Genomic DNA, 94,507 nt, shown 5'->3' with positions numbered 1-94,507 from the left:
ATCTCGTCGGTGCGGCCGGTGAAGTCCGCGATATCGCCGGGCAGCTGGTTGCGGCTCGGCAGCGTCTCGGGCCGCAGTTCGAGCACGGTGCCGATATCGCCCGGCCCGAGCGGACCTTCGCCGGGCGTGGCGGGGCCGGGCCGGGCGGCCTCCTGGTCGGGGTCGGTGGCCGTGGCGGGCGGTGGCTCGATCTCGTCGCGCAGGATGCGCCGATGCAGTTCGCGCAATTCCCGGCCCGGCTCGATGCCGATCTCGTCGGCCAGCCTGCGCTGCGCGTCCTGGAAGACCAGCAGCGCCTCCGCTTGGCGGCCGCAGTGGTAGAGGCCGAGCATGAGCAGTGTGCGGAAGCGCTCCTGCAGCGGGTGCGCGGTGACCAGCGGGGCGAGTTCGGAGACCGCCTCGGCGTGGTGGCCGAGGGCGATTTTGATACCGGCCCGGTGCTCCAGCGCGCTCAGATAGCGTTCCTGCAACCGCCGGCGTTCGCCCTCGATGATCGGCCCGGCCAAGCCGCTGAACGGTTCACCACGCCAGAGCGCGAGCGCGGCATCGGTGTGCGCGGCCGCGGCGGCCAGGTCGCTGTCGCGTCTACAGCGCTCGGCGGTCGCCAAGAGCCGGTCGAACGCGACGTGATCCGACAGCGTGGGGTCGCCGTGCAGGACATACCCCGTCTCGGACCACACCAGCGCGGGCTCGGCGACCTTGCGGCGCGGCGCCAGGGCGCGGCGCAGCCTGCTGACGTAGGTCTGGACACCGTTGCGCGCGTCACCGGGCGGGTGTTCACCCCACACCCCGTCGATGATCGCGTTCACCGTTACCGGCCGGTTCATCTCCAGCATCAGCGCCACGAGCACTGCCTGTTGTTTCGCTGGGCCCAACTCGATTTCACAGTCATCCCGCCACGCCGTGAACGAGCCGAGCACCCCATATCTGATCTGTGTTTGCGCCATGGACAAGCCCTCCTGAACCATGTGCTGCCAGCGCAGAGCATAGGCGGCGCGGGCCGCGCCGAGCGCGGGAACGCGGGGATAGTTACCACTTTGACCAGTCATTTACGCACTAGTACAGCGCCAGTTACGCAGGCCGGGACATTCTGATCGAGTGTGCTGCACCAGGATTCGGGGGCAACGACGTGCGAGGGGGCCGGTCGGCCGGCGACCTCGCAATCACGCATCCAGTTATGGTCGAGCGTCCACTAGGTGGATCGGCCAGGCAGTGCACCAGCTGAGCCGCCGTACCGGTGTGCCCCGACGGGCTCCGGACGAGGTTGCCGCCCATGGGGATTCGGGGTGGATGGCGCGCGCATGTGCTACGACGTGTCCCGGCTGTGTGATCGGACGTACCCGAAACGCTCACCATCGCAGACTTTCGGCCAGCAGACGATCAGTTCCGCCCGGCACAGGTGATGAGCGAGGGAGTTCGCTATGCAATCCGGTAACAAATCGCTGCTGCGCAGTTTGACTTCGATTCAGAAAGAACTGTGGATAGCGCACGAACTTTCCGATATTCCCAATAATTGCATCGTCTACATCGATATCCATACGGATCTGGAACTCGGCTATTTCGCCGACGCCCTACAACAGGTTTTCGCGGAGTCACCGGCGCTGACGGTCAACATCGTCCGTGGGCCGAACGGGCCGATGCAGGTGGAACGGGATATCCGGGATTGGCTGCCGACCTACGTCGACTTCACCGCGGAACCGGACCCGACCGCCGCGGCGCTGGACTACATGGCCCGCGAACGTGAGCTCGGTTTCGATCTGGAGCTGGACTCGCTGCTGCGGGTCGCGCTGCTCGAGATCGGCGCCGATCACTACCTGCTCTCGATGTGTTTCCACCACATCATCATGGACGGTGTCGGCGTGGCCACCTGGGCGCAGCGGGTGCTCGACGTGTACTGCGCCATGGTGGCCGGAACACCCATCGCACCAGCCGATTTCGTGCACATCGACGATCTCATCGAGCATGATCTAGCCTACCGCCGCCGCCAGCAGGCGATCGATCGCGCCTACTGGCGCAAGCAGATTCCCGCGGGGATCGAGCCGTTGCGACTGCCGGGCAACGCGGCGCCGGGCACGCCACCGGGCCGCATCGGCAGTACCCACAGCTTCTCCGGCGCGGAGCTGGGCGGGCTGCTGAGCGCCGCGCGTTCGGCCGGCGTGAAGCTGCCCTACCTGCTGCTGTCCGTCGCGGCCGCCGCGATCCAGCGTTACGCGTTGCGCGACGAATTCTGTTTGCAGATACCGGTGTCGAATCAGGTCGGGATCGCGCACAAGACACCGTGCCAGCTGTCGGACACGGTACCGCTGCTGGTCGATTCGAACCGCAATCTGTCGCTGGCGGAGCTGGCCCATCGGATCTACGCGACCATCGCCGGCGCCCGCGATCATCTGCGGTACGGACTCTCCGATATCCGCCGGGACCTGAGAATGCCGAAGACGAAAGGTAATCCGTTCGGCCCGGTCGTCAACGTGATGTCGTTCTTCGGGGCGCTGGAAATGACGGACGGCACCGCCGATCTCCAGCTCTATTCCGCCGGTAACAGCGGCGATCTGTCCATTGTCTTCTATTACGAGCGGCGTTCGGACCGGGGTGGATATCTGCGGATCGAAGGTGACGCGCAACGCTATACCGACGCCGACCTGCAGACCTACCTCGATTCCAGCGCGCGCTTCCTGCGCCAGGCGATCGCCGATCCGGGCGTATCCATCGGCGCGGTGGACATTCTCGGTCCTGATCGCCGCCTGGTGCTCGAGACGTGGAACGACACGGCGGTGCCGGTGGACCCGGACGCGACGTTGGTGGGACTGTTCGAAGAGCAGGTGCGCCGCGCGCCCGACGCGGTCGCGGTGGAGTCCGGCCCGGTGGAGTTGTCCTACCGGGACCTCGACCTGTGGTCGGATCGGGTTGCGCGCACGCTGATTTCCCGCGGGGTGCGCCCGGACGACGTGGTGGCGGTGGCGTTGCCGCGCTCGGTGGAGTTGATCGTCGCGATCCTGGCGGTGGTGAAGGCGGGCGGCGCCTATCTGCCCGTCGATCCGGGCTATCCGGCCGAACGTCTGGCCTTCGTTTTCGACGACGCCGCACCGGTGGCGGTGCTCACCGATGAGGCGACCGCGAACACGGTGCCGCGCACTGCGGTTCCGCGCATCCTGGTCGGCGAGGTGGCGGGAGAACGGTCGGGCGTGGTACGTCCGGTGCCGCTGCGACCAGGCAACCTGGCCTACCTGATCTACACATCCGGGTCCACGGGGCGGCCGAAGGGCGTCGGGGTCACCCACCGCAACGTGGCCTCGCTGTTCCTGAGCACCGCCGCGTGGTGCGAGTTCGGCCCGGAAGACGTGTGGGCGTGGTGTCATTCGCAGGCCTTCGATTTTTCGGTGTGGGAGATCTGGGGTGCGCTGCTGCACGGCGGCCGGGTCGTCGTGGTGCCGTGGGACGTGGTGCGCACCCCGGCCCAGCTGTGGGATCTGGTGGTGGACCGGGGCGTGACGGTGCTCAACCAGACCCCGTCCGCCTTCTACGCGCTGGCCGAAGCCCGCGCCGCGGGCGATCGTGCCGAATCGGCCTTGCGGATGGTGATTTTCGGCGGCGAAGCCCTGCAGCCCGGCTATCTGCGGCCGTGGTACTCGGCGGGCAACGGGACGGGTCCGGCCCTGGTGAACATGTACGGGATCACCGAAACCACCGTGCACGTCACGAGACTCGAACTGTCGGCGGCGCAGCGGGACGGCGGTGGCAGCCCGATCGGGTCGGCCCTCGGGAACATGCGTGTGTACGTGCTGGATTCGTGGTTGCTGCCGGTGCCCGTGGGCGTCGCCGGTGAATTGTACGTAGCGGGAGCGCAATTGGCGCGCGGCTACCAGGGGCGCGCCGGACTGACCGCCGCCCGGTTCGTGGCCGATCCGTTCGATCCGGCGGGCGGGCGGCTGTATCGCACCGGCGACGTGGTGCGCTGGACCGCGGGCGGGGTACTGGAGTACGTGGGCCGGGCCGACGAGCAGGTCAAGATCCGCGGCTTCCGGATCGAACCGGGCGAGGTGGAAGCCGTACTGGCACAGCATCCGTCGGTGACCCAGGCGGTGGTGGTGGCCGCTGACACCGAAGGCGGCAAGCAACTGATCGGGTATGTGGTGGCCGAGCGCAACGGTCGCCCGCACGGGCACGGGTTGGACGGGGCACAGGTACGCCGATTCGCCGCCGAGCGGTTGCCCGAGTTCCTGGTGCCCGCCGCGGTGCTGGTGCTCGACGCGGTGCCGTTGACGCCCAACGGGAAACTCGACCGTGCCGCGTTGCCCGCGCCCGAATGGGTGTCCGCGGCGGGGTATCGGGCACCGGGCAACGAGACCGAACGGATCCTGGCGGGCCTGTTCGCCGAGGTGCTCGGTGTGGACCGGGTCGGCGTGGACGACAGCTTCTTCGACTTGGGCGGCCACTCGCTGTCCGCCACCCGCCTGATCAGCCGGATCCGCGCCACGCTCGGCGTCGAGGTGCCGATCCGGACGGTCTTCGACGCGGCGACCGTGGCGCAGTTGGTGACTCGGCTCGACGACAGCGCCCAGGTGCGTCCCACTCTGACGACTCGCCCACGGCCGGGCGTGCTTCCACTGTCGTACGCGCAGCGGCGGCTGTGGTTCATCCAGCGGCTGGAAGGCCCCTCGGCCACCTACAACGTGCCGCTGGCGGCGCGGGTGCGGGGCGCGTTCGATCCGGCGGCGTTCACCGCGGCCCTCGGCGACGTGGTGGCCAGGCACGAGAGCCTGCGCACGGTCTTCGCCGAGACCGACGGTGTGCCCGCGCAGCAGGTGCTCGACGCGGACGGTGTGCGGATACCCGTGCTCGTCACCGACGTGGACGCCGCCGACACAGCGGCGGCGGTGGCCGAGGCCGCGGGCTATCGCTTCGACCTGTCGACGGAGATCCCGCTGCGGGCCCACGTGTTCCGCTGCGGCACCGACGAGTGGGCGCTGCTCGTGCTGATCCATCACATCGTCGGCGACGGCTGGTCGGTGACGACCCTGCTGCGGGATGTGTCGCAGGCGTACTCGGCTCGGCGCGCGCAGCGGGAGCCGCTGTGGGCGCCGTTGCCGGTGCAGTATGCGGACTACACGCTGTGGCAGCGCGAGATGCTGGGCTCGGCGGCCGACCCGGGCAGCGTGCTCGCGCGGCAATTCGACTACTGGCGAACCGAACTCGACGAACTGCCCGAGCAGCTGCCGTTGCCACTGGATCGGCCGCGGCCGCGGGTGGCCGGCTATCGCGGCGACCGCGTCCTGTTCGAGATCGACGCCGAGACCCGGACCGCGGTGGAGCACCTGGCGGGCCGTGCGGGCGCGACGGTCTCGATGGTGTTGCAGGCCGCGCTGGCGGTGTTGCTGAACAAACTCGGTGCGGGCGAGGACATTCCGATCGGCGCGCCGATCGCGGGCCGGACCGACGAGGCGCTGGCCGAGCTGGTCGGCTGCTTCGTCAACACCTGGGTGCTGCGCGCGTCCGTCGCGCCCGCGGCGGCTTTCACCGAGATCCTGGCCGGTGTCCGGGCAAAGGCGCTGGCCGCCTACGAGAACCAGGACGCGCCGTTCGAGCTGCTGGTCGAGCTGCTCAATCCGGTGCGTTCGGCGGCCCGTCATCCGCTGTTCCAGGTGCTGCTGACGTTGCAGAACAACGCTTTTCCGGCCCTCGTCCTGCCGGGTGCCGACGTGACGCCTTTCCTGCCGCCCACCACGACGTCGCGCTTCGATCTGACCTTCGACCTCGCCGACGCCGCGGCGCCGGCACCGGACAGCGATGCCGCGCCTGATCCGGTCGGCTGGCAAGGCTATATCGAATACGCCACCGAGCTCTTCGATCGGACCACTGTCACGGCGATGGCCGCGCGCTGGGTGCGGATCCTGCGGCAGGTGGTGGCCGACCCGGACCGTCCGGTGGGGGCGATCGACGTCCTCGATGGCGAGGAACGGAATATGCTGCTGCGGCAGTGGAATCGGCGCGCCGTGCCGTCGGTTCGGCACGGCACCACGCTCGAGCGGTTCGAGGCGCAGGCGGCCGCGACCCCGGCCGCGACCGCGGTGGTCGGCGCGGACGCCGAGATCTCGTACCGGGAACTCGACGAACGGGCGGAGCGACTCGCGCGCGTCCTGACCGCGCAGGGAGTGGCCCCGGAAACGATTGTGGCGGTGGCGTTGCCGCGCTCGCCGGAGCTGATCGTGGCGTTGCTCGCGGTGTGGAAGGCGGGCGGCGGGTACCTGCCGATCGATCCGGCGTATCCCTCGGACCGGCTGGCATTCATCCTCGCCGACGCCGCACCCGTGGTGCTCGTCACCGACCGGGCCACCGCGCCCACGCTCCCGGACACCGCGATTGCCCGGCTGTACCTCGACGGCCCCGAGCATCCTGACACGACCGGAGCGCCACGCGGCGGTGCCGCGCGCGCGGGCAATCTCGCGTATCTGATCTACACGTCCGGCTCGACCGGCGTGCCGAAAGGCGTTGCGGTCACGCATGACAACGTGCACAACCTCGCCGCCCAGGCCTGGGCGGCGGGGCCCGGCGAGCGCGTCCTGGTGCATTCCTCGACTGCGTTCGACGCCTCGACCTACGAGATCTGGCCCGCGCTGCTCGCCGGCGGCGCCGTGGTGCTCGCCGGTGCGCCGCGGTCGGACGCCGCCGAGATCGTCGGATTGGTCGCGTCGCGGGCGGTGACCAAGATGTTCTGCACCCCGGCGTTGCTGGCGGTGCTGCTCGAACACGCGGAAACGCTGCCGGGCCGGCCGTTGCGCGGCCTGAACCAGGTGATCGTCGGTGGCGCCGAACTCGACGCGGCACTGGTGCACCGGGTGCGGACCGCCAGTGCCGGCGCACAGGTGAGCAACGGCTATGGGCCGACCGAGACCACGGTGTTCGCCACGGTGTTCGGCGCCGACGGCGTGAGCGCGCACGCGGCGGCGGTGCCGATCGGTTCGCCGCTGGCCGATGTCCGCGCCTTCGTGCTGGATTCGTGGCTGCGGCCGGTGCCGATCGGCGTCGCGGGGGAGCTGTACGTGGCCGGGGCCCAGGTGGCTCGGGGATATCGCGGACGGCCGGGGTTCACCGCGACGCGGTTCGTGGCCGATCCGTTCGACGCGACCGGCGCACGGTTGTATCGCACCGGTGATGTGGTGCGCTGGAATCGGTCCGGGCAGCTGGAGTTCGTCGGGCGGGTCGACGATCAGGTGAAGATCCGCGGCTTCCGAGTCGAGCCGGGTGAAGTGGAAATCGTGCTGGCGCAGCATCCTTCGGTGTCCCGCGCCGTGGTCGTGGCCCGGACCACCGCAGCCGGGGAGCAGTTGGTCGGCTACGTCGTCGCCCAGCACACCGGCGGCGCGGACACGAACGGTCACACCGAGCTGACGGGCGCGGACGTGCGCGCGTTCGCCGCCGAGCGGCTGCCCGAATTCATGGTGCCCGCAGCGGTGCTCGTCCTCGACACGGTGCCGCTGACGCCGAACGGCAAACTGGACCGGGGCGCGCTGCCCGCGCCCGAATTGCGTTCCGGCGCGCGGTATCGCGCGCCGAGCACCATCCAGGAACACATGCTGGTCGAGCTGTATCGCGAGATTCTCGGCCGCGACCGGGTCGGCGTGGACGACAGCTTCTTCGAGCTGGGCGGTCATTCGCTGCTGGCCACCCGGCTCGCCAGCCGGATCCGGGTGGTGCTCGGCGTCGAGGTGCCGATCCGGACGGTGTTCGACGCGCCGAGCGTGGCGCAACTGGTGACCAGGCTCGACGCCGACGCGCAGGTGCGTCCGGCATTGCTCAGTCGGGCTCGGCCCGAGGTGATTCCGCTGTCCTACGCACAGCAGCGGTTGTGGTTCATCCACCGCTTGGAAGGTCCCTCGGCCACCTACAACATGGTGCTGGCGGTCCGGCTGCACGGGCTGGATGTCGCGGCGTTCGGCGCCGCCGTGCGTGATGTGGTGGCCAGGCACGAGAGCTTGCGCACGATCTTCGTCGCCGCCGACGGCGTGCCCGCGCAGCGGGTGCTCGCGGCGGACGACCTCGAGGTACCGGTGGTGGTGACCGAGGTGGCCGCCGCTGACCTGGACGCGGCCGTCACGGCCGCCGCCCGGTACGGCTTCGACCTGTCCGCGGAGATCCCCCTGCGTACCAGCGTCTTCCGGTACGCCCCGGACGAGTGCGTCGCGGTGGTGCTGATCCATCACATCGCCGGGGACGGCTGGTCACTGACGCCGCTGCTGCGGGATCTGTCCGCCGCGTACGACTCCCGCCTGGCGGGCCGCGCCCCGCGCTGGACCGCGCTGCCGGTGCAGTACGTGGACTACACGCTGTGGCAGCGGGACCTCCTCGGTGCGCCGGATGATCCGGACAGCGTGCTCGCACGCCAATTCGAATACTGGCGAAACGAACTCGACGCGGTGCCCGAGCAACTGCGGCTGCCCACCGATCGACCGCGGCCGCGAGTGGCGAGCTACCGCGGCGACGTGGTCACCTTCGAGGTCGACGCGCCGTTGCGCGCGGCGGTGGAACAGTTCGCGACCGGCGAAGGCGCGACCGTATCGATGGTGTGGCAAGCAGCGCTGGTCGTGTTGCTGGCCGAACTCGGTGCGGGGGAGGATATTCCGATCGGCGCGCCGATCGCGGGCCGGACCGACGAGGCACTGGCGGATCTGGTCGGCTTCTTCGTGAACACCTGGGTGCTGCGCGCCACGGTCACGCCCGCGGCGTCGTTCGCCGAGGTGCTGGGGCAGGTCCGGGCGAAAGCGCTGGCCGCGTACGAGAATCAGGATATTCCGTTCGAACTGCTGGTGGAGTTGCTCAACCCGGTGCGCTCGGCGGCGCACCATCCGCTGTTCCAGGTGACGCTGGCGTTCCAGAACAACACGCTGCCCGCCTTGGAGCTGTCGGGGGTGCGGCTCGAACCGTACGACGCGTCCACCGCGACCGCGCGCTTCGACCTGTTCTTCAATGTCTCGGAGGCGCCGGCCGGTGCGCCGTGGCGCGGTTTCGTCGAATACGCGACGGAATTGTTCGACCGGTCCACGGTTGCGGCCATGGCGCAACGACTGGTGCGGGTGCTGCGGCAGGCGGTGTCGAGCCCGGCCGCGCCGGTGGGCGCGATCGATCTGCTCGACGCTGCGGAACGTGAACTGGTGCTGACCCGCTGGAACGACACCGCGTGCGCGCTGCCGGTAGCCACCGTGGCCGGGCTGTTCGAAACGCAGGCCGCCCGCACGCCCGACGCGGTGGCCGTCGTCGGCGGGGCGACCGAACTCACCTACCGCGATCTCGACGGTCAGGCCGATCGGCTCGCGCAGCATCTGCGTGCGCACGGCGTCGGGCCCGACCGCATCGTCGCGGTGGCCCTGCCCCGGTCGGCGGAGCTGGTCGTTGCGTTGCTGGCGGTGCTGAAGGCAGGCGGCGGATATCTGCCGATCGATCCGGTCTACGCGACGGATCGGCTGGCGTTCGTGCTGGACGACGCGGCGCCGGTGCTCGTGCTCACCGACGCCGCCACCGAGAACACGTTGCCGCACAACGTGATACCGCGCCTGCGAGTCGACACGGCGGAGCTGCCGGACCTCGGCGACCGCAGTGAGACGGCTCGGCCGCAGAACCTGGCGTATGTGATCTATACATCCGGTTCGACCGGTGTGCCCAAAGGCGTTGGCGTCACGCATCGCAACGTGATCAACCTGGTGACGCAGGCCTGGTCGGCAGGTTCCGGCGACCGGGTGCTGGTGCACTCCTCGGTGGCGTTCGACGCGTCCACCTACGAGATCTGGCCGGCGCTGTGCGGCGGGGCAACGCTGGTGATCGCCGCGGCGGAGCGTTCGGATCCGGGCGAGATCACCCGCCTGATCGCGAGCCGGGCGGTGACGAAGCTGTTCGCGACACCGCCGCTGCTCGCGGCACTCGTCGAGCACGCGGCGTCGGTGCCGGGCACCCCGTTGCGCAGTCTGACCCAGGTGAACACCGGAGCCGACACGTTGCCCAGCGGCTCGGTCGACGCGTTGCAAGCGGTATCCGGCGGCGACGTCCGGGTGGACAACCTCTACGGTCCGACCGAGGGGACGGTGAACGTCACCGCCTACCGCGTGCCCGCCGGTCTGCGGGACACGTTGGTGCCGATCGGGGCGCCGGTCGCGAACAGCCGTGTGTACGTGCTGGATTCGTGGCTCATGCCGGTCCCGGTGGGGGTAGCCGGTGAATTGTATGTGTCCGGTGCGCAATTGGCGCGCGGCTACCGCGGGCGGGCCGGGCTGACCGCGGCGCGGTTCGTGGCCGATCCGTTCGATCCGGCGGGCGGGCGGCTGTATCGGACCGGCGACGTGGTCCGCTGGACGGGTTCGGGCGTGCTGGAGTTCGTCGGCCGCGCGGACGATCAGGTCAAGATCCGGGGGTTCCGAGTGGAACCGGCCGAGGTGGAAACCGTGCTGGCGCAACACCCGTCGGTGGCGCAGGCGGTGGTGCTGGCCCGCGACACCGGCACCGAGGGCGGCAAGCAGCTGGTGGGTTACGTCGTCGCCGACCGTTCGGGGCCGATCGTGGGCGAGGACGAGTTGGTGGGGCAGTGGCGCCGGGTGTACGACGACCTGTACGCCGCGGCGAGTGAGAGCGGCACCCGATCCGACCCGCAGGCCGGGTTCGGCAACGACTTCGGTGGCTGGAACAGCAGCTATACCGGTGCGCGGATTCCGTTGGCGCAGATGCGGGAGTGGCGGGCGGCGACGGTGGATCGGATTCGGGAATTGGGTCCGCGTCGGGTGCTGGAGATCGGTGTGGGGTCGGGTCTGTTGATGTCGCAGTTGGCACCGGAGTGCGCCGAGTACCACGCGACGGACTTCTCCGCCGAGACCATCGCCTCGCTGCGCCATCAGCTCGCGGAGTTGCACGAGGACTGGGTCGAGCACGTCGAATTGAGCGTTCGGGCCGCCGACGACGGGTCCGGCTTGCCGGCGGGCCATTTCGATACGGTGATCGTGAACTCGGTGATCCAGTACTTCCCCGGGGAGCGGTACCTGCGGCGCGTGCTCGAGCACGCGCTGCGCGCGCTGGCGCCCGGCGGCGCGGTGTTCGTCGGTGACATCCGAAATCTGGCCCTGCTCACCGAGTTCACCACCGCGGCGCAGATCCGGCGCAACGGCGGTACGGATCCGGCGGCGGTCGAAGACCGCGTGCGCCGCGATATCGCCGCCGAACAGGAACTGCTGCTCGCACCCGAGTACTTCCCGGCGCTGCGCGAGGTGCTCGAGATCGGCGCGGTGGATATCGCGCTCAAGCGCGGATATTCGGTGAACGAGTTGACCCGGTACCGGTACGACGTGGTCCTGTACAAGGCGCCGGTGGCACCTGTCACTGTGGCCGAGCTGCCGAAAGCTGTCTTCCGCGACGGAGAATGGCTGCGGACGCTGCTGCGGGAGGGTTGTTCCGGCGTCCGGATCACCGGTATTCCGCACGCCGGGCTCGTCGGGGAGGTCGCAGCCGCGCATCGGATTCGCAACGGTGCGCCGGTCCACCCGGACCGCGAAACCGGCGCCCTCGCCGCGGGTTTCGAAGGCGTACTCGGTGATTACGCGGCGCGCTCGGAAACCGGATTGCTGCCCGAGGACCTGCACCGGTTCGGTGCGGAATTCGGCTACCGGACCGCGGTCACGTGGTCGGCGGAGCCGGGCCGGATGACAGCCGTGTTCGTCGACGCCGCGACGGCGCCGGACGGGCCGCTCGCCGACCTGTACACACCGACGGCACAGGGTGATCCGGCCCGATACGCGAACAGCCCGCACGCGGGCCTGCTGGCCGCCGAGGTACGCCGCTGGGCCACCGACCGCCTGCCCGAGTTCATGGTGCCCGCGACCGTGCTGGTGCTCGACTCGATGCCGTTGACCGCCACCGGCAAACTCGACCGGGCCGCCCTGCCCGACCCGGAGTTCGCCCCCGCGCGCGCCTACCGGGCACCGCGCGACGAGCGCGAGCGGGTGCTGGCCGAATTGTTCGCCGAGATCCTCGGCCTGGACCGCGTCGGCATCGATGACAGCTTCTTCGCCCTGGGCGGGCACTCGTTGCTCGCCACCCGGCTGGCCAGCCGCATCCGGGTGGTGCTCGGGGTGGAAGTGCCGATCCGGACGGTGTTCGACGCACCGACGGTGGCGCAGTTGGTGACTCGGCTCGACGCCGGGACGATACTGCGCCCGGCCTTGGTCGCGCGGCCGCGCCCGGAGGTGGTGCCGTTGTCGTTCGCACAGCGCCGGTTGTGGTTCATCCACCGCCTCGAAGGGCCCTCGGCCACCTACAACATGGCCTACGCGGTGCGGCTGCACGGGGCGGACGCCGCCGTGCTGACCACGGCCATCGGTGATGTGGTGCGCAGACACGAAAGCCTGCGCACCATCTTCGTCGACGCCGACGGCGTGCCGTCGCAACGGGTACTCGACGCGGACAGCCTCGAGATTCCGGTGCACCGCAGCACCGTCGACCCGGCCGAGGTCGACGCCGCGGTGACCGCAGCCGTGCGTTACGGCTTCGATCTGTCGACCGAGATCCCGTTGCGCGCCGACGTTTTCCAGTGTGGTGCGGACGAATACGTGGTGGTGCTGCTGATCCACCACATCGCCGGTGACGGCTGGTCGATGACGCCGCTGCTGCGGGACCTGTCGACGGCGTACACGGCGCGCATAAGCGGCCGGGCGCCGGATCAGCCGCCGCTGCCGGTGCAGTACGTGGACTACACGCTGTGGCAGCGCGAACTGCTGGGCGCCGCCACCGATCCGGGCAGTGTGCTCGCACGGCAATTCGAGTACTGGCGGCGTGAACTCGACGGCCTGCCCGACCAACTGCAACTGCCGGCCGACCGGCCGCGGCCGCGGGTGGCGAGCTACCGCGGCGATATGGTGTTCTTCGAGATCGATCCCGAAACACGCACGGCGGTCGAGCGTTTGGCGGCGACCGAGGGCGCGACGGTCTCGATGGTGCTGCAGGCGGCGCTGGCCGTGTTGCTGAGCAGACTCGGTGCGGGCGAGGATATTCCGATCGGGTCGCCGATCGCCGGGCGCACCGACGAGGCCCTGGCCGATTTGGTGGGCTTCTTCGTGAACTCCTGGGTGCTGCGCGCGAAGGTGCCGGCGGCCCTGTCGTTCCGGGAGATCCTGGCCCAGGTGCGGACGAAAGCACTGGCCGCCTACGAGAACCAGGACGTCCCGTTCGAACTGTTGGTCGAGCTGCTCAATCCGGCGCGCTCGGCGGCGCATCACCCGTTGTTCCAGGTGTCGCTGGCTTTCCAGAACAACACGCTGCTGTCCCTCGAGCTGCCCGGCGTGCGGTTCGAGCCGCACATCGCGACCACGGCCACCGCCCGGTTCGACCTGTTCTTCAACATCACCGACGCACCGGCCGGCCAGGCCTGGAGCGGGCTGGTCGAATACGCGACCGAACTGTTCGACGGGTCGACGGTCGAGACCATGGTGCGCCGGTTCGAGCAGGTGCTGCGCCGGATCGCGGTGGAGCCCGCCGCGCCCGTCGGTTCGATCGATGTACTGGGCGCGGACGAACGAGAGTCGGTGCTGCATCGGTGGAACGCGGCGACGGCGGCGGTGCCGGAGACGACCCTGACCGAAGTGTTCGAGGCACAGGCGGCGCGGACGCCGGAGGCGCTCGCGGTGGTGTGTGCGGACACCGAACTCACCTATCGCGAACTCGACCTGCGTGCGGGCCGGTTGGCGCGGATGCTGACGGCCTACGGGGTCGGCGCGGAGCGGCTGGCGGCGGTGGCGTTGCCGCGCTCGCCGGAGTTGCTGGTGGCGTTGCTCGCGGTGTTGAAGGCCGGTGGCGGATACTTGCCGATCGATCCGGCCTACCCGTCGGATCGCGTCGAATTCGTGCTCACCGACGCGGCTCCCGTTGTCGTGGTGACGGATTCGACGACCGCGAAGCTGCTGCCGTCGACCTCCGCACCCCGGCTGCATCTGGACGCGCCCGACGCGGTGGCGGCCATGGCCGGGCGTGGCGGGTCCGCCGAGGTTCCGAGCAGCGCCCCCGCGCCGCAGAACCTGGCCTACGTGATCTACACGTCCGGCTCGACCGGCAGGCCGAAAGGCGTTGCGATCACCCATCGCAACGTCGTCAACCTGGTTGCGCAGGCATGGTCGGTGTCGTCGGCGGACCGGGTGCTGGTGCACTCTTCGATCGCCTTCGACGCGACCACCTACGAGATCTGGCCTGCGCTGTGCGGCGGCGCGGCGGTCGTACTGACCTGCGAGCAGCGCGCGGATCTGGCGGAGATCACCCGGCTGGTGCAACGGCGGTCGGTGACCAAGATGTTCGCCACGCCACCGCTGCTCTCGGCGCTGTCCGACCATGTGGCGTCGCTGCCCGGCAGTCCGTTGCGAACGTTGCGCAGGGTGATCGCCGGCGGCGCGGAACTGACCGCCGATATCGTGCGCAAGCTGCCCGAACGCGGTGCTCGGGCGCAGGTCATGAACGGCTACGGGCCGACCGAGACCACGGCGTGCGTGACCACCTACGACGCCGGGACCGACCTCGACGGTCCGGTGCCGATCGGCGTCCCGGTGCCGAACACCCGGGTGTACGTGCTGGATTCGTGGCTGACGCCCGTGCCGGTGGGCGTGGCCGGTGAGTTGTACGTGGCGGGCGCCCAAGTGGGACGGGGTTATCGAGGCCGGGCCGGGCTGACCGCGGCCCGATTCGTGGCCGATCCGTTCGACGCCGCCGGGGGCCGGTTGTACCGCACCGGCGACGTGGTGCGCTGGAACCGTTCGGGGCAGCTGGAATTCGTGGGCCGGGTGGACGACCAGGTGAAGATCCGCGGCTTCCGGGTGGAGCCGGGCGAAGTGGAAACCGTGCTGGCCCAGCATCCTTCGGTGTCCAGCGCCGTCGTGGTCGCGCGTGCGACGGAGACGGGTGGCAAGCACCTGATCGGTTACGTGGTGCCCGATCGAACGGGCACCACGGGCGGCGAGGACGAATTGGTCGGCCAGTGGCGCCGCGTGTACGACGACCTGTACTCCGGGGCGAGCAAGGCCGACAGCCGCTCCCGCAACGGGGTAGGCGGTGCGGCCGTGCCGCCCGCGGCGACCGAGACGACGCCGTTCGGCGGCGACTTCGGTGGTTGGAACAGCAGTTACACCGGTGCGCCGATTCCGTTGGCGCAGATGCGGGAATGGCGGTCCGCCACCGTCGAGCGCATTCGCGGGTTGCGCCCGGGGCGCCTGCTCGAGATCGGCGTCGGGTCGGGTCTGCTGCTCTCGCAACTCGCCCCGGACTGCACCGAATACCGGGCGACGGATCTGTCGGCGGCCACCGTCGACACGCTACGACAGCAGCTCGCGCGACTCGACGCGGACTGGACGGATCGGGTCGTCCTGAGTGCCCAGGCCGCCGATGACGTGACGGGGTTGCCGCAGCACCACTTCGACACGGTGGTGCTGAACTCCGTCGTCCAATATTTCCCGAGCGAAGCGTATCTGCGCCGGGTGCTCGACCGTGTCCGCGGCCTGTTGGCCCCTGGTGGTGCCGTTTTCGTGGGCGACGTACGCAATCTCGCGCTGCTGCCCGAGTTCGCGACCGCCGTGCAGGTAACCCGCCACGGCGGCGAGGATCCGGCGACGGTCGCCGACCGTGTCCGGCGCGATATCGCGGGGGAACAGGAGCTGCTCCTGGCCCCGGAATACTTCCTCGCGGCCGGCTTCGACGCGGTCGACATCCAGCTCAAGCGCGGACGATCGGTCAACGAGCTGACCCGGTTCCGCTACGACGTGGTCCTGCACAAGAGTCCGGCCGCGCCGATCTCAATGCTCGACCTGCCGAAGGTCGAGTTCGACGACGGTGACCGGCTGCGCGAGCTGTTGCGGTCGCGGCACCCGGAAGGTCTTCGGGTCACCGGGATCCCGCACGCCGGACTGCTCGGTCAGATCGCCGCGTCCCGGCGTATCGCGGCGGGTCTCCCGGTGTCGAGCGGGGCGCAAAGCGACCCGCGCACAGCGGGTTTCGAAGGAATGCTCGACTCTTCGGACCCGGCGGAGGTCGGTTTGCTGCCCGAGGACCTGCATGTGCTGGCCGGACAGTTCGGTTACGCCGCGGCCGTCACCTGGTCGGCGCGAGCGGATCGGATGGACGCGGTGTTCGTCGATGCCGCAGGCGCGCAGGGACGTTCACTCGACGGCGTGTATCTGCCCACGGGCGCGCTCGCGGACCGGGGACACTACGCCAACAATCCGCAGGACAGCCTGCTGCCCGCCGGCGTACGGGCGTTCGCGGCCGAACGATTGCCGGATTTCATGGTCCCGACGGCGGTGCTGGTGCTGGACGCGGTGCCGCTTACCGCGAACGGCAAGCTCGATCGCGCCGCCCTGCCGGATCCGGAATTCCTGTCCGCCAAGGCTTATCGGGCGCCGCGCAACGACCTCGAGCAGACCCTGACGGGCCTGTTCAGCGAAATACTCGGGGTCGGACGGGTGGGCATCGACGACAGCTTCTTCGCGCTGGGCGGCCACTCGCTGCTGGCGACCCGGCTGGCGAGCCGGATCCGGGCGGTGCTCGGCGTCGAGGTGCCGATCCGGGTGATGTTCGAGGCCGCGACCGTCGCCGAACTCGCCGACCGATGGCCCCGGCTCGCGCCGTCGCGACGACCGGCGCTGCGCAGGATGAACCGAGAGGTGGGTCTGTGATGATTCCGTTGTCGTACGCGCAGCGGCGTTTGTGGTTCATCCATCGTCTGGAGGGCCCGTCCGCCACCTACAACATGCCGCTGACGGTCCGGTTGACCGGCCCGTTCGATGCGCGGGCCTTCGCGGCCGCGGTCGGTGACGTGGTCGGCAGGCACGAGAGCCTGCGCACGGTCTTCGTCGAGGCGGACGGCGTGCCCGGGCAGCGGGTGCTCGACGTGGACCGGGTGGCGGTGCCGGTGACGGTCACCGAGGTGGCCGCCGCCGAACTCGATGCCGCCGTGACGGCGGCGGTGCGGCACGAATTCGATCTGGCGTCGGAGATCCCGGTCCGCGCCGACGTGTTCCGCTATGCCGAGGACGCCTGCGTGGTGGTGTTGCTGATCCATCACATCGCCGGCGACGGCTGGTCGATGACACCGCTGCTGCGCGACCTGTCCGAGGCGTACGCGGCACGACGGCAGGGCACGGCGCCGGACTGGGAGCCGCTGCCGGTGCAATACGTGGATTACACGCTGTGGCAACAGGAATTGCTCGGCTCGGCGACCGACCCGGACAGCGTGCTGTCCCAGCAGTTCGCGTACTGGCGGCAGGAATTGGCCGGCGTGCCCGAACAATTGGCGCTGCCGACGGACCGGCCCCGGCCGCGGGTGGCGAGCCATCGCGGCGAGGTGCTGGTGTACGGGATCGACGCCGAATCGCGCGCCGAGGTGGAGCGTTTCGCCGCGACGGCGGGGGCCACGGTCTCGATGGTGTGGCAGTCGGCCCTGGCGGTGCTGCTGGCCAAACTCGGTGCGGGCGAGGATATTCCGATCGGCGCGCCGATCGCGGGCCGCACCGACGACGCGCTGACCGAGCTGGTCGGATTCTTCGTCAACACCTGGGTGCTGCGCGCTCAGGTGTCGCAGGCGAACACCTTCGCCGACCTCGTCGGTCAGGTGAAGGCGAAGGCGCTGGCCGCCTACGAGAATCAGGATCTGCCGTTCGAACTGCTGGTCGAGCTGCTCAATCCGGCACGTTCGGCCGCACACCATCCGCTGTTCCAGGTACTGCTGAGCGTCCAGAACAACACCGCCCCGACCTTTTCCCTGTCCGGGGTCGGCTTCGAGCCCTATGCGCTGGCGACCACGACGTCGCGTTTCGATCTCACGTTCACCATCGCCGACGCGGCCGGCGGCTGGGACATGCACGTCGAATACGCCACCGACCTGTTCGATCGAGCCACCATCGAAGCGCTGACGGCACGGTACGCCCGGCTCGTCCGGGCGGCTGTGTCCGCACCGGATCGTCAGGTCGGGTCGATCGACCTGCTCGACACCGGCGAACGCGCACTGGTGTTGCGCCGCTGGAACGACACCAGTCGCGAGCTGCCCGGCAGCACTGTCACCGAACTGTTCGACGCGCAGGTCTCGCGCACTCCGGATGCGATCGCAGTGATCTGCGGTACGCACCGGCTGTCCTATCGGGACCTCGGCGCGCGCGCGGATCGGCTGGCGCGCGTGCTGATCTCGCGGGGCGTGCGTCGGGACAGCGTCGTCGCGGTGGCCCTGCCGCGGTCGGTGGAACTGCTGGTCGCGCTGGTCGCGGTGTTGCGTGCCGGGGGCGGTTATCTGCCGATCGATCCCGGATATCCCTCGGAGCGGCTGACTTTCGTGCTCGCCGACGCCGCGCCGGTCGTCGTGGTGACCGATCCGAGCACGGCGGAAATGCTGCCGTCCACGGACATACCGCACTTGTCTGTCGACACCGAGAACACGGGCCGCACCGGTCCGGTCGGCGAGCCCTCGGCCGAAGACCTGGCGTATGTCATCTACACGTCCGGTTCGACCGGCGTGCCCAAAGGCGTGGGAATCACGCATCGCAACGTGGTGAACCTGGTAATCCAGGCGTGGTCGGCGGGGCCCGCGGATCGGGTGCTGGTGCATTCGTCGATCGCCTTCGACGCGTCCACCTACGAGATCTGGCCCGCCTTGTGCGGCGGAGCGACCCTGGTGGTCGCGACCGAGCAGCGGTCGGATCCGGCGGAGATCTCGCGCCTGGTCGCGCTGCACTCGGTGACGAAATTGTTCGCGACACCGGTCCTGCTCGCCGCGTTGGTCGAGTACGCCGAACCGCTGCCGGATCGGCCGCTGGCTGCCTTGGCACAGGTGAACACCGGTGCCGACACGGTATCTTCGGCGCTGGTCGAGGGGCTGCGGACGGTGTGCGACGGGGTCCGGGTGGACAATCTCTACGGCCCGACCGAGGCGACGGTGAACGTGACGTCTTATGCGGCACCGGATCTCGTAGCGGGCGCGACCGTGCCCATCGGCGGGCCGGTGGCCAATACCCGGGTGTACGTGCTGGATTCGCGGCTGTTGCCGGTGCCCGTGGGTGTGGACGGCGAATTGTATGCGGCCGGTGCCCAGTTGGCGCGCGGCTATCGCGGGCGGCCGGGGTTGACGGCGGCGCGGTTCGTGGCCGACCCGTTCGATCCGGCGGGTGGGCGGCTGTACCGCACCGGTGATGTGGTGCGGTGGACGGCGGCCGGGGTGCTGGAGTTCGTGGGCCGGGCCGACGATCAGGTGAAGATACGCGGGTTCCGGGTCGAACCCGCTGAGGTGGAAGCTGCTCTGACACAGCATCCTTCGGTCGCCCAGGCCGTGGTCGTCGCGGTGGACACCGAATCGCGGGGCAAGCAGCTGATCGGGTACGTGGTCGCCGAGCGTGCGGCCGCCGCGGAACTCGACGGCGCCGAGGTGCGCCGTTTCGCGGGTACCCGCCTGCCGGACTTCCTGGTGCCCGCGGCGGTGCTGGTGGTGGACTCGGTGCCGCGGACCGCGAACGGCAAGCTCGACCGGGCCGCGTTGCCGGTCCCGGAGCTGAGGTCCGCGGCCGAGTACCGTGCGCCCGGCACGGCGCAGGAACGACTGCTCGCCGAATTGTTCGCCGAGGTGCTCGGCGTCGAACGGGTCGGCGCGGATGACAGCTTCTTCGAACTGGGCGGGCACTCGCTGCTGGCCACGCGGCTGGCCAGCCGGATCCGCACGACGATGGGGGTCGAGGTCGCGATCCGCGCGATCTTCGAGGCGCCGACGGTGGCCCAGCTGGTGGCCCGGCTCGAAGCCGGTGCCAGGCCGCGGCCGGCTTTGGCACCGCGACCGCGCCCGGACGTGCTCCCGCTGTCGTACGCGCAGCGGCGGCTGTGGTTCGTGCACCGCTTGGAAGGACCGTCGGCCACCTTCAACATCCCGTTGGCGGTGCGGTTGCGCGGGGTGGACGTGGCGGCACTGGGCGGTGCGCTGCGCGATGTGGTGGCCCGGCACGAGAGCCTGCGCACGACGTTCACCGAGCGCGACGGCGTACCCGCGCAACAGATCGTGGCCGCGGAATCCGCCGACGTGCCCGTTGTCGTCACCGACACGGGCCCGGACGAGGTGGCGGCCGCGGTGCGGGCGGCGGTGCGCTACGGCTTCGACCTGTCCACGCAGATCCCGGTCCGCGCCGGCGTGTTCCGGTGTGCCGACGACGATTGCGTGGTCGTGCTGCTGCTGCATCACATCGCCGGGGACGGTTGGTCGATGACGCCGCTGCTGCGTGATCTGGCGTCGGCGTACGCCGCCCGCCTCGCCGGCCGAACGCCGGACTGGTCGCCGCTGCCGGTGCAGTACGCGGATTACACGCTGTGGCAACGCGAATTGCTCGGCGCGCAGACCGATCCGGAGAGCGTGCTGTCGCAGCAGTACGAGTACTGGCGGCATGAACTCGCCGGGCTGCCCGAACAGCTGCGGCTGCCGACGGACCGGCCCCGGCCGCGGGTCGCCGGATATCGCGGCGACGTGGTGGCGTTCGGCATCGACCCCGCGACGCGCGCCGCGGTGGAACGCGCGGCGGCACGTGCGGGCGCGACCGTTTCGATGGTGTTGCAGTCGGCCTTGGCGGTCTTGCTGTTCGAACTCGGTGCGGGCGAGGATATTCCGATCGGCTCGCCGATCGCCGGACGCACCGACGAGGCGCTGGCCGATCTGGTCGGCTTCTTCGTGAACACCTGGGTGCTGCGGACCGCCGTCACGCCCGCCGCGTCGTTCGCGGAGATCGTCGCCCAGGTTCGGGCGAAAGCCCTTGCCGCCTACGAGAATCAGGACATTCCGTTCGAATTGCTGGTGGAGCTGCTGAATCCGGTGCGCTCGGCCGCGCATCATCCGCTGTTCCAGGTGTCGCTGGCGTTCCAGAACAACACAGTGCCGACGTTCGAGCTGCACGGCACCGAGTTCGCGCCCTACGACGTGTCGCTGGGCGTCGCGCGCTTCGATCTGTTCTTCAACATCGCCGACGCACCCGCCGGTCAGCTGTGGAGCGGCCTGGTCGAATACGCGACCGAACTGTTCGACCGGGCCACCGTCGAGACGATGGTGGCCCGGCTGCTGCGTGTGCTGCGCCAGGTGACGGCCGACCCGGACCGGCCCGTCGGCCGTCTCGACGTGCTCGAACCCGGCGAACGGGAGGCGATGGTGCGCCGGTGGAACGGTGGCCACGCCGAGGTCCCGGAGACCACGGTGGCCGGACTGTTCGAGGCGCAAGTCGCCCGCACGCCCGACGAGATCGCGATCGTCTGCGCCGACGCCGAGCTGTCCTACCGCGAACTCGACGCGCGGGCCGACCGGCTCGCGCAGCTCCTGGTCGCGCAGGGCGTCGGGCCGGACGCCGTGGTCGCCGTGGCCCTGCCGAGGACGGCGGAGCTGATCGTGGCGCTGCTCGGCGTGCTGAAAGCGGGCGGCGGCTACTTGCCGATCGATCCGGCGTACCCCGCGGATCGGCTGCGGTTCGTGCTCGCCGACGCCGCACCCGTCGTCGTGCTGACCGATACCGCGACCGCGCGGCTGCTGCCCAATACTGCAACGCCACAACTCTGTCTGGACAGTGAGTGGACCCCGGGCACGGTCGTCGAGCGGTTGCCGGACCCGCAGAATCTGGCGTACGTGATCTACACCTCCGGTTCCACCGGCGTGCCGAAAGGCGTCGGCATCACGCACCGCAACGTAGTTCACCTAGTGGCCCAGGCGTGGTCGATCGAGCCCGGGGAGCGGGTGCTGGTGCACTCCTCGGTCGCGTTCGACGCCTCCACCTATGAGATCTGGCCCGCGCTGTGCGGCGGCGCGACCCTCGTGCTGGCCGGTGCCGAGCGCTCGGATCCGGCGGCGCTGAGCCGGCTCATCGCGACCGGCTCGGTGACGAAAATGTTCGCGACGCCGCCGCTGCTCGCCGCACTGCTGGAACACGTGGCGTCGTTGCCCGCCAACCCGTTGCGGTCGTTGCGCCGGATCATCGCCGGCGGCGCGGAGCTGACCGCGGGTGTGGTGCGCAAGGCGACTGCATACGCTGCCGGTTTGCAGATCGTGAACGGCTACGGACCCACCGAGACCACGGCGTGCGTGACCGACCACGACGCCGAACCGGACGCGATCGGCGCGGTCCCGATCGGGCGGCCGGTGCCCAATACCCGGGTGTACGTGCTCGATTCGTGGTTGAACCCGGTACCGCTGGGCGTGCCCGGTGAATTGTATGTGGCCGGTGCGCAATTGGCGCGCGGCTACCAGCGCCGAGCGGGGCTGACGGCGGGGAGGTTCGTCGCCGACCCGTTCGATCCCGCCGGTGGGCGCTTGTACCGCACCGGCGACGTCGTGCGCTGGACCGCCGCGGGCGTGCTGGAGTTCGTGGGCCGGGCCGACGATCAGGTGAAGATCCGCGGGTTCCGCGTCGAACCCGGTGAGGTGGAAGCCGTTCTGGCACAGCATCCGTCGGTGGTGCAGGCGGTGGTGCTCGCCCGCGCGACCGAGGCCGGAGGCAACCAGCTGGTGGGTTACGTGGTCGCTTCCGGTGCCGAACACGAACTCGACGGCGCGGAGGTGCGCGGCTTCGTCGCCGCGCGGCTGCCGGAGTTCATGGTGCCCGCGGTGGTGACGGTGCTCGACGCCCTGCCCCTGACCGCGAACGGCAAACTCGATCGCGCCGCGCTGCCGGATCCCGAGTTCGTCTCCTCGGCCCGCTATCAAGCGCCGCGGACCACCCAGGAGCAGGTGCTGGCGGCCGTGTTCGCGGAGGTGCTCGGGGTCGACAAGGTCGGGGTCGACGACAGCTTCTTCGAGTTGGGCGGCGACAGCATCCGGTCCATCCAGGTCGTCTCGCGGGCGCGGGAACGCGGGGTGCAGATCAGCCCGCGCGAGGTGTTCGAGTATCGGACGGCGGCGGGCCTGGCGGCGGTCGCGGCCGAGCGCGGCGTCGGCGGGACGATGCCTGCGGAGTTGCCCGGCGGCGGCGTGGGGTGGATGCCGTTGTTGCCGGTGGCGCGTTTCATCCGGGAACTGGGTTCGGGTTTCGACAGTTTCACGCAGTCGCTGATGCTCGAGCTGCCGCCGGGGATCGATCGGGCAGGTTTGCTGGCCACCTTGGGTGCGGTGCTGGATCGCCACGATGTATTGCGCGCGCGACTGGTGGACGACGAGCGCGGCGCGGGGCTCGAGGTGGCACCGGTCGGCGCGGTAGACGTGCGTAGTCTCCTGCATCGGGTGGACGTCACGGACCAGGACGCCGAGGAGTACGCGGCGGTGCTCGCCGCGCAGGTCGAAGCCGCGGTCGCGCGGCTGGCTCCGGCGGCCGGGGTACTGGTGCAGTTCGTCTGGTTCGACGCCGGGCCCGCGCGGCCGGGCCGGTTGTCGGTCGTCGCACATCATCTGGCGATCGACGGGGTGTCCTGGCGAATCTTGTTGCCGGACTTGGCTGCCGCCTGGGCGCAGGTGGCGACGGGTGCGGTGCCGGTGCTGCCGATGGCAGGCACATCGCTGCGCCGCTGGGCGCACGGACTGGCCGAAGCGGCGACCGGCTCCCGGTGGACCGGCCAGTTGCCGTGGTGGCGAGCGGTACTCGAACGCCCCGATCCGGTGCTGGGCGCGCGGCCGCTGGACCCGGCCGTCGACGTGATGGCGACCGTCGAGCAGGTGCGGGTCGAGCTGCCGGCGACGGTGACCGAGTCGCTGCTGACCGCGCTGCCCGCGGCGTTCCACGGCGGCACCGAGGACGGTCTGGTGGCGGCATTGACTGTGGCCGTGCACCATTGGCGGCACAGCCGCGGCCGGTGCGCGGAACACGCCGGGGACGTCTGCGACGATTCGGTGCTGCTGCGGCTGGAAGGTCATGGCCGCGAGGAAGACACCGTGCCGGGCGCCGAACTCTCCAGCACCGTCGGCTGGTTCACGAGCGTGTTCCCGGTTCGATTGCGCGCCGGGGTGACCGAGTGGGATCAGCTCTGCGCGGGCGGTCCGGCCGCGGGTGCGGTGGTGAAAGCGGTGAAGGAGCAGCTGCGCGCGGTTCCGGACAAGGGCATCGGGTTCGGACTGCTGCGCTACCTCGATCCGGCGAGCGCCGAAGTGCTGCGGCAGTATTCGACCGGGCAGATCGGGTTCAACTATCTGGGCCGGTTGGCCTCCGGTGATCTGCTGCCGGACCGTCGGCCAGGTGCGGGTTGGACGCCGTCGCAGGAGAGCGCCGCAGCCACGGCCGCGCCACATCCGGCGATGCCCGCGCTCGCGGCGCTCGACGTCACCGTCATGGTCGTAGACGCCCCCGAAGGCCCTGTCCTGCAAGCGGTGTTCGCGGCTCCCACCGGGGTGCTGCGGCGGCAGGAGACCGCGGAGCTGGCCGAGCTGTGGCGGCGTGCGGCCGTCGGTGTGGCGCGGTGTGCCACCGGACCGGACGCGGGCGGGCTGACGCCGTCCGATCTGCCGCTGGTGGCGCTGGACCAAACCGAGATCGAAGTCCTGGAGGCGCAGTACCCGCACCTGGTGGATGTGTGGCCGACGACGTCGATGCAGTCGGGGCTGCTGTTCCATCGGGCATTCGCCGATTCGGGGTTCGACGCCTATCACATGCAGGTGGTGTTCGAACTGGCCGGACAGGTGGATCCGGCCAGGATGCGGGCGGCCGGTCAGGCGCTGCTGGATCGTCATCCGAACCTGCGGGCGGGATACGTCGAAGGCGTGCGCCGCGAGCCGGTGCAGGTCGTCGTCGATGCGGTCGAATTGCCCTGGCGCGCCGTCGATCTGCGGGAGCTCGACGAAAGTGCGCGCGCTGCCACCTTGCAGCGGCTGCTGATCGCGGACCGGAACACACATTTCGACATGGCGCGGCCACCACTGCTGCGATGGACGCTCGTGCAGTTGACCGACGAGCGCGCCGAGCTGTTGTTCAGCACCCACCACGTGCTGCTGGACGGCTGGTCGCTGCCGCTGCTGATCCGGGAACTGTTGCACCTCTATGCGAGCGACGGTGCAGCCGATGCCTTGCCGCAGGCACCGGACTACCGGCACTTTCTGACCTGGCTGGCGCAGCGCGACATGCCTGCGGGCGTACAGGTCTGGGCCGACGAGCTGGATGGGCTCGCGGAACCGACCCTGCTCGCCGGGCCGGGCGGTGACGTCGGTGCGGCCGAGGTCGAGCAGGTCGCGGTGCCGCTGGACGCGGCGACGGCGGCCGCACTGCCGCGGCGCGCGAAGGAACTGGCCGTCACCGTGAACACCGTCGTGCAGACCGCGTGGGGCGTCCTGCTCGCCAAGACCACCGGTCGCAACGATGTGGTCGCGGGGGCCACGGTGTCGGGTCGCCCGCCGGAGATCCCGGACGTGGATTCGATGGTCGGCCTGTTCATCAACACCGTTCCGGTGCGGGTGCGGTTCGGCCCGCAGGACAGTCTCGCGGATCTGCTGGCCGACGTGCAGGCGCGCCAGGTCGCCCTGCTGGACCAGCAGCACGTCGGTTTGGCCGAGATCCACCGCGCCGTGGGTCTGAATGTCTTGTTCGACAGCCTGATCGGGTTCGAGTCCTATCCGGTCGACTACACCGGAATCGGCGCGGCGGCCGACAGCAGCGGCCTCGCCATCACCGGGCTGCGCGCCGACGCGCCGACCCACTATCCGCTGACCCTCGTCGCGGGCGCGGCCCCCGCGCTGCAACTGCGCCTCGAATACCGCACGGACCTGTTCCGCCGGCCTGCCGTCGAGGCGATGGCCCGACAGCTGACACGCATAGTGCAGCAGGTGATGTCGGATGCGAGTGTCCCGGTGGGCTCGATCGATCTGCTCGGTGCCGACGAACGCGAGCTGGTGCTGCGCCGCTGGAACGACACCGCGCTCGAGGTGTCCGGCAGCACCCTGCCGGAGCTGTTCGAGGCGCAGGTCGCGCGCACACCGGACGCGGTCGCGGTGAGCTGCGGCGCGGTGGAGGTGTCCTACCGGGAGCTGGCCGCGCGGGCCGATCGCCTGGCCGCACTGCTGATCGCCTATGGTGTCGGACCCGATGATGTCGTCGCGGTGGCGCTCCCGCGCTCCGTGGACCTGATCGTCACGCTACTGGGCGTCTTGCGGGCCGGCGGCGGCTACCTGCCCATCGATCCCGCGTATCCTTCGGAGCGTTCCGCGTTCGTCCTCGCCGATGCGGATCCGGTTGTCCTGGTGACGGATTCGGTGACCGCAGCAGAACTGCCCGAGACCTCGACGCCACGGCTGCAACTCGACGCACCCGCGGCGACCGCGCGCGCGACCGGACGAACCGGGTCGGCTCGAGCGGTGACGCCGCAGCATCTCGCGTACGTGATCTATACGTCGGGGTCGACCGGTGTGCCGAAAGGCGTTGCCATCACCCATGGCAACGTGGCACACCTGGTCGCCCAGGCGTGGTTCGCGGGACCGGGAGAGCGGGTGCTGGTGCACTCGTCGATCGCGTTCGACGCGTCCACCTACGAGATCTGGCCCGCGCTGTGCGGGGGAGCGACATTGGTGCTCGCCACCGGGGAGCGGTCGGACCCGGCGGAGATCACGCAGGTGGTGCAGCACCGGTCGGTGACCAAGATGTTCGCCACGCCGCCCCTGCTGTCCGCCTTGGCCGACTACGCGAAGTCGTTGCCCGGCACGCCGTTGCGCAGCCTGATCCAGGTGAACACCGGTGCCGACACGGTGAGTTCGGGGCTGGTGCACAACCTGCGTGCCGGTTGCGCGGGCCTGCGCGTCGACAATCTCTACGGCCCGACCGAGGCGACCGTGGATGTGACCTCGTTCGTCGTACCCGCCCGGATCGACGGTGCGGCCGTGCCGATCGGCGCGCCGGTCGCGAATTCCCGGGTATACGTGCTCGATCCGTGGTTGACGCCGGTTCCGATCGGTACGGCAGGTGAGTTGTATGTGTCCGGTGCGCAACTGGCCCGCGGCTATCGCGGCCGGGCGGGGTTGACCGCGCAACGGTTCGTGGCGGATCCGTTCGGCCCGGCGGGCGGACGGTTGTATCGCACCGGTGATCTGGTGCGCTGGAACGAGGCCGGGCAGCTGGAGTTCGCGGGCCGGATCGACGATCAGGTCAAGATCCGGGGTTTCCGCGTCGAGCCGGGTGAGGTGGAAACCGTCCTCGCGCAACATCCGTCCGTCGCCCAAGCGGTCGTACAGGCCCGGGCCGGCGATCGAGGCGGGAAGCAGCTGATCGGATACGTGGTCGCGGACCGAACCGCTACGAACGCAGGCGAACTCGACGGAGGTGAGGTCCGTCGCTTCGCCGCTGAGCGGCTGCCGGATTACATGGTGCCGACGGCGGTGCTGGTGCTCGAGTCGATGCCGCTGACCGCGAGCGCAAAGGTGGATCGCCGGGCGCTGCCGGAGCCGGAACTGAGTTCCTCGGCGGCGTACCGGGCGCCGCGTACCAGCCAGGAACAGCTGCTGGCCGAGGTGTTCGCCGAGGTGCTCGGACTCGACCGGGTCGGAGTCGACGACAGCTTCTTCGAGCTGGGCGGCGACAGTATCCGGTCGATTCAAGTCGTCTCGCGGGCAAGGGAATTGGGCGTCGAGATCAGCCCGCGCGAGGTGTTCGAGCATCGGACGGCCGCGGCGCTGGCCACGGTGGCGCTCACCCGCGACGTGGCCGCCCCCGTGCTGGCGGAGTTGCCCGGTGGCGGTGTCGGGTGGATGCCGCTGCTCCCCGTGGCGCGCTTCGTCCGCGAATTGGGCGCCGGGTTCGACAGTTTCACGCAGTCGCTGTTGCTCGAGCTGCCGGTGGGGATCGATCGGGCGGGCTTGGTCGCGACCTTGACCGCGGTGCTGGATCGCCACGATGTGTTGCGGGCGCGGCTGGTGGACGACGAGCGCGGTGCGGGACTCGAGGTCGCGCCGCCGGGCGCGGTCGACGTGGACGGCGTGCTGCACCGCGTCGAAACCGCGGCCTTCGCGGCGCATCCGGCGGACCGGGCCGAAGTGATCGTCGCGCAGGTGGCGGCGGCGGTGGGCCGGATGCTGCCCGCGGCGGGCGTGATGGTGCAGTTCGTCTGGTTCGACCACGGTCCGCACCGTCCCGGTCTGCTCTCCTTCGTCGCGCATCACCTGGTGGTCGACGGGGTGTCGTGGCGAATCCTGCTGCCCGACTTGGCCTCCGCGTGGCAGGAGGTGGCCGCCGGCGTCGCGCCGGTACTGCCCGGCGTCGGGACCTCGATGCGGCGGTGGGCGCACGGTCTCGCCGCGGCGGCGACCCGTCCGGAGCGCGTGGCGGAACTGTCCTGGTGGCGTTCGGTACTCGACGGCCCCGACCCGGCACTGGGCAGCCGAGCACTGGACCCGCTGGTCGATGTGATGTCCACCGTCGAGCACGTCGAGGTGCGAATGCCGGTGCAGGTGACCGAGACCCTGTTGACCGCGTTGCCCGCGGTGTTCCACGGTAGCGTGGAGGACGGACTGCTCGCGGCCTTGGCCGCGGCGGTGACTCGCTGGCGAGGCGGCCGGGGCGCCGAGGCGGACTCGGTGCTGATCCGGTTGGAAGGGCATGGACGCCAAGAAGACACCGTCGCGGGTGCCGATCTGTCGCGTACCGTCGGCTGGTTCACGAGCATGTTCCCGGTGCGGTTGCACGCCGAGGCCGACGCGTGGGACCAGCTCTGCGCCGGGGGCCCGGCGGCGGGCACGTTGTTCAAGTCCGTGAAGGAACAGCTGCGCGCGGTTCCCGGCAAGGGCCTCGGGTACGGCATGCTGCGTTACCTCAATCCCGACACCGCGGCGGTGCTGCAAGCCTTTTCCGCCGGTCAACTCAGCTTCAACTATCTCGGGCGGTTCACGTCGGCCGATCTGCTGCCCGCGCGATTGCGCGGCGCGGGCTGGACGCCCGCGGTCGACGGCGAGCGACTGATCACGCCACTGGACCCGGCGATGTCCGAGCGTCCCGCTATCGCCGTGCTGGACGTGAACGCGATGGTGATCGACACCGCCGCGGGTCCGGTGTTGCAAGCGGTGTTCGCCGCGCCCGCAGGCGTGCTGCCGGAGCACGAGATCCGGGAACTGTCCGAATTGTGGCGGGACGCGGCCACCGGCCTGGCCCGGCACGCCGATCTCGGCGCCGGTGGCCTGACACCGTCCGATCTGCCGCTGGTGACCCTGGCGCAGAACGAGATCGAAGCGTTGGAGGCGAGATACCCGCGCCTGGTCGATGTCTGGCCGTTGACCTCGATGCAGTCGGGGTTGCTGTTCCATCAGGTACTGGCGGGCGCGGGCTTCGACGCCTACCACATGCAGGTCGTCTTCGGCCTGGCCGGAGCGGTGGACCCGGAACGGATGCGAGCCGCCGGACAGGGTCTGCTCGATCGCTACCCGAACCTGCGGGTGGGCTTCGTGACGGACGGACACGGCGATTCCGTCCAGGCGGTGCGCGAGGGTGTCGAATTGCCTTGGCGGGTAGTGGATCTGCGTGACACCGCGGCGTCCGCACGTGGTGCGGCGCTGGACCGGTTGCTCGACGAAGACCGGCGCACCCACTTCGACGTGACGCGGCCGCCGCTGCTGCGGCTGACGCTGGTGCGGATGACCGACGAGCGTTGCGAGCTGATCCTGACCGCCCATCACGTGCTGCTGGACGGCTGGTCGTTGCCGCTGCTGCTGCGAGACCTGTTGCACCTCTACGGTTCCGGCGGCGACCGAACGGCGCTCCAGCAGCCGCCCGCCTACAAGGAGTTCCTGAAGTGGTGGCACCGCAGGGACTCCCGTGCCGCCCGGCAAGCCTGGGCCGAGGAACTCGACGGGGTCACCGAACCGACCCTGCTCGCAGGCAACGACGGTGGTGCGGGCGACGGGGTGGCGCACGTCGCCGTACCGCTGTCCGCGGCGACGGCGGCCGGGTTGAACCGGCGCGCCACCGAACTCGGCGTCACTCTGAACACGGTGGTGCAGGCGGGCTGGGGGATGTTGCTCGCCGCGACGACCGGACGCCGCGACGTGCTCACCGGCGCGACCGTCTCCGGTCGTCCGCCCGCGATTCCCGGCGTGGACGCGATGGTCGGCCTGTTCATCAACACCGTTGCGGTGCGGGTGCGATTCGGTGCGGGCGATACGATCGCCGACCTGCTGAGGGGTCTGCAGGCCCGTCAGGTGGCACTGCTCGATCATCACCACATCGGACTGACCGAGATCCATCAGGTGACGGGTCTGAACGTCTTGTTCGACACGCTGATCGGCTTCGAGTCCTATCCGGTCGACCAGAGCGGCATCGGCGCGGCGGCGGGCACGAGCGGTATCACCATCGCGGACCTGCACCCGTATTCGCCCTCGCACTATCCGCTGACGTTCATTGTCAACGGCGGCCCCGTACTCGACCTGCATCTCGAATACCGGACCGATGCCTTCGAACGATCCGCGGTCGAGGCGCTGGCCGCGCGGTTGGTGCGGATCTTCGAACAGGTCGTGCGCGATCCCGAGATGCCGGTGGTGGCGATCGATCTGCTGGGCGCAGCGGAGCGGGAATCGGTGCTGCGCCGCTGGAACAGTGCGGCGGCGGCGGTACCGGAGGGCACGATCGCGGACCAGTTCCGGGCCCGGGTGGCCGCGACTCCGGACGCGGTCGCGATCGTCTGTGCGGATACCGAGCTGAGCTATCGAGATCTCGATCTGCGGTCGGAACGCCTTGCCCGCGTCCTGGTTTCGACGGGAGTGTGTCCCGATGGCGTTGTGGCGGTAGCGTTGCCCCGGTCGGCCGAACTGCTCGTCACGTTGCTGGCGGTGCTGAAAGCCGGTGGCGGATACCTGCCGATCGATCCGGCGTACCCCTCGGATCGGCTGGCGTTCATCCTCTCCGATGCCGGGCCGACGGTGCTCGTCACCGACCACGCGGCCGCGGCGGCCCTGCCGCACAGCGAAACTCCCCGCCTCTACCTCGACACGCTGGATACCGGGCAGCAACTCGACGACAGCGACCTGCCCACCACGGTGCGGCCGGACAATCTGGCCTATGTGATCTACACGTCCGGCTCGACCGGCGTGCCCAAAGGCGTTGCCATCACCCATCGCAACGTACTGTCCTTCGCCGCCCAACCCGTGTGGCAGGGCGGTGCGCACGAGGCCGTCCTGCTGCATTCCTCGATCGCCTTCGATGCGTCGACGTACGAGATCTGGGTGCCGCTGCTCGGCGGCGGCCGGGTGGTCGTCGCGCCGCCGGAGCGCACCGATATCGCGGCGCTGGGCCGGATGATATCGGCGCACGGGGTGACCGCGGCCTTCATCACCACGCGGTTGTTCGAGCTGTTCATCGATCACTGCCCCGCGGCACTCGGTGCGCTCCGGCAGGTGTGGGCGGGCGGCGAAGAACTGCCGGCCCGCGTGCTCGCCCGCGCCCTGCGCGTATGCCCCGAGACCCGGGTCGTGAACGGCTACGGGCCGACCGAGACGACGACCTTCGCGACCTGTCGCGGCTTCGAGAGCGCGGACGGCGGTGTGGACGCCGTGGTGCCGATCGGTGCCGCACTGGCCAATATGCGTGCCTTCGTGCTCGATCCGTGGTTGCGGCCGGTGCCGATCGGGGTGACCGGAGAGCTGTATCTGGCAGGCGGCCAACTCGGCCGCGGCTATCACGGCAGGCCCGGCGCGACCGCCGCACAGTTCGTCGCGGATCCGTTCGATCCGGCGGGCGGTCGGCTGTACCGCACCGGGGACGTGGTGCGCTGGAACAGCACCGGAGAACTGGAGTACGTCGGCCGGGTCGACGATCAGGTGAAGGTCCGTGGCTTCCGGATCGAGCCGGGCGAGGTGGAAACCGCGCTGGCGCAGCATCCTTCGGTGTCGCACGCGGTGGTGATCGCGCGGGACACCGGAGTCGGCGGTAAGCAGCTGATCGGGTACGCGGTCGCCGCCGACCCGGCGGATCGGCTCGATGGCGCGCAGCTGCGCGAATTCGTGGCGGGCCGCCTGCCCGAATACATGGTGCCCGCGGCGGTGCTGGTGCTCGAACGGATGCCGTTGACCGCCAACGGCAAACTGGACCGAGCCGCACTGCCGGTCCCGGAACTGTGGTCCACCGTGCCGTATCGGGCTCCGGGCACCGAGCGCGAACGCGTGCTGAGCGCACTGTTCGGCGAAGTGCTCGGGCGCGACCGGATCGGCCTGGACGACAACTTCTTCGAGTTGGGCGGTCACTCGTTGCTCGCCACCCGCCTGATCAGCCGGATCCGGGTGGAACTCGGTGTGGAGGTGCCGATCCGGGCGGTCTTCGACGCGCCGACCGTGGCGCGACTGGCGCAGCGGCTCGATCCGGCGGCCCGCGTCCGGCCGGCGTTGACGGCGGGCCGCCGGCCGGACGTGGTGCCGCTGTCGTTCGCGCAGCGGCGGCTGTGGTTCATCCATCGCCTGGAAGGCCCGTCCGCCACCTACAACATTCCGCTGGCCGTCCGGTTGCGTGGTGTGGACGTCGCCGCGCTCACCGCCGCGATCGGCGACGTCGTGGCCAGGCACGAGACGCTGCGCACGGTCTTCGTCGAGACCGACGGGGTGCCCGGCCAGCGGGTGCTGGCCGCCGCCGACGTCGAGGTGCCGGTGCAGGTGACCGAAGCGCCCCCGGACGAGCTGGACGCGGCGGTGACCGCGGCGGTGCGCTTCGGGTTCGACCTGTCGACGCAGATCCCCATCCGGGTCACGGTATTGCGTTCGGGGCCGGGCGAATACGTGCTAGTGCTGCTGATCCATCACATCGCCGGTGACGGCTGGTCGATGACGCCGCTGCTGCGCGACCTGGCCACCGCCTACACGGCCAGGGTGGACGATCGGGTGCCCGGCTGGGCGCCGTTGCCGGTGCAGTACGTGGATTACACGCTGTGGCAGCAGGACCTGCTCGGTGCGCCGACCGATCCGGACAGCGCACTGGCGCGGCAGTTCGACTACTGGCGGGCCGAACTCGACGGGCTGCCCGAACAGTTGCGACTGCCCACCGACCGGCCGCGGCCGCGGGTCGCGAGCTACCGCGGCGATATGGTCGTCTTCGAGATCGACACCGAGATCCGGTCGGGTGTGCAGCGCCTTGCCGCGCGTGCGGGCGCGACGGTGTCCATGGTGTTGCAGTCGGCGCTGGCCGTGCTGCTGTTCGAACTCGGTGCGGGCGAGGATATTCCGATCGGTGCGCCGATCGCGGGCCGGACCGACGCGGCCCTGGCCGACCTGATCGGATTTTTCGTCAACACCTGGGTGCTGCGTGCACGGGTCGCGCCGGCGGCCTCGTTCACCGAACTCGTCGCCGCGATCCGGGCGAAAGCGCTTGCCGCGTACGAGAATCAGGACGCGCCGTTCGAACTGCTGGTGGAAATGCTCAACCCGGTGCGCTCGGCGGCGCAGCATCCGCTGTTCCAGGTGTCGCTGGCGTTCCAGAACAACGCTCTGCCCACGCTGGAGTTCGCCGGAGTCGAGTTCGAGCCCTACCACGCGTCCACCGCGACAGCGCGGTTCGACCTGTTCTTCAACATCGCCGACACCCCGGCCGGCCAGCCGTGGGGCGCGTTCATCGAGTACGCCACCGACCTGTTCGACCACGCCACGGTCGAGGCGATCGCGACGCGATTCGTCCGGGTCCTGCGGCAGGTGGTGGCGAATCCGGGTGCACCGGTCGGCTCGATCGACGTGCTCGGCGAGGAGGAACGCGGCCTGGTCGTGCACGCGTGGAACGACACCGCGGTCGCGCTCGAGCCGGACCTGACCCTGGCTGAACTGTTCCGCCGCCGGGTCGCGGCGACACCGGACGCCGTCGCCGTCATCGCCGCGGGTACCGAGCTGTCGTACCGCGAACTCGACGTTCGCGCGAAAAAGCTTGCGCGCGTGCTGGCTTCGTACGGTGTGGGGCCGGACAGCGTCGTCGCGGTGGCGCTGCCGCGCTCCGCGGACCTGATCGTCGCGCTGCTGGCGGTGGTGCAGGCCGGGGGCGGGTACCTGCCGATCGATCCGGGTTACCCCGCGGATCGGTTGGCGTTCATCCTCGCCGACGCGGAACCCGTGGTCGTGCTGACCGACGCCGCCACCGCCGCGGTGCTGCCGCAGACGACAACGCCGCGGGTGGAACTCGATTCAAGCACCGCGTCCGGGGCCGAGCACACGGACCGGTTCGCGCCACCGCGCCCACAGAACCTGGCGTATGTCATCTATACCTCCGGCTCGACCGGTGTGCCGAAAGGCGTCGGCATCACGCATCGGAACGTGGTGAACCTGGTGGCGCAGGCGTGGTCGACGGGCCCCGCCGATCGGGTGCTGGCGCATTCCTCGATCGCGTTCGACGCGTCGACGTACGAGATCTGGCCTGCGCTGTGCGGGGGTGCGGCCCTCGTGGTGGCGAGTGCGCAGCGCTCGGATCCGGCCGAGCTCACGCGACTGATCCAGACGCGTGCGGTGACGAAGATGTTCGCGACGCCGCCGTTGCTGTCGGCGTTGGCCGAATACGCGGAGTCGCTGCCGGACAATGCCTTCCAGAGTCTGCGGCAGGTGAACACCGGTGCCGACAGTCTTTCCACCGGACTCGTCGAGGCGTTGCGGAGCAACTGCGGCATCTCCCGTATCGATAACCTGTACGGTCCGACCGAGGCGACCGTGGACGTGACGTCCTACGTCGTGCCCGGCGCGGTGTCCGGCGCGACGGTGCCGATCGGCGCCCCGGTCGCCAATACCCGGGTATACGTGCTGGATTCGTGGTTGTCGCCGGTGCCGGTGGGGGTGGCCGGTGAGTTGTACGTCGCCGGTGCGCAATTGGCCCGCGGCTATCTCGGCCGTTCGGGTCTGACCGCGGCGCGGTTCGTGGCCGACCCGTTCGATCCGGCCGATGGGCGGCTCTATCGCACGGGGGACGTGGTGCGGTGGACCGCCGCCGGGGTACTGGAGTTCGCCGGCCGCGCCGACGATCAAGTCAAGATCCGCGGCTTCCGCGTCGAACCGGGGGAGGTGGAAACCGTGCTCGCGCAACATCCCTCGGTGGCGCAGGCGGTGGTCCTGGCCCGCGAGACCGGCACCGGCGGGAAACAGCTGGTGGGCTACGTGGTCGCGGACAAGGCCGGACCGGTGGTCGGCGAGGACGAACTGGTCGGGCAGTGGCGCCGGGTCTACGACGACCTGTATTCCGGGGTGACCGGCGGCGCGGAAGCGGTGGCGGAACCCGGCGACGAGCCCGCCCGCGCGGACGAACTGGCGTCAGACTTCGGTGGCTGGAACAGCAGCTACACCGGTGCGCCGATTCCGTTGGCGCAGATGCGGGAGTGGCGGGCGGCGACGGTGGATCGGATTCGGGAATTGGGTCCGCGTCGGGTGCTGGAGATCGGTGTGGGGTCGGGTCTGTTGATGTCGCAGTTGGCCCCGGAGTGCGCCGAGTACTGGGCCACGGACCTGTCGGCGGAGACGATCGGGAAGCTGCGCGGGCAGTTGGCCCGCGTCGATGCCGGGTGGGCGGCCAATGTCTTCCTGAGCGCCCGTCCGGCCGACGATCCGGCCGGGCTGCCCGAATGTCATTTCGACACCGTGGTGTTGAACTCTGTCGTCCAGTACTTCCCGAGCCAGGCCTACCTCAGCAAGGTCCTCGAACAGGTGCTGCGAGTGCTCGCCCCGGGTGGTGCGATATTCGTCGGCGACGTGCGCAACTTCGCGTTGCTGACGGAATTCACGACCGCGGTGCAGCTCGTTCGCCATGGCGGCGCTGACGCTGCGGCGGTGCGCGATCGGGTGCGCCGCGATATCGCCGCCGAACAGGAGCTGCTGCTCGCGCCGGAGTACTTCACGGCGCTCGGGCGCGAATGTGGTTTCGACGCCGTCGATATCGAGCTCAAGCGCGGGCATTCGGTCAACGAACTGAACCGTTACCGCTACGACGTGGTGCTGTGGAAGGCTCCGGCGCAACCGCTTTCGGTGGCGGATCTGCCGAAAGCCGGGTACCGCGACCACGACTGGCTGTGCGCCCTGCTGCGGAACGGTCATTCGGACGGCCTGCGGATCACCGGGATTCCGCACGCCGGGCTGATCGGCGAGGTCGCCGCGGCGGAACTGATCCGCGGTGGGCAGTCCGTGCCGGATGAGCCGGAATCGGTTTCGACGGCAGTGGGTTTCGAAGGAACGCTCGACCGGGCCGCGCGACCCGACACCGGCCTGCTGCCGGAGGAACTGCACGTGCTGGGCACCGCGCTGGGCTACACCACCGCCGTGACCTGGTCGGCCACCCCGGGACACATGGACGCGGTGTTCCTCGACGCCGAGACTCGGGGCGGGCGGCCGTTGGCGGGCGTGTACGAGAGCCCGGCGAACTCCGCGGCCTGTGCGAACAACCCGCAGGCGGGCCTGCTGGCCGCGGCGGTGCGCCGCTGGGCGGCGGACCGGTTGCCGGAATTCATGGTGCCCGCCGGCGTGCTGGTGCTCGACGCGCTCCCGTTGACCGCGAACGGCAAACTCGACCGCGGCGCGCTGCCGGATCCGGAACTGTTGTCCGCCAGCGATTACCGGGCCCCGCGCACCGAGCGCGAGCAGACCGTGGCCGAGCTGTTCGCCGAGATCCTCGGCGTCGGACGGGTGGGTATCGACGACGACTTCTTCGCGCTGGGCGGTCACTCGCTGCTGGCGACGCGGCTCACCAGCAGGATTCGCGCGACGCTTGGCGTGGAGGTGCCGGTGCGGGTGGTCTTCGACGCGCCGACCGTCGCCCAGCTGGTGCCGCGGCTCGACGAAGGCGCCTCGGCCGGTACGGATTTCGATCCGGTGCTGCTGCTGAAGAGTTCCGGCGGGCAGCAGCCACTGTGGTGCCTGCACCCGGGCGGCGGTCTCGGCTGGTTCTACCAGCAACTCGGCGGGCACCTGCCCGACCGCCCGGTGTACGCCATCCAGTCCCGTGGGCTCGACGGCGGGCCGGTCGCCGAATCGTTCGAGGCGATGGTGGCCGACTACATCGACCAGATCCTCGCCCTGCAGCACGAGGGCCCCTACTATCTGCTCGGCTGGTCCTACGGCGGCATCGTCGCGCACGCGCTGGCCTGCGAACTCACCAGGCGGGGAAGCGAAGTCGGGTTCCTCGGCATCATGGACAGCAAGCCGCCGGTGGCCTCGGACGACGACCCCGATATCTCGGAGGAGCAAGCCATGGCGGGCATCCGTGAGTGGGCGGCCGACCGTTTCGGCGAGCAACTCGAATCCCCGGTGATCCAGCGGCTGGTAGCGCAGGCGACCAAGGTGCTGATCAACAACAGCACCCTGCTGGACGGCTTCACCTCGCCGTGCTTCGACGGCGACCTGACCGTGTTCGCCGCCGCGATCGACGAGGCGGGAAATCGCACGGCGGACGCGGCGACCGAGTTCGAGCGAGCCTGGCGGCCGCATGTCAGCGGCCGGATCGAGGTGCGCGAGGTGGACTGCGCACACGGCGACTTCGACCGGCCCGAGAACATGCACCGCGTGGGCCGGATGCTCGACGAGCTGTTGTGATCAGTGCGCGCGACCGAGAAAAGCGAGGACACGGGTCTGCTCGTCGGCGTCGGCGGGAGCGTCGAGGGCGGGCCCGCAAACTCCGGGCATGCGCAGCGAATCGCCGAGCGAGCGCGCCACGCCCTCGACCCATTCGAGATCCGCGGCGGAGATGGTGGCGTCGGTGCCCGTGGCGCGGGCGATGTCCCAGCCGTGCACGACCAGGTCGAAACAGTAGAAGCGCTCGATCGTCGCGGCGAGGTTCGTGCGGCCGAAGTGGCCGTCGTATTCCCGGGTGGCCCGCGCGGGATCGTCGAGAATGTCCTGTACGGCGGCGCGGGTCGCGGCCCAGGCCGCGGCCGGATCGTCGTCGACGGACGGCGCGGGCGGCAGCTCGAGTCCGACCATTTGTACGATATCGCGTTCGCTGTCGATGACATGCCGGAGGACATCGCGCGCGGTCCACTCGGCGCACGGGGAACCGGCATCCCAGTCGGCCGCCGGGACGGCTTCGACCTTGCGGGTGAAAGTCTGCGCGAGCGCACGATAACGGTCGGCGGGAGAAAGCGTCGGTTCAGCCATGCGGCAAATTCTGCGCCACCGCCGGGCGCCCGTCTTGGATATTTGCGACACCCCGTTTCGAGCGGGCCGGACCGGGTATTTGCCCCGACGTTCGGTTCGATCGAAATGAGATGAGTGCCAGCATGACTCAGACCAAGGCGACCAGCAAAGCGGAACGGATCGCCCAGCACCGCGTCTTCGAGCGCTTCGCCCGGGCGGGGTTCGTCATGACGGGCATCGTGCACCTGATCATCGGCTACATCGCCATCCGCATCGCGCTCGGCGGTTCGGGTGGCGCCGCCGACCAATCCGGGGCGATGAAGGAGATGGCGGCGGAGCCGGGCGGCCCGCTCGTGCTGTGGGTCGGCGCGGTGGCCTTCCTGATCCTGGCGCTGTGGCGGCTGGTCGAAGCGGTACTGGGCAGCGCGTCCAAGCCGGACAAGGACAGCAAGAAGTCCGAGGCGTTGCGCCGGGTGAAGGCCCTGTCGCTCGCGGTGATCTACTTCGTCTTCGCCGTCTCCGCCTTCGGTTTCGCCCGCGGCAGCGGCAAGTCCAGCAGCGGCGAGAGCGCCGGGCTCGCGGCGCGCGTCATGCAGCACACCGCGGGCGCCATCGCCCTGGTGGTGGCCGGGCTGATCATCATCGGGGTCGGCGGCTACCACGTGTACAAGGGCGTCACCCAGAAGTTCGTCGACGATTTGCAGGGCGCGCCGAGCAAGCTGGTCCGGCGTCTCGGCATGGCCGGCTACCTCGCCAAAGGCCTGGCCGTCGGCGCTGTCGGCCTGCTGGTCATACTGGCCGCCACCAAGTCCGAGCCCGAGAAGGCCGCGGGGTTGGACGGCGCCCTGAAAATCCTCGGCGCCCAGCCCTTCGGCATGGTCCTGCTCATCGTCGCCGGTCTCGGCATCATCACCTACGGCCTGTACAGCTTCGTCATGGCCCGCTACGCGAAAATGTAGGTCCCGGAACCTCTTTGCCGCCGCAGCTCGCTGATCAGGCGATCAATTTCTGGGTCCGCAGCCAGTCGTAGGCGACGTCGGCGGGGTCTTCCCCGTCGATGTCGACGCGGCCGTTGAGTTCCTGCATGAGATCGTCGGTGAGGCGTTCGGAGATGGTGCCGAGCAGCGGGCGCAGTTCCGGATGCCGGTCGAGGACGGCGCCGCGCACGACGGCGGTGCCGCTGTACGGCAGGAAGAACTTGCGGTCGTCGTCCAGCACAACGAGATTCAAGTTCTTCACCCGGCCGTCGGTGGTGTAGATCATGCCGAAGTTGCAGGGTGCGCCCTTGGCGGTGGCGGTGTAGACCACGCCCGCGTCCATCCGGGTCACGTTGCCGGACGGGACGCCGTTCGGATCGTTGTACGGGATACCGTACTTCGCCAGCATCGGGATGAAACCGTCGGAACGGCTGAAGAATTCGTCGTCGACGCAGAAGGTGCGGTCGGGGACCGGCAGGGTGGTCACGTCGGACAGCGATTTCACCTGCAGGCGTTCGGCGTTCGGCGTCGACGCGCCGAAGGCGTAGGTGTCGTTGAAGTTGGCCGGCGGCAACCACACCAGATCGTGATCACGCTGTTCCAGGTCGTGCACGCGCTGCCAGAGCTGTTGCGGGTCCGCGATCGTGTCGGTCTGGTTGTGGTAGTTCACCCATCCGGTGCCCGTGTACTCCCAGAGGATGTCGGCGTCACCGTTGAGCTGAGCCTGCCGCGACGACGCGGAACCCGGCGCCCCGGTCAGGTCGGTGACCTTCGCGCCCGCCGCGCCCAGATACGTCGCGGTGATCTTGCCGAGCAGCACGCCCTCGGTGAAGCTCTTCGAGGTGACGACCAGCTTGACCCCGTCCAGCGGCTGCGCGCCGTCGGGCAGCCGTGCGTCGTGGAACGTGCCGGACGAGCTGACCAGACCACACCCGGTGAGCGCGGCGGTGGCCACGACGAGCGCGGCGAGCAGCGTCGTGAGCCGCGGCGGCCTCATGCGATGCCCCGCGGCGTCGCGGCGAGTTCGACGAGCCGGCCCAGCCAGTCGATGGTCAAGGCCAGCAGGCCCACCAGGATCGCGCCGGAGACGAGCAGTTTGGGCAGGAACAGCGTGACGCCCGTGGTGATCAGCGTGCCGAGGCTGGTCGCGCCGATGAACGTGCTCAGCGTCGCCGTGCCGACCAGGATCACCAGCGCGGTGCGCACGCCGTTGAGGATCACCGGCACCGCGAGCGGCAACTCCACCTGGAACAGCGTCCGGCTGCCGGAGTAGCCGATACCGCGCGAGGCCTCGATGGTGCGGTGGTCCACCTGCCGCAGTCCGACGATGGTGTTCTGCAGGATCGGCAGAATCGCGTACACGACGAGACCGACTATCGCCGTACGGAATCCGGTGCCGAGCCAGAACGTGAACAGCACCAGCAGGCCGACCGCGGGCGCGGCCTGCCCGACATTGGCGATGTTCACCGCGACGGGCTCGACGCGTTTCAGCGCGGGCCGGGTGAGCGCGATGCCGAGCGGAATCGCGATGACGACCACGATCAACGTGGCCACCACGGTGAGTTTGATGTGCGCGAGGATCGTGGTCTGCAAGTTGTCCCAGGCCAGGGATGCTTGCTCGGTGGGGGTGAAGGTCGTGGACCGGTACCAGAGGACATAGCCGAGACCGATCACGCCGATGATGATCGGCTCGAACCACACGTCGAGCGGCACGCGCCGCAGCCTGCTCATGCCGGCTCGGCCGATCCGGGTTCGTCGTCGGCGGCGACCACCGGCGTCGGCGCGGGATCGGTGCCGTCGACGTAGGTCTCGTAGGACAGATCGGCCTCGTCCGACCGCACCTCGGCGAGTTTGGCCTGGATCGTCTCGGTCACCGTGCCGATGCTGAGCGCGCCGACCACGGCGCCGCGGCCGTCGGTGACCAGCGCGGCCCCTTGGCTGGCCGCGAGCATGGCGTCGAGTGCGTCGTTGAGCGTGGAGGAGCGGGCGACCACGGGCAGGCGCCGGTCGAGGAAGTCCGAGACCTCCGGTTTGGTCGCCAGTTCGGTGAGCGAGGGCCACGATCGTGGCCGGCCGGCCTCGTCGACGACCACGACCCAGGTGTGCCCGGCCGCCATCGCGCGCTGGATCACGCCCTGTGCGGGTTCGCCGACCCGGGCGGTGATCACCTTGTCGTATTCGACGTCGCGCACCCGGGACACGGTGAGATAGGCCAGCTTCGCGCCGGACCCGACGAACTCCTCGACGAACGGCGTGGCCGGGTCGGTGAGGATCTCCTCCGGGCTCGCGTACTGCTCGACGTGCCCGCCCTCGGACAGGATCAGCACCTTGTCACCGAGCTTGGTGGCCTCCTCGAAATCGTGCGTCACGATCACGATGGTCTTGCCGAGTTCGTGCTGGATCGCGATCAGGCTGTCCTGCAAGCGCACCCGGGTGATCGGGTCGACCGCGCCGAACGGTTCGTCCATCAGCAGGACCGGCGGGTCCGCGGCGAGCGCGCGGGCGACGCCGACCCGTTGTTGCTGACCGCCGGACATGTCCTTGGGCAGCCGGTCGGCGAAGGTGGCGGGATCGAGCCCGACGAGATCGAGCAGGTATTCGGTGCGTTCGGCGATCCGCTTCTTGTCCCAGCCGAGCACCCGCGGGATGGCACCGACGTTCTTGGCGACGCTCCAGTGCGGAAACAGTCCGCCGGACTGGATGACGTACCCGATCGACTGGCGCAGTTTGTCCGGGTCCTCGCGGGTGACGTCGCGGCCGCCGATGAAGATCCGGCCCTCGGTCGGTTCGATCAGCCGGTTGATCATCTTCAAGGTCGTGGTCTTGCCGCAGCCGGACGGACCGACGAACGCGACGATGTCACCGGCGTCGATCTCCAGGTCGAGCCGTTCGACCGCGGGCGCGTCCTGGCCGCGGTAGCGCTTGACGACGGCGTCCAATGTGATGTCGGCGCCGGTCACGTTGCGCTCCGGCGCGGGCGGAGCGGGGCGGCTGGTCACTTCGGTCATGACAGTCCCTTTGCGATCGTGAGGCGGCCGAGCAGGACGAGGAGTGCGTCGAACACCAACGCGATGAGGACGATGAGAATGGTGCCGGTCAACGCCATCTCGATGGCGTTGGCGCCACCGAGCCGGGACAGGCCGTTGAAGATCAGCGACCCGAGGCCGGGTCCGAGGACGTAGGCGACGATGGCGGCCACGCCGACGATCATCTGGGTGGAAACCCTGATGCCGGTGAGGATCACCGGCCAGGCGATCGGCAACTCGACGGTCAGCAGGATGCGCAACCGGGAAAAGCCGATGCCTTTGGCGGATTCGATCACCGAGGGCGGCACCGCGCGCAAACCTACGATCGCGTTGCCGATAACCGGCAGCGCGGCGAAGAACGTCAGCATGAGAAACGACGGCACCACGCCTAACCCGAACGGCACCAGCAGCAGTGCGAGCAGGGCCAGCGACGGAATGGTCAGTGCCACCCGGCTAGAGGTGAGCGAGAGCGCGGCCAGCAGCGGCAGCCGATAGACCGCGACCGCGATGAGCACCGCGACGACGGTTCCGACCAGGACGGTCTGAAATGCCAGGGAGGCATGCTGATAGGTGAGGAACGCGAGGAATTCGCCCCGCCCTCGGATATAACTCCATAAATCCACGCGATTCCCCTCGTCGGGCAAGACCGGTCGGTACCTGCGGGTGCGTAATCACCGGACGCGAGCCGTCAAAGCGTAATCGAGACTTCGTGTGCGGTTCTGGATGGCGCGCTGCGCGCGGATCGCCGGGTTGCCGATCTCGCGATTGTTTTCACCGCCGAGCCGGTATCCAAACAATGCGAGTTCGAAGAGGACGGTTAAGCCGCCGTGGTGAGTGGATCGACCGCGGAGTAGGACTCGGCGTTTCCCGCGATGACGGTGCTGGACGTGCCGTCGACGCCGACCGGGATATCGCCGGCCAGGGTGATCCGGGTCAACCTGCGGTGCTCCGCGCCGTCGTAGTCGTCGATCGCGTAGTGCTGGGTGGCACGGTTGTCCCAGATGGCCACGTCGCCGAGTGACCAGTCCCACCGGACGGTGTGCTCGAGCCGGGTCACCCGGTCCTGGAACAATCGGAACAGCGCCTGCGACTCGCCACTGGACAGGCCCACGATCTGCTTGACGAAGCAGCCCAGCAGCAACGCCCGTTCGCCCGTCTCCGGGTGCACCCGGACCACCGGATGTTCGGTCTCGAAGTAGGTGGACTCGAATTCGCGGCGGTAGGCCCGCGCGTTCTCGTCCGGGCGGTCCTCGACGGTGGCCGCGTAGTCGTACTGGTTGGTGTGCCGCGCACGCAGGCTTTCGGCGAGTCGCCGCAGCGGTTCCGGCAGCGAGTTGTAGGCGGCGACGGTCGAGGCCCAGGTGGTCGCGCCGCCGTAACTCGGCAGTGTGACCGCGCGCAGGATGGAGGCCTTCGGCACGCGGTCGACGAAGGTGACATCGGTGTGCCAGGTGTTGGAGCGGCCGTGGTGGGAGTCGATGGCCAGGCTCTTCACGCCCGCGGAGGTGAGCGTCGGGTGCGGTGTGGTGGGCGTGCCGAGCAGTTCGGCGAACTCGTACTGGCCGTCCTCGGTGAGGTGGTGCTGTTCCCGGAAGAAGATCACCTTGTGCTCGTTGAGCGCGGCGCGCACGGCGGCGACGGTCGCGCCGTCCAGCCCACCGCCGAGCCGGACTCCCTCGATTCGGGCGCCGATGTGCGCACCGAGCTTGACCACCTGCACGGACATTCCACGACCTTTCGCTCCACCCGGATGATTACGGATGAGGAAACCAGGCCGGGCGCGGCTCGACCAGTATTACGGTCACCGGGATCGCAATGTGCAATCGCGCATCAACTGCCATTGCGTGCGGCCGAATCGGGCGCGCTCGAAAGTGGTTGGCGCAGGAATCTTCCCGGCCGCCGGTAGAGCAGGAATGCGCAGATCGCATTCGCGGCCAGCAGCAGCAGACCTTGTTCGCCGAGCCACAGCCAAGCCCGCGCGCCCGTGGTGTGGGTGTCGAAGACGGATTGGATCACCGAATTCCACGACGCGTGCAGCACGACGGCCGGCCAGGCGCTGCCGGTATCCAGCCGCACTCGCGCGAAAACATAAGAGACCACGACGACTTGGATCAGGAACAGCGGCGCGATCACCAGCACGGAACCGCCGTTGCCGCTCAGATAACTGCCACCGATGATCAACGGCATATGCCAAGCGGCCCAGATCAATCCGCCGACCAGGATCGGCTGTGGTATGCCCGCGTCGATGAGCCGGGTGAGCAGATAGCCGCGCCACCCGAGTTCCTCGCCGAGCGCGAACACCAGGCCGATGGCGGTGCCGGGCACCAGGCCGATGAGCAGCTGGACCGCGAAGGCGATCCAGCCGGCGGCTTCGCCGTCGGGCGTGGTGAACTCGGCCAGGCCGGTGAGCCAGCCGACGCCGTACGCCGCCCCCGCGACGACCACCGGGTAGCCGAGCGCGAACAGGCAGGCCCACCAGCCGCGGCGGCCGCCGAAGCGCAGCGAGATATCGCCGAATCCTTCGCGCAGCAGCAGCCGGGCGAGCAGCGAGGCGACGCCCGGCGCCCACATCAGCAGCAGGATGCCGATCTCGTTGCGCGCCACGACCGCGAAGATCATGGCCGGTGCGGACAGCGCGACCAGCGCGACGAGGAAGAGGCCGACGCCGCGCCGGGCGAGTCGGCGGCGGTCGGGTAGCGGTGGAGCGTCGGGTGGCCCTGAGGTCATGCGGGCACACTATGCGGCGGCTACCCGGTTCGTCGTCAGCCCGCAGGGTGGTATCGGCCTCCGGTATTTCCCTGACTCGCCTGTGGGCGAAGGGGTTCCAGGGTCAGAGCGTGCCCTCGCGGGCCGACCGCCACAGATCGACCGCTCCGTCGTCGTCGAGCAGGGCGTCGATCTCGGCCAGTTCCTCGGCGCGGAACTCGAGTCCGTCGAGCGCGGCGACGTTCTGCTCGAGCTGGCCGGTCGAGGACGCGCCGATGACCAGCGACGTCACCCGCTCGTCGCGCAGCGCCCACGCGAGCGCGAGCTGGGCGAGCGTCTGGCCGCGCCGCTCGGCGAGGGCGTTGAGCTTGCGCAGCCGGTCGATCATCGCGGGGGTGAGCAGCTCGTTCTGGAACGACTTGTCCTGGGCGGCCCGCGATTCCCGCGGAATGCCGTCCAGATATTTCGCGGTGAGCATGCCCTGGGCCAGCGCGGTGAAGCCGATCACGCCGAAGCCCGCCTCGGCGGCGGCGTCGAGCAGTCCCTCGGTCTCGATCCAGCGGTTCAACATCGAGTACGACGGCTGGTGGATGAGCAGCGGCGTGCCCAGCTCGCGCAGCATCGCCGCGATGGTGCGCGAATCCTGCGCGGTGTACGACGAGATGCCGACATAGAGCGCTTTGCCCTGCTGCACCGCGGTGTGCAGCGCCGACGCGGTCTCCGCCAGCGGTGTCGTCGGGTCGAACCGGTGCGAATAGAAGATGTCGACGTAGTCCACGCCGAGCCGGGTCAGTGACTGGTCGAGCGAGGCGAGTACGTACTTCCGCGAGCCACCGCCCTGCCCGTACGGTCCGGGCCACATGTCCCAGCCCGCTTTCGTGGACAGCACGAGTTCGTCGCGATACCGGGCCAGATCCTCCCGCAGGATGCGCCCGGCGTTGATCTCGGCCGCCCCGTACGGCGGCCCGTAATTGTTCGCCAGATCAAAATGGGTGATACCCAGGTCGAATGCGCGCAGCGCAATCTCGCGCTGGCTGCCATAAGGCCGGTCGTCGCCGAAGTTGTGCCAGAAGCCGAGCGAGAGCATCGGCAGATCGAGCCCGGATCGACCCGATCGCCGATACCGCATCGGCCCGTCGTACCTGGTGGGTTCGGGAACGTAGGTCATGGGAGTTCTCCTCGACTGTCTCGGCGTTCGTGGTCGGCGCGGCCGGTGCGCGTGGCACGCGCCGCATCATTGCGCTTCGTGCTCAACGCAGGTCGGCGGCGACCTTGCCCAGGCCGTCGGCGATGGCTTTGCGTTGCTGCGGGGTGAGGACGTCGATCAGGAGTTCGCGGACCAGAGCGACGTGGCCGGGGGCGGCGGCTTGGAGTTTGCGGCGGCCGGCGGGGGTGAGGGTGGCGATGATGCCGCGGGGGTCGTCGGGGGCGGGAGTGCGGCGGACGAAGCCCGCCTTCTCCAACTGCCCGATCTGATAGGTGAGACCGCTCTTGGAGGTGAACAGGGCGGCGGAGAGCTCGGTCATCCGCAGCGCGTCGCCGGGTGCGTCCTCGAGTCGCACCAGCACCTCGTACTGGGTGTGCGACAGGTGCGCGTCCTCCTTGAGCTGCTGTTCGATCCGGCGATTCAGCAGCGCCGTCGAGGCGAGGAACGCCTGCCAGGTCCGCATCTCTTCGTCGTCGAGCCAGCGGGGCTCGTCCACTGTGACCACCCTCCCTATTGTTCAAACTCGAACGATAATCTACCATCATCGACAGATGTTCAAATTTGAACTACTTGCTGGGAGGCCGAGACCGATGCGAATGCCCGTGGTGTACCTGTCGCACGGCGCGCCGCCGCTGGCCGATGACGCGATATGGCCGGGGCAGCTGGCCGCCTGGTCCGCCGAACTGCCGAAACCCGAAGCGGTGCTGATGATTTCGGCGCATTGGGAAGACGCGCCGCTCGCCGTGGGCGCGACCGCGACGGTTCCGCTGGTCTACGACTTCTGGGGCTTCCCGCAGCACTACTACGACGTGTCCTATCCCGCGCCCGGGGCGCCCGAACTCGCCGACGACGTGCGCAAACTGCTGCGCGCCCCAGGCCGCTCGGTGCACGACGTCCCCGATCGCGGCCTCGACCACGGGGCGTATGTGCCGCTGGTGCAGATGTATCCGGCGGCCGACGTGCCGGTGCTGCAACTGTCGATGCCGACGCTGGACCCGTCCGGTCTGCTGGAACTCGGCCGCAAGCTCGCGCCGCTGCGCGACCAAGGCGTGCTGATCGTCGGCAGCGGCTTCTTCACCCACAATCTGCGCGCGCTGACCCAGGACGGCTCGGTGCATCCGGTGATGACCGAGTTCGACGACTGGGGCCGGCGGGCGCTGGCCGCCGGCGATGTCGACGCCCTGCTCGATTTCGAGAAGAAGGCTCCGGCCGCGGCGGCGGCGCACCCGCGCACCGAACACTTCGCGCCGCTGTTCGTCGCGCTCGGCGCGGCCGACGCCGACCTGAGCACCCAGCGCAGCGTGATCGACGGCTTCTGGAACGGCCTGGCGAAACGTTCCCTCCAATTCGGCTGACCCCTGCCCCCACCGAAAGGACCATCGAATGAGTTCCACCGCAACCTCCGCATCTACCGCATCCACGGTCGCGGCCCGTGTGGCGCCGGACCACGCCGCGACCCCGCACGCCTACGACGCGGGTCTGCTCCTGCTGCGCATCGCGGTCGGGCTGACCATGGCCGCGCACGGCGCGCAGAAGCTGTTCGGCTGGTTCGGTGGTGGTGGGCTGGACGGGACCGGAAAGTTCTTCTCCAGCAACGGCTATCCCGCCGGGGAAGCCATGGCGTTCGTCGCGGGTGTGACCGAGACGTTCGGCGGTCTCGCGCTCGCCGTCGGCCTGCTCACCCCGCTGGCCGGCGCGGCCGTGGTCGGCACCCTGCTGAACGCCATCGCGGTCAAGGGCACCGGCGCCTTCTTCGCCCCCAAGGGCATCGAATACGAACTGATCCTCACCGCGGCCGCCGCCACCCTCACCCTGACCGGCCCCGGCCGCTACGCGCTCGACCGCTTCGTCCCCGTCCTGCGCAACCACCGGCTGAACTACGGCCTCGCCGCCATCGTCCTCGCCCTCCTCGCCGCCGGGGCGGTCCTCGTCGTGCGCACCTAGGGCCGAACCGCCGCTGCCGCACGGTAAGGCAGTTCGCCGGCTCGGCGTCCGCTGAACCGCACAGTGGCAGTCCGTGACTTCTGCACGAAATCTCCACAAGCGCAACAGCGCAAGTGTCGCGCGGTCCGCTACCGTGGCTTCGTGTCCACCCCGCAGTCCTGGCGGCGTTTCGGCGGAAGCCATACGGCCTGGATCGTCTTCGCTGTCGCCGCCCTGACCGGTCTGTTCGTGCTGTTGTCGGTGACGTTCGCCGACGCCTGCTACTACCTGGAGTGCCGGAACACGTTGGCGCCCTTCTCCTTTTCGCTGGGGATGATCGTCGCCGGTGTCGGACTCTCATTGATCGTGGGCGCGGTGCTGCTCTACCGCACCGGGCGTCGCGGTCGGCCGCGGTTCAAGTGGTCGGTGATCGCGTTGGCCGGCGTCTTCGTGTCTTCCTGCGGCGGTTGGCAACTCATGACCGTCGCGCCCTTCGATGACCGACCGGCGCTGACCCGGGAGGCGAGGGATATCGCGACTGTGCTCGGCCGTATGCCGGGAGTTCATCAGGTGTCGACCGAGATCGGCGGTCTGTTCTCGGCGGTCGTCGTGCTGTCCGAAGAGGCGTCGGCGGCGCAGACCAGAGCGGTGATCGAGGCGTTCCGTGACCAGGTATGGGCCGCAACGGATTTCAATCAGTGGGAGACGGAGTTCGAAGTCCGTCGCTCGAAGTCGGGCAGCGCCTTCAGGGCTGGGAAGGACGGGTTCGTCGAAGCGCCGGACCGCGCCGGTCTGTGGTTCGCGTTGACCGAGGCCTTTCCCGGGGACGAGGTGAAATGGACCTACCGCACGTGGGCTCACTACGCCTACAGATCGAGCGACAAATTCGAGCGAATGGATATCGGGGTCGGCGATATTTCCTTGAAACTGTCGTCCGCGAACGATTTCCGCGCCGTGAGCGACACGTACCGGCGCTTGATGCGGGAGTTTCCCGCGCTGGCGGGGGCGCGCTGGCAGGTAGGTCCTGCGGCCGCCGGGAGCGGGTCGCTGTCCGTGGCCGGCAGATATCCGACCGAGCGCGAGTTCACCGTCTGGCAACGACTCAACGAAGACCGATCCATGCCGCACAGCGTGCTGATGGCTGCGGGCGCCGCCCTACCGGCACGGCCTCCGCGACCTCGGGTCACCGAGCAGCTCCACTCGCGGGATCTCGGCGACGCGAGACTGCTCGCAGAGCAGCATCTTCCGATCGTCGCGGAGCTGGGTTCGCCCGAGATCGACTACCTGGTCACCACCGACCCCGACGACTACTTCACCGCCGAAGGAATGCGACGCGTCTGCCTCGAACAAAGTCTGTCGATGACCGTCACCAATCGCGCGTATCCCGCGAACGACCCGCCTTGGTCTGCCGGGCAGGGCTTCTCGGTTCGGTATCGGCAGTGTTGACCGGCGGTGCGGCGTGAGCGAAGAGCCGCGGCCCGGCGGACCACCGGCTGCGGTTGCCGGACGGTGATCGGCGTTAGGACTGTAGGTGTCCTAAGGGGTCGGCATGCTCGAACCATGAGCGAAATCGAATCGACTGCGCCGCAGACTGATCAGGCGGCAATCACCGACTACGACGATCCGAACGCGCCGTGGAACCAGGCGTGGGACCCGGCGGGCAGCATCACCGACGGGAATGTGGATGTGATCGCCGAGTTCCGGGCGAACTCGGGCAAGGTGGGTGGCGCGTATGCGGGTGGGGATCTGATCCTGCTCACCACCACCGGCGCGAAAAGCGGCAAGCAGCATACGGTTCCGCTCGGCCCGGGGTATCGCGGCGACATCATGTACGTGAGTTCGTTCATGGAGGAGAGGTACCCGGCCTGGTGGCACAACATCAAGGCGAACCCGCAGGTCACCATCGAACTGCGGGACAAGACCTACCGGGGGACCGGCCGGGTGCTCGAAGGCGCGGACTACGACGAGTTCGCGGCCTGGGTGCTGGCCGACAACCCCCTGCTGGCGGACTTCCAGTCCAAGGTGGACCGTCCACTGCCGCTGGTCCTGCTGACCCTCGACGCCGAGATCGCTTGCCGGACAGGCGATCAGGAGGAACCGGCGTAATTGCCTGCTCGGCCGACGCCGTCGTCGATTTCCCCTGATCAGCTGACCTCCGGGCGGGGATCAGGATCCGCGGAGGCCGAGGGTGCGGAGCTCGAGGGTGGCGAGGGCGCGGACGGTGGCGTCGTCGCCGCGTCGCCAGGCGGTGACCACCTCGGGGTCGATGCGGTCGAGCCGGCGCAGTGGTTGGTGGGCGAGGGCGCGCAGGGCGAGGAGGTCTCGTCCGCCGGGGTCCGAGCGCAACCGAGTCGCGGTGGCGGCGCGGCGGATCCAGCGCAGCCGCAGCGGCAGCCAGACGAACAGGACCAGCCCGAGCGGAACGACGGACAGGCCGATGGCGAGGGCGAGCGCGAGATCGCCGACGAGGTCCTGCTGATCGTGGCCCGCCTCGGCGATCGTACGGGCCGCCGTGGCGGCTCGCTCGAACGGCGAGGTCAATTCGTCGCCCACCACGGGAACCCGGCCCACCTTGTCGCCGACGGTGTCGAGGTTGTCGGCCAGGCCCCCGCCCGCGCCTTCGAGTTTGCGCCCGGGCACGGCGAGGGCCAGCACCAGGTCGTGTAGCCACAGGGCGGCGCGGATGGTGCCGTACACCCACGCCGCCACGAGGAGATCGGTGACGAGCTGGCGCAGTGCGGTGGCCGGGCGGTCGGCGTAGATCCTCATGCCCTCAGAATCCACCGGACCGGCTGCTGATCAACGGCTTTCGGCTATTGCGGCCGAACCGATCTCACTTGCCGGCGGGGATGATCGGCGGGACGTAGTCGAACGTCATGCCGAGCAGCCAGACCAGCAGCAGCACCACCGGCAGGTGGAAGATGAACTGCAGGAACGTGAACCCGACGAGATCGCGCGCCCGCAGTTTCAGTACCGCGAGCAACGGCAGCATGAAGAACGGGTTGATCAGGTTCGGCAGCGCCTCGGCCACATTGTAGATCTGCACCGTCCAGCCGAGATTCATCTGCACATCGGTCGCCGACTGCATGACGTAAGGCGCTTCGACCAACCATTTTCCGCCGCCGGACGGGACGAAGATGCCGAGTACCACGGTGTAGATGGCGATCACGACGGCGAAGGTGCCACCGCCGCCGATGCTGGTGAAGAAGTCGGCCAGGTGCTCGGAGACGGTGATCCCGCCGCGCCCTTTCGCTTTGGTGAGGATCGCGGCCATCGCCGCGTAGAGCGGGAACTGCACCAGGATGCCCGCGGTGGCGGGCACGGCCAGGGTGACGGCTTGCAGGAATTTGCGCGGCGTCCCGTGTAGCACCAAGCCGAGCACGAGGAAGACGAGCAGGTAGCCGTTGAGGCTGCTCACCACGGTGAGCGCCGCCTTGGTGACGAACTGGGAGATCAACCAGCCCAACGTCATCAGCCCCGCGACGATCGGCAGGATACGGCTGTACTCGAGCCATTCGCCGGGCCGCGCCCGCGGGGCGACCTCGTCGGGCTGATCGTCGAGGTCGACCTCGAGTTCTTCGGCGGTCTTGATCGCCTCGCCCTTCGGCGCCGAGAAATGAGCGATGACCACGGTGATGGCCATGATGATCGCGCACATCAGCAACGACTGCCAGGTGAAGATCGTCATCCCGAAGTCCAGGACGCCGGTGATCCGCAGCAGGGCGGGCGGTAAGGAACCAGCCGTCGCCTGCAACTGCGCGGCCGAGGACGAGATGCCCAGTGCCCACACGGCACCCAGCCCCATGAAGGCCGCCGCGCCGAGCGCGCGATAGTCCACCCGCAGATCGGTGCGCCGGGCGATCGCGCGGGCCAGCAGGCCGCCGAACACCAGACTGAGTCCCCAGTTCAGGAAGGACACCGACATGCTCAGGAACGCAACGAAACTCACCGCGCCGGCCGCGGATCGCGGTACGGCGGCGAGGCGTTCGATGAGCCGCGCGACCGGTGGGGAAGTGGCCACCACGTAGCCGGTCAGCACGACCATGGCCATCTGCAGGGTGAACGCCGTGAGATCCCAGAAGCCGTCGCCGAACGCGGTCACCACGGCCTGCGGCGACGAGCCGTTCGCCAATGCCGCGACGGCCACGATGAATACACCGGCCAAGGCGACGACATAGGCGTCCGGAAACCATTTCTCCGTCCATTTCGCGAGTGACTGCGCGATTCGCGCTAGTCCCTTCTCGGAGCTGGTTTCGTCGATCGTGGCCGTCATGGAGCTGTCCCTCATCTTTCTACACACCACCCGTGTGCGCGCATGTGACGCACCACACACGGGCTCGGTTGGCCAGTATCGAGGCCCACCTGTCCGCAGACAATAAGGAATCACGCAGATCCAGTCTGCAAATATGCAGAAATCACCCCTGGTCAGGGGGAGGGGCGGGTCGGGGCTAGCGGTCGGCTCGCTCGAGGTCGGCGCGCAGATATTGCGCGGTCACGGATTCGTCGTCGCCGGTCAGGTCCCGGGGCGTGCCCTCGAAGAGGACCTTGCCGCCGTGCCGTCCGGCGTCGGGGCCGAGATCGATGACCCAGTCCGCGTGCTTGACGACCTCGAGGTCGTGTTCGACGACGATGACGGTGTTGCCGTCGTCCACCAGCTGATCGAAAAGGGTCAGCAGGCGGTCCACGTCGGACATGTGCAGGCCGGTGGTCGGCTCGTCGAAGACGAAGACCGTCCCGGTGTCCTGCAGGCGGTGGGCGAGCTTGAGCCGCTGCCGTTCCCCGCCGGACAGGGTCGAAAGCGGCTGGCCGAGTGTGAGATAGGCGAGTCCGACCTGATCGAGCAGGGCGAGCTTGCCGGTGACCTTGTCCTCGGTGAAGTAGTCGAGGCCCTCTTCCACGGTGAGCGCGAGCACCTCGGCGATGTTCTTGCCGCGCAAGGTCTTTTCCAGCGCCTCGGGCCGATACCGCAGGCCCTCGCACACCTCGCAGGTGACGGTCACCGGGTCCAGGTAGGCGAGGTCGGTCTGGATCACGCCGCGCCCCTGGCAGGCCGGGCACGCACCGGTGGAGTTGAAGCTGAACAGTCCGGGTTCGGCGTCGTTGGCCTTCGCGAACAGCGCGCGGACCGTGTCCATGATGTCGACATAGGTGGCCGGGGTCGACCGCGCGGAGATGCCGATGCCCGACTGGTCGACCATCACCGCGTCCGGATACTGCGCGGCGAAAGCTCCTGAGATGAGCGAACTCTTGCCGGATCCGGCCACGCCGGTGACCGCGGTGAGCACCCCGGTCGGGATCCGCACCGTCACGTTGCGCAAGTTGTTCAGCTTCGCTTTGCTGATGGTCAGGGCTCCGGTGGCCGTACGGACCTGCTCCTTCAATCCGGTGTGCGCGCACAGCCTGCGCCCGGTGAGCGTGTCGGAGGCGAGCAACTTGCGGAAGGTCCCCTCGAACACCACCTCGCCGCCGTGCGCGCCCGCGCCGGGGCCCATGTCGACGATGCGGTCGGCGACGCTCATCACGTCGGGATTGTGCTCCACGACGAGCACCGTGTTGCCGTTGTCGCGGAGCCGGCCCAGAAGTTCGTTGAGCCGGTGCACATCTCGGGGATGCAGCCCGACGCTGGGCTCGTCGAAGATGAAGGTGAGATCGCTGAGGCTGCTGCCGAGATGGCGCACCGTCTTGAGCCGCTGGCCTTCGCCGCCGGACAGGGTGGAGGTCTCGCGGCCGAGGCCGAGGTAGCCCAGCCCGATGGATTCGAGTCGTTCCAGCGCCGTGACAGCGGCCTGCACAACGGGTTTCGCGACCGGATCGTCGATCTTGCCCAGCTCGACGATCAGCTCGCTCACCTCCATCGCGGCGTAGTCGGCGATGTTCTTGCCCTTGATCTTCGAGGCGAGCGCCGCCTTGTTGAGCCGTGCGCCACCGCACACCTCGCAGGTGCGGGTCGTGACGACCTGTTCGACGTCCTTGCGCTCCTTGTCTTTCAGCGCGTCCAAGCCGTTGTCCAGGTAGCGGCGGTTGAACCGGACGACGATGCCCTCGTAGGTGTTGGAGTGGGTGACGTCGCGCCCTGGTCGCCGCACCTTGAACCCGCCGCCGTGCAGCAGCAGGTCCCATTCCTCGGAAGTGAAGTCCCGCAACGGTTTATCGGCATCGAAGAGGCCCGACTCCGCGTAGGTGGTCCACGGATATCCGCCGACCGCGAAGAGGGGAGAGGTGATCGCGCCGTCGTTGAGCGATTTGCTCTTGTCGAGCAGCAGGTCCAGGTCGAGCCGCGCGGTGCGGCCGAGCCCTTCGCATTCGGTGCACATGCCCTGCGGCACGTTGAACGAGTACGCGGTGGATTCGCCCGCGCTGGGCTTGCCGTGCCGGGAGAACAGCACGCGCAGCATCGGATTGATCTCGGTCATCGTGCCCACGGTCGAGCGGCTGTTGCCGCCGAGCTGACGCTGATCGACCACGATGGCGGTGGACAGGTGCGCCATGTTCTCCGCGTGTGGCCGCTCGTATTTGGGCAGCCGGTTGCGGATGAACCACGGGAAGGTCTCGTTGAGCTGCCGCTGGGACTCGACGGCGATCGTGCCGAACACCAGCGACGACTTTCCGGAACCCGACACGCCTGTGAAAACGGTCAGCTGCCCCTTCGGGATGCTCAGCGATACGTTCTTCAGGTTGTTCTGCCGGACTCCGGCCAGGGTGATGCTGTCGTTCGCTTGTCGTCCGCCTCGACCGGACATCTCCGACTCCCCTCAGCGTGACCAAACTAGTTTCCAAAAGGAAACTATACCAGGACGCGCACGTCGTAAGCGGTGAGCCACTCGTCGATGCGGATCGGTGTTTCGTTGAGTAGCCCTCTTTCCTGCATCGAAACAGGCTTGTCGACGGGCTGATCCAGATGCCGGTGGAGCGCATCCAGATCGAGCAGCGGCAGCGACGGTGAACTCGGCTCCGCGACGATCTTGCCGAGGACCTGCTTGATCGCCTTGTCGTAGCCCGCATCCTGGGTGGACGGATAGGGCGCTTTACGGCGTTGCACGATGGAGTCCGGCAGCAGATCCCGCGTCGCGGCGCGCAACAGACTCTTCTCCCGGCCGTCGAAGGTCTTCATCGACCACGGGGCGTTGAAGACGTACTCGACCAGGCGGTGGTCGCAGAACGGTACCCGCACCTCGATCCCGCTCGCCATGCTCAGCCGGTCCTTGCGGTCGAGCATGACCGGGAGGAACCGGGTGAGATTCAGGTAGCTCGCGGCCCGCATCCGGCGGTCGAGCCCGGTCTCGCCGGGCAGTTCCGGAACTTCCCGCAGGGCCGTGTGATATTGGTCCGCAATGTATTCGGTGAGGTTGAGCTGCGCCGTCAGATCGGGATCCAGGAAGGCCGTGGACTGTTCGGCGACGGAGCGCTCGCCGAGCGCGTGCCACGGGAACGTATCGGCCTGCACCGCACGCTGATCGTGGAACCAGAGGTAGCCGCCGAACACCTCGTCCGCCGATTCACCGGACAGGGCGACGGTCGATTCCTGCCGCACCGCGCGGAACAGCAGATAGAGCGATGGTCCGAGATCGCCGTCGCCGTAGGGGAGATCCCAGGCGCGCAACACCGCCGCTCGTGCGTTCGGCGACGCCAGATCCGCGTTGTCCAGCAGGATGATTCGATGATCGGTGCCGACGTGGCGGACCAGTTCCGCGGCGAACGGCGCGTCCGGCGCTTCGCGCAGCGGTTCCGGCTCGAAATTTTCCACCTGGCCGACGAAATCCACCGAGAAGCTGCGGATCCGGCCACCGCGGCCGGCGTCGAGCGTGCGCTGACCGAGGGCGGTCAGCGCGCTGGAATCCAGCCCGCCGGACAGTAGCGTGCACAGCGGAACGTCGGCGACCATCTGCCGGGAGACGATATCCCCCAACAGCTCTCGCACCTTGCCGACGCTGCTGGCCACATCGTCGGTGTGCGGCCAGGAGCGCAGCTCCCAGTACTTCTCCTCGGTCCGCCGGCCGTCCCGGAACCGGAGCACATGGCCGGGCCGCACCTCGTACATGCCTCGTAGCGGTGTCCGGCCGGGCACGCGGACGAACGACAGCACGTCGCGCAGCCCGTCGAAGGACAGTTCGGCGCGGCTTTCCGGATGGGCGAGCACGGCTTTCGGCTCGGATCCGAAGAGCAGGCCGTCGCCGGTGGGGTAGTAGAACAGCGGTTTGACGCCGAGCCGATCGCGGTACAGCAGCAGTTCTTCGGTGCGGCTGTCCCAGATCGCGAAGGCGAACATCCCGTTGAGCCGCCGCACGAAGCCCGTTCCCCATTCGAGGTAGGCGCGCAGCACGACTTCGGTATCGCTTCTGGTGCGGAAGCGATGGCCAAGTGTCAGGAGGTCGTCGCGCAGTTCGACGAAGTTGTACACCTCGCCGCTGTAACTCAGTACGGCCAACGGTGTTCCGTCGGAAAGTTTTTCCGGTGTGGCCATCGGCTGCTTGCCGCCCTCGAGGTCGATCACCGAGAGCCGCCGGTGCCCGAGGGCGCAGCGCGGGTGCAGCCACATGCCTTCGTCGTCGGGGCCACGGGCGGCCATGGTGTCGACCATGGCCTGTACTGTCCGGCCTGCGGCGGTGAGGTCACGGTCGAGCGCGACCCAGCCGGTGATTCCGCACATCGTTGGTCCTTTCGCTGCTGTCGACGGCTCAGGCGAGCGTCGCCCACACGGTTTTCGGCTCGAGATAGGCCTCGACGCCCGCGCGGCCCATCTCGCGGCCGACCCCGGAGGCCTTGACGCCGCCGAACGGGGCTGCCGGATCGCCCGGCGCCCAGGTGTTGAGGTAGACCGATCCGGCGCGCAGCCGGGCGGCGAGGGTGTGTGCCCGGCCGAGGTGCTGGGTCCAGATGCCCGCGGCCAGACCGTAATCCGTGTCGTTGGCCTGGCGCACCACCTCGTCTACGTGTTCGAACGGCGCGGCCACGAGCACCGGCCCGAAGATCTCCTCGCGGCAGATCCGCATCCGCGGGTCGACGTCGACGAAGAGCGCGGGCGCGACGAAGTAGCCGCCCTGGGGCGAAACCGGTGGCACGATACCGGCTTTCAGGGTCGCCCCCGCGGTGACGCCCTCCTGGAGATACCCGCGCACCCGGTGGTACTGCTCGGCCGAGATCACTGGCCCGAGTTCGGTGGCCGGGTCCAGTGCCGGACCCACCTGTGCCTTCTCGACCCGCGTCAACAGTCCCGCGACGACCTCGTCGAACACGCTCTCGTGGACGAAGAGCCGGGACGCGGCATTGCACGCCTGGCCGGTATTGAAGTAGATCCCGTTGAAGGCGCCGGCGATCGCCGCGTCGAGATCGGCGTCCGGCAGAATGATGTTCGGGCTCTTCCCGCCCAGTTCGAGCGTGACCGGCTTGAGCTGCGCGCCGGCCTTCGCGCCGATCTCGCGCCCCACCGCGGTGGAACCGGTGAACACGATCTTGTCGACGCCGGGATGCTCGACCAGCGCCGCGCCGGTGGTGCCGTCGCCGGTGAGCACATTGACCGTGCCGGGCGGAAACCCGGCCTCCGCGACGAGTTCGGCGAGGCGCAGCACGGTCAGCGGTGTCTGTTCGGCCGGTTTCACCACCACGGTGCATCCTGCGGCCAGGGCCGCGCCGATCTTCCACGCCGCCATCAGCAGCGAGAAGTTCCACGGGATGATCTGCGCGCACACGCCGACCGGCTCTTTGCGGGTGTAGCACAGCGTGTTCGGCACCGCGACCGGGATCGTCTCGCCCTCCAGCTTGGTCGGCCACCCCGCAAAGTAGCGGAATTGCGCTGCGGCGGCCGGGATGTCGAGCGCGCGGGTCACGCTGATCGGCTTGCCGCCGTCGAGGGCTTCGAGCTGGGCGAGTTGGTCGGCGTTGCCCTCGATGCGGTCGGCCAATCGAGTGAGGAGGGTGCCGCGATCCGCGGCCGACAGTGCGCCCCACGGCCCTTCGAGCGCGGCGCGCGCCGCCGTGACCGCCGCGGATACGTCGGCCGGTCCCGCGTGCGCGACCTGCGTGATCGGTGCGCCGGTGGACGGGTCGACGGTGCCGAAGGTCCGGCCGTCCGCGGCGGCGACGAACTCGCCGCCCAGATAGAGCAGGTGCGGCCCGGACAGGAAGTGCTGTGCCGCCGGACCCGGTGTGCTGGAAAAGGTTTCCACGGTGTCCTCCCGGTCCGGGTCAGAAGCGGTCGATGACGGTGATGCCGCTGGTGCTGAAATCGCTCATCGCGGCAAGGACATCCCCGGCCTGCTCGAGCGCTACGGTGCGCTGGACCAGGGATTGCGGGGTGAGGCGGCCGGACTCGACCAGGGTGAGCAGCCACGGGTAGCTGGTGTGCGGGTTGCCGTGCGAGCCGACGAGGGTCAGCTCGCCGAGGGTGACGGTGTCCACCGGGATCGCGATCTGCCCGGCGTCGTCGGCGCTGGTCAGCCCGACCTGCACGTGTCTGCCGCGTTTGCGCAGCGAGCGAAGGGAATTGACGACCGTGACGCGGGTGCCGAGGGCATCGATCGAGACGTGCGCGCCGCCGTCGGTGGCGGCCTGGACCGCTGCGGGCACGTCCGCCTCGACGCTCGCGTCGACGGTGGCGAGCGCGCCCTGCTCCGCGGCCAGCGCGAGTTTGGCGGCATCGATGTCCACGGCCACCACGCAAGCGCCTGCGGCAGTGGCGATCTGCACGGCGGCGAGTCCGACACCGCCGACACCGTGTACCGCGACCCATTCGCCGGGGCGTACCTGTCCCTGTCCGGTGACCGCGTGGAATGCCGTCATGAATCGGCAGCCGATCGCACTCGCCGCCACCGGGGTCAGCGTCTCGGGTACGCGCACACAGTTGAAATCTGCGTCCGGGATCGGCACGAACTCGGCATAGCCACCGTCGCACCAGAAGCCGAGCACCTGCATGGCGTCGCAGATATTGGCCTGTCCGGACCGGCACTGCGCGCAGGTGCCGCAGGCCAGATGGAACGGCACCGTGACGCGGTCGCCGAGGCGCACCGTGCGCACGTCGGCACCGACTGCCACGACCTCGCCGACCAGTTCGTGCCCGAGCGTGCGCGGCAGCGCCACCTGTCCGCCCATCCAACCCCAATCACCTTGCCACGCATGCCAATCGCTGCGGCAGACGCCGGTGGCGCGGACCGCGAGCACCACGCCGTCCGGTTCGGGGACGGGATCGGGCAGCTCGCGCACGACGAGCGGGGCGCCGTACTCGACTATCTGCGCCGCCCTCACGAGGTCGCCTCGCCGGAGATGCGGATGGGCAGCCGGTCCAGTCCGCGGGTGATGTTGTTCGGTGTGCGGGTGGGTTCGCCGGTCAGCTCGAGCGTGTCCGCCCGTTTGGCCAGCGCGCCGAACAGCGCGTGCGCCTCCATCGAGGCGAGCGCGCGGCCCGGGCAATTGTGCACCCCGAACCCGAATCCGACGGTGTCGGCCGGGTTTCGGCGCGCGTCGAAGCGGTCCGGCTCGGGATAGTGCCGTTCGTCGCGGTTCGCGGCGGCGAAGGAGACCACGACGCGGGCGCCTTCGGGGATGGTCACGCCGTCGACGTCGGTGTCGCCGGTGGTGACCCGGGAGAAGGACTGGATCGGGGTCTCCATCCGGACGCCTTCCAGGAACGCGCCGGGAATCAGTTTCGGATCCTGCCGGACGGCCGCCCACTGGTCCGGATTGCGGGCCAGCAGCCAGAGTGTGCTCGCCACGCCGGCGATGGTGGTGTCCAATCCGGCGCAGGCGTAGGCACTCATCGTCATCAGCGCCTCGTTCTCGGTGATCTCGCCGTGTTCTGCTGCCGCCCAGACGATTTGGCCGAAGCTGTCCGGCAGCAGTTTGTCGGGCGTGGCGTCGGTGACGAGGTACTGCATCAGCGCCTGCACGTCGGGGAAGGTCGAGGACTGCCGCGCACCGGGCGGCCCGAAGTAGTTGAACGCGCCGAGCGCCCAGATCAGGATCTTGTCGCGATACTCGTCGCGCGGGAAACCGATGAGGTCCATGACGATGTCCACCGGCAGCTTCGCCGCGAAATCGGTGACGCCGTCGAACTCGTCGCGGCGCAGCAGATCCTCGACCAGATCGTCGGCGAGCTGTTCGATGTCACCGGCGACCTTGCGAACGTACTTGGGGCGCAACGCATCATCGAGGACCTTGCGTACCGCCCGGTGCCGCGGCGGATCCATCGAGAGCAAGGAGCCGTCGGAAAGCTCGTTGGCGGTGGGATTCATCGCGATGCCCTGGGCGGAACTGAAACCCTCCCAATCGACCAGTGCCGCACGCACCTGGTCGTAACGGAACAGTCCGTAGAGGTCGTGCTCGCGCAGGTAGACGACCGGCCCCAGCTCGCGCAACGCGCGGAACTGCGGGTAGGGGTCGAGCAGCGCTTCGGTCGAGAACGGATCGAGGTCGGTGGCGGCGGCGCGGCTCGTGGTCTCGGTCACGGCTGCCCCGCTCCGGCGACCAAGTCGTAGAAGCACATGCGTGGCCCGGCGCTCGGACGCGTGTACATCCGGCGGCAGGTCAGGGTGGACTTCTCGAACACGTCGAACCAGGCGGAGCGGTCGCGCGGCAGGCCCTGTCCGGTCAGCACGTGGATCAGGAAGAAGTCGTCGTCGTTCTCGCGCCCGTCGTAGCGGATCTCCGGTTCGCCGACGAGCAGGATCTTCAACTGCGGGAACTTGGCCGAGATGTCGTCGAGCAGGTCGACGACGGCTTGTTCACCGTTGCGGAAATGCTCGTGCAGCGCGCTCATCATGCAGAGCCCGTCGGCCGCGAAGCACTCCTGCGGCCAGGTGCCGGGGGCGAACGCGTCCCCGACGACGAACCGCACGCGATCGGCTACGCCGCTCCGCCTGGCGTGCTCGTTGGCCACCTCGACAGCGTCGGCGTCGATATCGAGGCCGATACCGCGGAGCGTGGGGTCGCGCAGGCAGGCGTCCACCAGCAACTGCCCGCCGCCGCAACCGATGTCGAGGATGCGCGTCACCTCGCGCCCGCGCATGGCGCGCAGCAGGGTCGGGGTGTGGAAGGCGGAGAACGGCGTGTCGCAATGCGCGCCCAGCTTGCCGCCGTCGCGCACCACGTCTTTGCCGTACACCGCTGTGCCGGTGAGCAGATCGCCGATCCGGCTGGTGACCGCGCCGTACGCGTCCACGTAGACGCCGAGGCGGGCGAGGGAGACGTCGGTGGTGAGGAACTCGCCGAGACGGGTGAAAAAGTATTCCGCGCCGCGGGTTTCGAGGATGCCGCGCTGGACCAGGTAGCGCAGGAAGCCGGGCCCGATCTCCGGATCGATGCCCGCGAGCAGCACCTGCGGGGTCCGCTGAGGTCCGGTGCGCAGCCGCGCCAGCAAGGGGGTGTCGGCGAGGGCGCGCACCGCGTGGCACACGTGCATCGAGCTGATCATCTCGGGCAGGTCCGACAGGGTGAACGCCTGCCATTCCCGGCGCTGCGGTGCGTCGTCGAGTTCGACGATCTCCGGCCGGTATTGCGTGCTCGTCATGACTGTCATCTCTTTCTGAATCGTTGTCGCCCAGCGCTATTCGGCCACCGCGTAGGCGTGCCTGCCGCGGGGGCTGGCCGCCGCGCGGACGAACTCGTGATCGTCGGTGAACCCGGCCGCGCACACCCGTCCCAGCGAGTAGGCGGGGACGAGGTCCACGTCGTGGCCGCGGGCGCGCAGGTCGGCGACGACCTCGGGCGGGCACGTTTCCTCCGCCACCAGCACGCCGGGCCGGTGCGCGTGCGGGGTGAACGACGCGGGCACCTGGTCGGTGTGGAAAGCGGTCGTCTCGGTCGCGCTCTGGAAGTCGAGCCCGAAATCGGCCACGTTGAGGAAGAACTGCATCGTCCACTGATCCTGGCGATCGCCGCCCGGGGTGCCGAAGGCGACGAACGGACGCCCGTCCCGCAGCACCACCGAGGGGCTGAGCGTGGTCCGGGGCCGTTTGCCCGGCCCGAGCGAATTGGGGTGACCCTCGGTGAGGAACATGCACTGTCCACGGGTGCCGAGCGGGAAACCGAGGCTGCCGATGGCCGGTGAACTCTTCAGCCACCCGCCGCTCGGGGTCGCGGCGACCATATTGCCGTGCCGGTCGACGGCGGTGACGGTGACCGTGTCGGTCTTCGCCTTGGTCGCCTGCAGGATCGTCGGTAATCCGTTCTGCAACTGGGACATCCACTCGGAGTCGACGTCCGGATCGTCAGGCACCGGCAGGTCGGGGAGGAACGAGGCGCGTCCGCCGGGCGTGCCGGGACGCAGCGTGTTTTCGGCGCGCGCACCGACGAGGGCGCGGCGCTGCCGGTTGTACTCCGCGTCGAGCAGGCCTGCCAGCGGCACCTCGCTGAAATCCGGGTCGCCATACCAGGCTTCGCGATCGGCCATCGCGAGCTTGGTGCACTCGATCACCGTGTGCACGTATTCGGCGCTGCCCTGGCCCATCCGGGCGAGATCGAAACCGTCGAGCAGCGCGAGCTGCTGCAGAAAGACCGGGCCCTGCGACCACGGTCCCGGTTTGAAGACCTGATAGGGGCCGTAGCTGTGGCTCGGCGCGGTCTCGACCGACGGCGTCCAGTCGGCGAGATCGTCGGCGGTGAGCAGGCCGCGGTGCCGGCGGCCGGTGGCGTCGAGCATCGGGCCGGACTCGAGGAACTCCGAGATCTCCGCCGCGACAAAGCCTTTGTAGAAGGCGTCGTGCGCGGCCCGGAACTGGGCATCACGCTCGCCGGACGCGGACTCGGCGGCCTTGATGAGGCGCTGATAGGTGTTGGCCAGCGCGGGATTGCGGAAGCGGCTCCCCGCGGCGGGGGCGTTGCCGCCCTGCAGATAGACCTGTTCGGAGCCGTGCCATTCCGCGCGGAACAGCGGCGCCAGCACGTCGATGGCGCGCGCGGTCTCCGGCAGTAGCGGAAAGCCCTTGTCCGCGTAGCCGATCGCGGGTTCGAGCACCTCGGCCAGGCGCTTGGTGCCGAACTCGGCGAGCAACCGCATCCAGCCGCCGAACGCGCCGGGAACACAGGCGGGCAGCAGCCCCGACCCGGGGATGCTGCGTAGGCCGAGGTCGGCGAAGGTGCCGATGCTGATCGTGCGGGGCATCGGACCCTGCGCGCAGAGTGCTTGGACGTCGTCCTGTCCGGCCTGATGCGCGACCAGGGACAGATCGCCGCCGAGCCCGTTGAAATGCGGTTCGACGACCTGGAGCACGAATCCGGCCGCGGCGGCCGCGTCGAACGCGTTGCCGCCGTCGGCCAGCATCCGCATCCCCGCGGCGGAGGCGAGCCAGTGCGTGCTGGCCACGGCACCGGTGGTGCCGGTGAGTTCGGGCTTGGCTGGAGGCATGCGGCTACTCCCTAAAATCGTGGTGCGAGCGCGAAGGTATGGAATGCGACTAATCGTCGGTGCGAATGCCGAGGCCCGGTGCGAGAATTCCGCGGGGGTCGTAACGCTTTTTCGCCGCGCTGAACGCGGGCCATCGGTCGCCGTAATGATCACGCCAATCCTGGGCCGTGCGGCGCAGCGAGCCGATGGGATAGAGCACCGCGCCGTACTGTTTGCGTGCCTCGGTCAGCAGGCGGTCGTTGCGATCGAGCATCTCCTCGACGAATTCCGGGTGTGCACCGCGGGTTTCGGCGACCGTGTTGATATCGAGCACGAAAACCCAGTCGGAACCGTCGGGTTCGGGCACCGGTGGGTACGGCCTGGTCAGGGTCGTGCGGCGTTGCGGATACAGCAGGCTGATCCCGAAGGGACCGATATCGCGTGCGGTGAGCGAGGATTGGACCTCATCGACGTAGTCCTCCACGACCGCGCCGCCGAGCCACACGTCGTACCACGGCTTGACGAGCTCGTCCCAGTGCACCGTCTCGCGCATGCCGTCGACCAGCGTGTCGATCTTGAACACGTAGTCGAGGTAGGGGGTGTCCTCGATGACGGGATCGGTGGTCAACCCACGGATACCCACTTCATCGTCGGGTGGGTTCGCCGGGTCGTACATGACCGTCGCGTAGAGCCGGTGTGTCGGCTCGGACTGCGGCGAATACAGCTCGGCGTACACATGATCGATGCCGGGCCGCTCGATAAGGCTACGCAGGTCGCGGAAGAAGTCGGCGTTGTCGGTGTAGTCCAGCACGTAGCTGCGAGCGCGTTCACGCGCGGGCTCCAGTTCGATCACGGCCTTGGTGATCACCCCGCACTGGCCGAGTCCGCCGAGCACGGCCTCGAACAGATCGCGGCGCTGCGCCGGCGAGCACCGCACGAGTTCGCCGGTCCCGGTGACCACCTCGAGTTCGCGCACGTGGTCGACCTGGAGCCCGGTGCGCAACGCGCCGACGAGTCCGCCGAGCCCGCCGACCGAGAGCGTGCCGCCGACGGTCAATGAGGTGTAGCCGGTGACGGCGGGCGGCGTGCGCCGCGGTGACTGTTCGAAGGCGGTGGTGACCAGGTTCTTCCACAGGACGCCTGCGTCGACCTCGGCCACGTCGCCGTCGATCGAATGGATGCGGTTCAGGTAGCGGTTCTCGATGACCAAGCCGTCGGACAGGCCCTGACCGAGCGTGGTGTGCGCCTGCCCCCGGGTCGAGACGCTGATGCCGTGGGTGTGGCAGAAGCCGACCAGCGCGGCGATGTCCTGCGCCGAGCGCGGCCGCAGCACCGCCGCCGGGGTGCGGCGGGTGATGTTGCCGAGGTCGGTGGCGACCGCCCGGCGCGCGGACTCGTCGAGCAGCAGCTCGCCGTCCACTGCGGGCGCGTCGGCAAAGATTCCGGGCACGAAAACTCCTTTCGGCGTATTGGTTTCGGCCTGCGTCAGCGAAATGGCTGCGGGCTGTTACCAATACGTCGAACATATCCGGGACGACCCGCCCGGCACATTCAGAGGAGTTTCAAATTACTCTCAAAACCTTGTGAAGCCGGGCGTCATTCGGCCGTCTGCAACGAGGAGTGGATGGCCTCGGCGACACGACCGCACAGCTGCGCGAAAACGGCCTGCTCGGCCGGATCCAGCACGGACTCGGCTATTTCGGCGTTCTCTCGCCGGCATTCGGCGGCGCGGTCGAGGAATTCGCGCCCGTCCGCGGTGAGCGAGGTGGTCTGTTCGCGCCGGTCGGTCCCGAGCGCCGCCTGGGTCACCAGGTGTTGATCCTTCAGCACGCGCAGGGCTTTCGACATCGTCGGACGGGAGACGCTGAGCGATTCGCTCAGCGCGGAAGGCGTCATCGGGCCACGCAGGCGCAGCATTTCGAGCACGTCGTACTGCTGCCAGGTGACCCGTTCCGGGGTGGTCCGGGTGCGGCGCGCGACGAGCACGCAGGTGAGGTGGGCGAGGGCGTTCTCGACGCCGTCCTGCCAGTCGAGGACCTGGCTGGGGCTGTCCGCGGCGGCGGGCACTGGGTCAACGGGCACGGGTCTCTCCTCGCCGTTCGGGAACTTGATTTCCGGTTGGAAACTAGTTTACGGTAGGAATCGCTACACCAACTCACAACCCTGTCACACAGGAGGAGTGGTCATGGGCAGCTTCAGCCCGCGGCCGGCGACTGTGGGGTGGTTCGATATCACCGCCAGCGCTCCGGCGCACACCAAGCAGTTCTACCAGGAAGTGTTCTCCTGGGAATTCACCCCGATCGGCGACGATTACCATACGATCACCGCGCCCGGCGCGGCCGCGGCCATGGGCGCGCTTCGCCGCGGCGACCGCGACGCGCTCTGGATCGATGTCGTCTGTACCGACCTCGCGACCACGATCCCGCGACTGGAATCGTTGGGCGCCAAGGTGATCGAGCCGACCGGCGAAACCCCGGCGGGCGCGCGGACCGCGGTCGTCGCCGACACCCGAGGCAACCGGCTCGGACTGTACGAACCGGCGAGCACCGGCGAAGCCGACACGACGGCCGCGGCCGCGCTGCCGAACGCCACCGCGTGGTTCGAGATCGGAACCCTGGATTTCGCCGCCACCCGGCAGTTCTACGAGCAGGCCTTCGGCTGGACCTACGAACGCGACGAAGCCGCCGAAGGGGCGGTCTACTACAGCATTTCGGCACCGGGCGCCGCGGAGCCGATCGGCGGGACGATGGACCTTTCGGCCCTGCCGGACGCCGCCGAGTACGCGATCCCGGGGCTGCTCGTCACCGACGTCTCCGCACTGCTCGAGCGAGTCGAGCGAGCGGGAGGACACCGCGTGATGGATCCGTTCGCCGATGCGCACGGCCTGGTCATCGCGCAGTTCACCGACCCGTTCGGCAATCGGTGGACCTCCTTCGCGCAACCCGCCGCGCGCTGATCACCTGCCCCGGAAGGGGAGTCATGCCTTTCGCCGTATATGTGTTGGGGCTGGGCGTTTTCTGCCTCAACACCACCGAGATCATGGTTGCCGGACTGATTCCCGGTATGTCGAGCGATCTGGGCGTCTCGATCGCCGCCATCGGCTACCTGGTGTCGCTGTTCGCTGTCGGCATGGTCGTCGGCGGGCCCGTGCTGATCGTCGGCTTGTCCCGGGTGGCGCAGAAGAAGTCGCTGATCCTGTTGCTCGCGGTGTTCGTCGCGGGACAGACCCTGGCCGCCATGGCGGCCGACTACTGGGTGCTGGTCATCGCGCGCATCGTGACCGCGCTGGCCGCCTCGGCGTTCTTCGGTGCGGCCGCCGCCGTATGCGTGCGGCTCGTCGGCGCCGAACGACGCGGTCGCGCGATGTCGGTGCTGTACGGCGGCATGATGGTGGCCCAGGTCGTCGGCCTGCCGACGGCGACGTTCATCGAACAGCACTTCGGCTGGCGGGCGAGTTTCTGGATCGTCGACCTGCTCGCCGTCGGGTGCATCGCGGCGGTGGTGCTGCTGGTGCCCGGTGGCGGCGGCGCCCAGACCTTGGATTTCCGCACCGAGATCCAGGCTTTCCGCAATCTGCGCCTGTGGGGCGCGTATGCGACCAACGCGCTGATCATCGGTGCGGTGGTGGCCGGATTCACCTACCTGTCACCGATTTTCACCGACGCGACCCACTTCGCGCCCGCGACGGTGCCGGTGTTGTTCGCGGTCTACGGGATCGCCACGGTGCTGGGCAATGCGGTCGTCGGACGGTTCGCCGATCGCTACACCCGTCCCATCCTGGTCGGCGGGCTGATCGCGCTGACCCTCGTGCTGGTCGCGTTCGCGCTGTGCGTCTCGTACAAGGTGCCGACCATCGTGACGACCGTGCTGCTCGGACTCATCGGGCTGCCGCTCAACCCGGCCATGGCGGCCAGGGTGATGTCGGTGTCCAACGAGGGAGCGCTGGTCAACACGGTCAACGGCTCGGCCGTCAATATCGGCGTCGTGCTCGGCCCGTGGCTGGGCGGTCTCGGGATCAGCGCAGGGCTCGGCCTGGTTGCGCCGCTGTGGATCGGCGCGGGCATGGCGCTGCTGGGGGTGTTCACGTTGCTGCCGGATCTGCGCCGGGGCGCAGCTCCAGATCCGCGCCGGAGCGCACTGGGGGACCGCCCGGCGTCCGCGCCCGAGGAGCGTGGGAGTATCCCGGTGCGCGATCGTTAAACCGCTGGTGGGCACAGGATTTCGGCAACTGCCGACAAACCCTCCCTGACACCGACTTTAGAGTTTCTCGAGCATCTTTTGATTGCCCCGGGCCGCGCGGCCGACCGACGATGGAAGCGCTGGGACGATCCCCTCCCACAGCTGCGATGAGGGGAATACCGCAAGCGTATTCGCGACGGAAGGGCATCCGATGCACGGGCTTGACATCGCGCCGAGATTCCACCACCTCGCCATCCAGACCGATGACGTGGACGCCACGATCGAGTGGTATCGGGAATTCCTCGGGGCAACGGTCGAATGGTCACTCGACAGCTTCTCGCCACTGACCCACGACCGGCTACCCGGAATCGAGAAATTGGTCGAACTGAAGAAGGGCGACCTGCGATTCCACGTCTTCGACCGGGCCGAGCACAGCAAGGACGGCCCCGACCCGCTCGGCTACCAGTATCAGCACGTCGGCATCACGGTGCAGCACCCGCAGGATCTGGTGCGGCTGCGCGCGCAGTGGCTGCTGGTGCGGGAGCGGACCGAGATCGCCTGGGCCAGAGACGATCCGCCGTCGGACATCGTGACCGACGCGGACGGCATGCAGAGCCTGTACGTGCTGGACCCGAACGGTCTCGAGCTCGAGTTCAGCTACTTTCCCGAGGCGGCGTCGTGAGCAGGAATGGCCGATATAGGTCGGCGGGCCGGCAACGCCCGCCCGCATTGCAACCGCGGTTGCTGTTCATGCCGTCACTCGGCGAGCCGTTCGACGAGTCCGGGCCCGACGGAGACACCGTGCTCGCCCCACGAGATGCGCCCGAGTACCCCTTGTTCGGCACCGAACCGGTCGAGGCCGAGCGGTTGTTCTGGTATCGCTGGATCGCGGGCCACCAGATCTCTTTCCTGCTCTGGCGGGCGATGTGCGATGTAGTGTGCCAGTACCCCGACGAGGTGCCGGGCGAACGGGAACTGGAAGTGCTGTCCGCCTGCATCGACGGCTACAGCGCGATGCTGCTGTATTCGTCCACGGTCCCGCGCGACCACTACCACGCCGACATCCGGCCGCGGATGGCGTTGCAGCACCCCTCGTTCAGCGGCACCTGGGCGCCGGACTACCGGCCGGTGCGCCGGCTGTTCCACGGCAGGCTGCCCTGGCAGGACGATCCGTCGTGCCGGGCACTCGACGCCGCGGTGGACCGAAACGAGTTGACGCACAGTCATATCGCCGATCATCTGGTCCCGGACGGGCGTTCGCTGCTGCAGCAGTCCGTGGGAGCCCCGGGCGTCAGCGTGTCCCGGGAGAAAGAAGACCTGTACGACAACTTCTTCCTCACCGTGCGGCGTCCGGTGAGCCACGCCGAATTCGTCGCCCAGCTCGACGCGCGGATCACCGAGCTCACCGTGGACCTGTCGCACCACGGGATGTATCCGATGGTCGAAGGCCGGCACCACCCGGTGGTCGGCGACCGGTCCGAGGCGGTGATGCAGCCGCTGATCACCTACGCCGTCCAGGTCGTGGACCGCGCGGCCCGGCTGGTATCGGAGATGCGCCTCGAGGGGGTGCGCCGATGAAGCACGGAGTCGTCCTGCTGCCCGAGCACGAATGGAAGGTCGCCGCCGAACGCTGGCGCGCCGCAGAGCAACTCGGCTTCCGGCACGCCTGGACCTACGACCATCTGATGTGGCGCTGGCTCGCCGACCGCCCGTGGTACGGCGCGATCCCGACGCTCACCGCCGCGGCGACGGTCACCGAGACCATCGGTCTCGGGCTGCTCGTGGCCACCCCGAACTTCCGGCACCCGGTCGCGCTCGCCAAGGAACTCGTCACCGTGGACGATGTCGCAGGCGGCCGGCTGATCTGCGGGCTGGGCTCGGGCGCACCGGGTTTCGACGTGAGCGTGCTCGGCGGCCCCGACCTGGGCGCGCGCGAACGGGCCGAGCGTTTCGAGACGTTCGTCGAACTGCTGGACACCGTGCTGGCCGGCGGGCGGGTGAACAAGGTGTCGCGCTGGTACACGGCGGCGGGGGTGGACTTCCATCCGCGCGCCGGCGCCGCCGGGCGGATGCCGTTCGCCGTGGCCGCGACCGGCCCGCGGGGTATGGCGCTGGCCGCCGGGTTCGCGCAGTACTGGGTTACCTCCGGGCCGCCCAACGACTTTCGCGGGCGGCCGCTGCGCGAGGTGGTGCCGGTGCTGCGTCAGCAGAGGCAAGGCATCGACGCCGCGTGCGAGCGGCTGGGCCGGGATCCGGCCACCCTGGGCCGGGTGTTCGTCGGCGATGCCGCGGTGGCGGGGATCACCGCCTCGCTCGCGGCTTACGAGGACGCCGCGGGCGAACTCGAGGAGCTCGGCATCACCGACCTGGTGGTGCACTGGCCGCGCCCGGAGCAGCCGTATCAGGGCGACGAACAGGTCGTGCTCGAGTTCGCCGAAAAGCATGTGAGGGCCGCATGATGCGGGCGACGACGGTGGACATGTTCGGGGCCGCACCCGGGCGGGGCAGCGCGCTGGATGTGCTCGTCCCCGCGGATGTGAGCGCCCAGGACGCGGCGCAGGCCGCCGCGGACTTCGCGCGCCGCAGCGATTCCTGCGAGACCGTCTTGGTGGACGAATGCTCCCGAACGCAAAGGACTTTCGCCTCGCGGATCTTCAACGCCGCGGGCGAGACGCCGTTCGCGACGCACTCGCTGGCGGGCGTCGCCGCCTGTCTGGTCGGCACCGGCCGGCTCGCCCCGGGTGCGGTCGGCCGGACCGCGGCGGCGGGCACCCAGTGGTTGTGGACCGACGGCAGCGAGGTTCGCGTGCCCTTCGACGGACCCGCCGTGCGGCAGGAGCCGGCCTACGAAGCCGCCGAGTTCGGTTGGGCCACCGGCGAATCGCATGCGGGCGGAGTCGGCCGGGCCTTCAACTTCGTCCGGGTGCCGGCGGATCCACGGGGTCTGCCCGTACCCGACCTCGATCGCATGCGCGAGCTCGACGTCACCGACCTGACCGCGTTCCGCTGGGACCCGGCGCGCCGGGAGGTGCTGGCCTGCGTGTTCGCCCCCGGCTTCGGCATACCCGAAGACGCCGGATGCCTCCCGGCCGCCGCCGCGCTCGGCGTGGCCGCGCTGCAACTCGATGCGCCCGATTCGGCGCCCCTGACCATCCGTCAGGTGACCCGGCACGGTACCGAGTCGGTGTTCGGCTGCGTCGGCTCGCTGCGGGACGGCACCGCCCGCGTGCGCATCACGGGTCAGGTCTGGGTGCCCCGGGACGACGACCAGAAAGCTTGTGGGGCATGACAATTCGCGACGACACCGATCCGCTCACCGCGTACGCGGACGAGTTCGCCACCGACGGCGCCGTCCACCTCAACGGCAACTCGCTCGGACCGCCCCGGCGCGGTCTCGTGGGCGAGCTCGACCGTGTCGTGTCCGGCCAATGGGCGCCCCGGCAGGTGCAGGGCTGGTTCCAGGACGGGTGGCTCGACCTGCCGCGCGCGATCGGGGACCGGCTGGCCCCGCTGCTCGGCGCCGGGCCCGGGCAGGTCATGGTAGCGGGCGAGACCACCTCCACGACGCTGTTCAACGCGTTGGTGGCGGCCTGCCGCCTGCGTGGTGACCGGCCGGTGTTGCTGATCGAGGCGGAATCGTTCCCCACCGACCTGTATATCGCCGACTCGGTGGCCCGGCTGCTGGACCGGCAACTCGTCGTCGAGTCGCACGGGGAGTTCGACTCGTATCTGTGCGAGCACGGGGGACAGGTGGCCGCGGCCGTCACCGCGCCGGTGGACTTCCGGACCGGTGAACGTCGCGCGATCCGACCGATCACTACGCTGTGTCACGACGTGGGGGCGCTGTCGGTGTGGGACCTCAGCCACGCCGCGGGTGTGCTGCCGGTGGACCTGGATGCCAACGCGGTCGATCTCGCCGTGGGGTGCGGATACAAGTACCTCGGTGGCGGTCCCGGCGCACCGGCGTTCCTTTACCTGCCCGCCAGACTGCAAGCGACGGTGGACTTTCCGCTGACGGGGTGGCACGGCCACGCACGGCCGTTCGACATGTCGCCGGTGTTCGAACCGGCCGCCGGGATCGAATGCGCCCGCACCGGCACACCGCCGCTGCTCAGCCTCGTCGGATTGCACCACGCGCTCGCGCCGCTGCTCGACGTGGGTATCGACGCACTGCACCGGCGCAGCGTGGCGCTCGGCGAGTTCTTTCTGGAATGCCTCGAGCAACGTCGTCCGCCACTGCTGGACCGGCTGGCCTCACCCCGGGAGACGGCGCGGCGCGGCGGGCATCTCGCGTTGCGAATTCCCGAGGCGGACAAGGTGGAACGCGCATTGGCCGAGCACCGCGTGCTCGTCGACGCCCGGCCGCCCGACCTGATCCGGTTCGCCTTCGCGCCGCTGTACGTGACGCACGAGCAGGTGTCACGCGCGGCCGAAGTGCTGTGCCACGCCACGGAAGGAGTGCTATGACCAGCGCCCCCGAATACCTCGTCCCGGAGTACGTCACCTACGCGCACATGGACGAACTGCACGCGCTGCAGCGACCGCGCAGTGACGCGCGCGGCGAGCTGAATTTCATTCTGCTCAGCCACGTCAAGGAGCTGCTGTTCCGCGCGGTGATCGACGATCTGAGCACCGCCCGCGCCGCGCTCGAGCGCGACGATGTCGCCGACGCCTGCCTGGCCCTGTCCCGGGCCACCCGCACGCAGCGGGTGCTGGTGGCCTGCTGGGAATCGTTGAACGGTATGTCGGTGGACGAGTACGTGGCCTTCCGCGAGGTGCTCAACGACGCATCCGGCACGCAGTCCTTCGCCTACCGCGCTTTGGAATTCGTGATGGGCAACCGGCCGGCCCGGCAGGTCGAGGCGGCGCACCGGGACGGGCATCCGGTACTGCGCACCGAGCTGGCGCAGCCGTCGCTCTACGACGCGGCACTGCATCACCTTGCACGCCGAGGCTTTGCGATCCCGGCGGCGTGCGTCGCGAAACCCGCTGCCGCGCAGCACGAACCGCTCGCGGAGGTGGAGGACGTCTGGCTGGAGATCTACCGGAACCCGGACCGGCATCGCGACGCGCACCGGCTCGCCGAGGCGCTGCTCGAGGTGGCGTACCAGTTCTCGCATTGGCGGGCCACGCACCTGCTGGTGGTCGAACGGATGCTCGGCGGCAAGAGCGGGACCGCGGGCACCGACGGCGCACCGTGGCTGCGGGCCATCAACGAACACCGCTTCTTCCCGGAGCTGTGGACCTTTCGCACCCGGCTCTAGCGGCAATCCACGACAACGACGGTAAGGAACACGATCACGATGACGGAAACGCAGACCGAGCTCAGCAAGCCGGTCGATCTCACCTCGCTGGTCCCGGTGCTGTTCGGCTTCGCCGCCTTCCAGCAGCTGCGCGCGGCCTCGGAACTGCAATTGTTCGAATATCTCGACCTGAACGGTCCCGCCACGAGCGACGACGCGGCGGCGGGCCTGGGCATGCCGGGCAAATCGGCGCGCATGCTGCTGCTCGGCACCACCTCGCTCGGCCTGACCGAACGCGACGGCGACCACTACCGGCTCGGCGCGACGCTGGCCGCGGCGATGGCGGACGGCACCTGGCCGCTGCTGCGCAACATCATCGACTTCCAGCAGCGGCTGTCGTATCTGCCCGCGAAGGAGTACGCGGAATCGTTGCGCACCGGGAAGAATCTGGGTCTCAAACACCTGCCCGGCACCGGCAGCGATCTGTACTCGCGGCTGGAACAGACCCCGGAGCTGGAGAATCTGTTCTTCCGCGGTATGCACTCGTGGTCGGAGCTGTCGAATCCGGTGCTGCTGCACCAGGTGGACTACGCCGGCGTGACCGGGATCCTCGACGTCGGTGGCGGCGACGCGGTCAACGCGATCGCGATCGCGCGGGCGCATCCGGACCTGAAGATCACGGTGTTCGACCTCGAAGGCGCGGTTGAGGTGGCCCGGGACAACATCGCGGCCGCGGGACTCGGCGACCGCATCGACGTGATCGCGGGCGATATGTTCGGCGAACCGCTGCCCGGCGGCTACGACGTGGCGCTCTTCGCGCACCAGTTCGTGATCTGGTCGCCGGAGCAGAACCGGACGCTGCTAAGGCAGGCGTACGCGGCGCTGCCGCCCGGTGGACGGGTGCTGGTGTTCAACGCGTTCGCCGACGACGACGGGCGCGGGCCGCTCTACACCGCGTTGGACAACGTGTACTTCGCCACGCTGCCGTCCGAGGAATCGACGATCTACCCCTGGCGCGAACACGAAGAGTGGCTGCGCGCAGCGGGATTCGCCGAGGTCACTCGCATCCGCAGCGCCGGATGGACACCACATGGGGTGATCGAGGGGCGCAAATCCGATGAGTGAGCGCAGCACGCTCGACCGGGAGTATTCCCCGAGCAGCACCGCCCGCGATCCGGCGGGCACGCTGCGCCGCTACCGGATGCGCAGCGACCTCGCCCGCTCCCGGCTGGACGCGCACATGGCCGTGCCGTACGGCGGCGGCCGGGGCGAACGCTGCCATGTGTTCCCGGCCGTGCCGCACGGTACGCGCGGGCCCGAGACGCCCGCCCTCGTCTTCGTGCACGGCGGGCACTGGCAGGAGTCCGGCATCGACGACGCGTGTTTCGCGGCCAGGCAGGCGCGGGCCCACGGATGTGCTTTCGTGGCAGTCGGTTACGGGCTGGCGCCCGATCGGACGCTGCCGGGCATGATCGCCTCGGTGGCCCGGGCGCTGGCCTGGCTGGACGGTTCCGGCTCGCTGTTCGGCATCGACCCGGCGCGCGTGCACGTCGCGGGCAGCAGTGCGGGCGCGCATCTGCTGGCCGCGGCGCTGGCCGGCGCCGACGCGCCGCGGGTGCGCAGCGCGTGCCTGCTGAGCGGGCTCTACGACCTGACCGAGATCCCGCGCACCTACGTCAACGACGCCGTGCGGCTGACACCGGAACTGGCGCAGGAGTGCAGTCCGCTGCGGATGCCCGCACCGCGCTGCGACTCGATCCTGCTCGCGGCCGGCCGCCACGAGACGCGGACCTACCTGCGTCAGCACGAGCTGTACGCGGCCTACCTTGCCGCACAGTCGATCCCGGTGCGGGCACAGATCGTGCCGGACCGCGATCACTTCGACCTGCCGCTGGATCTGGCCGATCCGTCGACCCCGTTCGGCCGGATCACCTTGCGGCACTTCGGCCTCGAGGCAGGCCGTCGAGGCGCATTCACACCGGAAGGGACGGTGACATCAGCCCGATGACACACTCGCCAACCGCAACACCGGTCGAGTCCGTCGACATGGACCGGACCGGGGCGGCCACCACCGACACGATCGTCGACGCGTTCGAGCGGGCGGCACGGGAACACGCCGCGCGCGAGGCGATCTCGGACGGCACGACCACCCTGACCTACGCCGAGCTGGACGCACGGGCCGATCGACTCGCGCGGGCGCTGCGCGAGCGCGGCCTGGCACCCGGGGCAAGGGTCGGCGTCCATCTCGATCGTGGATTGGTCACGTATCAACTGTTTCTCGGGATCCTGAAAGCCGGGTTGGTGGTGGTGCCGTTCAACCCGGCCCACCCCGCGGCGCACAAGGACCGGATGTGTGAAGTCGCCACACCGGCGCTCACGGTGGTCGACGGACCGGTCGACGGCCTCCTCGAAGCCGAGTGCGTGCCGGTGGACGAGCTGCTGGCCGCGGCGTCGGCGCTGCCCGGTACACCGCTCGAGCTCGACATCGACCCGGCGGCACCGGCTTTCGTCTTGTTCACCTCGGGCTCGACCGGCACGCCCAAGGGCGTGGTGATCGCCCATCGGGGCATCGCCAGGGTCGCCCGGCATCTCACCGGGTTCACGCCGGGCCCGCGGGATCGGTTCCTGCAACTCGCGCAGCCCGCGTTCGCGGCGTCGACCACCGATATCTGGACCTGCCTGCTGCGCGGCGGCAGGCTCAGCGTCGCGCCACAGGAGATGCCGCCGCTCGGCGAGCTGGCCGAACTCATCGCGCGCGAACGGATCACGGTGCTCAACCTCTCCGTCGGCTTGTTCAACCTGCTAGTGGAACATCATCCGCAGAGCCTGGCCGGGGTGCGGACGGTGATCGTGAGCGGCGACTTCCCGGCCGCGTCGCACGTAGAGCGCGCCCTGGCGGTCGTGGGCGGCGAGGTGCTCAATGCCTTCGGGTGCACCGAGAATTCGGCGTTGACCGCGGTACACCGGATCACGTCCGCGGATCTGGCCGCGGCCGAGATCCCGGTCGGCCGCCCCATGCCCGCGGTCGAGCTGACGGTGCGGGACGAGGCCCTGAACGAATGCCCGCCCGGGACGATCGGCGAGCTGTGCATCGCGGGCGACGGCGTCGCGTCGGGGTATCTCGGCGACCCCGACCTCACGGTGCGAAAGTTCGTCCGGCACGACGGTATTCGGCTGTTGCGGACCGGCGATCTGGCCAAGCTGACCGAGCGCGGGGAGATCGTGCTCGCCGGCCGCACCGATCAGATGGTGAAGGTGCGCGGGTTCCGGGTGGAACCACGCCATGTCGAACTCACCGCCGAGGAGTTCCCCGGCGTGCAGCAGGCGGTGGCACAGGCGGTGCCGAGCGGTGGCGCGGCCGGGCAACTCGCCCTGTGGTGCGTGCCCGCGCTCGGCGCCGAACTGTCCGAGCTCGAACTCACCGCCCACCTGCGCGAGCGGTTGCCCGACTACATGGTGCCGTCGAAAGTGCTGACGCTGGAGGCGTTTCCGCGCAACACGAACGGAAAAATCGACCGCAAGCGCCTGTCCTCGCTGCTCGCGGAGCAGACGGCGGACGGCACCGACGAGGCGGAGACCGGCGTGTCCGCGCAAGGCGAGGCCCCGGATCGGATCGCAGCGGTGGTGCGCTCGGCACTGGCCGACATCACGAAGACGGCGGAACTCGAGCTGGACGCGGGACTGCTCCACAGTGGTGTCACGTCACTGCAATTGATCGACCTCGGGGCACGGCTTGAGGACGTGCTGGGCGTCGCGTTGGCGCCCGACGAGATGGTCGGCGCCGGCACCGTGCGCGGCGTCGCCGACCTGATTCGCACCAAGCGAGCGCGAGGCTGACATGACGGCTTGCAATGAGTTCACGACGGTCGAGGCGCGGCGATTGCCGGCCTCGCCGGCCCAGCCCGGGATGTGGTTCGCCAGCGTCTACGGCGCCGATCCCACGGCCTACAGCCAGCCGCTGGTGCTGCGGGTGCCGCTGCGGCTGGCGCACGGGGTGCTCGTGCGAGCACTGGCTTCGGTCCATCGGGACCATACCGCCCTGCGCACGACCTTCGAGATGGCCGACGACGGCGATCTGCGGCAGGTGGTGCACGGGGAGCTGGCCCCGGCGGTCGACGTCCTGGACTTCCCGGGCGGCGACCCCGAGGAGTGGGTGGCCGAACAGGTGGCCCGAGTAGCCGCAACCGAATTCGATCTGCGCGACGGTCCGCTCGCGCGGGTACGACACCTGCGCTGGCGCGCCGAAGGTCGCAGTGTGCTGGTGTTCAACATCCACCACACCGTGTTCGACGGACTGTCCTGGAAGCCGTACCTCAGCCAGCTGGAAGCCACCTATACCGCGCTGACGCAGGGCCGGGAACCGTCCCGGCCGGAACGGCGGCAGTCGATCGAGTCCTACGAGCGCTGGTCCGATCTGAGCGCCGACGCAGAGGCGCTGCGGCACTGGCAGGCGAAGCTGGCGAACGCGCCCGCGGCACCGCAGCTGGGCCTGCCGGGTGGGGGCGAAGCCCGGCAGGTGACGCGGCAGCTGATCCTGGACGACGACGTATCCCGGCGGGTGCGTGCGTGCTGTGCCGCCGAGGGCATCACCACCAGCATGTTCTTCATCGCCCTGTGTTTCGTGCTGCTGCATCGGCAGACCCGGCGCGACGATCTGCTCCTGGGTCTCCCGGTCTCGGTGCGCGGCGCCGGTGACGCGGAGGTGCTCGGCCATCTCACGAACACCGTGGTGCTCCGGCATCGGCTGGACCGGGCCGACACCGCCCGTGACGTGCTCGCGGCCGTGAAAAAAGAAGTGCTGGAGGCGCTTCGGCATCGGCACATGCCGTTGGCGGCGGTGCTCGGCGAGGTGCGCGCGGGCCACCAGGACGGTGCCGACGATCTGTTCAACGCGATGATCACGGTGATGCCCGCGGCCGCGCGGCGGTTGGATCTGCCCGCCTGGGGCGTGCAGACCTGGGAACACGCGCCGGGCGGGGCCAAGTACGACATGGCGATTCTGGTGGACGAGACGGCGGACCGGTTCACCGTGGTGGTGGAGCACCGCACCGCCGCGCCGGCGGGTGGACGGTTCACCGAGTACCTGGCGCAGCGAGTCGCAACGCTGGTGGACAGCGTGCTGGCCGACCCGGATACCACGGTGGCGGCGTTGCGCTGGATCGGTGCGGACGAAGAGCGGGCGATCACCGAACTGTGTGCCCGCCGCGGCGATGCGCCCGACCTCGGCACCGAGCTGACCGCCGATCTCTTCGCGGCGAGTGCGGCTGCCGCGGCGGCGGATCCGGCGGTGCGCGCGGACGGTACGCAGACCTCGTATGCCGAATTGGCCGGGCGCGCAGACGCAATCGCGGAGGCGCTGGCCGCCGAGGGAATACGCGACGGGCAGCCGGTCGCGGTGCTGCTGCGTCCGGGGCTGGACCTGGTGGCCACGGTCATCGGCGTGCTGCGCGCGGGCGGCAGCTACGTGACCCTCGATCCGGACCAACCGAGGGAGCGGCTGAGCTTCGCCCTGCGCGACTGCGGCGCAACGATTCTGCTGCGGTCCGGCGACGCGGGCGCTGCGGAGTTCGAGCTCCCGGCCGGCGTCGAGGTGCTCGACTACGCCGATATCGACGGTGCCGTGGCGACATTCGACGGGCCGCGCAAGACGCCGGAGGACACGGCCTACATCGTGTACACCTCCGGTTCCACCGGCCGTCCCAAAGGCGTGCGACTGCCGGAGATCACGCTGGCCAACCTGGTGCACAACCAAGCACTCTGCTCGTCCGGCCGCGCGCTGCGCACGTTGCAGTACATGCCGCCCGCGTTCGACGTGTTCGCCCTCGAGGTGTTCGGAACCTTGTGCACGGGTGGCACTCTGGTCGTTCCGCCGGCTGCGGCCCGCACCGATTTCGCGGCGCTGGCCGAGCTGTTGGCGCGGGAGCGGATCGAGCGGGTGTACCTGCCGTACGTGGCGCTGCGTGAGCTGGCCGCGGTGCTGCGGTCCGCGACGGTGTCGTTGCCGGAGCTGCGCGAGGTGTACGTGACCGGGGAACGGCTGGTGGTGACCGAGGACGTGCGGGCGATGTTCCGGCGGCACCCGGCGGCCCGGCTGATCAACGCGTACGGTCCGTCGGAGGCACACCTGTGCAGCTGGGATGAACTGCCGGCCGATCCCGGCGCCTGGCCCATCATCCCGTCGATCGGCCGGGTGGTCGCGGGCGTCGACGCCTACGTGCTCGACGAGTCCGGCACGACCGGCACGGCACAGCGGGTCCCGTTCGGTGTCGAGGGCGAACTCTGTGTTGCGGGACCGGTGGTTTCGCCCGGGTACCTCGGTCTGCCGGAGAAGACGCGCGAGGCCATGGTGCCGGACCCGTTCGTCGCCGGGCAGCTGATGTATCGCACCGGCGACGTGGTGGTGCTGGCCCCGGACGGGCAGTTGCACTACCGCGGCCGCAAGGACGACCAGGTCAAGATTCGCGGGTATCGCGTCGAGCCGGGCGAGATCGAGGCCGCCCTGGAACGCGAGTTGGCGGTGGCAGCGGCCGCGGTCCTGGTCGTGCCCGCGGGTGGCGACCGCACGCTGCACGCGTTCGTGCAGAGCGACACGCAGCCGCCGCCGGACTGGCGTGCGCGGCTCGGTACGGCGCTGCCCGACTACATGATTCCGCGCCGGCTCACCAGGATCGACGCGATGCCGGTGACCGCGAACGGCAAGACCGACCGGCGTGCACTGACGGCGCTGTGTGGTTCCGACGAGTGCGGTCCCGCCGATTCGAACGGGCCGGACTCGGCGGGGTCCGGATCGGCCGAGGCCGAATGGACCGGTACCGAGCGGGTGCTCGCGGAGCTGTGGGCCGAGGTGCTCGGCGAACGGCCCGCGCACCCGGACGCCGACTTCTTCGTGCTCGGCGGTCATTCGTTGCTCGCCGCGCGCCTGCATCGAATGGTCAAGCGGCGCTTCGACACCGACGTCGGGCTCGCGGCGTTGCTGAGCACGCCGACACCGCGCGGGATGGCGCACATCCTCGCCGACCGTACGGCGGCGGCCGGCCCGGATCTGCGCGCCGAGGCCGAACTGCGCGACTTCGTGGTCGGTACCCGGCAGGAACCGGCCGACGGCACGGTATTCCTCACCGGCGCCACCGGATTCCTCGGCAGTCACGTGCTGGACGAGCTGCAGCGCACCGGCCATCACGTGCGCTGCCTGGTCCGCGCGGGCAGCGTCGAGGAGGGGCGGGAACGGCTGCGGCGCGCCTTCCGGAAGTTCGCGCTCGATCCGTCCGGGCTCGACGAGGTCGACATCTGCCTCGGCGATCTCGACCAGCCGCGGTTCGGCCTGGGCAGCGGCTACGAATGGCAGGCGCGCGATATCGCGCAGGTCTATCACGCGGCGGCGCACATCAATTTCGTCGTGCCGTACCACACGGTCAAGCGCACGAACGTGGACGGACTGCGCCACCTGCTGGACTTCTGCGCGATCAATGCCACGCCGCTGCGGCTGATCTCGACGATGGGCGTCTTCCCGCCCGATTCCGGCACCGGTCTGATCGGCGAGGAAACGGTGCCGGGCGACCCGGCCTCGCTGGGCATCGGGTACTCCCAGAGCAAGTGGGTCGGTGAGCAATTGGCGTTGCGGGCGCGCGCGGCCGGACTGCCGGTCACCGTGCATCGGGTCGGCCGCATCGCCGGGCACCGCCGGACCGGCGCGTGCCGGCACGACGACTTCTTCTGGTTGCAGATGAAGGGATTCGCGCTACTCGGCCGCTACCCGGACGATATCGTCGACGCCCCCGCGGTGGACCTGTTGCCGGTGGACTACGTGGCGCGCGCGATCATCCAACTGTCGGAGGGCAAGCCGGACAACGAGACCTGGCATCTGTACCACCCCGACGGGTTGGACTGGCCGACCATCCTGGAAACCGTGCGCGCGGAGGGTTATTCGATAGCGCCGACCAGTGGCGCCGAGTGGATGGGCGCGCTGGAGCAAGAGGTGGGCGACAGCGACGACCAACGGCAGGGGCTCGGCCCGCTGGTGCCGCTCATGCGCGAGGGCGTGATGCGGCTCGGCACGCACACCTTCGACAACGAAAAGTCCAGGCGCGCACTGGCCGACGTCGGTTGCCCGTACCCGCAGGCGGACACCGGCTGGATCCATCGGATGTTCGAGTACTTCCGCGCGGTCGGGGCCGTGGCGCCGCCCGACGGGCCGGATACGGCAGGAGACCACAATGACTGAACTGGAAATGCGCTCGGTGGTGATCATCGGCGCGGGCCCGGTCGGGTGTGCGCTGGCCACCCTGCTGCGGCAACAAGGCTTGCAGGTGGACGTTTTCGAGCGAGGCACCGAGTCCGCGGGCACCGGGTCCGGGCACTCGTTCAATCTGACGCTCACCTCGCGCGGCCTCGACTGCCTGCCGCGCCCGGTCAAACGCCGCCTCTACTTGCAGGGGACGGTGCTGGCCAAGCGGATCATCCATCACCGCGACGGCGCGATCTCCACCCAGCCGTACGGGACGCTCTACAACCATCACCTGTTGTCCATTCCACGCGGAGTGTTGCAGGAGCTGCTGCGCGACCAGGCGTTGCGGGCAGGCGCGCGGATCCACTACGGCCTGGAGTGCGTCGGGGTGGATACCGGTCGGGCCGCGGCACTGCTGCGCGACCGGGACGGCAGTGCGGCGTGGGTCGAGGGCGGTCTGCTGGTGGGCTGCGACGGTGCGCACAGCGCGGTGCGCGATGCGATCGTCGCGGCGCATCCCGCGGATATGTGGGTGACCCGCGATACCATCGCGCACGGCTACGCCGAGATCACCATGGACTACGGCGACGCCGATCCCACGGGTATGCACCTGTGGCCGCGCGGCGATCACTTCCTGCAGGCCCAGCCCAACCGGGACCGGACCTTCACCACCAGCCTGTTCAAGCCGCTGACGGAAAGCGATGGGCGCAGGCACTTTTCGGAGCTGTCCTCGGCCGCGGCGATCAGCGACTACTGCGCGACGCAGTTCCCGGACGTGTTCGGCCGGATGGCCGAGGTGGGCTCGGAGCTGGCGAGCCGCAGCCCGGGCCAGCTCCGGATCATCAGCTGCGCGCCCTATCACCACCGCCGCGCGGTGCTGGTCGGCGATGCCGCGCACGCCGTGGTCCCGTTCTTCGGGCAGGGCATCAACTGCAGTTTCGAGGACGCGGCCACGCTGGCGAACCTGGTGGAGAAGTTCCAGGCGGCCGTCCGCTATGAGGGGGGCACCCTGGCGACCGTCGCCGAGGTCGTCGCCGACGAATACAGCGATGTACGGGTGAAGGCGGGTCATGCGCTCGCGGAACTCTCGCTGCGGAACCTCGAAGAGTTGTCCGACCACGTGAACAACCCGGCGTTCCTGGAACGTCGCGCATTGGAACGACGGCTCCACGAACTGCGCCCCGACCTGTTCACTCCGCTGTATCAGTTGGTGGCGTTCACGCACATGCCCTACGACGCGGCGCAGCGCGCGCACCGGGAAGCGAGCGAGGTACTGGACGCGTTGTGCGACGGCCGTGATCCGCGCACCGCGCAGGACGCGATCATCGCCGAATTCCTCGGCTCGGCCCGCGGCACGTTCGGTGCGCACGAGCGGCGTACGGGCTGAGCCGGCCGGGCGGCTCGCGCGCGTCAGCCCGCGGTGCCGCCCGCGTTGGCCGCCTCGACGGCCGGTGCGGGCTTGCCGCGGGTGGCTTCGTCGTTGAACCGGAAGCCGATGCCGTGCACCGTGACGATCCAGTCCGCGGAGCCGAGCTTCTTGCGGATGCTGCTCAAATGGGTGTCGATGGTGCGGCTGGCCAGCGAGGTCACTTCGGCGTCCACCTCGTCGTACCCCCAGATCCGTTGCAGCAGTTCGGCTCTGGAGAAGACCCGCTGCGGTTCGGTGGCGAGCAGGCGGAGCAGTTCGAATTCCTTACGGGTCAGCTCGATGAGCCGATTGTCGACGCGGACCTCCCGCAGGGCCGAGTCGATCTCCAGTTGGCCGACGATCAGCGCGGGCTGCGACATCATGTGGACCCGGCGGAGCAGACCGCGCAACCGTGCCATGAGTTCGCGGCTGTGGTACGGCTTCACGATGCAGTCGTCGCACCCGGCTTCGAGGGCGAGGACCTGATCGAGTTCGTCGAGCGAGGAGGCGAAGGCGATGATCGGAATATCGCTGGCGGCGCGGATCTCCCGGCACAGCGTGAGTCCGTCGAAATCGGTGAAGTCGAGATCGATGAGCACCACATCGAAATCGGCATAGGTGGCGAGCGTGGCGGCCCCCGTCGAGATCGGCTCGGGCACGAACCCGTGCCGTTCGAGGTCTTTGACGGTGTCGTCGACCCCCGCGCAATCCGACACGATCAACAAGCGCGGATGCAGCAACGCGCTACTCCTTCCAGGTGTTGCCATCAAGTGAAAGACGTGAGTTCGAGGAGAACTCGTATGGACGACTCCAGCGCGTAGTTCATCGAGCCGCCGTTGGGTTCGAATGCCGTGTGCTCGCCTGCGAAATGTATTCGTCCTTCCGGTGTCCGGGTATGCGCCATCAGCTCGCCGTGTGCCAGTTCGGGGAGCACGTAGGCGCCCCCGATATAGGGCTCGTTGTCCCATGCCACGGAGGTGCCCAGTTCGAAGTGGTCCCGTGCCCCCGGCAGGATCGATTCCAGTTCGTGCAGTGCGAAATTCACCCGCTCGCCCGCGCTCATGTTCGCCGCGGCCTGCGCGGGCCAGCCGGTGAGCCAGCATTCGAGGATCTTGCGCGGGCCCGGTAGTCCGGGGGTGCCGTCGCGCACGGTGCCGAGCGGGGTGTCCGTGGACAGCATCAGCCGTTTCTCCGGCCAGAATTGGGCGCGCATCTGCAAGAAGATGCGCAGCACCGACGAGTAGCGCAGCCGGCGCATGGCCGAATGTTTCGCCGCGGAGAGCCGCGCCATAGAAAGATTGATCCGGCGCAGGCTGGTGAAGGGAACGGTGACGATCACCCGGTCCGCGCAGAGCGTCTGCAGCCGGTTGTGATCGACGAAGCTCACCTGCGCCTCGTGGTCGGTCTGGCTGATCCGGACGACCGGTTTGCGGTAGTGGATGCGGTCTCTGATCTCATCGGCGAGTGCGTGCGCGAGCCGGTCGGTGCCGCCCTCGACCTTGTACCAGCGCGCGTCCGCGGTGGTGAACGAGCGGGGACCGGATTCATAGCGGGCCCATGCCATGGCCGAGGCGGATTCCAGTTCGCCGCCACGCATTTCCAGGAACATCGGTTCCATCAGATCGATCGCGGCGGCCGAGGCGCCCCGATCCTCGAGTACCCGGCGCACGGAAAGACGGTCGAGTTCCTGTAGCTGCGGGGCCGGCGTCCAGCCGAGTTCCGCTATTTCGGGGCAGATGTCCGCGTTGGGTTTCGTGACATATTCGGCGATCAGATCGGCGACCGTGCGATTTCGTTCGTGCGGATGCAGGCCCAATATTTCGGCGTGGTCGTCCAGGTTGTCGGGGCGTATTCTGGTGCCGTGGCGGAGATAACTGAAATCGGTGTCGACGAGATCGCTCGGCTCCGTTTTCAGGCCCAGTGCCCGCAGATAATGCATGGTGTAATGGCAGTGTTCGGTCACCGTCATCGCGCCCGCTTCGGTGCGCAGACCGTCGTCGAAGGGATCGCGCAGGGTACGGGTGCGTCCGCCGGGCCGATCGCTCGCCTCGAGTACGGTGACGTGAGTTCCGTTGCGCGCCAATTCATTCGCTGCCGCCAGGCCGGACAGTCCGGCGCCGACGATGATGACGGATCCGATGGGTTCGCGCAGCGGGAGCCCCTCGTCGAAGGTGCGCCTGACGTCTTCCTGGGTAAGCCTCAGCACTGCGATCCTTCCGGCGAACTGCCACTGATTTCCGCCGGCCTCGCTGACGTTATTGATGAAGCTACTTCATCGACAGGTCATCGCGTCGACGAATTTCAAGCGTCCGCATCCAACCTATAATCCTTTTGCGAATGAAATTATCGTATCAACGGGCCCGAAGTGGTGCAAACAAGTTTCAGTTGCCGCAATTTAACTCGGCGGGTGTGTTGTGCACCTCACTGGCGGGACGTTGTTTGCTTGCCACGTTGTGACCGTTGTCACATTCGTCGGCTGTTTGAAGCGTGACAACTCTCCGGCGAATCGGGTCCAAATCACGGTCCTTGCCGGTGTTTTCACTGACCATCGGTGATACGCACGGTCTGTCGCCGATCTTCGGATAGGCGATAGTTGAAGCCGGGGCTAATCGTGTGCGAACGCTTGACCTCGGGGGCGGGCAGTGGTAACCGACCGGTCAGCGTGCTGAGCGGGGTGCCAGGAAAACCTGGCTCGTGTTGTGCGTTGAGGCAAGGAAATCGGGGCTTTCATCCACCAACTGCTATGGGGGTGAATGATAGCCGGCTCGATCGTGCGTCCCGGCCTGCGTGGATGTTCGGGGTGCGCAGCGGAGGAAGGGAATCGGCATGTTGGATCCCGCCGGACCGGTCGTCGTCGCGCGCGCGGCGACCTGGTTGTCGTTGTTCGAGGAGCAGGTGGCGCGCCGGACCGACTCCGTCGCGGTGACATTCGACGGGATATCGCTGACCTATGGGGAGTTCGCGGGACTGGCGCGGCGCTGGGCCCGGTATTTGATCGCGCAGGGCGTCGGCCCGGATTCGCTGGTGGGCATCGCGATTCCGCGCTCGGTCGAACTCGTCGTCGCCGTGTATGCGATCCAACTCGCCGGCGGCGGGTGTGTGCCCATCGACCCGGAGCATCCCGGCGCGCGTAATCGCTACGTCCTCGACTCGGCCCGGGTAGCGCGGATATTGACTCTCGCGGATTCGGGATTCGATGTCGGGCCGGGTGCGATCCCGATGGATCGTATTGATGTGTCCGGCTTTTCGCCGGAGCCGATCACCGACGCGGAACGGCTGGGCGTATTGCGTTCCGCGAATGTGGCCTACGTGATGTTCACGTCCGGCTCGACCGGTCAGCCGAAAGGGGTGGCGGTGTCGCACGCGGCACTGGTGAACCGGCTGGCATGGATGCAGGCGGAGTACGGTTTGGACGACGGCGACGCGGTACTGCACAAAACGCCCGTTTCGTTCGACGTGTCGATGTGGGAACTCTTGTTGCCGTTGCAGGCCGGCGCGCGGTTGGTGCTCGCGGCGCCGGGTGGGCACCGCGACCCGGGCTATCTGACCGAACTCATCGCGCGCGAAGCGGTGACGGTCGTGCACTTCGTGCCGTCCCTGCTGGAGTTGTTCCGCACCGCGACCGGTGCGGCCGAATGTCACGGGTTGCGTGCGATTTTCGCCTCGGGCGAGGCCTTGCCCGGCCCACTGGCGCAGGCGACGGTCGCCGTCACCGGTGCACGCCTGCACAACCTGTACGGGCCGACGGAGGCGGCCATCGACGTCACCCGGCACGAGGTGCGCGGCACCGACACCGGATCGGTGCCGATCGGACGTCCCGTGCCCAATACCCGGGTGTACGTGCTGGACACGCGATTGGCACCCGTCCCGGCCGGAGCGGTCGGGGAACTGTACCTGGCGGGGGTGCAGTTGGCGCGCGGCTACCTCGGACGCGTCGGCGCGACGGCGGATCGATTCGTGGCCGACCCGTTCACGGCCGGGCAGCGGATGTACCGCACCGGGGATCGGGTGCGCTGGAACGCCGAGGGCGATCTGGAGTATCTGGGGCGTAACGATTTTCAGGTCAAGGTGCACGGGGTGCGGATCGAGCCCGGGGAAATCGAGGCGGCGCTGTCCGTGCACCCGGTCGTGACGCGGGCGGTGGTCACCGTGCGGTCCATCGGGGGTGCCGCCCGATTGCTCGGGTACGTCACCGTCGACTCCGCCCGGGCGGTGTCCGATGCCGGCGACGAGGATGCGCGGATCGAGCACTGGCATCGGCTCTACGACGAGGTCTACGCCGACGACGCCACGGCCGAATTCGCGGGTTGGCACGACAGTTACACGGGCGCACCGATTCCGGTCGAGGAGATGCGGCAGTGGCGGGACGCGACCGTCGCCCGGATCCGCACGCTGCGGCCGAGCCGGGTGCTCGAGCTCGGCGTCGGCACCGGTCTGCTGCTGTCCGCGCTTGCCGCGGAATGCGCGGAGTACCACGCCACCGACGTTTCCGCGGCGGCGATCCGGAACCTGGCGGGGCGGCTCGACGCCGAGTGGGCCGGACAGGTAGTGCTGGAGCGGCGGGCGGCGCATGATCTGGCCGGACTGCCGAGCGAGTGGTTCGACACGATCATCCTGAACTCCGTCGTGCAGTACTTCCCGAGCGAACGCTACCTGCGACGCGTGCTGGAGCAAGCACTGCGCGTACTCCGGCCGGATGGTGCGCTGTTTCTCGGCGATATCCGGAACCTGGCCTTGCACGAAACACACACCGCTGCGGTGCAGCTCGCGCGGCACGGTATCGCCGACCCGGGCGTGCTGCGTACCCGGGTCGAAGCGGCGCTGCGCGCCGAACCGGAACTGTTGCTGGCACCTGACTACTTCACGGCACTGGCTCGCGAGACGGCTGAAATCGGTGCGGTCGACATCGCACTGCGACGAGGAGCGTCGAGCAACGAGCTGACGTCCTACCGGTACGACGTCGTCTTGCGTAAACAACCGACGGACGCAAGGTCTCTGGCGCCCGGGCCGCGACTGCCGTTCACCGGTCGCGATGCACTGGGTGCTGCCTTGCGTGACGTGCACACCGCGACGTTGCGCGTCACCGAGATTCCGCACGCGGGCGTCGATCGCGATCTCGACGCGACGGCGGAGGCGATCGGCGAGCCGCGATCGTCCCGCGACGGGCTGCTTCCCGAGGACCTGCACCTGCTCGCCGCGGCGAACGGCCGGACCGCCGCGGTGACGTGGTCGGCCCGGAAAGGCCACATGGACGCGATATTTCTCGCGGATGCGCCCGACTGCCCGCTCACCGATGTCTACCTGCCCGACGGTCCGCCACAAGCCCCGGCCCACTACGCGAACAATCCGCAGACCGCCTCGGTGGTCGCGGATCTGCGCGCGCACCTGCGAGAGTTGTTGCCCGACGTCATGCTGCCGACGGTCGTGGTGCTCGACGAGTTCCCGCTGACCGTGCACGGCAAGGTGGACCGAAGTGCGCTCCCGGTACCGGAGGTCTTCGCGCACAACCGTTCTCGGGCACCCGCGACCACAAGCGAGCGTGCGGTGGCGGAGCTGTTCGCCGAGACCTTGGCGGTCGGTGCGGTGGGTGCCGACGACGATTTCTTCGCGCTGGGCGGGCACTCCCTCTCGGCGACCCGGCTCGTCGGTCGCATCAGGGCGGTGCTGGGCGTCGAAGTGCCGATCCTGACGGTGTTCGACGCGCCGACCCCGGCATTGCTGGCGGCCCGCCTCGACCGCGGTGCCGAGGCCCGACCGGCGCTGATCGCCCGCGCGCGGCCCGCACGGATTCCGGCTTCCTTCGCCCAGCAGCGGTTGTGGTTCCTGTATCGGCTGTACGGGCCTTCGGCCACGTACAACGTGCCGTCGGCGGTGCGATTGACCGGGCCGCTGGACGTGTCCGCGCTGGGTGCGGCGGTCGGGGACGTGGTGCGCAGGCACGAGAGTCTGCGCACGGTGCTCGCCGAGGTGGCGGGTGCGGCGGTACAGCGGATCTGCGCGAGCGCCACGGTCGAGCTGCCGGTGACCGAGGTCGTCGACGTCGCGGCGGCGGTGCGGGACGAAGCCCGGCGCCGGTTCGATCTCTCGGCGGATATACCGTTGCGTGCCAGACTGTTTCGGGTCGCCGCCGACGAGCATGTGCTGATCCTGGTGCTGCATCACAGTGCCTGTGACGGCGGTTCGCTGCCGGTGCTGGCGCGCGATCTGTCGCTGGCGTACGCAGCTCGGTGCGCCGGGCAACCTCCGGAACCGGCTCGGCGCACGGTGCAGTACGCCGACTACACGCTGTGGCAGCGGGACCTCCTCGGCGATCCCGCGGACCCGGCGAGTGTCTCGGCGGTTCAGCTGGAGTATTGGCGGGCGGAACTGGCGGGCCTGCCCGAGCAGTCGACGCTACCGCCCGACCGGCCCCGGCCGAAGGTCGCGAGCCACCGCGGCGATACGGTCGCCTTCGAGGTCGGGCCCGAATTGCGTTCGGCGGTGGAAGCCCTGGCGCTCGACCGGACGGCGACCGCGTCGATGGTGCTGCAATCGGTGTTCGCCGTGGTGCTGCACAAGCTCGGCGCGGGTGTCGATCTCGCGATCGGCAGCCCGATCGCGGGCCGGACCGACGACGCGGCGGCCGAGCTGGTGGGCTTCTTCGTGAACACGTGGGTGTTGCGCGTCGCGGTCACCCACCGCTCGACGTTCGCGGACGTGCTCGCCCAGGTCCGGCGCAAGGCGTTGCACGCCTACGCGAACCAGGACCTGCCGTTCGAACAGCTGACGGCACAACTGAACCCGGCGCGCTCGACGGCGATGCACCCGCTGTTCCAAGTGATGTTCGCGTTGCAGAACAACATGTTCCACGAATTCGCCTTTCCGGGAGTGCGGGTCGAACCCATGACGGTCGGCACCGGAACATCTCGGTTCGATCTGTTCTTCGCGCTGACCGAGGTGCCCGGCGGGGGTTACGCGGGCAGCGTCGAGTACGCGACCGACCTCTTCGATCGGGACACCGTCGAACGCCTCGCCGCGCGATTCGTGCGGATACTCGCGCTGGTTGTGCGGACGCCCTCGGCCACGGTCGGCGACATCGACCTGCTCGAGCCCGCCGAGCGCGCGCAGCTGCTCGAATCCTGCCGTGGCGCCGCCCGGCCCAGCGATCCGACGGCGACGCTGGTCTCGATGTTCGAGGCGCAGGTGCGGCGGACGCCGGACGCGCCGGCGCTGACGTACGCGGGTACGACGCTGACCTACCGCGAGTTCGCGGCACGGGTACACCGGCTGGCCCGCTACCTGGGGTCGGTAGGCGTGCGGCCGGGTGCGTTGGTGGCGATCGGCATGCGGCGCTGCGACGATCTGGTGATCTCGATATACGCGGTGCTCGTGGCCGGCGGCGGGTACCTGCCGGTCGACCCCGACCACCCGCTGGGACGCGTCGACCAGATGGTGGCGTCGGCGAAGCCGGCACTGCTGCTCACCGCGGGTAGGGACCTGGCGACCCGGCGAGTACGGCAGGTACGGGTCGATCGGCTCGACCTCTCCGGATTCGACGACGCGCCCCTGCCGGACGCCCGGCCGCGCGCCGGTGCGATCGCCTATGTCCTGTTCACTTCCGGTTCGACCGGCGCGCCCAAAGGCGTGGCGGTGCCGCACGCGGCGATCGTCAACCGGCTGGTCTGGATGCAGGCGGAGTACGGCCTGCGCGCGGACGACGCGGTGTTGCAGAAGACGCCCGCGACGTTCGACGTATCGGTGTGGGAGCTGTTCTGGCCCTTGCAGATCGGCGCCCGGCTGGTGGTCGCCGAACCGTACGGGCATCGGGATCCGGCCTATCTGGCCCGGATCATCACCGAACAGCAGATCAGCACCGTGCATTTCGTGCCCGCGCTGCTCGCGGTGTTCGTCGCGGAGCCGAAGGCCGCCGAATGCCGCAGTCTGCGGCAGGTTTTCGCGTCCGGTGAGGCGTTGCCCGCCGCGACGGCGCAGCGCCTGCGCGCACTGACCGGCGCGCGGTTGCACAATCTGTACGGTCCGACCGAGGCGGCCGTGGACGTCACCTTCCACGAGGTGAGCGCGGCGGACACGGTCTCGGTGCCGATCGGCGCGCCCGTGGACAACACCCGGATCTACGTGCTGGACAGCGGACTGGGACTGGTCCCGGACGGGGTGGCCGGTGAACTGTACGTGGCCGGCGCCCAGCTGGCGCACGGGTACGTAGGGCGGGCGGACCTGACCGCAGAGCGGTTCGTGGCCGACCCCTTCGTCCCGGGCGCGCGGATGTATCGCACCGGCGATCTCGGCAGGTGGACCGCCCGCCACGAACTGGAGTTCCTGGGGCGCACGGACTTCCAGGTGAAGCTCCGTGGCGTCCGGGTGGAACCCGGAGAGATCGCGGCGGTGCTGACGAATCTGACGCCGGTCGCACAAGCCGTCGTGGTGGTGCACACCGACGAGCGTCTCGGCGCTCAGCTCGTCGCCTACCTGGTCGCGGCAGCCGGTTGTGTCCTCGACCCGGAGGCGGTGCGCGCACACCTCGTCGGCGCCCTGCCGCCGAACCTGGTGCCCGCGGCGCTGGTGGTGCTCGACGAATTGCCGTTGACCGCGAACGGCAAGCTGGACACCCGGGCGCTGCCCGCACCGGAGTTCCTGGCGCGCTCGGCGTACCGGGCACCGGAATCATTGCCGGAGTTGGTGCTCACCGAGCTGTTCGCCGAAATCCTCGGCGTCGAGCGGGTCGGCGCCGACGACGACTTCTTCGACCGGGGCGGACACTCGCTGGCGACCACGCGTCTGGTGAACCGCATCCGCGTCGTGCTGGGACTCGAGGTGCCGGTCCTGACGGTGTTCGAGGCGCCGACCCCGGCCTTGCTCGCGACGCGCCTCGACCCGAGCTTGCCGCCGCGTCCGCCGCTGACCAGACGCGACCGTATGGAGCGCAGTGCGCTGTCTTCCGCGCAGCAGCGCATGTGGTTTCTGGACCGGCTGCGGGGACCGTCGGCGACGTACCACATTCCGGTGGCGGTGCGGCTCACCGGACCGGTCGATCTCGGCGCGCTCGCGGGTGCGGTGCGCGACGTCGTGCGCAGACACGAGAGCCTGCGGACGGTCTTTCCCGAGATCGACGGTGCGCCAGTACAAGTCGTGCGCGATCCGGAGCGGCTCGCGGTGCCGTTCGAAGTACGCGCATTGACCGCGGCGCAACTGCCGCAGGCGATGTCTGACGTGGCCCGGCGGCCCTTCGATCTAGCCACCGAGATTCCGTTGCGGGCCACCGCGTTCCAGTGCGTTGGCGACGAGCTGGTGTTCGTGCTCGTGGTGCATCACTGCGCGGCGGACGGCGGGTCGCTGGGACCGCTGGCGCGCGACCTGTCGGCGGCGTATTCGGCCAGATGCGCCGGGCGAACGCCGGAGCTGCCGCAGTTGCCGGTGCGGTACACCGACTACGCCGCGTGGCAGCGGGACCTGCTGGGGGACATCGACGATCCCGCGAGCCTGCTGTCGCGGCAGTTCGAGTACTGGCGGACCGAGCTCGCGGGACTGCCGCAGCAGCTGTCGCTGCCGACCGACCGGCCACGCCCGGCGACGATGAGCATGCGCGGTGCTGTCGTGGAGTTCGCGATCGACGCCGGATTGCGGGCGGCGGTCGAGGATTCGGCGCGCAGCCGGGGCGCCACCGCCTCGATGCTGTTGCAGTCGGTCTTCGCGGTGTTGTTGCACCAGTCGGGCGCCGGGCCGGAGATCGCGATCGGCAGCCCGATCGCGGGTCGCACCGACGACGCGTTGAGCGAACTGGTGGGGTTGTTCGTGAACACCTGGGTCCTGCGGGTACGCATCGGCGCGCAGGCGCGGTTCGACGAGGTGCTCGACCAGGTACGCGCCAAAGCACTAGGCGCCTACGCCAATCAGGACCTGCCGTTCGAGCGGCTGGTCGAACTGCTGAATCCGGTGCGGTCGACGGCGTTCCATCCGCTGTGCCAGGTGATGTTCGCCGTGCAGAACACTGCGGTTCCCGAATTCGACCTGCCCGGCGTCGCCGCCGAACCGCTCGCGTTACACACCGGAACGGCGAGATTCGACCTGCTCTTCGTGCTCGAGGCAGCGGTGTCCAGCGGGTACAGCGGCAGCGTGGAATACGCCAGCGACCTGTTCGACCAGCACACCGTCGAGGGCTTGGCCGCAGCGTTCGTGCGCTTGCTGGCGATGGTGGTGGCCGATCCGGCGCTGACCGTCGGCAGTGCCGCGCCGAGGCCTGCCGAACCGAAGAAGCCTGCGCGACAACGGGTTGCCTATCGCGCGCCGGTGACGCCGCGGGAGCGGATGCTCGCCGGGTTGTTCGCCGAGGTGCTCGGCGCGGCACGGGTCGGCGCGGACGACGACTTCTTCGAGCTCGGCGGGCATTCGCTGGCCGTCACCGGATTGGCCGCCCGGATCAGACAGGTCTGCGGAATCGAAGTGCCGATCCTGACGGTGTTCGAGGCACCGACACCGGCGCTGCTGGCGACCCGGCTGGACGAGAGCATGCCGGTGCGTCCGGCGCTGGTGCGGCGGGCTCATCCCACGCCGGTGCCGTTGTCCTTTGCGCAGCAACGACTGTGGTTTCTCGCCCGGCTGGAAGGCGCGTCCGCGACGTACAACATTCCGCTGGCGGTCCGGCTGACCGGGCCGGTCGATCTCGCCGCACTGCGGTCGGCGGTGACCGATCTGGTGCGCCGGCACGAGAGTCTGCGCACCGTGTACACCGAGGTCGCGGGCGTGCCGGTGCAGCGGGTGCGGGCGGCGACGGTAATCGACGTCCCGGTGGCCGACGTCGCGGACGTGCGTGGCGCGCTGGACGCCGCCGCGCGCTACGAGTTCGATCTGACGCGAGATATCCCGTTGCGGGCGAGCCTGTTCCGCTGTGCGGCCGACGAGCACGTCCTGCTGCTGGTGCTGCACCACATCGCCTGCGACGGCGGATCGCTTCCGGTGCTGGCGCGCGATCTGTCCGAGTCGTACGCGGCCCGCTGCGCGGGCCGGGAACCGGATCGGCCGGATCCGCCGGTCCGATACGCCGACTACGCGATATGGCAGCGGGACCTGCTCGGCGACCCCGGTGATCCGAAAAGCCCGGCGGCGCAACAGTTCGCGTACTGGCGCCGGGAACTAGCCGAACTGCCCGCACAGTTGACGCTGCCCTGGGATCGGCCGCGCCCGAAGATCGCGAGCGCACGCGGCGATATCGTCGAATTCACGGTGGGGCCGCGGCTGCGGGCCGCGGTGGAACAGGCCGGACGCGAGCGCGGCGCGACCGCGTCGATGGTGTTGCAGGCGGTGTTCGCGGTTCTGCTGCACAAACTCGGTGCGGGAGCCGATATTCCGATCGGGACGCCGATCGCCGGCCGTACCGATGCGGCGACCGCGGAGTTGGTGGGGCTGTTCGTCAACACCTGGGTGCTGCGGGTCGAGGTGTCCCGGAACGCCGCGTTCTCCGCGGTGCTCGACCAGGTCCGCGCAAAGGCGTTGGGGGCCTACACGAATCAGGATCTGCCGTTCGAGCGACTGATCGAACTGCTGAATCCGGTGCGGTCGACGGCGTTTCACCCGCTGTGCCAGGTGATGTTCGCGTTGCAGAACAATATGGCGCACGAATTCGACCTGCCCGGGCTGGAGGTCACCGCGGTGCCGGTGCGCACCGGCACCGCCAAACTGGACCTGTTCTTCGCACTGGAAGAGTCGCCCGCGGGTTACCTCGGCAGCGTCGAGTACGCGACCGATCTGTTCGATCGGCCCACCGTCGAGGCGCTCGCCCGCCGTTTCGTACAGCTGCTCGAAACTGTGGTCGCCGAACCGGCAGCCCCGGTCGCGGCACTGGATATCGTGCTGCCGGAGGAACGACAGAACCTGCTGGTGACGTGGAACGACACCGCGGCGGCGCCACCCACGGCGACGGTCCCGGACTTGGTCGCCCGCCAGGTCGCCGCGACGCCGCAGCGGCCCGCGGTGATCTGCGGCCCGACCGTGCTCACCTACGCCCAGCTGGAGGCGCGCGCCGAACGAGTGGCGAATTGGCTGATCGCACAGGGCGTGCGCACCGAAGAGGTGGTGGCGGTGAGCTTGCCGCGCTCGGCCGACAGCGTCGTCGCCATGCTCGGTGTACTGCAGACCGGAGCCACGTATCTGCCACTGGACCAGGACTATCCGGCAGCACGGCTGCGGTACATGACGGCGGACGCGCGGCCCGTGCTGCGGTTGGACGGCGCGTCGATGGCCGCGGCACAGCACCATCGCGCGGGCCGGACGCACCGGCCGTTTCTCGCGCCGGACAACGCGGCCTACGTCATCTATACGTCGGGTTCGACCGGCGCGCCGAAGGGCGTGCT

At 69.2% G+C, this 94,507-nt stretch carries 44 protein-coding genes; 21 read left to right on the top strand and 23 right to left on the bottom strand.

Translation table 11 applies throughout. The features are described 5' to 3' along the window. Positions 1-1,049 (bottom strand): AfsR/SARP family transcriptional regulator (locus tag TY25_RS20500; protein ID WP_162184216.1); only part of this gene is annotated, 1,049 nt, incomplete at its 3' end. A 372-nt stretch (positions 1,050-1,421) separates the two neighbouring features. Here TY25_RS20500 and TY25_RS20495 point away from each other — a divergent pair. Next, entirely contained in the window at positions 1,422-16,676 is a 15,255-nt protein-coding gene (locus tag TY25_RS20495; RefSeq protein ID WP_042258488.1) for a non-ribosomal peptide synthetase, read from the top strand. Further along, complete coding sequence (locus tag TY25_RS20490) at positions 16,676-37,417, top strand: non-ribosomal peptide synthase/polyketide synthase (RefSeq protein WP_042258497.1); 20,742 nt, start codon at positions 16,676-16,678, stop codon at positions 37,415-37,417. The genes TY25_RS20495 and TY25_RS20490 overlap by 1 nt, the downstream gene beginning before the upstream one ends. Here TY25_RS20490 and TY25_RS20485 read toward each other — a convergent pair whose 3' ends face one another. Continuing rightward, entirely contained in the window at positions 37,418-37,978 is a 561-nt protein-coding gene (locus tag TY25_RS20485; RefSeq protein WP_042258485.1) for a TIGR03086 family metal-binding protein, read from the bottom strand. A gap of 122 nt (positions 37,979-38,100) precedes the next feature. Between TY25_RS20485 and TY25_RS20480 the strand changes: the two genes are divergently transcribed. Further along, entirely contained in the window at positions 38,101-38,916 is an 816-nt protein-coding gene (locus tag TY25_RS20480; RefSeq protein WP_088607207.1) for a DUF1206 domain-containing protein, read from the top strand. 34 nt (positions 38,917-38,950) lie between these two features. Here TY25_RS20480 and TY25_RS20475 read toward each other — a convergent pair whose 3' ends face one another. The 8 genes from TY25_RS20475 to TY25_RS20440 form a co-directional block, all read right to left on the bottom strand. Next, positions 38,951-39,931: a glycine betaine ABC transporter substrate-binding protein gene (locus tag TY25_RS20475; protein WP_042258482.1), complete on the bottom strand. Its 981-nt coding sequence runs from the start codon at positions 39,929-39,931 to the stop codon at positions 38,951-38,953. After that, positions 39,928-40,665 carry an ABC transporter permease gene (locus TY25_RS20470; RefSeq protein ID WP_088606824.1) on the bottom strand — a complete coding sequence of 246 codons (738 nt, stop codon included), beginning with the start codon at positions 40,663-40,665 and terminating at the stop codon, positions 39,928-39,930. The genes TY25_RS20475 and TY25_RS20470 overlap by 4 nt, the downstream gene beginning before the upstream one ends. Then, entirely contained in the window at positions 40,662-41,942 is a 1,281-nt protein-coding gene (locus TY25_RS20465; RefSeq protein WP_042258480.1) for an ATP-binding cassette domain-containing protein, read from the bottom strand. Before TY25_RS20465 ends, TY25_RS20470 begins: the two co-directional genes overlap by 4 nt. Beyond that, positions 41,939-42,583: an ABC transporter permease gene (locus tag TY25_RS20460; protein ID WP_014985076.1), complete on the bottom strand. Its 645-nt coding sequence runs from the start codon at positions 42,581-42,583 to the stop codon at positions 41,939-41,941. Before TY25_RS20460 ends, TY25_RS20465 begins: the two co-directional genes overlap by 4 nt. Before the next feature lie 194 nt (positions 42,584-42,777). Beyond that, positions 42,778-43,686, bottom strand: coding sequence for a TauD/TfdA dioxygenase family protein (locus TY25_RS20455; RefSeq protein WP_042258479.1), 909 nt, complete (start codon positions 43,684-43,686; stop codon positions 42,778-42,780). Positions 43,687-43,790: 104 nt separating this feature from the next. Next, on the bottom strand, positions 43,791-44,687 hold the full coding sequence (locus tag TY25_RS20450) for a type II CAAX endopeptidase family protein (protein ID WP_042258478.1): 897 nt from the start codon (positions 44,685-44,687) through the stop codon (positions 43,791-43,793). Between the two features lie 103 nt (positions 44,688-44,790). Next, the gene (mgrA, locus tag TY25_RS20445) at positions 44,791-45,834 is read right to left on the bottom strand and encodes an L-glyceraldehyde 3-phosphate reductase (RefSeq protein WP_042258476.1); all 1,044 of its coding nucleotides are present in this window, start codon (positions 45,832-45,834) and stop codon (positions 44,791-44,793) included. Positions 45,835-45,916: 82 nt separating this feature from the next. Then, complete coding sequence (locus TY25_RS20440) at positions 45,917-46,378, bottom strand: MarR family winged helix-turn-helix transcriptional regulator (protein ID WP_081868991.1); 462 nt, start codon at positions 46,376-46,378, stop codon at positions 45,917-45,919. A 91-nt stretch (positions 46,379-46,469) separates the two neighbouring features. Between TY25_RS20440 and TY25_RS20435 the strand changes: the two genes are divergently transcribed. The 4 genes from TY25_RS20435 (at position 46,470) to TY25_RS20420 (ending at position 49,902) form a co-directional block, all read left to right on the top strand. Further along, positions 46,470-47,228 (top strand): dioxygenase family protein, encoded by a 759-nt coding sequence (locus TY25_RS20435; protein WP_172595805.1) that lies wholly within the window; start codon positions 46,470-46,472, stop codon positions 47,226-47,228. 28 nt (positions 47,229-47,256) lie between these two features. Beyond that, positions 47,257-47,817, top strand: a complete 561-nt coding sequence (locus TY25_RS20430) for a DoxX family protein (protein ID WP_042258473.1) — start codon at positions 47,257-47,259, stop codon at positions 47,815-47,817. Positions 47,818-47,958: 141 nt separating this feature from the next. Further along, complete coding sequence (locus TY25_RS20425; protein WP_042258471.1) at positions 47,959-49,242, top strand: hypothetical protein; 1,284 nt, start codon at positions 47,959-47,961, stop codon at positions 49,240-49,242. Between the two features lie 114 nt (positions 49,243-49,356). After that, the gene (locus TY25_RS20420) at positions 49,357-49,902 is read left to right on the top strand and encodes a nitroreductase/quinone reductase family protein (protein WP_042258470.1); all 546 of its coding nucleotides are present in this window, start codon (positions 49,357-49,359) and stop codon (positions 49,900-49,902) included. Between the two features lie 60 nt (positions 49,903-49,962). On the opposite strand, the gene TY25_RS20415 is transcribed toward TY25_RS20420, so the two are convergent. The 11 genes from TY25_RS20415 to TY25_RS20365 all read right to left on the bottom strand — a co-directional run bounded on the left by TY25_RS20415 (position 49,963) and on the right by TY25_RS20365 (position 65,191). Continuing rightward, positions 49,963-50,565 carry a hypothetical protein gene (locus TY25_RS20415; RefSeq protein ID WP_042258469.1) on the bottom strand — a complete coding sequence of 201 codons (603 nt, stop codon included), beginning with the start codon at positions 50,563-50,565 and terminating at the stop codon, positions 49,963-49,965. Positions 50,566-50,629: 64 nt separating this feature from the next. Beyond that, entirely contained in the window at positions 50,630-52,069 is a 1,440-nt protein-coding gene (locus tag TY25_RS20410; RefSeq protein WP_042258466.1) for a short-chain fatty acid transporter, read from the bottom strand. Between the two features lie 175 nt (positions 52,070-52,244). Then, positions 52,245-54,536 carry an ATP-binding cassette domain-containing protein gene (locus tag TY25_RS20405; protein ID WP_042258463.1) on the bottom strand — a complete coding sequence of 764 codons (2,292 nt, stop codon included), beginning with the start codon at positions 54,534-54,536 and terminating at the stop codon, positions 52,245-52,247. Positions 54,537-54,580: 44 nt separating this feature from the next. Further along, on the bottom strand, positions 54,581-56,443 hold the full coding sequence (asnB, locus tag TY25_RS20400) for an asparagine synthase (glutamine-hydrolyzing) (protein WP_042258462.1): 1,863 nt from the start codon (positions 56,441-56,443) through the stop codon (positions 54,581-54,583). Positions 56,444-56,471: 28 nt separating this feature from the next. After that, on the bottom strand, positions 56,472-57,959 hold the full coding sequence (locus TY25_RS20395) for an aldehyde dehydrogenase family protein (protein ID WP_042258460.1): 1,488 nt from the start codon (positions 57,957-57,959) through the stop codon (positions 56,472-56,474). A gap of 19 nt (positions 57,960-57,978) precedes the next feature. Then, positions 57,979-59,034, bottom strand: coding sequence for a zinc-dependent alcohol dehydrogenase family protein (locus tag TY25_RS20390; protein ID WP_042258459.1), 1,056 nt, complete (start codon positions 59,032-59,034; stop codon positions 57,979-57,981). Then, positions 59,031-60,233, bottom strand: a complete 1,203-nt coding sequence (locus tag TY25_RS20385; protein ID WP_042258458.1) for a cytochrome P450 — start codon at positions 60,231-60,233, stop codon at positions 59,031-59,033. Before TY25_RS20385 ends, TY25_RS20390 begins: the two co-directional genes overlap by 4 nt. Further along, positions 60,230-61,294 (bottom strand): methyltransferase domain-containing protein, encoded by a 1,065-nt coding sequence (locus tag TY25_RS20380; protein ID WP_042258457.1) that lies wholly within the window; start codon positions 61,292-61,294, stop codon positions 60,230-60,232. The genes TY25_RS20385 and TY25_RS20380 overlap by 4 nt, the downstream gene beginning before the upstream one ends. Positions 61,295-61,330: 36 nt before the next feature. After that, the gene (locus TY25_RS20375) at positions 61,331-63,130 is read right to left on the bottom strand and encodes a gamma-glutamyltransferase family protein (RefSeq protein WP_042258456.1); all 1,800 of its coding nucleotides are present in this window, start codon (positions 63,128-63,130) and stop codon (positions 61,331-61,333) included. A gap of 49 nt (positions 63,131-63,179) precedes the next feature. Beyond that, positions 63,180-64,559 carry an FAD-binding protein gene (locus TY25_RS20370; protein WP_042258455.1) on the bottom strand — a complete coding sequence of 460 codons (1,380 nt, stop codon included), beginning with the start codon at positions 64,557-64,559 and terminating at the stop codon, positions 63,180-63,182. A 146-nt stretch (positions 64,560-64,705) separates the two neighbouring features. Further along, on the bottom strand, positions 64,706-65,191 hold the full coding sequence (locus tag TY25_RS20365) for a MarR family winged helix-turn-helix transcriptional regulator (protein WP_226887330.1): 486 nt from the start codon (positions 65,189-65,191) through the stop codon (positions 64,706-64,708). A gap of 103 nt (positions 65,192-65,294) precedes the next feature. Here TY25_RS20365 and TY25_RS20360 point away from each other — a divergent pair, with 103 nt between their 5' ends. The 13 genes from TY25_RS20360 to TY25_RS20300 all read left to right on the top strand — a co-directional run bounded on the left by TY25_RS20360 (position 65,295) and on the right by TY25_RS20300 (position 82,142). Next, the gene (locus TY25_RS20360; protein WP_042258494.1) at positions 65,295-66,065 is read left to right on the top strand and encodes a VOC family protein; all 771 of its coding nucleotides are present in this window, start codon (positions 65,295-65,297) and stop codon (positions 66,063-66,065) included. A gap of 23 nt (positions 66,066-66,088) precedes the next feature. Further along, positions 66,089-67,309, top strand: a complete 1,221-nt coding sequence (locus tag TY25_RS20355) for an MFS transporter (RefSeq protein ID WP_042258492.1) — start codon at positions 66,089-66,091, stop codon at positions 67,307-67,309. A 190-nt stretch (positions 67,310-67,499) separates the two neighbouring features. After that, a complete protein-coding gene (locus TY25_RS20350) occupies positions 67,500-67,970 on the top strand; it encodes a VOC family protein (protein ID WP_042258453.1) in 471 nt (156 codons plus the stop codon). Then, on the top strand, positions 67,967-68,866 hold the full coding sequence (locus tag TY25_RS20345; RefSeq protein ID WP_226887331.1) for a 3-methyl-L-tyrosine peroxygenase-related protein: 900 nt from the start codon (positions 67,967-67,969) through the stop codon (positions 68,864-68,866). Before TY25_RS20350 ends, TY25_RS20345 begins: the two co-directional genes overlap by 4 nt. Then, positions 68,863-69,747, top strand: coding sequence for an LLM class flavin-dependent oxidoreductase (locus TY25_RS20340; RefSeq protein WP_042258451.1), 885 nt, complete (start codon positions 68,863-68,865; stop codon positions 69,745-69,747). Before TY25_RS20345 ends, TY25_RS20340 begins: the two co-directional genes overlap by 4 nt. Beyond that, positions 69,744-70,577 (top strand): PhzF family phenazine biosynthesis protein, encoded by an 834-nt coding sequence (locus tag TY25_RS20335; protein WP_042258450.1) that lies wholly within the window; start codon positions 69,744-69,746, stop codon positions 70,575-70,577. Before TY25_RS20340 ends, TY25_RS20335 begins: the two co-directional genes overlap by 4 nt. Continuing rightward, positions 70,574-71,755 carry an aminotransferase class V-fold PLP-dependent enzyme gene (locus TY25_RS20330; protein WP_042258449.1) on the top strand — a complete coding sequence of 394 codons (1,182 nt, stop codon included), beginning with the start codon at positions 70,574-70,576 and terminating at the stop codon, positions 71,753-71,755. Before TY25_RS20335 ends, TY25_RS20330 begins: the two co-directional genes overlap by 4 nt. After that, positions 71,752-72,552, top strand: coding sequence for a tryptophan 2,3-dioxygenase (locus TY25_RS20325; RefSeq protein ID WP_042258448.1), 801 nt, complete (start codon positions 71,752-71,754; stop codon positions 72,550-72,552). Before TY25_RS20330 ends, TY25_RS20325 begins: the two co-directional genes overlap by 4 nt. Before the next feature lie 39 nt (positions 72,553-72,591). After that, complete coding sequence (locus tag TY25_RS20320; protein WP_042258447.1) at positions 72,592-73,656, top strand: methyltransferase; 1,065 nt, start codon at positions 72,592-72,594, stop codon at positions 73,654-73,656. Continuing rightward, positions 73,649-74,539, top strand: a complete 891-nt coding sequence (locus TY25_RS20315) for an alpha/beta hydrolase (RefSeq protein WP_042258446.1) — start codon at positions 73,649-73,651, stop codon at positions 74,537-74,539. The genes TY25_RS20320 and TY25_RS20315 overlap by 8 nt, the downstream gene beginning before the upstream one ends. Beyond that, positions 74,536-76,368 carry a non-ribosomal peptide synthetase gene (locus TY25_RS20310; RefSeq protein WP_042258445.1) on the top strand — a complete coding sequence of 611 codons (1,833 nt, stop codon included), beginning with the start codon at positions 74,536-74,538 and terminating at the stop codon, positions 76,366-76,368. The genes TY25_RS20315 and TY25_RS20310 overlap by 4 nt, the downstream gene beginning before the upstream one ends. Before the next feature lies 1 nt (position 76,369). Beyond that, positions 76,370-80,752 (top strand): non-ribosomal peptide synthetase family protein, encoded by a 4,383-nt coding sequence (locus TY25_RS20305; RefSeq protein WP_081868990.1) that lies wholly within the window; start codon positions 76,370-76,372, stop codon positions 80,750-80,752. After that, positions 80,745-82,142: an FAD-dependent oxidoreductase gene (locus TY25_RS20300; RefSeq protein ID WP_042258444.1), complete on the top strand. Its 1,398-nt coding sequence runs from the start codon at positions 80,745-80,747 to the stop codon at positions 82,140-82,142. The genes TY25_RS20305 and TY25_RS20300 overlap by 8 nt, the downstream gene beginning before the upstream one ends. 23 nt (positions 82,143-82,165) lie before the next feature. On the opposite strand, the gene TY25_RS20295 is transcribed toward TY25_RS20300, so the two are convergent. Both TY25_RS20295 and TY25_RS20290 read right to left on the bottom strand, forming a co-directional pair. Then, positions 82,166-82,903 carry a response regulator transcription factor gene (locus tag TY25_RS20295; RefSeq protein ID WP_226887332.1) on the bottom strand — a complete coding sequence of 246 codons (738 nt, stop codon included), beginning with the start codon at positions 82,901-82,903 and terminating at the stop codon, positions 82,166-82,168. A gap of 26 nt (positions 82,904-82,929) precedes the next feature. Then, positions 82,930-84,369: a flavin monoamine oxidase family protein gene (locus TY25_RS20290; RefSeq protein WP_042258441.1), complete on the bottom strand. Its 1,440-nt coding sequence runs from the start codon at positions 84,367-84,369 to the stop codon at positions 82,930-82,932. A gap of 620 nt (positions 84,370-84,989) precedes the next feature. Between TY25_RS20290 and TY25_RS20285 the strand changes: the two genes are divergently transcribed. After that, the coding region (locus TY25_RS20285; RefSeq protein ID WP_156055119.1) for a non-ribosomal peptide synthetase at positions 84,990-94,507 on the top strand (9,518 nt) is incomplete at its 3' end.

The sequence above is a fragment of the Nocardia brasiliensis NBRC 14402 genome (assembly GCF_000308475.2).
GTDB classification, from domain to species: Bacteria; Actinomycetota; Actinomycetes; order Mycobacteriales; family Mycobacteriaceae; genus Nocardia; species Nocardia brasiliensis.
The sequence above is the reverse complement of the archived record's forward strand: the minus strand, read 5'-3'. Positions and strand labels throughout refer to the sequence as shown.

Bases quoted from the DNA above. Each gene is read 5' to 3' on its own strand.
- TY25_RS20495 (WP_042258488.1), top strand. From the start codon at position 1,422: ATGCAATCCGGTAACAAATCGCTGCTGCGCAGTTTGACTTCGATTCAG.
- TY25_RS20490 (WP_042258497.1), top strand. From the start codon at position 16,676: ATGATTCCGTTGTCGTACGCGCAGCGGCGTTTGTGGTTCATCCATCGT.
- TY25_RS20485 (WP_042258485.1), bottom strand. From the start codon at position 37,978: ATGGCTGAACCGACGCTTTCTCCCGCCGACCGTTATCGTGCGCTCGCG.
- TY25_RS20480 (WP_088607207.1), top strand. From the start codon at position 38,101: ATGACTCAGACCAAGGCGACCAGCAAAGCGGAACGGATCGCCCAGCAC.
- TY25_RS20475 (WP_042258482.1), bottom strand. From the start codon at position 39,931: ATGAGGCCGCCGCGGCTCACGACGCTGCTCGCCGCGCTCGTCGTGGCC.
- TY25_RS20470 (WP_088606824.1), bottom strand. From the start codon at position 40,665: ATGAGCAGGCTGCGGCGCGTGCCGCTCGACGTGTGGTTCGAGCCGATC.
- TY25_RS20465 (WP_042258480.1), bottom strand. From the start codon at position 41,942: ATGACCGAAGTGACCAGCCGCCCCGCTCCGCCCGCGCCGGAGCGCAAC.
- TY25_RS20455 (WP_042258479.1), bottom strand. From the start codon at position 43,686: ATGTCCGTGCAGGTGGTCAAGCTCGGTGCGCACATCGGCGCCCGAATC.
- TY25_RS20450 (WP_042258478.1), bottom strand. From the start codon at position 44,687: ATGACCTCAGGGCCACCCGACGCTCCACCGCTACCCGACCGCCGCCGA.
- mgrA (WP_042258476.1), bottom strand. From the start codon at position 45,834: ATGACCTACGTTCCCGAACCCACCAGGTACGACGGGCCGATGCGGTAT.
- TY25_RS20435 (WP_172595805.1), top strand. From the start codon at position 46,470: ATGCCCGTGGTGTACCTGTCGCACGGCGCGCCGCCGCTGGCCGATGAC.
- TY25_RS20430 (WP_042258473.1), top strand. From the start codon at position 47,257: ATGAGTTCCACCGCAACCTCCGCATCTACCGCATCCACGGTCGCGGCC.
- TY25_RS20420 (WP_042258470.1), top strand. From the start codon at position 49,357: ATGAGCGAAATCGAATCGACTGCGCCGCAGACTGATCAGGCGGCAATC.
- TY25_RS20415 (WP_042258469.1), bottom strand. From the start codon at position 50,565: ATGAGGATCTACGCCGACCGCCCGGCCACCGCACTGCGCCAGCTCGTC.
- TY25_RS20410 (WP_042258466.1), bottom strand. From the start codon at position 52,069: ATGACGGCCACGATCGACGAAACCAGCTCCGAGAAGGGACTAGCGCGA.
- TY25_RS20405 (WP_042258463.1), bottom strand. From the start codon at position 54,536: ATGTCCGGTCGAGGCGGACGACAAGCGAACGACAGCATCACCCTGGCC.
- asnB (WP_042258462.1), bottom strand. From the start codon at position 56,443: ATGTGCGGAATCACCGGCTGGGTCGCGCTCGACCGTGACCTCACCGCC.
- TY25_RS20380 (WP_042258457.1), bottom strand. From the start codon at position 61,294: ATGACGAGCACGCAATACCGGCCGGAGATCGTCGAACTCGACGACGCA.
- TY25_RS20375 (WP_042258456.1), bottom strand. From the start codon at position 63,130: ATGCCTCCAGCCAAGCCCGAACTCACCGGCACCACCGGTGCCGTGGCC.
- TY25_RS20360 (WP_042258494.1), top strand. From the start codon at position 65,295: ATGGGCAGCTTCAGCCCGCGGCCGGCGACTGTGGGGTGGTTCGATATC.
- TY25_RS20355 (WP_042258492.1), top strand. From the start codon at position 66,089: ATGCCTTTCGCCGTATATGTGTTGGGGCTGGGCGTTTTCTGCCTCAAC.
- TY25_RS20350 (WP_042258453.1), top strand. From the start codon at position 67,500: ATGCACGGGCTTGACATCGCGCCGAGATTCCACCACCTCGCCATCCAG.
- TY25_RS20340 (WP_042258451.1), top strand. From the start codon at position 68,863: ATGAAGCACGGAGTCGTCCTGCTGCCCGAGCACGAATGGAAGGTCGCC.
- TY25_RS20335 (WP_042258450.1), top strand. From the start codon at position 69,744: ATGATGCGGGCGACGACGGTGGACATGTTCGGGGCCGCACCCGGGCGG.
- TY25_RS20330 (WP_042258449.1), top strand. From the start codon at position 70,574: ATGACAATTCGCGACGACACCGATCCGCTCACCGCGTACGCGGACGAG.
- TY25_RS20325 (WP_042258448.1), top strand. From the start codon at position 71,752: ATGACCAGCGCCCCCGAATACCTCGTCCCGGAGTACGTCACCTACGCG.
- TY25_RS20320 (WP_042258447.1), top strand. From the start codon at position 72,592: ATGACGGAAACGCAGACCGAGCTCAGCAAGCCGGTCGATCTCACCTCG.
- TY25_RS20315 (WP_042258446.1), top strand. From the start codon at position 73,649: ATGAGTGAGCGCAGCACGCTCGACCGGGAGTATTCCCCGAGCAGCACC.
- TY25_RS20310 (WP_042258445.1), top strand. From the start codon at position 74,536: ATGACACACTCGCCAACCGCAACACCGGTCGAGTCCGTCGACATGGAC.
- TY25_RS20305 (WP_081868990.1), top strand. From the start codon at position 76,370: ATGACGGCTTGCAATGAGTTCACGACGGTCGAGGCGCGGCGATTGCCG.
- TY25_RS20300 (WP_042258444.1), top strand. From the start codon at position 80,745: ATGACTGAACTGGAAATGCGCTCGGTGGTGATCATCGGCGCGGGCCCG.